At 40.3% G+C, this 115343-nt stretch carries 119 protein-coding genes and 1 tRNA gene (2 of these 120 cut by a window edge); 75 read left to right on the top strand and 45 right to left on the bottom strand.

Annotated elements, in window-relative coordinates:
* From MUCPA_RS02915 to MUCPA_RS02890, 6 genes are all read right to left on the bottom strand, one after another.
* A protein-coding gene (locus MUCPA_RS02915; RefSeq protein WP_008504338.1) for a TraG family conjugative transposon ATPase crosses the window boundary here: on the bottom strand, positions 1-869 show its beginning. The gene continues 1651 nt to the left of window position 1, outside the view; only the first 869 of its 2520 coding nucleotides appear in the window; it begins with the start codon at positions 867-869; its stop codon lies off the left edge, out of view.
* Between the two features lie 2 nt (positions 870-871).
* Entirely contained in the window at positions 872-1186 is a 315-nt protein-coding gene (locus MUCPA_RS02910) for a DUF4133 domain-containing protein (protein WP_008504337.1), read from the bottom strand.
* 11 nt (positions 1187-1197) lie between these two features.
* Positions 1198-1536 carry a DUF4134 domain-containing protein gene (locus MUCPA_RS02905; protein WP_008504336.1) on the bottom strand — a complete coding sequence of 113 codons (339 nt, stop codon included), beginning with the start codon at positions 1534-1536 and terminating at the stop codon, positions 1198-1200.
* A 31-nt stretch (positions 1537-1567) separates the two neighbouring features.
* The gene (locus MUCPA_RS02900; protein WP_008504335.1) at positions 1568-2104 is read right to left on the bottom strand and encodes a hypothetical protein; all 537 of its coding nucleotides are present in this window, start codon (positions 2102-2104) and stop codon (positions 1568-1570) included.
* Between the two features lie 144 nt (positions 2105-2248).
* Positions 2249-3118, bottom strand: coding sequence for an RteC domain-containing protein (locus tag MUCPA_RS02895; RefSeq protein WP_008504334.1), 870 nt, complete (start codon positions 3116-3118; stop codon positions 2249-2251).
* Positions 3115-4386: an aminotransferase class I/II-fold pyridoxal phosphate-dependent enzyme gene (locus tag MUCPA_RS02890; protein WP_008504333.1), complete on the bottom strand. Its 1272-nt coding sequence runs from the start codon at positions 4384-4386 to the stop codon at positions 3115-3117. The genes MUCPA_RS02895 and MUCPA_RS02890 overlap by 4 nt, the downstream gene beginning before the upstream one ends.
* A gap of 216 nt (positions 4387-4602) precedes the next feature.
* On the opposite strand from MUCPA_RS02890, the gene MUCPA_RS02885 reads away from it, so the two are divergent.
* From MUCPA_RS02885 to MUCPA_RS02875, 3 genes are all read left to right on the top strand, one after another.
* Positions 4603-5175 (top strand): Crp/Fnr family transcriptional regulator, encoded by a 573-nt coding sequence (locus tag MUCPA_RS02885; protein ID WP_008504332.1) that lies wholly within the window; start codon positions 4603-4605, stop codon positions 5173-5175.
* Positions 5176-5299: 124 nt separating this feature from the next.
* Positions 5300-5731, top strand: coding sequence for a MauE/DoxX family redox-associated membrane protein (locus tag MUCPA_RS02880; RefSeq protein WP_008504331.1), 432 nt, complete (start codon positions 5300-5302; stop codon positions 5729-5731).
* A gap of 112 nt (positions 5732-5843) precedes the next feature.
* Entirely contained in the window at positions 5844-6167 is a 324-nt protein-coding gene (locus tag MUCPA_RS02875; RefSeq protein WP_008504330.1) for a hypothetical protein, read from the top strand.
* 60 nt (positions 6168-6227) lie between these two features.
* Here MUCPA_RS02875 and MUCPA_RS02870 read toward each other — a convergent pair whose 3' ends face one another.
* From MUCPA_RS02870 to MUCPA_RS02855, 4 genes are all read right to left on the bottom strand, one after another.
* Entirely contained in the window at positions 6228-7607 is a 1380-nt protein-coding gene (locus MUCPA_RS02870) for a RagB/SusD family nutrient uptake outer membrane protein (protein WP_008504329.1), read from the bottom strand.
* A 17-nt stretch (positions 7608-7624) separates the two neighbouring features.
* Entirely contained in the window at positions 7625-10819 is a 3195-nt protein-coding gene (locus MUCPA_RS02865; protein ID WP_008504328.1) for a SusC/RagA family TonB-linked outer membrane protein, read from the bottom strand.
* A gap of 32 nt (positions 10820-10851) precedes the next feature.
* Complete coding sequence (locus MUCPA_RS02860) at positions 10852-11409, bottom strand: TlpA family protein disulfide reductase (RefSeq protein WP_008504327.1); 558 nt, start codon at positions 11407-11409, stop codon at positions 10852-10854.
* 145 nt (positions 11410-11554) lie between these two features.
* Positions 11555-11830, bottom strand: a complete 276-nt coding sequence (locus MUCPA_RS02855; protein WP_040625671.1) for a hypothetical protein — start codon at positions 11828-11830, stop codon at positions 11555-11557.
* Between the two features lie 306 nt (positions 11831-12136).
* Between MUCPA_RS02855 and MUCPA_RS36810 the strand changes: the two genes are divergently transcribed.
* Positions 12137-12355, top strand: a complete 219-nt coding sequence (locus MUCPA_RS36810; protein ID WP_008504325.1) for a helix-turn-helix domain-containing protein — start codon at positions 12137-12139, stop codon at positions 12353-12355.
* A gap of 78 nt (positions 12356-12433) precedes the next feature.
* On the opposite strand, the gene MUCPA_RS02850 is transcribed toward MUCPA_RS36810, so the two are convergent.
* The 6 genes from MUCPA_RS02850 to MUCPA_RS02825 all read right to left on the bottom strand — a co-directional run bounded on the left by MUCPA_RS02850 (position 12434) and on the right by MUCPA_RS02825 (position 17514).
* Positions 12434-13051 carry a TetR/AcrR family transcriptional regulator gene (locus tag MUCPA_RS02850; RefSeq protein ID WP_008504324.1) on the bottom strand — a complete coding sequence of 206 codons (618 nt, stop codon included), beginning with the start codon at positions 13049-13051 and terminating at the stop codon, positions 12434-12436.
* 57 nt (positions 13052-13108) lie between these two features.
* Positions 13109-15043 carry a conjugal transfer protein MobC gene (gene mobC / locus MUCPA_RS02845; RefSeq protein ID WP_008504323.1) on the bottom strand — a complete coding sequence of 645 codons (1935 nt, stop codon included), beginning with the start codon at positions 15041-15043 and terminating at the stop codon, positions 13109-13111.
* Between the two features lie 10 nt (positions 15044-15053).
* The gene (locus MUCPA_RS02840) at positions 15054-16316 is read right to left on the bottom strand and encodes a relaxase/mobilization nuclease domain-containing protein (RefSeq protein ID WP_008504322.1); all 1263 of its coding nucleotides are present in this window, start codon (positions 16314-16316) and stop codon (positions 15054-15056) included.
* A complete protein-coding gene (locus tag MUCPA_RS02835; RefSeq protein WP_063747531.1) occupies positions 16280-16696 on the bottom strand; it encodes a plasmid mobilization protein in 417 nt (138 codons plus the stop codon). The genes MUCPA_RS02840 and MUCPA_RS02835 overlap by 37 nt, the downstream gene beginning before the upstream one ends.
* 171 nt (positions 16697-16867) lie before the next feature.
* Positions 16868-17188: a hypothetical protein gene (locus MUCPA_RS35610; protein WP_008504319.1), complete on the bottom strand. Its 321-nt coding sequence runs from the start codon at positions 17186-17188 to the stop codon at positions 16868-16870.
* Positions 17185-17514 (bottom strand): helix-turn-helix domain-containing protein, encoded by a 330-nt coding sequence (locus MUCPA_RS02825; RefSeq protein WP_008504317.1) that lies wholly within the window; start codon positions 17512-17514, stop codon positions 17185-17187. The genes MUCPA_RS35610 and MUCPA_RS02825 overlap by 4 nt, the downstream gene beginning before the upstream one ends.
* A gap of 440 nt (positions 17515-17954) precedes the next feature.
* On the opposite strand from MUCPA_RS02825, the gene hsdR reads away from it, so the two are divergent.
* The 8 genes from hsdR (at position 17955) to MUCPA_RS02790 (ending at position 30562) form a co-directional block, all read left to right on the top strand.
* On the top strand, positions 17955-21200 hold the full coding sequence (gene hsdR / locus MUCPA_RS02820; protein ID WP_008504314.1) for a type I restriction-modification system endonuclease: 3246 nt from the start codon (positions 17955-17957) through the stop codon (positions 21198-21200).
* A 2-nt stretch (positions 21201-21202) separates the two neighbouring features.
* Positions 21203-22090, top strand: coding sequence for a type I restriction-modification system subunit M (locus tag MUCPA_RS39160; protein WP_217220388.1), 888 nt, complete (start codon positions 21203-21205; stop codon positions 22088-22090).
* Positions 22056-22667 carry an HsdM family class I SAM-dependent methyltransferase gene (locus tag MUCPA_RS39155; RefSeq protein ID WP_217220528.1) on the top strand — a complete coding sequence of 204 codons (612 nt, stop codon included), beginning with the start codon at positions 22056-22058 and terminating at the stop codon, positions 22665-22667. Before MUCPA_RS39160 ends, MUCPA_RS39155 begins: the two co-directional genes overlap by 35 nt.
* The gene (locus tag MUCPA_RS35605) at positions 22660-24300 is read left to right on the top strand and encodes a restriction endonuclease subunit S (protein ID WP_008504310.1); all 1641 of its coding nucleotides are present in this window, start codon (positions 22660-22662) and stop codon (positions 24298-24300) included. Before MUCPA_RS39155 ends, MUCPA_RS35605 begins: the two co-directional genes overlap by 8 nt.
* On the top strand, positions 24275-25846 hold the full coding sequence (locus MUCPA_RS02805; RefSeq protein WP_008504308.1) for a restriction system-associated AAA family ATPase: 1572 nt from the start codon (positions 24275-24277) through the stop codon (positions 25844-25846). The genes MUCPA_RS35605 and MUCPA_RS02805 overlap by 26 nt, the downstream gene beginning before the upstream one ends.
* A 70-nt stretch (positions 25847-25916) precedes the next feature.
* Entirely contained in the window at positions 25917-26870 is a 954-nt protein-coding gene (locus MUCPA_RS02800) for a hypothetical protein (RefSeq protein ID WP_157543797.1), read from the top strand.
* A 34-nt stretch (positions 26871-26904) separates the two neighbouring features.
* Positions 26905-29232: an McrB family protein gene (locus MUCPA_RS02795; RefSeq protein ID WP_008504305.1), complete on the top strand. Its 2328-nt coding sequence runs from the start codon at positions 26905-26907 to the stop codon at positions 29230-29232.
* Positions 29225-30562: an McrC family protein gene (locus MUCPA_RS02790; RefSeq protein WP_008504302.1), complete on the top strand. Its 1338-nt coding sequence runs from the start codon at positions 29225-29227 to the stop codon at positions 30560-30562. The genes MUCPA_RS02795 and MUCPA_RS02790 overlap by 8 nt, the downstream gene beginning before the upstream one ends.
* 200 nt (positions 30563-30762) lie before the next feature.
* Here MUCPA_RS02790 and MUCPA_RS02785 read toward each other — a convergent pair whose 3' ends face one another.
* Both MUCPA_RS02785 and MUCPA_RS02780 read right to left on the bottom strand, forming a co-directional pair.
* A complete protein-coding gene (locus MUCPA_RS02785; protein WP_008504301.1) occupies positions 30763-31995 on the bottom strand; it encodes a site-specific integrase in 1233 nt (410 codons plus the stop codon).
* A 293-nt stretch (positions 31996-32288) separates the two neighbouring features.
* Positions 32289-32362, bottom strand: a tRNA-Ile gene (locus MUCPA_RS02780).
* 264 nt (positions 32363-32626) lie between these two features.
* Between MUCPA_RS02780 and MUCPA_RS37420 the strand changes: the two genes are divergently transcribed.
* From MUCPA_RS37420 to MUCPA_RS02760, 4 genes are all read left to right on the top strand, one after another.
* Positions 32627-33625, top strand: a complete 999-nt coding sequence (locus MUCPA_RS37420; protein ID WP_008504300.1) for a fatty acid desaturase — start codon at positions 32627-32629, stop codon at positions 33623-33625.
* 36 nt (positions 33626-33661) lie between these two features.
* Positions 33662-34291, top strand: a complete 630-nt coding sequence (locus tag MUCPA_RS37415) for an HAD family hydrolase (protein WP_008504299.1) — start codon at positions 33662-33664, stop codon at positions 34289-34291.
* Between the two features lie 43 nt (positions 34292-34334).
* On the top strand, positions 34335-35228 hold the full coding sequence (locus MUCPA_RS02765) for a LysR substrate-binding domain-containing protein (protein WP_233276833.1): 894 nt from the start codon (positions 34335-34337) through the stop codon (positions 35226-35228).
* A gap of 81 nt (positions 35229-35309) precedes the next feature.
* Complete coding sequence (locus tag MUCPA_RS02760; protein WP_008504297.1) at positions 35310-36287, top strand: YeiH family protein; 978 nt, start codon at positions 35310-35312, stop codon at positions 36285-36287.
* Here MUCPA_RS02760 and MUCPA_RS02755 read toward each other — a convergent pair.
* Positions 36284-37174, bottom strand: coding sequence for a glycosyltransferase family 8 protein (locus MUCPA_RS02755; RefSeq protein ID WP_008504296.1), 891 nt, complete (start codon positions 37172-37174; stop codon positions 36284-36286). The two genes, MUCPA_RS02760 and MUCPA_RS02755, sit on opposite strands and share 4 nt — an antisense overlap.
* Positions 37175-37457: 283 nt before the next feature.
* Between MUCPA_RS02755 and MUCPA_RS02750 the strand changes: the two genes are divergently transcribed.
* Together MUCPA_RS02750 and MUCPA_RS02745 are read left to right on the top strand one after the other, a co-directional pair.
* The gene (locus MUCPA_RS02750) at positions 37458-38051 is read left to right on the top strand and encodes a Crp/Fnr family transcriptional regulator (RefSeq protein ID WP_008504295.1); all 594 of its coding nucleotides are present in this window, start codon (positions 37458-37460) and stop codon (positions 38049-38051) included.
* Positions 38052-38112: 61 nt separating this feature from the next.
* Complete coding sequence (locus MUCPA_RS02745) at positions 38113-39084, top strand: quinone oxidoreductase family protein (protein WP_008504294.1); 972 nt, start codon at positions 38113-38115, stop codon at positions 39082-39084.
* A gap of 28 nt (positions 39085-39112) precedes the next feature.
* Here the strand turns inward: MUCPA_RS02745 and prmC are convergent, their stop codons facing one another.
* Positions 39113-39970: a peptide chain release factor N(5)-glutamine methyltransferase gene (prmC, locus tag MUCPA_RS02740; protein ID WP_040625669.1), complete on the bottom strand. Its 858-nt coding sequence runs from the start codon at positions 39968-39970 to the stop codon at positions 39113-39115.
* Positions 39971-40005: 35 nt separating this feature from the next.
* Here prmC and ribD point away from each other — a divergent pair, with 35 nt between their 5' ends.
* The 6 genes from ribD to bioB all read left to right on the top strand — a co-directional run bounded on the left by ribD (position 40006) and on the right by bioB (position 44833).
* Positions 40006-41058, top strand: a complete 1053-nt coding sequence (ribD, locus tag MUCPA_RS02735; protein WP_040625668.1) for a bifunctional diaminohydroxyphosphoribosylaminopyrimidine deaminase/5-amino-6-(5-phosphoribosylamino)uracil reductase RibD — start codon at positions 40006-40008, stop codon at positions 41056-41058.
* Positions 41048-41662: an IMPACT family protein gene (locus MUCPA_RS02730; protein WP_008504291.1), complete on the top strand. Its 615-nt coding sequence runs from the start codon at positions 41048-41050 to the stop codon at positions 41660-41662. Before ribD ends, MUCPA_RS02730 begins: the two co-directional genes overlap by 11 nt.
* A gap of 95 nt (positions 41663-41757) precedes the next feature.
* Positions 41758-43107: a magnesium transporter gene (gene mgtE, locus MUCPA_RS02725; RefSeq protein WP_008504290.1), complete on the top strand. Its 1350-nt coding sequence runs from the start codon at positions 41758-41760 to the stop codon at positions 43105-43107.
* A gap of 63 nt (positions 43108-43170) precedes the next feature.
* On the top strand, positions 43171-43395 hold the full coding sequence (locus MUCPA_RS02720; protein WP_008504289.1) for a hypothetical protein: 225 nt from the start codon (positions 43171-43173) through the stop codon (positions 43393-43395).
* Positions 43386-43790, top strand: coding sequence for a type II toxin-antitoxin system VapC family toxin (locus tag MUCPA_RS02715; protein ID WP_008504288.1), 405 nt, complete (start codon positions 43386-43388; stop codon positions 43788-43790). Before MUCPA_RS02720 ends, MUCPA_RS02715 begins: the two co-directional genes overlap by 10 nt.
* A gap of 44 nt (positions 43791-43834) precedes the next feature.
* On the top strand, positions 43835-44833 hold the full coding sequence (gene bioB, locus MUCPA_RS02710; RefSeq protein ID WP_008504287.1) for a biotin synthase BioB: 999 nt from the start codon (positions 43835-43837) through the stop codon (positions 44831-44833).
* Between the two features lie 470 nt (positions 44834-45303).
* Here the strand turns inward: bioB and MUCPA_RS02705 are convergent, their stop codons facing one another.
* On the bottom strand, positions 45304-46299 hold the full coding sequence (locus MUCPA_RS02705) for an ion channel (RefSeq protein ID WP_008504286.1): 996 nt from the start codon (positions 46297-46299) through the stop codon (positions 45304-45306).
* A 212-nt stretch (positions 46300-46511) separates the two neighbouring features.
* Between MUCPA_RS02705 and trpD the strand changes: the two genes are divergently transcribed.
* From trpD to trpA, 4 genes are all read left to right on the top strand, one after another.
* Positions 46512-47501 (top strand): anthranilate phosphoribosyltransferase, encoded by a 990-nt coding sequence (gene trpD, locus MUCPA_RS02700; RefSeq protein WP_008504285.1) that lies wholly within the window; start codon positions 46512-46514, stop codon positions 47499-47501.
* Positions 47502-47505: 4 nt separating this feature from the next.
* Positions 47506-48132: a phosphoribosylanthranilate isomerase gene (locus tag MUCPA_RS02695; protein WP_008504284.1), complete on the top strand. Its 627-nt coding sequence runs from the start codon at positions 47506-47508 to the stop codon at positions 48130-48132.
* Positions 48129-49313 (top strand): tryptophan synthase subunit beta, encoded by a 1185-nt coding sequence (gene trpB, locus MUCPA_RS02690; RefSeq protein WP_008504283.1) that lies wholly within the window; start codon positions 48129-48131, stop codon positions 49311-49313. Before MUCPA_RS02695 ends, trpB begins: the two co-directional genes overlap by 4 nt.
* Before the next feature lie 890 nt (positions 49314-50203).
* A complete protein-coding gene (gene trpA / locus MUCPA_RS02685) occupies positions 50204-50977 on the top strand; it encodes a tryptophan synthase subunit alpha (RefSeq protein WP_008504282.1) in 774 nt (257 codons plus the stop codon).
* Positions 50978-51038: 61 nt separating this feature from the next.
* Here trpA and MUCPA_RS02680 read toward each other — a convergent pair whose 3' ends face one another.
* Both MUCPA_RS02680 and ctlX read right to left on the bottom strand, forming a co-directional pair.
* Positions 51039-52433, bottom strand: a complete 1395-nt coding sequence (locus MUCPA_RS02680) for an arginine decarboxylase (RefSeq protein ID WP_008504280.1) — start codon at positions 52431-52433, stop codon at positions 51039-51041.
* A gap of 134 nt (positions 52434-52567) precedes the next feature.
* Positions 52568-53491, bottom strand: coding sequence for a citrulline utilization hydrolase CtlX (gene ctlX, locus MUCPA_RS02675; protein WP_008504278.1), 924 nt, complete (start codon positions 53489-53491; stop codon positions 52568-52570).
* A gap of 242 nt (positions 53492-53733) precedes the next feature.
* Between ctlX and MUCPA_RS02670 the strand changes: the two genes are divergently transcribed.
* The 3 genes from MUCPA_RS02670 (at position 53734) to MUCPA_RS02660 (ending at position 58800) form a co-directional block, all read left to right on the top strand.
* Positions 53734-55035 (top strand): DEAD/DEAH box helicase, encoded by a 1302-nt coding sequence (locus MUCPA_RS02670; protein ID WP_008504277.1) that lies wholly within the window; start codon positions 53734-53736, stop codon positions 55033-55035.
* A 185-nt stretch (positions 55036-55220) separates the two neighbouring features.
* Positions 55221-55403: a hypothetical protein gene (locus MUCPA_RS02665; RefSeq protein ID WP_008504275.1), complete on the top strand. Its 183-nt coding sequence runs from the start codon at positions 55221-55223 to the stop codon at positions 55401-55403.
* A 559-nt stretch (positions 55404-55962) separates the two neighbouring features.
* Positions 55963-58800, top strand: a complete 2838-nt coding sequence (locus MUCPA_RS02660) for a family 78 glycoside hydrolase catalytic domain (RefSeq protein WP_050982010.1) — start codon at positions 55963-55965, stop codon at positions 58798-58800.
* A 231-nt stretch (positions 58801-59031) separates the two neighbouring features.
* Here the strand turns inward: MUCPA_RS02660 and MUCPA_RS02655 are convergent, their stop codons facing one another.
* Positions 59032-60105 carry an aminotransferase class V-fold PLP-dependent enzyme gene (locus MUCPA_RS02655; protein WP_008504273.1) on the bottom strand — a complete coding sequence of 358 codons (1074 nt, stop codon included), beginning with the start codon at positions 60103-60105 and terminating at the stop codon, positions 59032-59034.
* Between the two features lie 166 nt (positions 60106-60271).
* Complete coding sequence (gene bla, locus MUCPA_RS02650) at positions 60272-61138, bottom strand: subclass B3 metallo-beta-lactamase (RefSeq protein ID WP_008504272.1); 867 nt, start codon at positions 61136-61138, stop codon at positions 60272-60274.
* Positions 61139-61368: 230 nt separating this feature from the next.
* On the opposite strand from bla, the gene MUCPA_RS02645 reads away from it, so the two are divergent.
* Positions 61369-61893, top strand: a complete 525-nt coding sequence (locus MUCPA_RS02645; protein WP_008504270.1) for a hypothetical protein — start codon at positions 61369-61371, stop codon at positions 61891-61893.
* Positions 61894-62110: 217 nt separating this feature from the next.
* Here the strand turns inward: MUCPA_RS02645 and MUCPA_RS02640 are convergent, their stop codons facing one another.
* From MUCPA_RS02640 to MUCPA_RS02625, 4 genes are all read right to left on the bottom strand, one after another.
* The gene (locus MUCPA_RS02640; RefSeq protein WP_008504269.1) at positions 62111-62599 is read right to left on the bottom strand and encodes a LytR/AlgR family response regulator transcription factor; all 489 of its coding nucleotides are present in this window, start codon (positions 62597-62599) and stop codon (positions 62111-62113) included.
* Positions 62550-62837 carry a helix-turn-helix domain-containing protein gene (locus MUCPA_RS02635; RefSeq protein WP_008504268.1) on the bottom strand — a complete coding sequence of 96 codons (288 nt, stop codon included), beginning with the start codon at positions 62835-62837 and terminating at the stop codon, positions 62550-62552. Before MUCPA_RS02635 ends, MUCPA_RS02640 begins: the two co-directional genes overlap by 50 nt.
* Entirely contained in the window at positions 62827-63114 is a 288-nt protein-coding gene (locus MUCPA_RS02630) for a helix-turn-helix transcriptional regulator (protein ID WP_008504267.1), read from the bottom strand. Before MUCPA_RS02630 ends, MUCPA_RS02635 begins: the two co-directional genes overlap by 11 nt.
* Positions 63115-63277: 163 nt before the next feature.
* Entirely contained in the window at positions 63278-64039 is a 762-nt protein-coding gene (locus tag MUCPA_RS02625) for a hypothetical protein (RefSeq protein WP_008504266.1), read from the bottom strand.
* Between the two features lie 149 nt (positions 64040-64188).
* Here MUCPA_RS02625 and MUCPA_RS02620 point away from each other — a divergent pair, with 149 nt between their 5' ends.
* Complete coding sequence (locus tag MUCPA_RS02620; protein WP_008504264.1) at positions 64189-65565, top strand: TlpA family protein disulfide reductase; 1377 nt, start codon at positions 64189-64191, stop codon at positions 65563-65565.
* A 43-nt stretch (positions 65566-65608) separates the two neighbouring features.
* Here the strand turns inward: MUCPA_RS02620 and MUCPA_RS02615 are convergent, their stop codons facing one another.
* The 3 genes from MUCPA_RS02615 to MUCPA_RS02605 form a co-directional block, all read right to left on the bottom strand.
* Positions 65609-65911, bottom strand: a complete 303-nt coding sequence (locus tag MUCPA_RS02615) for a helix-turn-helix domain-containing protein (protein WP_008504263.1) — start codon at positions 65909-65911, stop codon at positions 65609-65611.
* On the bottom strand, positions 65895-66245 hold the full coding sequence (locus tag MUCPA_RS02610) for a type II toxin-antitoxin system RelE/ParE family toxin (protein WP_008504261.1): 351 nt from the start codon (positions 66243-66245) through the stop codon (positions 65895-65897). Before MUCPA_RS02610 ends, MUCPA_RS02615 begins: the two co-directional genes overlap by 17 nt.
* 71 nt (positions 66246-66316) lie before the next feature.
* Entirely contained in the window at positions 66317-67546 is a 1230-nt protein-coding gene (locus MUCPA_RS02605) for a site-specific integrase (RefSeq protein ID WP_008504258.1), read from the bottom strand.
* A 759-nt stretch (positions 67547-68305) separates the two neighbouring features.
* Here MUCPA_RS02605 and MUCPA_RS02595 point away from each other — a divergent pair.
* Positions 68306-68575, top strand: coding sequence for a hypothetical protein (locus MUCPA_RS02595; RefSeq protein WP_008504254.1), 270 nt, complete (start codon positions 68306-68308; stop codon positions 68573-68575).
* Between the two features lie 21 nt (positions 68576-68596).
* Here MUCPA_RS02595 and MUCPA_RS02590 read toward each other — a convergent pair whose 3' ends face one another.
* Together MUCPA_RS02590 and MUCPA_RS02585 are read right to left on the bottom strand one after the other, a co-directional pair.
* Positions 68597-69226 carry a TetR/AcrR family transcriptional regulator gene (locus MUCPA_RS02590; RefSeq protein ID WP_008504253.1) on the bottom strand — a complete coding sequence of 210 codons (630 nt, stop codon included), beginning with the start codon at positions 69224-69226 and terminating at the stop codon, positions 68597-68599.
* A gap of 105 nt (positions 69227-69331) precedes the next feature.
* Positions 69332-70285 (bottom strand): aminotransferase class I/II-fold pyridoxal phosphate-dependent enzyme, encoded by a 954-nt coding sequence (locus tag MUCPA_RS02585; protein ID WP_262493014.1) that lies wholly within the window; start codon positions 70283-70285, stop codon positions 69332-69334.
* 92 nt (positions 70286-70377) lie between these two features.
* Here MUCPA_RS02585 and MUCPA_RS02580 point away from each other — a divergent pair, with 92 nt between their 5' ends.
* A complete protein-coding gene (locus MUCPA_RS02580) occupies positions 70378-71616 on the top strand; it encodes an IS4 family transposase (protein ID WP_008503844.1) in 1239 nt (412 codons plus the stop codon).
* A gap of 179 nt (positions 71617-71795) precedes the next feature.
* Here the strand turns inward: MUCPA_RS02580 and MUCPA_RS02575 are convergent, their stop codons facing one another.
* Positions 71796-72149 carry a hypothetical protein gene (locus MUCPA_RS02575; protein ID WP_040625663.1) on the bottom strand — a complete coding sequence of 118 codons (354 nt, stop codon included), beginning with the start codon at positions 72147-72149 and terminating at the stop codon, positions 71796-71798.
* A 359-nt stretch (positions 72150-72508) separates the two neighbouring features.
* Here MUCPA_RS02575 and MUCPA_RS38105 point away from each other — a divergent pair, with 359 nt between their 5' ends.
* The 12 genes from MUCPA_RS38105 to MUCPA_RS02520 all read left to right on the top strand — a co-directional run bounded on the left by MUCPA_RS38105 (position 72509) and on the right by MUCPA_RS02520 (position 85842).
* Positions 72509-72673, top strand: a complete 165-nt coding sequence (locus MUCPA_RS38105) for a hypothetical protein (RefSeq protein ID WP_169316149.1) — start codon at positions 72509-72511, stop codon at positions 72671-72673.
* Between the two features lie 91 nt (positions 72674-72764).
* Positions 72765-73868, top strand: coding sequence for a glycosyltransferase family 2 protein (locus MUCPA_RS02570; RefSeq protein WP_040625661.1), 1104 nt, complete (start codon positions 72765-72767; stop codon positions 73866-73868).
* Between the two features lie 9 nt (positions 73869-73877).
* The gene (locus MUCPA_RS02565; RefSeq protein ID WP_008504251.1) at positions 73878-74753 is read left to right on the top strand and encodes a hypothetical protein; all 876 of its coding nucleotides are present in this window, start codon (positions 73878-73880) and stop codon (positions 74751-74753) included.
* 42 nt (positions 74754-74795) lie between these two features.
* Positions 74796-77009, top strand: a complete 2214-nt coding sequence (locus MUCPA_RS02560) for a peptidase domain-containing ABC transporter (protein WP_008504250.1) — start codon at positions 74796-74798, stop codon at positions 77007-77009.
* Complete coding sequence (locus MUCPA_RS02555) at positions 76990-77961, top strand: HlyD family efflux transporter periplasmic adaptor subunit (RefSeq protein ID WP_008504249.1); 972 nt, start codon at positions 76990-76992, stop codon at positions 77959-77961. The genes MUCPA_RS02560 and MUCPA_RS02555 overlap by 20 nt, the downstream gene beginning before the upstream one ends.
* Before the next feature lie 24 nt (positions 77962-77985).
* Positions 77986-80415, top strand: coding sequence for an outer membrane beta-barrel protein (locus MUCPA_RS02550; RefSeq protein WP_008504248.1), 2430 nt, complete (start codon positions 77986-77988; stop codon positions 80413-80415).
* 25 nt (positions 80416-80440) lie between these two features.
* Complete coding sequence (locus MUCPA_RS35600) at positions 80441-81319, top strand: glycosyl transferase family 14 (protein ID WP_008504247.1); 879 nt, start codon at positions 80441-80443, stop codon at positions 81317-81319.
* 55 nt (positions 81320-81374) lie between these two features.
* On the top strand, positions 81375-82370 hold the full coding sequence (gene gwsG / locus MUCPA_RS35595) for a grasp-with-spasm system ATP-grasp peptide maturase (protein ID WP_008504246.1): 996 nt from the start codon (positions 81375-81377) through the stop codon (positions 82368-82370).
* An 8-nt stretch (positions 82371-82378) separates the two neighbouring features.
* Positions 82379-82579 (top strand): hypothetical protein, encoded by a 201-nt coding sequence (locus tag MUCPA_RS02535; protein WP_008504245.1) that lies wholly within the window; start codon positions 82379-82381, stop codon positions 82577-82579.
* Positions 82576-83568, top strand: a complete 993-nt coding sequence (gwsS, locus tag MUCPA_RS02530) for a grasp-with-spasm system SPASM domain peptide maturase (protein ID WP_008504244.1) — start codon at positions 82576-82578, stop codon at positions 83566-83568. The genes MUCPA_RS02535 and gwsS overlap by 4 nt, the downstream gene beginning before the upstream one ends.
* Positions 83569-83580: 12 nt before the next feature.
* Positions 83581-84264, top strand: a complete 684-nt coding sequence (locus MUCPA_RS35590; protein ID WP_008504243.1) for a glycosyltransferase family 32 protein — start codon at positions 83581-83583, stop codon at positions 84262-84264.
* A 45-nt stretch (positions 84265-84309) separates the two neighbouring features.
* Complete coding sequence (locus MUCPA_RS02520) at positions 84310-85842, top strand: thioredoxin domain-containing protein (protein WP_169316148.1); 1533 nt, start codon at positions 84310-84312, stop codon at positions 85840-85842.
* Here MUCPA_RS02520 and MUCPA_RS02515 read toward each other — a convergent pair.
* The 3 genes from MUCPA_RS02515 to MUCPA_RS02505 all read right to left on the bottom strand — a co-directional run bounded on the left by MUCPA_RS02515 (position 85839) and on the right by MUCPA_RS02505 (position 87938).
* On the bottom strand, positions 85839-86627 hold the full coding sequence (locus tag MUCPA_RS02515) for a hypothetical protein (protein WP_008504241.1): 789 nt from the start codon (positions 86625-86627) through the stop codon (positions 85839-85841). The two genes, MUCPA_RS02520 and MUCPA_RS02515, sit on opposite strands and share 4 nt — an antisense overlap.
* Positions 86624-87460, bottom strand: coding sequence for a hypothetical protein (locus MUCPA_RS02510; RefSeq protein WP_008504240.1), 837 nt, complete (start codon positions 87458-87460; stop codon positions 86624-86626). The genes MUCPA_RS02515 and MUCPA_RS02510 overlap by 4 nt, the downstream gene beginning before the upstream one ends.
* 241 nt (positions 87461-87701) lie before the next feature.
* Positions 87702-87938, bottom strand: coding sequence for a hypothetical protein (locus tag MUCPA_RS02505; protein ID WP_008504239.1), 237 nt, complete (start codon positions 87936-87938; stop codon positions 87702-87704).
* A 359-nt stretch (positions 87939-88297) separates the two neighbouring features.
* On the opposite strand from MUCPA_RS02505, the gene MUCPA_RS02500 reads away from it, so the two are divergent.
* Positions 88298-88987, top strand: a complete 690-nt coding sequence (locus tag MUCPA_RS02500) for a class I SAM-dependent methyltransferase (RefSeq protein WP_008504238.1) — start codon at positions 88298-88300, stop codon at positions 88985-88987.
* Between the two features lie 298 nt (positions 88988-89285).
* On the opposite strand, the gene MUCPA_RS02495 is transcribed toward MUCPA_RS02500, so the two are convergent.
* Entirely contained in the window at positions 89286-89705 is a 420-nt protein-coding gene (locus MUCPA_RS02495) for a helix-turn-helix transcriptional regulator (protein ID WP_157543795.1), read from the bottom strand.
* 145 nt (positions 89706-89850) lie between these two features.
* On the opposite strand from MUCPA_RS02495, the gene MUCPA_RS02490 reads away from it, so the two are divergent.
* The 5 genes from MUCPA_RS02490 (at position 89851) to mobC (MUCPA_RS02470) (ending at position 94305) form a co-directional block, all read left to right on the top strand.
* Entirely contained in the window at positions 89851-90123 is a 273-nt protein-coding gene (locus MUCPA_RS02490) for a helix-turn-helix domain-containing protein (RefSeq protein WP_008504237.1), read from the top strand.
* A complete protein-coding gene (locus tag MUCPA_RS35585; RefSeq protein ID WP_008504236.1) occupies positions 90120-90476 on the top strand; it encodes a hypothetical protein in 357 nt (118 codons plus the stop codon). The genes MUCPA_RS02490 and MUCPA_RS35585 overlap by 4 nt, the downstream gene beginning before the upstream one ends.
* Before the next feature lie 215 nt (positions 90477-90691).
* Positions 90692-91228, top strand: coding sequence for a BfmA/BtgA family mobilization protein (locus MUCPA_RS35580; RefSeq protein ID WP_008504235.1), 537 nt, complete (start codon positions 90692-90694; stop codon positions 91226-91228).
* Positions 91229-91231: 3 nt separating this feature from the next.
* Entirely contained in the window at positions 91232-92140 is a 909-nt protein-coding gene (locus MUCPA_RS02475) for a DUF5712 family protein (RefSeq protein ID WP_008504233.1), read from the top strand.
* Positions 92141-92169: 29 nt separating this feature from the next.
* The gene (gene mobC / locus MUCPA_RS02470; RefSeq protein ID WP_008504231.1) at positions 92170-94305 is read left to right on the top strand and encodes a conjugal transfer protein MobC; all 2136 of its coding nucleotides are present in this window, start codon (positions 92170-92172) and stop codon (positions 94303-94305) included.
* 7 nt (positions 94306-94312) lie between these two features.
* Here mobC (MUCPA_RS02470) and MUCPA_RS02465 read toward each other — a convergent pair whose 3' ends face one another.
* Genes MUCPA_RS02465 through MUCPA_RS02455 form a run of 3 tightly spaced genes read right to left on the bottom strand, consistent with a single transcriptional unit; the run spans position 94313 to position 96265 of the window.
* Positions 94313-94567 carry a hypothetical protein gene (locus tag MUCPA_RS02465; protein ID WP_008504229.1) on the bottom strand — a complete coding sequence of 85 codons (255 nt, stop codon included), beginning with the start codon at positions 94565-94567 and terminating at the stop codon, positions 94313-94315.
* Positions 94564-95823 carry a Y-family DNA polymerase gene (locus MUCPA_RS02460; protein ID WP_008504228.1) on the bottom strand — a complete coding sequence of 420 codons (1260 nt, stop codon included), beginning with the start codon at positions 95821-95823 and terminating at the stop codon, positions 94564-94566. Before MUCPA_RS02460 ends, MUCPA_RS02465 begins: the two co-directional genes overlap by 4 nt.
* Entirely contained in the window at positions 95807-96265 is a 459-nt protein-coding gene (locus tag MUCPA_RS02455) for a LexA family protein (protein ID WP_008504227.1), read from the bottom strand. Before MUCPA_RS02455 ends, MUCPA_RS02460 begins: the two co-directional genes overlap by 17 nt.
* 438 nt (positions 96266-96703) lie before the next feature.
* Between MUCPA_RS02455 and MUCPA_RS02450 the strand changes: the two genes are divergently transcribed.
* From MUCPA_RS02450 to MUCPA_RS02370, 17 genes are all read left to right on the top strand, one after another.
* Positions 96704-97270, top strand: coding sequence for a GNAT family N-acetyltransferase (locus MUCPA_RS02450; protein WP_008504226.1), 567 nt, complete (start codon positions 96704-96706; stop codon positions 97268-97270).
* A 342-nt stretch (positions 97271-97612) separates the two neighbouring features.
* A complete protein-coding gene (locus MUCPA_RS02445; RefSeq protein ID WP_233276831.1) occupies positions 97613-98278 on the top strand; it encodes a helix-turn-helix domain-containing protein in 666 nt (221 codons plus the stop codon).
* A gap of 198 nt (positions 98279-98476) precedes the next feature.
* Positions 98477-99337, top strand: a complete 861-nt coding sequence (locus tag MUCPA_RS02440) for an RteC domain-containing protein (RefSeq protein ID WP_008504224.1) — start codon at positions 98477-98479, stop codon at positions 99335-99337.
* 170 nt (positions 99338-99507) lie between these two features.
* Positions 99508-100110 carry a hypothetical protein gene (locus MUCPA_RS02435; protein ID WP_008504223.1) on the top strand — a complete coding sequence of 201 codons (603 nt, stop codon included), beginning with the start codon at positions 99508-99510 and terminating at the stop codon, positions 100108-100110.
* A gap of 58 nt (positions 100111-100168) precedes the next feature.
* Positions 100169-100501 carry a DUF4134 domain-containing protein gene (locus MUCPA_RS02430; protein ID WP_008504222.1) on the top strand — a complete coding sequence of 111 codons (333 nt, stop codon included), beginning with the start codon at positions 100169-100171 and terminating at the stop codon, positions 100499-100501.
* An 11-nt stretch (positions 100502-100512) separates the two neighbouring features.
* Positions 100513-100827, top strand: coding sequence for a DUF4133 domain-containing protein (locus MUCPA_RS02425; RefSeq protein WP_008504221.1), 315 nt, complete (start codon positions 100513-100515; stop codon positions 100825-100827).
* A 4-nt stretch (positions 100828-100831) separates the two neighbouring features.
* The gene (locus MUCPA_RS02420) at positions 100832-103294 is read left to right on the top strand and encodes a TraG family conjugative transposon ATPase (RefSeq protein ID WP_008504220.1); all 2463 of its coding nucleotides are present in this window, start codon (positions 100832-100834) and stop codon (positions 103292-103294) included.
* A 2-nt stretch (positions 103295-103296) separates the two neighbouring features.
* Positions 103297-103674 carry a hypothetical protein gene (locus MUCPA_RS02415; protein WP_157543794.1) on the top strand — a complete coding sequence of 126 codons (378 nt, stop codon included), beginning with the start codon at positions 103297-103299 and terminating at the stop codon, positions 103672-103674.
* Between the two features lie 112 nt (positions 103675-103786).
* Positions 103787-104467 (top strand): hypothetical protein, encoded by a 681-nt coding sequence (locus tag MUCPA_RS02410; protein WP_040626984.1) that lies wholly within the window; start codon positions 103787-103789, stop codon positions 104465-104467.
* On the top strand, positions 104454-105095 hold the full coding sequence (locus MUCPA_RS02405; protein WP_008504217.1) for a hypothetical protein: 642 nt from the start codon (positions 104454-104456) through the stop codon (positions 105093-105095). Before MUCPA_RS02410 ends, MUCPA_RS02405 begins: the two co-directional genes overlap by 14 nt.
* A complete protein-coding gene (locus MUCPA_RS02400) occupies positions 105082-105756 on the top strand; it encodes a hypothetical protein (RefSeq protein ID WP_008504215.1) in 675 nt (224 codons plus the stop codon). Before MUCPA_RS02405 ends, MUCPA_RS02400 begins: the two co-directional genes overlap by 14 nt.
* On the top strand, positions 105753-106931 hold the full coding sequence (gene traJ / locus MUCPA_RS02395; RefSeq protein ID WP_008504213.1) for a conjugative transposon protein TraJ: 1179 nt from the start codon (positions 105753-105755) through the stop codon (positions 106929-106931). The genes MUCPA_RS02400 and traJ overlap by 4 nt, the downstream gene beginning before the upstream one ends.
* 53 nt (positions 106932-106984) lie before the next feature.
* On the top strand, positions 106985-107608 hold the full coding sequence (traK, locus tag MUCPA_RS02390; RefSeq protein ID WP_008504212.1) for a conjugative transposon protein TraK: 624 nt from the start codon (positions 106985-106987) through the stop codon (positions 107606-107608).
* Complete coding sequence (locus tag MUCPA_RS02385) at positions 107605-107829, top strand: hypothetical protein (RefSeq protein ID WP_008504211.1); 225 nt, start codon at positions 107605-107607, stop codon at positions 107827-107829. Before traK ends, MUCPA_RS02385 begins: the two co-directional genes overlap by 4 nt.
* A gap of 7 nt (positions 107830-107836) precedes the next feature.
* A complete protein-coding gene (gene traM, locus MUCPA_RS02380) occupies positions 107837-108910 on the top strand; it encodes a conjugative transposon protein TraM (protein WP_008504210.1) in 1074 nt (357 codons plus the stop codon).
* Positions 108911-108950: 40 nt separating this feature from the next.
* Positions 108951-110213 (top strand): hypothetical protein, encoded by a 1263-nt coding sequence (locus MUCPA_RS35575; RefSeq protein WP_157543793.1) that lies wholly within the window; start codon positions 108951-108953, stop codon positions 110211-110213.
* Positions 110214-110272: 59 nt separating this feature from the next.
* On the top strand, positions 110273-110446 hold the full coding sequence (locus MUCPA_RS02370) for a hypothetical protein (RefSeq protein ID WP_008504208.1): 174 nt from the start codon (positions 110273-110275) through the stop codon (positions 110444-110446).
* Positions 110447-110514: 68 nt separating this feature from the next.
* Here the strand turns inward: MUCPA_RS02370 and MUCPA_RS02365 are convergent, their stop codons facing one another.
* From MUCPA_RS02365 to MUCPA_RS02355, 3 genes are all read right to left on the bottom strand, one after another.
* A complete protein-coding gene (locus tag MUCPA_RS02365) occupies positions 110515-111240 on the bottom strand; it encodes a hypothetical protein (protein ID WP_008504207.1) in 726 nt (241 codons plus the stop codon).
* Between the two features lie 43 nt (positions 111241-111283).
* On the bottom strand, positions 111284-111634 hold the full coding sequence (locus MUCPA_RS02360; RefSeq protein WP_008504206.1) for a hypothetical protein: 351 nt from the start codon (positions 111632-111634) through the stop codon (positions 111284-111286).
* A 237-nt stretch (positions 111635-111871) separates the two neighbouring features.
* Positions 111872-112624 (bottom strand): hypothetical protein, encoded by a 753-nt coding sequence (locus tag MUCPA_RS02355; protein ID WP_008504205.1) that lies wholly within the window; start codon positions 112622-112624, stop codon positions 111872-111874.
* Positions 112625-113219: 595 nt separating this feature from the next.
* On the opposite strand from MUCPA_RS02355, the gene MUCPA_RS02345 reads away from it, so the two are divergent.
* The 5 genes in view from MUCPA_RS02345 to MUCPA_RS02330 are tightly spaced (at most 26 nt apart) and all read left to right on the top strand, a layout consistent with a single transcriptional unit that may run on beyond the window.
* Entirely contained in the window at positions 113220-113810 is a 591-nt protein-coding gene (locus tag MUCPA_RS02345; RefSeq protein WP_008504204.1) for a hypothetical protein, read from the top strand.
* Between the two features lie 6 nt (positions 113811-113816).
* A complete protein-coding gene (locus tag MUCPA_RS02340; protein ID WP_008504203.1) occupies positions 113817-114017 on the top strand; it encodes a hypothetical protein in 201 nt (66 codons plus the stop codon).
* A 5-nt stretch (positions 114018-114022) separates the two neighbouring features.
* Complete coding sequence (locus tag MUCPA_RS38100; protein WP_008504202.1) at positions 114023-114193, top strand: hypothetical protein; 171 nt, start codon at positions 114023-114025, stop codon at positions 114191-114193.
* Complete coding sequence (locus MUCPA_RS02335; RefSeq protein WP_008504201.1) at positions 114190-114969, top strand: DUF3560 domain-containing protein; 780 nt, start codon at positions 114190-114192, stop codon at positions 114967-114969. The genes MUCPA_RS38100 and MUCPA_RS02335 overlap by 4 nt, the downstream gene beginning before the upstream one ends.
* A 26-nt stretch (positions 114970-114995) precedes the next feature.
* Positions 114996-115343, top strand: the start of a protein-coding gene (locus MUCPA_RS02330) for a DUF932 domain-containing protein (RefSeq protein WP_008504200.1). 546 nt of this gene lie beyond the right edge of the window; the window shows 348 of its 894 coding nt (coding positions 1-348); it begins with the start codon at positions 114996-114998; its stop codon lies off the right edge, out of view.

Genomic DNA, 115343 nt, shown 5'->3' with positions numbered 1-115343 from the left:
AATTTTTTCGCCTCCAACTTCTTAATGGTTTGCTGGCTGTCCCCGATAAAAATATATTGGTTATACAAATGGTTACATTTCAGCAAAGTGCCTATCGGTGTGGCGAAGCCGGTACTGAATTTCGTTTTATCGGTACTGTACTTGTCGTAAGTGATCCGTGGACCGCAAAGTGCCGGAAGGTCTTCCACATCACTAAGTGTATAAAGCTGGCAATGACTGTCGCCAATTCTGATCTCGTCCTCAATGTGAATATCTTTCAAAACGGTGGCCTCGTCTTTATTCAAAAGGAAACAATATTGTTCCAAAATGCCGGGATTTTGAAGGGTGCCTGTCAGTTCATCGTCGGTCAGCCTTTTTAAGGAAATCAATCCGCTGTCCTCCAATACCCGAACAAACTGGCCTGCGCTATCCAAAAAATCACGGAATAATTCATCGCAGGTAGTTTGCACAGGTACAATGCGTTTACGCATCAATACGCTGGTCGCGCTGGAATACTGCTTGAATTTATCCGGCTTCTTGGTTAAATAAATATGGCAGTGATGATGCAGGTAAGCCCGTTCGTGAAAGTAACGTTCGCTGGAATGTGACAGGAACGTTTTAACGTTCGCACCGCTATTCTTAGCGAATACCGCTTCGTATTGTTCATTCATAAACCAATCCTGTTTATGAAATACGCTATTTTTAGGCAGTAGCTTTATCGCTTTGATCAATACCTCGTGAAATGCCAGGTACTCATCGTTGGACAAAGTAAATATTTCAGGCAGGCTCACTTTGAACCCAATGGTCAGGTCACCCTGTACGGAGATCATGGTTTGATGCTCTACCTTATAGACAGGAAATACCTGTTCTGCTTTGCGATGTGTGGCCATGTCTATTTTTTTAGTTTGAGAAAAACGTTTCGGGTGGTAAATTTTAAATGGCTCGGCAGGTAGCGTTTAGCTGCTTTTTTCATCAGGCCATGTTCGCCGTATTTATGGCTCAGCTTAAAAACCTGGTAAAACAGTGCGCTTCCTAAACCTGCAATGATCATGATGCAGTAATGCACAGGTACGCCAAGCAAATAAATTATGGCGAAGCCTATTAATAAGATCACAAGCCCGCCTGCCAGGTAACCGATGTACTGAGCCTTTAAACCTTTAAACTCAATTGGCTTATTAATGCCTTTATTAATTTGATACAGTGCCATAACCGTCAGTTTTAAACGCCGAAGAATGATTTTAAAACAGTGGCGACCACTACGAGGAAAATACAGCTGCCAAACCAACTGGAAGCCACTTTACCTGTATCATGTTCACCATCATTCCATTTCTTAAATACCTTGATCGCGCCGACCAATCCGACTATCGCTCCAATGGCATACATTAAGCTGGTTCCGGTAGAAAAATAACTTTTAACCTGGGTAGTGGCCGCGTTAATTCCTGAATTACCGTCCTGCGCGTATAGTGATAGGCTGATTAAAATCAGGCTGATGGTACCCAGTACGTGCCTGATGAAACTTACCGCACTCACACGGCTCTTGAATTTTTGAATTTTCATGATGATTAATTTAAGTGTGAAAAAAATAGGGTCAAGCCCAGGTTCCTTGCAGGTCTGCTAAGGATAATGGGAACATTAATTTTTCGTTGGAGATTTTGACGATCCTGATTAAAACCGACTGCAAATCAATATCCTCCTTAAATCTTTGGTAAGAATCGATCAAGATCCGGAGCAGGTTAATAAATTCTGGCTTATTGTCAATTTCCCGGAAAGCTGCGATGAGATTGCCGGCTTCCGCTTCCAGTTCCTCAGCCGGAGAAAGCACCAATTCAAAACCTGAATCCGGGGTTTCTTCGGTTAATGCAATCTGCTCTGATTCGTCTGGTGATAATTCAGCGCAATACAACTCTTCGGAGTTTGAAACCGAAACGCCGTTCTCCAGTTTTGCTGCGCCCATTACTTCAGCCGGGACTGACTGTGCCGCAGCAAATACACCTGTCTTCTGTTTACGGTTAAACAGGCCGGAGATTTCTTGCTGGTAATACCGGAGTATGACATATCCGTAATAAGCTACGGTAAGGATGATGACGGCTGCCAGATAGTGCTGCCAGGAGATTGAAGACAACATAATGCTTTAGTTTAAAAACCGACGCCCCATGCGGCGATTACAAAAGCAAAGGTTGGGATAGCTTAAAAAAATAATTCACACCTCGCACATGAGGTAGGTGTTTTTTTTATAATTAAAAATCGCAATTAACTTAAAATCAACAGTTTAATTACTGAAGTCTATTCGCTGCTGCCATCCGTCCATTTCAAATTTTTCATCGATCCGCTTCAGTAGTGCTATTTTAAGTTTATCCAGAAACGACGTTCGTTCCTTTTTTCGCCGTGTGATATCCGTATATTTATGATAATAAGAGCCGAGATCAACCTGAAAAACGGTTTGAAAAAAACTCACCACCATTTTGATCTCTGAATTGCCATTGTTAAACACGCCCAATGCGACGAGCGCATAGATCAGTTCTACCAGATCAGTTTTATTAAAAGTCCAGGTCAGTGGCAGATCCATTTTGTTTTCAACAGGAAGCTCATCGCGATTGAGGATTTTCTGTAATTCCAGGTTGAGGTAATCCTGATATTTCTCATTGGCCATAATTTTCGACAGCTTATAATCATGGCTGGTTGAATACAAATCGTCCTCTTCAAAATCTTCCAGTTCAACATACACATCAAAACCGCCACGCGTAAAATAGAACTGATCCATCTGGGTGGAAGCAGAGCGGTAGTACTGATAAAAAGCATGGTTGTGGTCAAAAAAACGTTTCAGGTCTGTCAGTTCGTAATTGATATATTCTTTCAGGATCTCATCACCGCCTAATGGTTTTTGCATGATGAAGTTATAGACATTGATGAAGTAAATGTATTTACTGTAAAACATCGGTTTGATCTCTTTAAAAAAACTCACCTCTTCCTCGACCGTTTCAAAAGCATAGGTGGAGATATAATTTTTGAGTTTGGCCATTGCTTTTTTACAGATCTTAATGGATTCTTTGAGCTTCTCCGTCTGAACGCCGGTATTGAGGGAAACTTCGTTCAGCTGATTTTCCATGGCGGCATAAAATCTTTCTGCGAATGTGTTCATAATGGAGAGGGGGTTCTATTGGTGAGGTTGAGCGTGCGGTCGATATCTTCAAACGCCTGGAGTACCTTGTCCAAGTGCTCTTTGGTATGCGTTGCCATGACATTCATCCGTATCCGGGCATTCTTTTTTGAAACCGCAGGATACATAATCGGGTTGGTGTAAATCCCGGCTTTTAACAACAGACGGCCCGCTTCCAGTGTTTTTGGTATGTCGCCGATCTTCACCGGGATAACTGCCGAAGCTGTCGTTCCTACGTCAAATCCGAGGCTGACCAGCCCATTTTTCAGGTAATTGATGTTTTCCCAAAGTTTAGTCCGCCATTCCGGTTCTTCATCAATCAGTTCGATAGCCCTGATGATCCCCATAATAGCAGGAGTTGCGGTTGTAGAAAACAAATGCTGCCTGGACTGGAACTTGAGGTAATTGATCAGTTCAGTACCTGCGATGACGTAACCGCCAATATTGCCCAATGCCTTACTAAAGGTACCGGTGATGATATCCACCTCTTCAAAAGCATCATGCATTTCGACGACACCACGGCCCGTATCGCCAACCACGCCAATACCATGCGCGTCATCCACAACGAGGTAAGCCCCGTAACGGTGTGTTAGTTCTGCAATTTTATCCAGCGGTGCCAAATCTCCGTCCTGACTGTAAACCCCATCAATCACAACCATTTTTGTACAGTATTGGTGTTCTGCATTTTTCAGCACCAGTTCCAGCATTTCCAGGTTATTATGGAGGAAAGTTTTCACATTGGTATTTAATACACCTTCGTAAACGCTGGCATGAACAGCCATATCCAGGATAGCCAGGTCTTCTTTATGCAATAAGCATTGGAGGGTTGCGCTGTTCGCGGTATAGCCGGTAGTATATAAAATGGCATCCTTTCGCTTATAAAATGCAGCGATCCTTTTTTCCAGTTGCCGGTGATAAACAAAATGGCCCCCGATGGCAGGAGAAGCACCCGATCCTGTGCCAAATAGTTCAATGCCTTTGATAACGGCAGCCTTGATTTCCGGGTGCTGGCTAAATCCAAGGTAATCATTGGAAACCAAACAGACCGACCAGGTTGGGGAAGTATCGCCGGGCAGCATTAAATTCATCTCTGGCCCTACGGGTGTGAGCGACTCTATCCGGTAGTTCAGGTGTCCGTTTTCTTTCAAAAAATTCAGGTAGGCGTTAAACTCGGCAGCGGTGGCATAGATGTCCTGTCCGGCGATGTTTTCAAAATCCTTAAAGCTTGCTTTGGTAAAATCTATTTTCATAAGAAGTAAATGTTAATTAAGTGGAAAATAAGTATCCGAATTTGAGGTATCGGTTACATGGTGAGATTTTTTAATGTTATTTTAACATTAAATGAACATTCGGCCCTGATGTAACCACTTGCCGGGAATCTGGCGGTTAATTTTGGAAAAAGTGGCTTCTTTAACTGAGCGTATCGGAGCTGAGAACCCTGAAATCAATCACATCATATCACACGTATGTCCGTTGCACCATTACTTCACTACTTATCTGAATTGCATGATCTGTCCGGGCCCTTTACAGCAGAATTATCGATCTCCTTACATACCGAGCGTTACAAGGCGCATCAGATCATCGTTGGCGAAGGTCAGATTGAAAACCGGCTTTGGTTTATGAGCAGCGGGTTTGCGCGGTGTTATTTTCTCAATGAAGATGGAAGCGAGCAAACGATCAGGTTCTGGCTACCCGGTGATTTTATCTTTTCCTACCAGGGTTACTGGAAAACTCCGTCTGACGTTTACATAGAAATACTTGATTCCTCCGAACTGTTATCCCTTACCTATAAAAAGCTGGATGTGCTGTTAAAGGATTTCCCGGAGACGAAAGTATTTACACGGGCCATTATCTTAAAGCAATGGCGGAAGGATTTCCGGCGCACGACCCTCAATGCCCTGCACTCTGAGGAACGCTATCGCTTATTGAGAAAAGAAAGTCCGCTGGTATTTAAACATGCCCCTTTAAGAATGATCGCCTCCTACCTGGAAATGAGCAGGGAAAGCCTGAGCCGTCTGATCTCCAAAGAAGGCAATTAGCGGTTTATCATACTTTTTTGTGATCAAAAAACAATAAGTGGTGACTTTTAGGGCATCAACCCGTGATGGATGAGCTTGGCCTGAAAAGCAGGCGGATCTAATTTTGTTTAACGATCCCTTGCTTATGAAAACATCTGTCTTACTTGATGCCCTTATTTTCCTGCTCATGCTGCTCTTCGCTTATACCGCATTGAGCAAACTGATGGATTTCGCGGAGTTCAAAGGACAAATGTTCCGGCAACAGTTGCCGTCATGGGCAGCTGCGATACTCATCTATACTTTACCAGGCATCGAATTGCTAACGGTTGGCTTATTGTATCAGCCATTGTACCGCAGAGCGGGATTGATGCTTTCCGCTATACTGATGACGGGTTTTACCGTCTACATCGGATTAGCCCTGGCGGGTGCCTTCCCGGAGAAGCCCTGTTCATGCGGCGGGGTATTCAGGCACATGGGATGGAAAACCCACTTTATATTCAACATTTTCTTTTTGCTGTTAACGTTTACCGGACTATATATCACGCGCAGGGAAAGGAGGTTACAACAAAACAGCTAAGCCGTTATTGCTGATCCTAATGGCCGGATGTCGTTGATCATGCACAGGAAAAGCCGAAAACCTGGCACAGAGTAGGTCTTATTTATCCAATATCGATTTAAAGTTTACAACCATGAAAAAACAATTTTTAGGCCTGGCGGCCATCGTTATCGCTGTAAGTGCGAGTGCATTTACCACTTCCCACAAATACAGCACTTATTTTTACCGTTATACATCCAGTTCCCATGCACAGACTGATATTCAGAATATCAGCAATTATGTGCGCCAGGACTTAACCTGCGGGGATGGAGCCAATGTTTGCGGGGTTTACCTCGCTACTGACAAACCAACCGGACAACAACCGGTGACCAGTGAATTCAATTCAGAACAATCCGCGTTATGGGTTTCACAGCAAAATGGAAGCCCGAGCGATGCCAATATTGACATGAAAGAATAATTCCTTCGCTCAATGTATGAAAAGCAGCGGGTTCAGCCTATTGAACCCGCTGTTTTATTTTCAGGGGTTTTGTATGACTCCGCTGATATTAACCGCGTTCCTGTCCAGCTGAAAGGTATAGCGTAAACCGCCCGGTTGCAGTGTATACCTCGTCCCACCGATATTGCGGTAAAGGGTTTGCGCGGTGCCTGCTTCCTTATTCAACCGCCGCAGGTCCGTCCAGCGCAGCGTCCGGTACAACAATTCCTTTCGCCTTTCCTGCAAGATCAAAGTCAGCAGTTGTCCGGGATCGCTCGTCGTGACCGGCACGTAGGTTCCCGTTTTATAGCGGGTGGTTAAGAGCGCATTCAGATCATTCAGGGCAGACTGGGTATTGCCGTTCCTCGCAGCCGCTTCTGCCCGGATCAGCAGAACTTCGTCTGTAGCGCAGCCGGTAAAAAGTGAAGCATTGCTCAGGCCGGTATAATTTCCTTTAAAAGCTTTACTGCCATTGGTATTGGACTTAAAAAAGACCGTCTTTCGCAGGTCATTGGTCGCATAGGACCCGAATAGCGTCGTATCAATGCGGGCCCTGGCAGAGGACAAGGCCGCGGGCGGCGATGTCCGCGCATCATAGATCACCTCATCATTAAACTGTTTGAAAGGTATCGTGGAACTGGCACTGACCGTATTGTAATTGATCAGCGTATGATACAGCTGCAAGCAGGAATCCGCGTAAAGCCCGGCCTGCTCATATTTGCGCATGGACAGGTAAACACGGGCCAGCACCGCGTAAGCCGCGGGTTTGGAAGGCCGGTATTTTAGCAAGGGTGTGGCGGGTAACAAGGGAACGGCAGCTTTAAGGTCGGTAATGACCGAGGCATAGGTAGCGGCAACAGTGGAGCGAACCGGCAGGTCCGCGATATCGGATTTTAAGCGCAAGGGTATGCCCAGGTCGGTATTGGCTGTCTGATCATCATAAGGCACTGCGAATAACTGCGCCAGCGCGTAATGATAAGCGCCTCTTAAGAACAGGGCGCTTCCCCTTATTTCGTTCACTTTTGCCGGATCACTGCCCGGCAGGCTGTTCAGGGTTTCCAGCATGATGTTCGCATAGAAAATGCTGTTGTATGGTGCCGTATAGTCCCCGCCGATGTCGTCGAATTTTTGCCACAGGTAAAAGTTTCGCTGCCGCTCGACCAGGCTGGTATAATCCGCATCGGTCAGGTAAAAATTATCGGCACTCGTCTCCGAAGCCGAGGGATAATGTGTGTTGAGGGCTGAATAATTATCGAGCATCCCTTCCAGATCGGCTATGGTGGATGGTGTCGATATCTTTTGATCGGGTTTGGCCTCCAGGTATTTTTTACAGGCCGTGGTACCCATCACCATCAAAAGCAGTACCGGGATTAAGCGGTAATTCGTTTTCGTAGTTTTATATAGCAGCATTAAGATTTTCATATCAAGTCATTTAGCGTTTAAAGATTAACTTTGAGGCCGGCGGAAAAAGTGACCGGCGGTTTAACCCCATACAGAATATCCGGGTCAATGCCTGATTTATTGGCTTTCCAGATCAGCAGGTTCAACTGACTGGCGTACAGATAAAATTGAACTGACTTCAAGCCCAACATGGGATGTTGCGGCACCCAGTCATATCCCAGGTAAATATCATTCAGCTTGACATTATCCGCCCGTTCAACATTGATATCCGCATAGTGATAAAAATTATCCCGCAGGGCGTTAGCCGGATAGACCAGCGACGGAACGTTGGTTGATTTCTCATCGCCAGGTTTCATCCAGCGCTGATCGTATTCCGAGTATCCGGTACCATAGGTAAACAAGGTGGTATAATTGAGCGATGGCCGCCGGAAGTAGTAATCCAACTTATAAGTGATATTGACCGCCAATGAAAAATGATGCCAGTCCACGGTATTCCTGAATGTTCCGAACAAGGGTGGCAGAGCCGAACCGCTTACGACCTGTTGCTGTACCGGATTTTTGGCGATGGCCTGGTAGTCCTTACTTACCTGACCATTCACATAACCCATCGGATCACCGGTTTGGGGATCAAGTCCCGCCCATTGGTAGCTTACGATTTCGTATGGATTATAACCAACCACGGGAAAGATATAATTACCGTCACTGACTAAACCATCCGCAGAGGGCGGATTGAGATTTTTTGAAACTTTATACGATACATAGTTTAACAAAAGCGTAGACCTCCATTTAATTTCCCGGTTGACATTCAGGGTGTTCAGCACCACATCAAAGCCTTTTGAATCAATGGCTGCCGAGTTTTGCAAAGCGCCGGTCATACCGACGGTAGGGTCAAGTATCACATTGTTGATCAGATCAGTGGCATTCTTTTTATAAAGATCAACCGAACCCGTTAACCGGCTGTTGGCCGAACCGAAGTCAAACCCTGCATTCAAGGTCTTGACCTGTTCCCAGCGCAGGTATGGATTGGGCGGTGACAGGATATCCACTGATGGCAGATTGATGGGTGAACGTGAAGGATCGTTGTATTGGATCTTGGTGAGTGCCGAAGCTGTCAGGGAAAGATTGCCGCTAACGCCGTAGGTTAAACGCATACTCAGCTGCGGTAACCAGCCTGCCTTATAGAATTGCTCCTGGTCGATCCGCCAGAGCAAACCGGCAGACCAGAGCGGCACCCATTTCTGATTGGTATTAACACCGAAGATATTCGAGGCATCCCGCCTGGCACTTCCTGACAGGGTATATTTCCGGTTGTAAGTATAAGCTGCATTGGTATACACGGAAACAAACCTGTTTGTTAAATTATCAATACTGCTGCCATCGGGAATATAACTGTTCCCGTAAATGCCGTCAAATGTGGGATAAGGATTGCTGTAATCCACACCAACCGTTGTCGCCGTATTGGCATCGTAGCCATATAGGGTGCTTGTGCTGATATGGCTCCGGGTTTCCCTGATTTCGGCACCTGCGATGGCAGACAGTTCATGTTTGTCTCCCCAGTTATTATTTACATTGAGCTGCCCGCGTAAAGACTGCGCCCTGTTCAGCACATCCCGCGTTTTCAGAATCCCGTTTTTAGGCACGATATAATCTACACCTGTAGCGGTGAACTGGCTGAACCTGTTGATCAGATCACGGGTGGAAAAAAGGGCGAGGCTATTGTTGTTGGTCGTATTGTTCCAGGACTGCTGATATTGGTATTTGAGGTCTGCACTTAGCCAGGGCAGCACTTTGTACGATGTACCGGCATTCAATAATATATCATTCGCCGTGGTGGTATTGTCATTATTGGCTAACTCCTGCAAGGGCCGGTATTTCCAGTCCAGTAGCTTGCCATGGCCTGCCGTATCCGTGTACTGTCCCCGGTAAAATATATCCACAGCAGCCGGGGTGCCATCGGAATTGACCAGCCTGGCATAAGGTGAAATGTTACCCGTAAAGCTATAATTGCCATAACCTCCGGGGCTGTTGGTAGTGGCATCGGTATGCGTAAAAATAACATCCGTTTGCAGTTGCCATCTTTTTGTCAGGTCAATAACATTGTTGGAACGCACGGTAATCCGCTGGTTGCCGTTACCTTTCAGGTTACTCAGGTTTTTATCATAACCTGCCGATAAGAGATACCTGATATTATTACCCGAGCCCGTCAGGTTCAGGGCATATTGCTGAACAGTTGCCGGGCGGTATAAGTACCTGGTCATATCATTCCGCACATCCTGTCCTGCAAGCTGATTGATCCGGGCATCTGCCTGGGCCTGTGAAAGCGGGCCCTGTTTTTGTTGTTGCAGAATTTCGACGACCTGCGATATTGGCGGGTGGGTAGGGTCATTAAATAAGTTATCGTAGTTACCCTGCGAGAAAAGGTATTTTTCCAACCCATTAAAACTGCCTACTGATAACTGGTTCGCAGAAAACAGGTTTGGTTTGGCAGATAAGGTCATATTCGAGTTGATAGTGACTTTTAAGGGCTGGTTCAGCTTCGCTTTTTTGGTGTTGATGACGATTACCCCATTACCGGCCCGTGCTCCCCATATTGACGAAGCAGCGGCATCTTTCAGCACGGTTACACTTTCTATATCGTTGGGATTGATGTTGTTGATATCACCGGCATAAGGGAAATTATCCAGTACGATAAGCGGTGAAGCCGCGTCGTAATTCAATGTACTGAGCCCGCGGATCTGTATGGTACTTTGATTAGGATCACGTTTATCAATCAGCAGGCCGCTGGTCAATCCATCCAGACGGCTGACAATATCGCTGCCGACCCGCTGATTTAATAATTGATTATCCAGTTTGTAAAATGAGCCGGTCGCTCTTTCTTTGGGAATATCCTGGTAACCTGTACTGACCACCACTTCGTTCAATTCGCTCACCATCGGTTCCATTTGGATACGTAGCGGTAAAATGGTGGCGGAGCTAACGGGTAAGCGTAAAGTTTTATAACCAATATAGGTGATCCGCAGGGTATCAGGCGAAGTTCGGATCGCGATGCTGAAATGGCCGCTGGTATCCGATGCCGACGAAGTACGGCTGATGGAAAAAGTGAGGGTTACACCGGCAAGGGGCTGTCCTGTGGCAGAGCTGACCTGGCCTCGGATCATTTTTACCTGAGAGAAAGCGCTCGTTGTAAAAATGAGCAGGAAAAGCCATAAGAATGGGTAATATTTTAATTTCATGTATCAATCATCATAGTGTGAAAAATATAGTGTTAGCGTACCCTGTCAATTTTAACAGGGAGATCAATCCGCCCGTAGGTGATCAGGCGAGACACGTTAGCATCCGTGACCTCCTTTTTTCCTGTAATCGCGACTATTAGACCTTGCTGGTTAATCCAGACATAATGCGGCAGCGCGGTAAACCGGAAATAATTACTGCATGTGGTATCCTGAACTGCCACCGGCAGATGTGGCGTATATGCAATCCTTTTGAACAGGGTATTGATCTTGTCCAGATCATCACCTGTCTTTTTACAATTGATCAAAAAGACCTGTAATTTGCCGTTGAATTGTTTTTGCAGGGAATCCATGTGCGGCAGGCCGTTAATACAGTTACTACACCAGGTCGCCCAGAAATCCAGCAGGATGACCTTGCCTTTAAAATCAGCTAATTTGGCGGTGGTAGATTTGTAATGTATCAGGTTATTGAGCATGATGTCCGGCAAAGTATCCCCGATGGTAAGCGGTTTAACTGATTGGAGATGCTGCGCATTGACCCGAAAATTCAGGCATAGCAAAGCCAGTACGATGTAAATCGTTATTTTTTTCATGAGCGTTTAGTTAGTGGATGAAATGAGAAGAGCGGGAAAAATACATAATGACAACCCGGTCAATTTTTAACTATTAACCGAAACCGGGTTACCATTACCCATTGATCATTCGGGCGGACAAATGACCAGTAGCCAGATACTTGATTTACTTGTCTTCATGATCTCCTTTAATTTGATTTTCAGACATGATTTGCAGTACCTCAGCACGGTGATAGATCTCACTGATTAAGTTGGGAAGGCCGATGATGCCATCTTCTTGAAGCGTATTTAAGTCAATTCCTTGTTCCCGCAGGTTACCAGTAAACCAATCGTTTAACTCCTTTTGAAACTGTTCATAGGGTACACGATGAAACCGTTCCATTATCCCGGTTAGGGTACTGAAATCGGGAGATTCTGGGTTTGATTTTTCTGCTTCTTCCATAATATGAGCCTGAATAAACATCTCATACAGCTATATTTTCAGAAACAGGAAGGGACTATAAATGGACATCTGAATAAATATATACTGATTATCCCAATACTTTAAATCCCAATATGCATTGGCGAGCGATTAGTTACTCGCAATATCTCAATAAGATATTTGCATGTATTTTTCTTACTAAAACTGTATTTTGTTTTTAATTTCTAAACAAGTATATAGAAATTCTATCTAAATTCATAAAATTTATTTCATTTATTTAAACAAGCGTACATTAATTCTAAATAAGTGTAAAGTATTTAGAAACTAATGACAGACTTAGGGTTATTTTTATCAAAACGTTCTGTTAATAAAGCGGAGATTTCAAGAAAGACTGGAATTAGTAAATCTCGGATAACTCAGTTATCGAATAATTCGACAACCAAACTTACTGTGGAGGAACTTTACAAAATTGCCCTGTCAATAAATATCAATCCATGTGATTTATTGCAGGATATTTGTAAAGACATAACTCTTCCCATCCAATAAATTGAAAGAGTTTGACTGGTTTTTAAATTACTGATTTTTTGGATTGTTAGTCTATAAACTGTTCGCCGATAGTTTCAGTTACTTCGTTTTTGATTTCTCAAAAGCCCAGCCCACAATCTGTTCAATCGATTTTAGTATCTCGTTTTGCCCATTGGCAGACATAAGATCAATGTCACAAAACATACCGCCATTAAATCGGGTGTGCAGAATCGTATAATAAATACCGCCGACCAATAAAGCTGCTATAGCACGAAAGTTGACTTTTGTATTTTCAAAGTCTTTGTCCGTCATCTCCAGTAGTTTTTGACCATTACTTTCCCTTGCATTATGAATGCTTGTCATTAAACGGCAGTCCCCTGAAAGTTCCCAATGGATCAAACGTTGCATTTCCGGTTCGGAAAGAAAAAATTTATACTGGTTTTGGAGTATTTGCGTCACCAAATGTTGCGAACTCAGCGATTTGTTATTACTGATAAATTCATTTAGCTTATTAGAAAACGTCATCCAGTAGTCGTTCTCAACAACATAGGCTTCAATTAAATATTCTAATTTACCAAAATAGCGGTAAAGCAAACCCTTATTTACTCCCGCTTTTCTTGCTATATTGTTTACACCAAGGGCACTATAGCCCTCATTCTTCAATATTTCACCAACGGCATTGATAAAACGCCTTTTCGTTTCCTCTTTATTTTTCATAGCGTTATTACATAAAATAAGAAAAAAGATACATTACCAAAATTTGTACCAATATTCCTATAAGGAGTGTTCAACGGCATTTAAAATGTGTTTTATGTCCTTTTTTATCTGGTTATAATTGATCAATATATCCTCGTATTCAACCTTTCTAATATCCGGGATAGCTTTATAGTTAGCCTCCTCTTGTTTTATAGCCTCATGATCGTTTTGAATCATATTATGAAAGGTTTTAAGTTCAATCCTGTTATCGGGATCGTCGGCTATCATACCAACAAACTCACCCGAGGATAGCCCGGCAATCTTTGAAGCTGGCACCGCATAGTCCAACTGTACTGACTTACTGATAGATGTATCTGAACTATTTATGGAAACACTTTCCTTCTCCTGGTTGATCTTTCCAAACCGTTCCGACAATTGCTTTGCAGTATCGCCGGTTACCTGGCCGAAAACCACATTGCCGACAATGTTTAAAATAACTTCGGCCTGTTCCCGGCCATAGTCCTTTTTTAACTGGCTGTAATCTTGTACGGCTAACGTAACCGCTACCTTATTAGATCGCGCCGTAGCGATGAGGTTATCTATACCGTTAAAATAAATGGTAGGGAACTCATCAAATATCATACTGCACTTTTGTTGATTCTTGCGGTTGACCAATTTATTAATGCGGTTAATGTATAGTGACAGCACGGCACCATACACTTGTGATTTTTGCGGGTTATTGGCTAAACAAACAATCTTCGGTTCATCAGGATTATTGATGTCGAGTGAAAAATCGTTACCGCTCAATACGTAATACAACTGTGGGGATGAAATACGGGCCAAGCTGATCTTAGCACTGGCGACCTGTCCTTCCAATTGTTCATAAGCTTCATTCTTCCAGGCAGATACAAAGGGATTAATTAGCACCTCTATCTCCGGTTCCTGTAACAATACTTCAAATAGTTCCTTGTAATCAACTTGCGCCAGTTCAATAACATGCGGTAGGGTACAATAGCGCCCGTTTTCATACTTCTTTAAGAACCACATAATAGCTGTTACAAAGTTTATAGGCGATTCAACAAAAAAGTCGCCCTGTTTTTTTATCCATTCGCGGTTTAAACCGAGCATGATTGTGCGGCTGGAATCTATGGCATCGGTTATGTCAATCATCGTATGTGGTTCCAACGGATTAGCCCGGTGCATGATCTGTTCCAGATTGATGACATATTGTACCGGCTTCACTGGATATAAATGACTGTGTTTCAGTAATGCGTTATAAACAATTTTGGTGAGGTCATCGTATTTAAAATCATAAACCAACATGGTAAACCCCTTTTGGATATGCTGCTGTATGATATGCCGGATCACAAAATAAGATTTCCCGGAACCGGGGCTTCCGCCAATCAATGTACCCCGAAAAGGATTGATGATATTGATCCAGCTTTTACGGGGTTTACCCTTTAGGTTATAAATAGCCGGAAGATTGATAGAATATTCATTTTCGAGCAAGCGCTCTTCCTGCGGGAACGATTCATTGTCTTTGTTAAATATGTCTTTGCCCAGGTTTAATTTAATCATCCTGAATAACAGGCTTCCTCCGGACATTATTAAAAAGTATCCTAAAGAGGTTAAACTGATATACAGAATTGCTACCGTATTGAAGGGATAATGTAAACCTAATACCAGGTCGCTGATAAAGTAAATCACAACACCTGCCAAACAATAGGTGATGATTGTTCTAATCCTGATCGTTTCGTCCTTTTTACCTTTGCTACCTATCAAAGAAGCCAGCAACAATAGCAGCGCAGATGCCTTAGCATATAACACCGTTTTAAAAATTACCATCCTGGATAGCGGTAATACCACATGATTCACCAAAGGCTTGGTTAAACCCCATGCCTGAAAAGCGGGATAGCATGACAAATAAAAATGCACGATCAGAAGCGTTAAACTCAATAACCTTGTAAAGTCAATGATCTTTCTAAGAGCTTGTTCATTTTCTCCGGTTTGCATAATTTATAAATTAAAGTGAATGACCTTTTCGTTTCTTTTTCTTGCGTTTATTTTGTTGTAGTTTGCCGATAGCGGCCATATCCTGTTGTTCCTCTTTAAACAATACATTAAGTAAGGAATCGCCGCTATTTCCCCTGGCGTCGTTTCCTGAAAAAATTTCAGTGTTTTTGATATTGCTATTTGGGGAATTAGTTGCCATTTCGATGATTGGCTTGTCTTTAACCCCAGTAATTTTGAACCTTTCGGCAAGCATACCGGCACTATACTGTTTACCTAAATCACTTCCGTTGAATACTGATTTAGATTGGTGATCCACAAACGTTACCCCATATAGCCGCCCATCATCGTTTTGCCGGAACACTACTTGTATTCCTTTTTCATGCAGTGCTTTTTGAAATTGAGCCTTTGATAGTGGCCTGATCAATACTCCCTCAATGGCATTTTTCAACTGATCTTTCAGGGGTTTACGCAATACCTCATTTAGCCTGAAACGATCTTCCAAAATTTTTAAAGTTGGTTTTCCGTAAATGCTGCTTGCCTTGATAGGCACCCCAAGTTTGTTGCCTTTTTCATCCAATACCCAATAAACCAATCCGTTTTTTTCGTACATCCGGGAATCTTTTGAGCCCCGGTCGGCGGTAACATTAAATTGATTGAGTACTGCATTCATCTCCGGGATGCTGGTAAATTTGTAGCTTTTCATCACCTCGCTCACCACGTTGGTGATCGCTCGTTTGGTTTCAGTTTTGCCATATTCTACCTGCTTTAAATTGATGCGTTCCGGCATTTTTTGACCATCCGGTTTGTTGCCGGCCTGTTGCAAACCGTACTTTATTTCGATGGCTTTTCTGGCAGCTTCTGACTTGGTCTTCCCCAATAGATGCAGGCTGATCCTTTCACCTGATTTTTGAATATTTGTGGTTACAATATGAACATGTGGATGACCCGCATCTGAATGTTTATAGGCCAGGTAAGGTTGATTACCGAAGCCGATCTGCTCCATGTAATCCCCGATAATTTGCTGAAGTCTGGGCGTTTCCAATTCCTCGCCATTTGCAAAATTCAAAGAGATGTGTACAGCATTGGTTTTGGTTCGTTCATTACCCGATGCCAAATCTGTTAACCTAAATAGCTTGTCATTGAAATTCAGATCGTGCAAATCCTTGAAATAACCAGCTGCCTCAATAAGTTCTGCCTTGCTATTTCGCACCTTAATTTCATTGTAATTCAAGGCACCTATGATACTTTTTCCGCTCTTAATTTTTGCGACCATAAATCTGCATAGTTATTCATCCGGTCTTTGATCTGAATGATAGATGGCTCTAGTTTGCTGTTAATCACGCCAAGCAAATTGACCCATAGCCGGGTGTCTGCATGGCCGTGTGCGCTATTGATATTCCGTACCGCCTGGTTCAAATTATTGCCTATTGCATTCAATTCTTTTCGCAGTAAAATCAGTTCTTCCAATGCCTCGTCCATCGACTTATCCCGATAGGTTACAGTTATCGGCTTGTCGAGTAAAACGCTCCTGATGTATTCACTCAGTTTGCGGAACCTGGTCTTTTTGAACCGGTTATCAATCAGCGTGAACTCAGCTGGCTTTAACCTCGTTAGCAGTATTTTCGACCTGTTTTCTTCTTCATTTTCCATCATCTAAAATCTTTAAAAATGCGACTTCGGAGTATTTTTCAATGTCCCGGACTGACTTCGGAAGGGAGGGCAAGATTTCGTTTGTATTACAAACGTACATCTTGCTGATTGCTGTAAAGAGGCAATCTCGTCCCTTTTCAAGGTCCTCCATTCGGATTTGTTAAACATCAATAGTTAATAAGACTGGCTGCTAAATGGCGACAATCGAAATTTCCGTTTCATTTCCTGCCGGTAATTAAAAATCCATTCTGCGGCACATACCTTCCAGTTACGAATTGGCGCGCCCCTGATCGTTTTCCATTGCAATAATTCCTGCTCTGCTAAGAAGGCATCGGCACAGTCCGGCAAATCCTTTTGGTCAAAATAGATGGCAACAACCATTCTATCGGGCGGAACATTTCCACCAAAACCATCATGGTTATCAGCAAGAACTTTGGGCTTGTCATGGCGCGGTTCGCGTTGATTTTGAATGACCCTTTTTGCCTTCCGCTTCATGCCATTTTCATTTGGTCGTTCAACTTGCCGGAATGCATCAGGCTTTCGATTTCTTCAAGATTGTAATAGGTAACCCCTCCTAATTTTTTAAATGGAATCACCCCCTTGTCCCGCAGGTATTGCAGCTTGCTTTCGGAGAGCCGGAGCATCTTTTTGATCTCAAAGGCTTTCAGCCATTGATGGCCTGGATGACCAGTCTGCTCTTTGAGCAGCTTCTTAATGTCAACAATAAGCTGTTGTTTAAAATCAATCAAGTCCTTCACCGTGATCAATTGATCACGGTGAACTTTAGGAAAGTCATTTTGGTGTTCATTGTTATTTGCCATAGCTTAAAATTTAGCATAGCAAATGTGAGAAAGGGTGAAATAATTTTATCACACCTTATGTACGAGGTAGGTGTTTTTGTTAAATAGATTAGAGATTAATTTACTTATGGAACTTGAATGTAACCTTGATTGATCTATTAAATAGCTGAAAAATAAAAGTGAAATTCATTAGGAACTAAGGTGTTATGTGCAATTTTAACAGGCGAGATCGTGGTTGTTTCCATTTCGACAGCAACCTCGCTATTGCGTAAGGATGAACGAGATAAACTATTGCTAACAATATGCTTGCTTTGGACATTAATTAATTTCGCTTACTTGACGATTTTCGAAATGTTAAGATTGAATAATACGTCTATTTAGATATTGCTCTTAGAATTTTAAGCGGTAAAATTAATAATTGAATACTTTATTATAAATTCACCGATAAAAACAAACCTTAAATGCAAGAGTCCAATTTCCAGTTTCTCGAGAAGGAATTCCCTATCCTCTTCAATATTGGTAATTCGGCTGAACTAAACTTAAACGCAGATCCCGTTGTAAGCTTATTTAAGTTAAGACAATTTGGCGAACGAATTACAGAAATCGTCTTCGAGGAGCATTCACTAGACTTTCCTTTTGATAACACCTTTCACAATAGAATCAAAGTTCTTTGGTTTGAGAAAATATTACCATCAACGATAAACGATATCTTATTTACTATAAAGGATAAGGGCAATGTTGCCGTTCACCAAAGTAAAGGAACATTTGAGGATGCAAAATATAACCTCTTTTCGTCTTTTAAGTTGGCTAAATGGTTCTACTCTACTTATTCTAAAGAGAATGCTGATGTAAACAATTTGAAATTTCACGTTCCTGAAAATTTAGACGCTAGACACGCTTTACATCTACTGGAAACTGATTACAGCGAATTAGAGGCAAAGTTTAATGCGGTACTATCGGAAAGAGAAATAAAAGGTATTTCAGAAGAAAAACTTCAAATCATTCAGCAGCGTTCGGAAATAGCTGTTAAGAAAATTGAAATGTCCGAAGCTGAAACCAGAGAAATAATTGATGTTCAATTAAGGTTGGCGGGTTGGGAAACAGATTCAATCGCATTTAACTACAAATCGAAAAAAACAATTCCTCAACGTGGGAAAAACATGGCTATTGCAGAATGGCCTGTCGGAACCTTATGGGCTGACTATGCATTATTTATTGGTACAGAGTTATATGGCATTGCAGAGGCCAAAAAATACGCAAATGATATTTCGACTGATCTTCGCCAATCAAAAATATATTCGGGGCTTGCAAGTAATAATTTCGGAGGAAAGCTGATTGGAGAATGGAGAGAGTATAAAGTTCCTTTCCTATTCTCAACCAACGGAAGAGCGTATCTTGAACAAATCAAAACAAAAAGCGGAATATGGTTTCTTGACGTTAGATATAAAAATAATACAGCTAGACCACTTCAAGGATGGCCATCGCCTGACGGGTTAATTAAGCTAATTGAGCAGGATATAAATGATGCTAATGATAAGCTTCTAAACAACCCTTTAGATTTTCTGATGAGTAAAAATGGCTTAGGCCTACGTCAATATCAAATAAATGCGATTAAGGCTGTAGAGGAAAGCATTATAAATCTCCCTGAAAATCGCCGGGCATTAATTGCAATGGCAACAGGTACGGGTAAAACACGCACAATAATAGGTCTATGTTATCATTTAATCCAGGCTAATCGTTTTAATCGAATCTTATTTTTAGTTGATCGTACACTATTAGGAATTCAAGCTATCAATGCTTTTAAAGACAATAAAGTTTCTGGACTAAACACTTTTGCGGAGGTATATAATCTTAAAGGCCTAAAAGATGCTATACCAGATATAGATACGAGATTGCATTTTGCGACAGTGCAAGGAATGGTAAAACGTCTTTTCTATAATGATTCATCTGCCGATGTTCCGGCGGTGGATGCTTATGATTGTATCATTATCGATGAGGCCCATAGAGGGTATTTGCTGGATCGCGAGTTAGATGAACAGGATTTAGAATTTAAAGATCAATTAGACTATGTGAGTAAGTACCGAATGGTTTTAGACTATTTTGATGCCTACGCTATCGGTCTAACAGCCACTCCCGCATTGCACACTAAGGAGATTTTTGGAGCACCTGTTTATACATATTCTTACCGAGAAGCGGTAATTGATGGATTTCTAATAGACCATGAACCACCTTTTATAATTAAGACGAAATTAAATGAGGATGGTATAAAATGGGAAAAAGGTCAAAAACCTAAAGCCTTTGATAAAGAATCGAATTCTATAGTCGAATTAGGTGAATTACAAGACGAGTTAAACATTGATGTGTCTGGTTTTAATAAACTTGTTATTACGCCAAGTTTTAATCGCACCGTTGTAAAGGAATTGGTAAAAGAATTAGATCCTGATGGAGAAGAGAAAACTTTAATATTTGCTGCTACTGATGAGCACGCGGATAATATTGTTAATTATTTAAAGGAAGAATTTCAGGAAATAGGTATAGAAATTTCTGATGAAGCGATCCAAAAAATTACGGGTAAATCTTATAATCCAGAAGAATTGGTGAAGCGCTTTAAGAATGAAAAGTTTCCAGTAATTGCAGTTACAGTCGATTTGCTTACAACAGGGATAGACGTACCAGCAATTTGTAATATTGTATTCTTACGAAGGGTAAAATCCAGAATTTTATACGAGCAAATGTTAGGTAGGGCGACGCGCCTATGTGACGAAATTGGAAAAGAGGCCTTTAAAATTTATGATGCTGTGGGCATATACGACGCGTTAGAAGATTACACTCAAATGCAACCAGTTGTTATTAACCCGAAAGCTACTTTTCAACAACTAGCAAACGAAGTTAACGTAATCGCCAATCCAGATAGGGCTCGTAAACAGATCGAGCAAATTATTGCTAAAATCCAACGCAAGAAACGTCTTATTGACGAGGACGATCAAGATAGATTTGTTTACAGTGCGGGAGGAAGCACCCCAGACCAAATTATTGATTTTTTCAAATCTAATTCTACACCAGATGGAATTAACAAGATAAATGAGTTAAAAAAATTATGGAGATTCTTAGACGAGTACAAGCCATCACCTAAACAAATGTTTTTGGCGGAACATCAAGATGAATACAGACGGATGGAGCGAGGATATGGGGATAGTGTGAAACCGGAAGATTATTTGGAAAGTTTTTCAAAATTCATCTCGGAGAATCAAAATAAAATTGATGCTCTGAATATTATATGCACCAGACCTAAGGAATTGGATAGGAAGTCATTAAGGGATTTGATGATAGCACTTGACCAACAAGGGTATAATACTCATGCATTAAAAGCGGCTTGGAAAGCCACAAAAAACGAAGATATAGCCGCTGATATTATTTCATTTATCCGTACCCTTGCCGTTGGAAATGCCTTAGTTAGTCATGAACAAAGGATTAAAAATGCTATTAATAAAGTCAGATCTATACAGAATTGGAATAAAACTCAGGTGAAATGGATAGATCGCTTTGAATTGCAATTATTAAAAGAAACAGTGTTGCAACCAAAAGACCTTAATGAATCTCCATTTGATGATGCTGGCGGATTTGAAAAACTTAACAAGATATTTGAAAACAAGCTTAATGATGTGATGAACATCATTAACGACAATTTATACAATCAAACAGCATAAGAATGAGTGCAGATGAAATAGCTAACAAACTTTGGAATTTATGTAATGTATTACGGGACGATGGTGTAACATATCACCAGTATCTTAATGAATTAACTTACATACTCTTTTTAAGATTATCAGAAATAAAAAAATTTGAAAATGAACTTCCGGAAGGATATCGTTGGTCATCTTTAAAAGCAATCAAAGACAATAAGGAGTTATTTGATACCTATCGCGAACTTTTAGCAACAATAAGTACTAAGTCTGAGAACCCTACAATTAAAGAAATCTACACCAACGCTTCCACTACTTTGAGAAAGCCTGTAAATCTAAGAACTCTAATTACGAGTATAGACTTGATTGATTGGTTTGATGAACAAGAACAAGATAAGATAGCTACTATATATGAGGAGCTATTGGAAAAAAATGCAAGTGAAAAGAAAAGTGGTGCAGGCCAATATTTTACTCCCCGGCCTCTAATTAATGTAATGGTTGATCTGCTTGTTCCAAAACTTGGGGAACGATGGAACGATCCAGCAGCTGGAACATTTGGATTTATGATAGCCGCGGACTATTATTTAAAAGAGAAACATCATCATTATTTTGAATTAGGAAGCAAAGAGCGTAAATTTCAAGTTGACGAAGCTTTTAGCGGTTGTGAACTAGTACAGGATGCACATCGATTAGCATTGATGAATGCAAAATTGCATGGTCTGGAGAGCCGTATCGAAATGGGCGATACCTTATCAGAATTAGGAAAATCATTTAAAAATTTTGATGGTGTCTTAGCAAATCCCCCTTTTGGAACTAAGCAAGGTGGGGAGCGACCGACCCGCGACGATTTCACTTATCCCACAAGTAATAAACAATTGAATTTTTTACAGCACATTTACCCGGTCGCTTCATAAAAGAGGCGGCGCAAGAGCAGCTGTAGTACTGCCTGACAACGTTTTATTCGATGATGGAGACGGAAAAAAAATCAGGAGGGACTTAATGGACAAATGTAACCTTCACACGATACTGCGTTTACCAACAGGTATTTTCTACGCCGCAGGTGTAAAAACAAACGTTCTTTTTTTTGAAAGAGGAACTTCCGAAACAGGAAACACAAAGAAGGTTTGGTTTTACGACATGCGCAGTAATACTCATAGTTTTGGTAAACGAACACCGTTTACCCGTGTGGCATTCGACGGCTTTGTTCATGCTTATACGGGAGGTATTCATATTGATGACGTATTCAACACCTACGATGGTAACGTAAATAATGAACAACGCGCGATCATTCAGGATTCGCGCTGGTCTTGTTTTACTCGAAAAGAAATAGAAAATAAAAATGATATTTTAGACCTCGGATTAATTCAAGAGAAAGATTATTCGATTGAAAATCAAGATAACAATCCAATAGAATTAGCGAAGTCTGCTCTAAAAGAAATAGAGGAAATTCAAACTGAATTGTTAGAATTAATTGCTTTATTAGATGGCTAGTAGAGGAGATATTAAAAGCGATCACGTTCAGCCTGCGTTGTTCAGTGGCTGGCTAACCATTCCCTTTGGGGAATCAATAGAAAAAACAGGAACTTTTACAAAGCTAACTTCAAAACAGTACAATGCCACCGGCAACTATCCAGTAGTAGATCAGGGCGAAACTTTCATTTCAGGTTATATTGATGATGTTAATTTAATATATAAAGGAGATCTGCCAGTTATTATATTCGGTGATCACACCAGGTTTGTAAAGTATATAAATTTCAAATTTGCAGTTGGTGCTGATGGCACAAAGATACTCAAGCCTATTAATGCTTTAAATGAAAAGTTTTTTTATTACTATATAAAATCACTCAATATACCGTCTTTAGGATATAGTCGCCATTTTTCTATTTTAAAAACTGTAAAAATCCCTGTTCCTTCTATATCTGAGCAGCACCGTATCGTCGCTAAATTGGATAAGGCTTTTGATAACATTGATACTCTTAAAGGAAAAATAGAGCGAATCCCCGAACTAATTAAACAATTTCGTTTACAGCTTCTTGACTATGCGATCTCAGGAAAACTAACTGCTGATTGGCGTAAAAACAATATACAAGATGCAAATGACATCGTAAAAAATCTTAAACAAAGGACAAATGATTCTAAAAGGCTAGATTTTTTTGAGGATATAGAAGTTACATTATTTGATATACCAAAGCAATGGACTTTCGCTTATTTGGGAGCTTTATCTGAAAAAATTACGTATGGAACTTCAGTTAAATCAGAAAATGAAGGAGATATTCCGGTTCTTAGAATGGGTAATTTGCAAAATGGCCAAATCGACTGGTCAGATTTAAAATATACATCTGACCCAGAAGAACTTAAAAAGTATAGCTTAAATAGAGGCGATGTTTTATTCAACAGAACTAATAGTCCTGAGCTTGTGGGAAAGACGTCGATCTATGAAAGTGATAATCAAGCTATTTATGCAGGGTATTTAATGAAAATCTGGAATAAGCCAGAATTAAACTCATACTACTTAAATTATCTATTGAACTCCGCTTATGCTAGAAACTGGTGTTGGCAGGTAAAAACGGACGGTGTAAGCCAATCAAATATTAATGCTCAGAAACTATCGAAATTTGTCGTCCCATTGCCGCCCCCTGATGAACAAACAATCATTGTAGTAAAATTGAATAAACTATTCGAAAGTGCTGAAATTTTAGTAAATCAATTTGAGTCTTTAAGACTAAAAATCAATGCGCTGCCACAAGTACTTCTACAAAAAGCTTTTAGAGGGGAGCTAGCTTCACACGATGAAAATGATGAACCTGTTGCAGAATTGTTAAAGAAAATAGATATCGACACAAATACACCAGCCCCTGAGTCTCCCCCAAAAATTAACGCAAGCAAATCGATGAAGCCTAAAAAAGAAACACAGTTGCTTATAGAAACGCTTATGTCCGTTTCGGAGAAAAATGAATTTACTTTTGACGACATTAGGAAATTATCAAGTGCAAATTATAGTGAAATAAAAGAAGAGCTTTATAACTTGCTTGATATTAAGGTTTTGGAAATGGCTTTTGATGAAGAAAATGAATTGATGATTTATAAATTGGCGACTAATGAAACTTCACAGGATAAAACTTAACGCAATCGAACACCGTCCGTTGTTAAAAGGGTTGGATTTAAGTTTTACGGATGATAATGATTTGTCAAATGTAGATCCTAACTGTTTTATAGGTATTAACGGTTCTGGTAAATCACAATTACTAGAAACCATAGCCGACATATTTTTTTATTTAGACCGAATATTTAGAAAAATAAATCGGGTAATTGAACCCAATGCTCCATGTTTATTTGAACTTGAATATTCAATTACCAAGTCAAACCAAAATTACATTGTTAAGGTCATCCAGGAAAAGTCTCGAGGAACAGCGCCCGATGTTTTACTTTTTGATTATAATTACAATGAACTAGAGCTGTTTTTGGATGATATTGAAAGTTACCTACCGCAAAAAATTATCGGGTATACTTCTGGTGAAAACGAAACCTTAAGTATACCTTTTTTAGATTATTATGATGAATATGCTGATCATACCGCGTCAAGAGCATTGCCAGAAATAAACAGCTCGAAAAAAGGAGCCGCAAAAGACTACGATCCAAGATTTTATTTGATGGATTACAGTACTAATAAAGGTGTTGTGATTGCCAATTTGATGTCGGGTAATAGCAGGAAAGTTAAGTTGCTGCTTGATTCAATTTCAATAACTGGAATTAGGAATTTTCAGCTCAAAATACAAACAAAACATAAAGCTGCAAAGGGAAAAGACGGCATTAAATTAACTCCTGAACTCGAAGCCACTGTAAAAAATTTAAAAATAGCGGCCGCGGCTTATGAATATGATGCTTCAATAAACGCCTATACTTTCGACTTTTACAATAATGATGTAACACGAAAAGTAATAAACAAATATTTCGGCTCATCAATCGAGTTCTATACAGCGCTTTATAAGCTTGAGTTACTTAATAACTTAATCATTGATAAGAAATATCGCAATGAAATAAAAAAAACTCGCCGACAGAAAAGTCTCGTTATTAAGCCCCCAACCGTCTCTGAAATGGACAAAGTTTTTAGCTATTCTGAGATCAAATTGTTTTTGAATAACAAATCGCTTATTGACTATATCAATCTGAGCGATGGGGAGCACCAATTTCTGAACATATTTGGAACCATCCTAATGCAGGATACTCCAAACTCCATTTTTTTACTCGACGAACCAGAAACACATTTTAATCCCAAATGGAGAAGAGAGTTTGTTAAATTATGGAACGCACTTGCGGCAGGCAGAACACAGGATAACTTTATCACGACTCATTCTCCTTTCCTTGTTTCTGATTGCAAAAGAGAGAAAGTATTCATTTTCAAAAAAGAAAATGGTACACTTCAGATATCATTGCCTACAAAAGAGACCTTCGGAGCTTCGTTTGATTATATATTAATGAGTGCTTTCGGTTTAGAATATACTACGTCAGAAAAATCGTTAAAAGATTTGAAAGATTTAATAAAGTCAGATGATATTGAGTTGATTGAAAAAGGCTTATCAAATTTCGGTGAATCACCTGAAAAGTTTTACTTATATAAACGTATAGAAGAATTAAGAGAGAATACCAAAGACGATGCTCCAAACCTTTAACCTAACTCCTACACATTCAACGTTTCTATTAAATCGGCAGATTTATTATTTCTTGCTAAAAATTAGAAACGTGCCCGCTGGAACTTCTTTCAATCCTTATCAGCAATATTTTAGCCCTGCTTTTGCCAGCAAGGTGGATATTTCATCGGCGCTACGACCCAAACTGGAAAGCTTTTTTAACGCGTTTATTGGTTTAAGCCAGCCTGATAGAAATCTTTTTATTAACAAATTTAAACTATCTCAGGATATTGAGGCTATTGTAGAAGATATTAGTTTCGATGGAGATCAACTTAAACTAAGTGCGCTACCTCAGTCGATCAGGTCTGCCACAGATATATTATTTATGTATCTGTATTCTAGTGTCCTACCTTCCTACGGCAAGAAAGAACACTATGAAATTTTATACAACCAAACATTAGGCAGTATTTGTCCATTTTGCGGTATAGAGACGATAGGCAATCCTGATTATCGGTGTCAAGATTACGACCATATCTTATATAAAGATGTTTACCCACTAGCAGCGGTAAACATGCGGAATTTGATTCCTATGGGAATAGAGTGTAATCGGAATCATAAAAAAACCAAAGATGTTTTATATGGCGGCTTGCATAGAAGAAAATTCATATATTCTTATTTGCATTTTCAGGAAATCCGAATTTCATTAACTGGAAGCTTGCTGCCATATGCTGGACGAAAAGGAAAGTGGCGTATAAATCTGCTTCCAAATAACGGCTTTACTAGAACCTGGAATAAAGTCTTCGATATAAAGGATAGGTATCGTAAAGATGAATTAGAACAATATTTCGACATCTGGGTGAAGTGGTTTAAAGATTATCTTAAAAGCGATCGTGGTGTGGTGTGGAATGAAAACTTAACACGCAATGAATTTGCACGAATGGGAGAAGCTTACATCAGAAACCCCAAAGATGTTTCGAATATAGTAAAGGGTGCCCTTTTTTTGTTTATATCCACTACCACCGATCAAGCATTTATACAAGCAACAGTTAACGAGTTAAATAGTTAACGCAAATACCTCAATATTACCTAAACAATACACTATGAGTTTTATTTACACCTGGGTTTCAGCTTATCAACAGATCGCTTCGAGATTTTCTGCTTATCAAGCGAATCATATCGGCTTAATCGAAGTACTCGAAGCTATAGGAGTTGAGGGCTTCGATGATAGAGGCAATGACAATATTGTAATAAAATTAGACGACATTGATCCTTTTACTTTTATTTCGTACCTGAATAAATATGGTGATGATAAAAGAATTAAAATCTTAAACAATCTTTGTCAGCTCTGGAATATCAATGTTAAAGTCTACGACGTATGTGGCATTCCCTCCTCTAATGCACAAAAGGTCTGGCTATTTCCTTATAAGTTTGAAAGAACAAATAATGAAATAGAACGATTGTGGGGATTATATAACTCGGTGTTGAACGATACCGTTACCAATGAACAACTTATTGATGTACAAACTATCAGAAGTGTTGGTTGGACAAAAATTACCGAGGGCTTATTCGTTTTAAAGCCAGAGAAGTACCTGCCGCTGAATAGCGTTGTAAATCCTTATTTAACTTCTCTAGGAATACACGTGAACAATCAAAGTTACGATGGTATTGTACAAACTTGTGATTTTGTAAAGAAATTTACTGAGAAGCCATTTTATCAAATATCATACGAGGGTTGGTTACATGGCGAGGAACTAAAACGCCAGCCTAAATATTGGCGTTTGGGAACCAAGGCTGGCGATGATGGTGGTTATGTGCTCCCTGAAATGTTGGAAAATAATGTGGCATCCATCGGGTGGGATAATTTGGGGGATCTTAAAAAAATCACTCCACTAAATAAAACAGAGGTTCAAAAAAAGCTTGCCACAGAAAACTATAACGGAAATAATAATACGGCCTCTCGTAAAGCCGGAGAGATTATGAACTTCCTAAACTCAGTATGGCTGAACGATTACATTATTGCAATGGATGGTGCACAAGTTAAAGCCATCGGAAAGGTTTTACACAATCAATATATTCACTTATCTGATTTGGATTTTCCTAACTGTAGAGTTGTAGATTGGTTGAAAAGAGATATAACCGGAATAGCATTCGAAGAGGGTCTGCGAACTACGCTTACCGAAATAACCAACAAAGAAAATATAAATAAATTAAAAAACTATATGAATTCTGAAGGTGCGCCGCTTTTGATTGATTTGAATAATCCTCAACCTTTAAATCAAATTTTATATGGTCCTCCTGGTACCGGTAAAACGTACAACAGCATAGACATAGCTGTAAAAATAATTACTGGCACTTCCAGTACTCATAAAATAAATAAACCCGTATTCGATAAATTAAAACAAGATGGCCAAATAGAGTTTGTTACTTTTCATCAAAACTATAGTTATGAGGACTTTATGGTTGGTTTAAGGCCAGATCCTGAAGATGCTATTTTGAGATTTAAACCTCATAAAGGCATTTTCTATAAAATCGCTCAAAGAGCAAAGGAAAACTATTATGCATCTAAGGAAGAGAGAAGTTTAGTAAAGGATTTCGAAACTATTTTGACAGAACTCTTCGAGCCCCTTGAATCGGGTGGCGAAGTTGAGGTAAAAATGGCTTCTGGCATATCTTATTTAATAACTGATATTACTAGTAGCACAATTAGATTCAGAAAGTCGAATAATAGTACTAATCACACCTTAAGTATTGACACTTTAAAAGAAATAGTTCAAGGCACGAGGACATTGAATTCTGGGTTAGTAGTATACTACAATCCATTGGTTAAACTAATCAAAGAAAAACAACAAGGTGGCGACAGTACGCCTAAGGAGGCTTTGAAAAGATATGTATTAATAATTGATGAAATTAACCGAGCTAATATTTCAAGGGTCTTCGGAGAGCTAATAACACTATTAGAAGATGACAAACGTCTTGGTGGGGATAATGAATTAACAATTACGTTACCTAATGATGAGAAAAATTTTGGAGTACCTCCTAATTTATTTGTTGTAGGCACAATGAACACCGCTGATAAATCTATTGCTCTGCTAGACATAGCGTTAAGAAGAAGGTTTGAATTTATCGGCAAATATCCCGATTACAATCTTTTATTCCCCGATAGGGCGGAATTGCTTAAAAAAATTAACGAGGCTATCTATCGTAAAAAAAACACTGCTGATTATCTTATCGGTCACGCATATTTTTTAAGTGAAGATGCAATTGAAAATATCTTGTTAAAGAAAGTGATACCTTTATTAAACGAGTATTTTGGCAATAGAATTTCCGAGGTGGAAAATATTTTTAGTACATCTAATTGGATTGCAAAGTACAATGAAAATAATTATTGTTGGGAGGTAAGCAAGAAAAACGATATAATAGATGTTTAAAACGTTTGAGTTTGGCGATTGGTTTCCGATTAGCAATAGGAAGACTCTTCAACCCTATTTGGAAGAGGTATGGACGCAAAGCAAGCCGCTTGACGACGAGCTTCAACCTATCACCGAAGATGTATCAACTTTAAAATCTTATCAGGGCTTCTTAACCTTTGATGGTACCAGTGGAAGAGCCAGGAATTATATAGGATTTATACAATCAGACGATTTTCATCTGGAAGTTTATCCCAAAGTGTTTAAAAGGCAATCCATAGATGAGGATAGCATTAAACTATTCTTAAAGCATATTTTTTATTGGTTCGATTACTGCCGACGTTGGAAATTTCCTTTCACAAATGTGAATTTAGATTCACATGACTGTGAAAATTTTCCGGAATTGATGATTAATCTAATGGCAGATCAAATTATTTCAGTAATAACAAATTCTCCCTTAATGCTTTATGAAGAGATTGAGGAGTCTTTAAGTATCCCACGTGGCAGGATTAATTTTACTAGGTATTTGAACAGTGGTTTAAGTAATGGGAATCAGCATATTTTAGAATGCGACCATGAACCTCTAATGTTTGATAATCAACTAAATCGAATTATCAAACATGTCACACGCCAGTTGAAGCAGAGAGCGAAATTCCCGGAAACGCTTCATAAACTGAACGAAATTCTGTTTATTTTGGATGAGGTAACTGATGAATCTTGCAACAGTTCAAGTTTGAGCAGGGTTAAACTAAATCCTTTTTTTGATGACTATAATGATATTGTTTCTATATGCCGGTTAGTACTCAATCAGGAAATATATAGTAATAACCATTATGAGCAATCACATTGGTGTCTGCTATTTCCGATGGAGTATATATTTGAGGATTTTGTTGCTGGATTTATTGAAAAAGAGCTTTCAGCGGAATGGATAATAGAATTTCAAAAACAGGATCTTTATTTGACTGATAAACCATCCGAGGCATTTAAAATGAAGCACGATATATTATTGACGTCCAAATTCGATGCCACGATTAAAATAATTGTTGATACTAAATATAAAATTCGGTCGAAAGAAGATCAAAGGAATTCTAAAAAGGGCATCGCTCAAAGTGACATGTATCAAATGACTGCTTATGCGTTAAGGCGAGCATGTACCCACGTATTATTGCTATATCCTAATGAAATCGAAGTGCTTAAAAATAAATCTGAATTCATAATTACTTCCGGATTTGAAAAAAGTCACGCTGTAAAAATCATAGCAGGAGAAATTCCCTTTTGGTCAATGGATAACTTTGGTCAATTAAGTGTAGAGTTAAAAAGATGTTTATCTGGACTTTTGACAATCAATTAATATGGACTCTTAAATTACATTAAGAAGAATAATACAGAGGTTTGCAGAACAAGGTGGAAAAAAAATAATCTGCTATCCAATATTGTTGCTAAAAATGGCTTTACAATACCTGATAAATAAATTAAAAGATTCACATTTTACGAGGTATCAAAATTTGGATGCCTCGTAGAATGTGAATTTGGATTATATAACTCAACTATTTACAAAGTAGAACTGCCAATACGGAGTTTTAAAGCGTTCATATCTTCTTTCAATTTCCTTTCCACCACTTTAGCATAAATCTGTGTTGTAGTAATCTTTGTGTGCCCCAGAATTTTACTAACCGTTTCAATAGGTACTCCATTAGATAGCGTTACTGTCGTGGCAAAAGTATGCCTGGCTATATGAAAGGTTACATTTTTAGTAATACCACATAAATCGGCAATTTCCTTTAAATAGCTGTTTACCTTTTGATTGGACACAGTTGGAAAAACCCGACCATTGGATAATGATCTTATGTTGTCTTTGTATTTATCCAAAATTGTTAGGGCTTGCGGAAGCAGTGGCACATTTACAGGTATCAAAGTTTTTTCCCGGCAAGTTCTGATCCAACGCTCTCCATCACTTCCTGCAATGATGTGCCCAGGTGTTAAATTAATCATATCAACATAAGATAATCCGGTATAGCAGCAGAAAACAAACATATCCCTAACCATATCCAGGCGTTCGATAGAAAGTTTCTTTTTCTCCATATCGGCCAGTTCCTTTTCGGATAGCTGTTCGCGATTAACTTTAAGAATTTTTAATTTGTAGGTAGCAAACGGATCATTGGTAATCCATTGCAGGTTCAAGGCGAGATTGACCATTTTTTTAAGCCTGATAATATGCTTCATCACACCGTTGTTATTTAAAGGCTTTTGATGGTCCTTCGGTTTATGATTTCGCAGGTAAACTTCAAAGTCTTTTACAAATTTAAAATCAAGCTGGTGAAGGTAAATGTCAGAGGCATGATGTTGGTCCTCTAAAAACTTCACCAAATACCGCTGGGTGACATAATAATGTCTCAGGGTACTCCACTTCAAATCCGTAGTAGAAGTTTCATTGTGGTACGTTATAAGGCGGCTCAAGGAATAAACTTCTGCTTCTTCGCCGAGGTAAAGATCTTTGATAGCTTTGGCAGATAACATCTTCCTTTTTAATTGAAGTTCCTTATAACAGTTGCCAATAGCGAGCCGTACTTCTTCCAAATAGTTATTAATGGATTTTACCTCATCCTTGTTGCCTTTGGCCGCACCCTTGCCGCCATCCCAATTTTTAGGATCGACGTTTTGTTTTAAAGCGATGTAAGCGCGTTGCTTGTTAACGGTTACGCAGGCGTAAATGGGTTCTTTTCCGTCTTTGGCTTTGTCCGGACGGGTGGTAAAATGGATACCGAAGCTCTGTGATGTTTGCATAATATTAATTTTTAAGTTCTAAATGCTTGATAAACACCCTGTTTTCAGGTAACGAAAAGGTAACAGGAAATGTGCTTAAAAAGGCCATTTTTTACAAACTTTTATCGCTGTAATTAACTGTATGTCAATTCATTGAATGCGTTTGTGTTACCTAAGTTAAAAACTAAAAACAGGTAGTCGGATAGGTAACGAGAACTTTGGCTTTCTTTGGGGTTGTTGAGGGGGTAATTAATGAAAAAACCCTCTAAATCAACGATTTAGAGGGTTTTCGGGGGTGGGGAATTTCCACTTTGTGCGCCCACCTGGGCTCGAACCAGGGACCAAAAGATTATGAGTCTTCTACTCTAACCAACTGAGCTATAGGCGCTGAAATATCGTTTTTATTTCGGCTGCAATTTTACGTAAAATACTGTCGATTTGCAAAACTGATTTTATTTTTTGGCGATAATTATGCAACCTGCTCGCAAATACACTGCAAATCAGCTTGCTAATTTTACATTTTCATAATATTTCGCTTGTTTTGGGGTTCATAATTTAGTATTTGTCAATTAATTTTTAATCTACTTAAAATTAGTTATGATAAATTATTAATTTAAACGTCGTATTTTAGGCGATATATTTTATAACAGAGATGGCGAAAAGAACAGATTTTAACTGGTCGGACGAGAGCGAACCCCACAAAAAGAGAACTAAAAAAATCATTACAGAACATCCGGAAATCAGGCAACTCATAGGCAGAAATCCATATACCATGTTGGTTATCTTGCTATGTGTCGGTATACAAATTGGCCTGGCTATATGGTTAAAAGATGCATCGTGGTGGCTGGTTTTGCTGGTTTCGTACGCGGTTGGTGCTTTTGCCAGTCACACCTTATTTATCTGCATACATGAGTGTGCGCATAACCTGGTATTTAAAAACCGTACGCTTAATACGCTGGCTGGCATATTTGCTAATTTGCCGCAGGGCTTTGCAAGTTCGGTATCGTTCCAAAAATATCATTTAAAGCATCATTCTTTCCAGGGCGTGGCCGAGTTGGATGCCGATATGCCCTTTGGCTGGGAGGCCCGCTTAATTAACAACAGGTGGTTTGGTAAATCCATGTGGTTGTTATTTTTTCCGGTGTTCCAGTTACTGCGCCCTTTCCGTTTAAAGGAGATTAATTTGTTGGACGCCTGGACCGTGGTTAACTGGCTGGCCGAAATAGTGTTTATGGGGGGCGTTATTTATTTTTTTGGCGCTAAGGCTGTTATGTATATGATATTTAGTTTCTTTTTTTCGGTAGGCCTTCATCCGCTTGGTGCACGGTGGGTACAAGAGCATTACCTCACTCATGGCGATCATCAGGAAACTAAAAGTTATTATGGCGTATTAAATGTGGTTAATTTAAATGTAGGGTACCATAACGAGCACCACGATTTTCCGTCGGTGCCATGGAATAAGCTACCGCAGATAAAAAAAGTAGCTGGTGAGCATTATGAAACTTTGGGTTACCATACATCTTATACAGTTTTACTTTTTCAATTTTTATTTAACAGAGACCTTTCACTTTTCTCGCGCACTAAACGCTCAAATCGGGGTGGTAAATTAAAGGCTTCGCCGGTAACAGCAACCGAAGAGGTGGTACTTTAAGTAACCTGATTTGTTTTTATTGCAGACTAAAACCTTATGACTCATATTAAGAATATCATTTTCGATTACGGGAACGTTATATTCACCATCGATTTTGCAATTGCCCAAAAGGCCTGGGCTGATTTAGGGGTTGCCAACGTAGAGCAATTTTTTGGACATCGCGAACAGGATGAAGTTTTCAACGCTTTTGATAAGGGCGAAATTAGTGCCGATGAGTTTAGAAAACAGATCCGCATCAAGGCCGGCAACGCTAATCTAACCGACGAGCAGATTAACCATGCCTGGAACTCCATGTTGTTGGGGATCCCCGAAGGCAACCACGAACTTCTGCTTAAACTGAAGGATAAATACCGCACATTTTTGTTGAGTAACATCAATGCCATCCATTATGATTATATTATGGATTATCTGAAGCGCGAATTTGGTTTTGATGGGAACGACCATTTATTCGAGAAGGTGTATTACTCGCATTTAATGGGTAAGCGCAAGCCCAACGCTGATATTTTTGAACAGATATTGCAGGAGAATAACCTGAAGCCCGAAGAAACACTTTTTATAGACGATAGCCCTCAACACCTGGCCACTGCCGAAAAATTAGGTATGCAGGTTTTTTTAATGAAGGCTCCGGATACTATACAGGCTTTTATTGCGCGCGAAAATCTTTAATGATGCATGGTCAATTGACTTGGCGGTTATTTAAGCACTGGCAATGATGTTTGATTTTAGACTGAAAGTGTTTTATACCGTAGCCAAAAGGTTGAATTTTACCAGGGCCGCTGCCGAACTATTCATCACCCAGCCCGCTGTAACCAAACATATTCGCGAGTTGGAGGCTCACTTTAAATGTTCGCTGTTTGAGCGAAGCGGCAATAAAAAAATTACGCTGACAGCTGCCGGGGAAACTTTGTTAGTGCATGCTGAACAACTGTTTGGCGTGTATCGCGAGATGGAATATGATATGAATCTGCTAACGCAGAGCCACGGAGGACAGTTGCGCATAGGGGCAAGCACTACCGTTGCACAATATGTAATTCCGCCGGTGCTGGCTAAGTTTCATCAAAAGTTTAAAAATGTACAGGTTAATTTAATTAGCGGCAATACCGAGGATATTGAGCAGGCACTGCTTCGTAAAGAAATTGAACTGGGGATAGTAGAGGGAATGTCTCATCACCCGCAAATTAAATACGAGGAATTTTTAGAAGACGAGATCGTACTGATCAGCAATAGTCAAAATAAAGCTATCCAAAAACAAACCATAAAACCGGAAGAGTTAAAAAATTATGCTTTACTGCTGCGCGAACCGGGTTCGGGTACATTGGAAGTGATCTTACATGCTTTAAAACCCCACGGCGTTAAATTAGCCGACCTGCAAATTGAAATGCAGCTGGGGAGTACCGAAAGTATTAAATCTTATTTAATCAATAGTAATTGCCTGGCTCTGATATCTATACACGCCATTATCCCCGAGCTAAAAAATAACCAGTTCAAAGTAATTGATATCAAAGGGCTTACCATCAGCCGCTCATTCAGTTTTATACAAACGCATGGCCATCCCGGGGCGTTAGCCGAATTGTTTATACGTTTTGCTAAATCCATAACTTAAAGTTATTGAAGATTGTTTTTTGTAATGAAAATAATGCTGTTTATTGATTGATCTTTGAGTGTCAATAAACAGAAGGCCATCATGAATACCATCAGCAACGCCAATACAGCCAATCGCCAGCTTTTTCTAAACCGCAGCATCACCACCCGTCAGCTTATTTTTATCATAGCGGTTGTACTTTGTTTAACGCCTTATATTTCCCCTCCGGTTGGCTTATTAATGGGGTTGGTTATTGCCCAATTTGTGGGGCATCCATGGTTGCACGTCAACCATAAAGCCACCCATATTTTACTGCAGGCATCGGTTATCGGTTTAGGCTTCGGCATGAATGTAAATACAGCGCTGCAGGCGGGCAGGCAAGGCCTTTTGTTTACCATAGTATCTATCGCAATTACCTTGTTACTGGGTTATATCATGGGTAAATGGCTCAAAAATGATGTTAAAACCTCCTACCTGATAGCCACAGGTACCGCAATATGTGGGGGCAGCGCCATTGCGGCTATAGCGCCGGTTATTAAAGCCGAAGAAAAACAAATTTCGGTAGCTTTAGGCACCGTATTTATCCTTAATTCTGTCGCCTTGTTTGCGTTTCCGTTGATAGGGCACTATTTGCACTTATCGCAAACCCAGTTTGGTTTGTGGTGCGCCATAGCCATTCACGATACCAGCTCGGTTGTTGGCGCAGCCGGTAAATATGGTGCCCACGCGCTCGAAGTGGCTACTACAGTTAAACTCGCAAGGGCATTATGGATTATCCCGGTGGCATTGGTTTCTACGCTTATCTTTAAAAATCAATCCCGGGCTATCCGCATCCCTTATTTTATTTTAGTGTTTGTTATCGCCATGGTTTTGAATACCTACCTGGCGCCTGTTAAAATCATCAGCCCTTACCTGGTGGCTATGGCTAAGGCAGGTTTAACCTTAACGCTTTTTTTAATTGGTGCAGGCTTATCCCGTAATGTATTAATGGCCGTTGGCTTAAAGCCTTTTTTACAAGGCGTAGTATTATGGGTAGCCATTTCGGCCACGGCTTTGTGGGCGGTTATTAATTTAGCTTAAAACTTCTTTTTAATTTTTGCCCAAATGTTGTGGAGCTTTTTAAAATAGCGGTTTAACTCGCCAATGGGTTTAGCGTTTCGCCACTCGGTTTGCTTAACGTATTGGTAAAAACGGTTTTTATAGTTTTGATTGTATTCGTACGAAGTATAGAACGGCTTACGGGAGATAAAGTGAACCAGGTAGGGGTGATCCAGATCGCCGGAGGCAAAATAGTTCCATCGCGGATCGAGTTCCAACCATTGGTTGGCTAATACTACGTTAAAGCCGTATTGATCTGGGTAGTTTGCAAACTTAATGTTGTCATTAATACAATCAATCACTTTTACGGCCAGGTTTTTCTCGGCCCATTTTTGGGTGTTGATGAGTAGCAGTCCGGTGTTAAAATATTTGGTATCGGGCGCAAATCCCAGCTCTTTATAATTCATAATACCACCCCACGAGTTGTCAAAAGTAAGTAAACGCGGATCCTGAACGGCTCCAATTATTTTGTCGCCTAAATCCTGGTCGTATAATTTGCTTACATCCTCCAGTACAATCATATCAACATCCAAAAACAAGGCCTTGGTAGTTTCTTTCGGAACGATGTATTGTATAAACAACCGCAGGTAAATGGTAACCGGGTAGGAGGTACGGTCAAGCGGGAGCTTAACACCTGCCGGAATGGTATCTTCCATCCTGATCCAGGTGATACTGAACATGGCAGGATCAACAGAAGTCTGTATTTTTTTCTGGCTGCTTTTTTTAACGCCGTCCGCAATTACGTATACTGCTATCTTTTCGCCGCTTTTATGGTTGCACTCGATAGATTTTAATAAGGCGGCAAGCATAATAACATAATGCTCGTCGGTAACAACAACTATCGGGATTACGTTTGATGATGATTTCATTGTATAAGTTTAATTTGCGGCGAAACAGCGTTTAAGTGCCCCGTACGGAGAGCTAAAATGCAAATTAAAATTAAAAAATCAGAGCCAAATCATCATAAGGTTTAACATACTGCTTAACTTAGGTTTCAATATGCTGTAGCTACGGTACATGATGGGCGTTGTGTTTAACTATATCTAAACACAGGTATGGCTAACCAGGCATTTAATTAATTTTGATAAGCTTTTTTTATTGGGCTTCGGTTCAATACTAAGCACTTTTACTTATAATTGTTAATATTGTTCAATGCTTTTTCACTTTAAAGATAAGTTTCCGCAGTTAAACCCGTACTGGGATAAATACCTGGAGTTTCAAAAGAAAGTTGAGGTACCCGCCAAAACGGTTTTACTGGAGGAGGGGAAAACAGCTGCGCATTACATATTTATAGAAAAGGGCTGCATCCGTTTGGCATTTAACAATAATGGCAACGATAAAACGGTGCAGTTTTTTTTTGAAAAGGAAGGCCTTACCTCGTTCGAAAGCTTTTTGAAAAATACCCCCAGCTTGTTTACCATCGAAACTATTGAACCATCGGTGCTTTACCTGCTGCCTAAAATATACGTTAAGCAGCTGATGGATGAATTAAGCCGCGAACCTGAATTTTTAAATATCATTTTAGAGGTTTCCGCCGAAAGGCAACTGCACTACATGCACGAATTTGTTTCCTTTATCAGGGATACGCCGGAGCAGCGCTATCAAAATTTATTAAAGGATAGGCCACACATCGTAAAGCGCGTGCCGCAGCATTACATTGCCTCGTACCTGGGCATAACCCGGGTTCACTTAAGCCGCATCAAAAGCGCCCTTGCCCGTAAATCTTCCCCAAAAAACATTCGGTAACATTTGTTATCGCTGGCCCTTGCCATCTCATCTAAATTTGTATCAACAAAAGCAGAAAAAGATGAAAGCAGCAGTAATGTATCAAAAAGGTGAGCTCCCTCAATATGTAGATTTTGCCGAACCGGCACCTCAAAACGACGACGAGATTTTGGTAACCATAAAAGCCGTTGCCATGAAGCATTTTGATAGGGGCAGGGCCACGGGTAAACATTATTCCATCGATGCGCCAAAACAAAACGGGCGGGTAATAGGAGGGGATGCCGTTTGTACGCTTAATGATGGTACAAGGGTATATGCCATAGGCGCCAGTGGTACCATGGCGCAAAAAGCCACCATTGAAAAAGACAGGATGGTGAAATTGCCCGAAGGGATAAGCGATGCCACGGCTGCCGCTTTAGCAAACGCCGTAATAGGTGCGGCAATGGCATTGAAATTTAAGGCAGATATCCAACCTGGCGATGTGGTATTAATTAACGGGGCAACGGGCTTTACCGGCAGGGTAGCCGTACAAATAGCTAAACATTACGGGGCCAGCAAGGTAATAGCAACCGGCAGAAATGAGCAATCGCTTCAAGACTTGTTGAGCTTAGGCGCTGATGAGGTGATTTCGGTTAAACAAGCCGACGATCAATTTATAGCACAAGTAAAGGCAGCGCACCAAAACAGTCCGGTTGATGTGATTATAGATTACCTGTGGGGCCACACTGCCGAGATGCTCTTGGCCAGTTTAATGGGCAAAGGCTCGTTCACCCACAAAACACGATTTGTTTCGGTAGGGAGCATGACGGGTGATTTGATCCAGCTTTCTGCCGCTAACCTGCGCAGTGTTGATCTGCAATTAACCGGATCGGGCTTAGGGTGCTGGTCGAAAGCGCAGGTGCGCCAGCTTTTTGCTGAGATATTGCCGGAGATGTTTCAACTGGCCGCCGATGGCAAGCTCAAGGTAGAAACAATTGAAGTGAAGTTAGAAGATATAGCCCAGCTTTGGGATCTGCAAGTGCCGGACGGGCAACGTTTAGTTGTAACCATTTGATGCGAAGCATTGTTGCCCTGCCAATAAGCTAAGCCTTTTGCGCTTTAATCATGCGGTCTTTACCTCGCATATCCTGTCTTAATTCTATGTTTTTCAGGTTTTTATCCTGTAATAGATCAATCATTTGTTGGCCCAGGTTTTCGTTAATCTCAAAAAACAAAAGGCCGTTGCTTGTAAGGTGCTGCAGGGCAAAATCGGCAATGGCCCTGTAAAATACCAGCGGATCGTGATCGCTAACAAATAAAGCCAGGTGTGGCTCATTGTTTAAAACGTTAACGTGCATGTGGGCTTTTTCGCGCTCGGTAACGTAGGGCGGGTTGCTCACCAGGATGGAGTATTGCGGAAAAGATATTTCGACCGGATTTAAAATATCGGCTTCTATGAAAGCCACATCAACCCCATTTAAGGTGGCATTTTGCTTGGCTGTTTGCAAGGCCGCAGGCGATATATCAATGGCCGATACTTCAGCATCCGGAAGGTGTTTCTTTAGCTTTACCGGTATACAACCACTCCCGGTGCCAATATCTAAGATAGCCTCCTGCTGATGCCGTTCTTGCGCCGCCTGGATGATCCACTCTACCAGTTCTTCCGTTTCGGGGCGGGGAATGAGTACTGAAGGATTGACCTGGAAATTTAAACCATAAAATTCGGTATGGCCTAAAATGTATTGAAGCGGGATACCTGTTTGTAATTGATTGGCTATATCCGTTAATTTTTCTGCTTGCGGCGTGGTGATTTCGTTACCGGTAAAAGCCCTCAGCTGCGCTTTTGATAAGCCGGTTACATCGCTCACAGCAAGGTATTTAATCGAATCTATCTCGGGTTTATCATATAGCAAATGGAGTTTTTCGTCAAAGCTCATCAACACATCAAGGATAGTTTTCATTCTGCAAAGAAACATAAAAGCATACCTTTGCAAAAATGGTTCATCATAATAAATACATGCTGCGTTGCCTGGAGTTGGCTAAGCTGGGCTTGGGTTCTGTTAGTCCGAACCCCATGGTAGGTGCCGTGATTGTTCATCAGGGCCGTATTATCGGCGAGGGTTATCATCAGCGCTATGGCGAGGCTCATGCCGAAGTAAATGCTGTAAACAATGTAATTAATCGGTTTGATGATGCGGCTCAACTGCTTTCGGAATCAGTTATTTATGTATCCCTGGAGCCCTGCGCGCATTATGGAAAAACACCGCCCTGTGCCGATTTAATTATTAAGCACCAGATACCCGAAGTGGTGGTGGGCTGCCGCGATCCGTTTGACCAGGTGAATGGAAAAGGAATTGAAAAGCTACAGGCAGCGGGCGTTAAGGTTACGGTAGGTGTTTTGGAAAAGGAATGCCTGGATCTCAATAAGCGCTTTTTTACACGGATACTAAAGCACCGCCCGTATATTATTTTGAAGTGGGCACAAACCGAAGATTGTTTTTTCGCTCCTGCGGATCAGAGCCAGCTATGGATTACCGGCGAGGAATCGCGTAAGCTGGTACACCAATGGCGGGGCGAGGAGGATGCCATTTTAGTAGGGAAGAACACCGCCGCGATAGATAACCCGCAATTGAATGTGCGCTACGGGCCGGGTAAATCGCCTAAACGGATCGTGATCGACAGACGGCTTGAGTTATCCAAAGAGCTTTATCTGTTTGATCAGACTGTGGAGACCTTTGTTTTTAACGAAGTTAAAACGGAATTTGATGGCAAGGTAAAGTATATATCGCTCGAAGACTTTAACTATTATGTGCCTCAATATATTCTCTACCAATTGTATCTGCAGGATATTCAATCGGTTATTATAGAGGGAGGGGCTACAACGCTGGCACATTTTATAAAAGATGGCTTATGGGACGAAGCCCGGATATTTACCGGCGCCATAACTTTAAAAAAAGGCATACAAGCACCTCAAATTAAGGGCGATGTGGTATCAGAGGATAGGGTAGGCAACGATGTTTTAAAAATAATAAGGCCCTATGTTGTTTGAAGATACCTACCTCACCATCACCGAAGTGGGCGAAGGCGTTTTTCGTGATCGCGGTAGTAAGTTTATGGCCTTTGCTTATCCCATCCGGTCGGAGCAGGATCTTAAACCTATCGTGGCGCGTTTAAAAAGCGAACACCCTAAAGCCAACCATCACTGCTGGGCGTTCAGGCTGAGCCCAGACCGCTCGGTGTTCAGGATCAATGATGACGGAGAGCCTTCGGGCACCGCCGGAAGGCCTATTTTAAATACTTTATTATCGCATAACCTCACCAATATAGCCATTGTAGTAGTTAGGTATTTTGGCGGCACCTTGTTGGGTGTTCCGGGTTTAATTAACGCCTATAAAGCCGCTGCCGAAGAAGCGTTGAAGGCGGTAAAGGTGACAGAAAAAACTGTAAATGATATTTATACCATCTCATTTAACTATCTGCAAATGAATGATGTAATGCGATTGATTAAAAATGAAAATTTAACTATTTCGCATCAGCAATTTGATACCGATTGCCAAATGCAGCTCGAGGTACGGAAGAGCCAGGTAGAGCGGGTAATGGGCCAGCTTAATCACATTACCGGTGTTAAGGCGAAGTGGTTGTCAACTATATAGCTTAACTCGTTAATTCAAAGGGTGTTTCGGTACGGGGTGGCTTATTCACCTTTTATTCCTCATTTTGGGCTTATTTTCCGTATTTTTAGAGCGGTATGCAATCCTTTGAAATTAATAAAGAAGACCTGCTGCGCATTACAACCGCGCTTGATGGAACTGATGAAGAGCTGAAAACGGTTCTGGAGGATTATCATGCCTCGGAAATTGCCATTATTTTTGAAAAATTAGACCAGGAGGCGCGCGAACGCATTATCAATGTTTTGCCGGTTGATATCGCTTCCGAGGTAATTTCAGAAATGGATGAGGAGCATCATCCGGAGGATATCCTTTTTAACCTCGCGCCCGAAAAACGATCTGAGATTGTAGAAGAATTAGATTATGACGATGCTACCGACTTAATATCGCAGTTAGAAGAGCATGAGCAGCATGAGATATTAAAAGATATTGATCATGAGGATGCCAACGAGATCAGAAGTTTATTAAGCTACGAGGAAGATACTGCCGGGGGCTTGATGAATACCGACGTGATTCAGGTTAACCTGAACATGGATAAAAAGGACGCCCTGGAAGAGATTATCCGCCAATCCGAAGAGATGGAGGATTTTTACACCATTTATGTGGTTGACGACCGGGAGATTTTAAAGGGTATTATATCCGTTAAAGACTTGATTAAGGCTAAGGCCGATGCCACCGTGGCAGACCTGGTAAAAACGGATTATGTGTACGTAAAAGCCGACCTTGACCAGGAAGACGTAGCCAAATTGATCTCGCAATACAACTTAGCCAGTATCCCGGTAGTGGATGATAATATGCGGCTTTTGGGCCGGATTACCGTTGATGATATCATCGACGTAATGGAGGAAGAGAATACCGAAGATATTTTAAAAATATCCGGCGTATCCGAAGATGAGGAATTGAGCGGTAACTGGCAGGATGCCGTAAAAAGCCGTTTGCCCTGGTTGATCATCAATTTAGGCACTGCATTTTTAGCTGCCTCCATCATCCGTGGCTTTGATTCAACCGTAGCCAAATTATCCATCATATCAGCCTACATGACTATCATAGCCGGTATGGGCGGTAACGCTGCTACCCAAGCTTTGGCGGTAACTGTAAGACGTATCTCGCTGAATGACCTGAACGATAAGCAGGCTTATGATACCGTTTTAAAAGAGTTTTTAGTTGGTTTGATCAACGGTGCCTCCAACGGGATTATCGTGTTTTGCGTGGCCTTATTTTACGATGCTAACCCTATGCTGGGCTTGGTTTTATTTTTAGCCATGACCGGCAACTTAATTATAGCAGGTTTAACAGGTGCATCTATCCCTTTGTTATTGAAAAGGGTAGGGATTGATCCCGCAGTCGCCTCATCCATTATTATCACCACTTTTACAGATTGCTTTGGCTTTTTATTGCCGCTTTGGCTGGCTACGAAGTTGTTGTTGTAGTGATAGCTTGCCATACCAAAATTTAAATGATTTTATTTAAATTTGAGTATCAAAAACGTAAGCATGTCTTTACAATATATATCAGATAACGAAGGTAATCATACCGCAGTGCTTATTCCCATTGATGAGTGGGAGTTGCTTACCAGTAAATACCGCGATTTAAAATTGATGGAGAAGCCTAAAGTGGTTAATCACAGTAAGCTATCTGATTTTGCCGGTACATTGCCTAAGGATGTTGCAGAGCAAATGCAGGAGTATATCAAGCAATCAAGGGACGAATGGAGGTAGATCAATTAAAAGTGGTCTATCTGTTCGATTCAAATGCCGTTATTGATTATTTATCTTTGGCGATGCCACCAACTGCCATAGCAAAATTGAGAAACATTGTTGATGATGGCGTATTCATATCTGTTATTACGAAAATTGAGGTACTTGGCTTTGATTCTAAAAATATACAGCTGGATGCCAATAACGAAATGTTTATCAACAGGACCACTGTTTTTGAATTGTCTCCTGATATTGTGCGTAAAACCATCGACATCCGTAAAGCAACTAAGGTGAAATTACCGGATGCTATTATCGCTGCGACAGCTTTAGTACACGACCTTACTTTGCTTACACACAATGTTGGAGACTTTAATAAAATACCAGGCCTGAATGTTTTAGATTCACATTCCTTATGAGGAAATATATTTTTGCGTAGTTTTGGAGCTTTAATTTGATATACATGACCGAAGTTAGACACAACTGGACAACAGAAGAAATTTCTGAAATATACCATTCCCCTTTACTCGACCTGATTTACCGCTCAGCAACTATCCATCGTGAAAACAAGGATTACTCTGAAGTGCAGATCAGCTCACTAATCTCTATCAAAACAGGCGGATGCCCTGAAGATTGCGCCTATTGCCCGCAGGCAGCCCGTTATAATACCGGTGTAGATGTACAGGCTTTAATGCCTAAAGACCAGGTTTTAGCCGCTGCTCAAAAGGCTAAAGCGGGTGGAGCATCACGCCTGTGTATGGGTGCCGCCTGGCGCGAAGTACGCGACAACCGCGATTTTGACAAGGTAATTGAAATGGTAAAGGAGGTTAACGCCATGGATATGGAGGTTTGCTGCACCTTAGGTATGCTTACCGAGAGCCAGGCGCAACGTTTAGCCGATGCCGGCCTGTACGCTTACAACCATAACCTGGATACATCCGAAGATGATTATAAACGGATTATCACCACCCGTACCTACGACGAGCGTTTACAAACACTGGAGCACGTGCGCAAAGCTAAAATTACTGTTTGCAGCGGTGGTATTATCGGCTTAGGCGAAACTACTGAAGACAGGATCTCGATGCTCAAAACACTGTCGAACTTGCCTAAACATCCGGAGTCGGTGCCGATTAATGCCCTGGTGCCTATCAAAGGAACACCGCTGGCAGAGCAACCACGCGTATCCGTATGGGATATGGTGAGGATGATTGCTACGGCCAAAATTGTAATGCCGCAATCAGTGATCCGTTTATCAGCCGGAAGAACAGAGATGAGCACTATTGAACAGGCTTTCTGCTTTATGGCCGGGGCCAACTCGATATTTGCAGGCGAGAAATTATTAACTACACCAAATCCGAGCTTTAACGATGATATGGCTATGCTTGAGTTGCTGGGTTTAAAACCACGCGAAGCCTTTAAAAATGGCAGGCCGAATCAAAAAGTTGAAGAGGTGGTAGCGTAATTGCCGCTTTATTGTTCCGGCGATTGCACGGGGGGATTTTTTTTGCGCGTCTGCTGGTCGTTGATCCATAAAAACCATGTTATCCCGACCGGAGGGAGGGACCTTTTGCGTGCGATAGGAATATAGCATACCAGTCGCATGCAGAAGATTCCTCTTCGTACCTCATCGGAATGACATTTTTTTTACGAGGTCGATCCTCTTTAACTGTATCATCCCGACCGTAGGGAATTACCTTTTACGAGCGATAAGAATAGCATACCAGTCGCATGCAGAAGATTCCTCTTCGTACCTCATCGGAATGACAATTTTTATTGATCCATAAACCCCGTTGTCATCCCGGCGAAGGAGGGATCCTTTACGAGCGATAAGAATATAGCATGCCAGTCGCACGCAAAAGATTTCTCCTCCTACTTCGGCGGAATGACATTTTTTTGAGAATACTATCAACTAAACATCCGCTCTTTATAAGATTAAACCACTTTATTAGCAATTCCCTTATCTAAAGCCTCACCCTGCATCACACCATCTAACAAGTGATGATCGCTTATCTTACCCAAATCCAGCAACATGTGCCCTTCATTATCCCTTGCAAACATGGGGGTGAATTTGGCGTTCCAAACCACTTCCTCGTATTGGTAGGAAGTTCTGGAATGCACTGTTTGCGAAAAGGTATCGTCAAAAGCCTTCAATAATACCGCTATGTTGGCTTCTGTTTTAATCAGGTCATCACTGGTAATATCTTTAAGCGGACTATCATCATTCAGAGGGTGAACAACTGTCCAGCTAAGGGTAAGCAAACTAACCCGTTTTCGTTCCAGTTCGAGCGGTATAAATTTCCGTACGGTTTTGCCGTTTACTTCTTCGTTGTACGAAAAATTGACTTCAATCTCCAGGTCGATCAGTGTGCTACGGCGTTGGTTGGCCAGCCTGAACATGAGTGCCTTTCCGTTTTCAAGATAAGGCGCTACCAACAAATGTTTACTATAAGCTATTTTAGCCGATGGCCTCGAAAAACGCCCGTATAACAAACCTGTAGCTAAGGCAAAGGCCAGTAAACCTATCATTGATTCGATGGCAGAAACGCTGCTCATTGGGATACCAAGAGGGTAGATGTGACCATAACCAACGGTAGATACCGTTTGTGCAGAGAAGAAAAAGGCATCGAAAAAATGTTCCATTGGGGTATGGCCCTGGGCACCAGCCAGGTTTTCAATACCCAGGCTAAGGTATATCGAAGCAAACAGCAGGTTAATCAGCAAATAACCGCTCAAAATTAATGCCCAGAATTTTCCCCAGCCCATGGTAATTAAGCGGTGGTAATTATTGGCGGTGTTAAAAAAAGATAAGCCTTTACGTTTCACGTTGATCGAACCGTCCTGGTTAAACATCCGTTGGTTTTTAACCACCGCCTGCGTACCAAAGCCCAAATCGTTTTCAGGGTTAACTTTTACCTTCCTAATGCCCATGTTTTAAATATAGATAAAATGTACCTGTAAATTTAAACTTCTGCTTGCTTTTAGAAAAAACAATTTCCATATTTGTTGCCAAATGATACAAACCGGATTAAATAACAATTGGTGGTGGCTTAACGAGTAATCGTAAGGCTATCCCTGTGTTTAACCGTAAATATATGTAAAGGGGTGCCAAATGGCAGCCCTTTTTTATTTTATAAGCTATAATGAAATCTATATTAAATCATCTTTTCGAATACAAAACCTTTAGCAAAGAGGAGTCGAAAGTAATTTTAACCAATATTGCCCAGGGTAAATACAATAACTCGCAAATGGCAGCCTTCATGACGGCCTATTGCATGCGTAACATTACGGTAGACGAATTGGAAGGTTTTCGTGATGCCATGCTGGAGTTATGCCTGCCGGTTGAACTGGAGGCGAATCAACTGATTGACCTTTGTGGCACCGGTGGCGATGGTAAGGATACTTTTAATATCTCAACACTGGCGTCGTTTGTAGTGGCAGGAGCAGGGTATAAAGTGGCCAAGCACGGTAATTATGGGGTTTCGTCGGGCTGCGGATCGTCCAATGTAATGGAATACCTGGGCTATAAATTCACCAACGATATCAGTACCATCAAAAAAAACATAGACGAAGCCGGAATATGTTTTTTACATGCCCCCCTATTTCATCCCGCCATGAAAACCGTGGCGCCCATCCGCAAAGAGTTAGGCGTGAAAACGTTTTTTAACATGCTTGGGCCCCTGGTTAACCCCGCAAGGCCACAAAACCAGATTGTAGGGGTATTTAGCCTGGAGCTGGCGCGGTTATACGCTTATCTGTATCAAAAGTCGGCTAAAAATTATACCATTCTGCATGCTTTGGAGGGGTACGATGAGGTGTCGCTCACTTGCGATTTTAAAACTTTCAGTAAATCAGGAGAGAAGATCAATACCCTTACCGAACTCGGTTTCGATCGCTTAAACCCCAGTGAAATTGCGGGGGGTAATACCGTTCCCGAATCGGCAGACATTTTTATCAGCGTGCTGGTAGGCGAGGCTACAGTAGCTCAAAATAACGTGGTATTGTGTAACGCGGCCCTGGCTATACAAACGCTGCAGCCACAAAAAAGCTTTGCCGATTGTTTTTACGAAGCCGAAGAATCGCTGTTAAGCAAAAAAGCGCTGATCAGTTTTAAAAAAATAAATAATAATTAAGCCGGTGAAGATCAAAGTTTGCGGTTTGAAAGACCCTGAAAATATCAAAGCGATATCAGCATTATCTCCCGATTATATGGGCTTTATATGCTATGGCCTATCGCCCAGATTTATTGCGGAGCTGGAGCCCGAGGTATTGGAGGCCTTGCCCGATACGGTTTACAAAACCGCAGTGTTTGTAAACGAGAGCAAAGCAACTATTGATAATTTAATAAACCAGTTTGATTTTAATGCTATACAGTTGCATGGAGATGAAAGTCCTGAATTTAGCCAGTCGTTTAAACCTAAAGTGAAAGTTTTTAAAGCCTTTGGCGTGGACGATGATTTCGACTTTAACCAGCTGGGTGTGTATGCAGACAGTGTTGATTATTTTATGTTTGATACCAAAACAGAAGGATACGGCGGTTCGGGCAGGGCTTTTAACTGGAATATCCTGGAGAATTACACTTTAGATAAACCCTTTTTTATTTGTGGAGGCATCAGCCTGGATAATCTGGAAAGGATAGCCGAAATTAAACATCCCCGCTTTTACGGTGTTGATCTGAATAGCCGTTTTGAAACCGAGCCAGGAAAAAAAGATGTACAGAAATTAACCAAAGCGTTTGAAATACTAAGACAATCAATTACATGATGAATTACGGAGTTAACGATTTAGGGTATTACGGAGATTTTGGCGGAGCTTACATTCCGGAAATGCTCTATCCAAATATTGAGGAACTGCGCCAGCAATATCTCGATATTACATCCGATGAAGCTTTTGTAGCCGAGTTTAATCAGCTGATGAAAGATTATGTGGGCCGTCCGTCGCCATTATATCGTGCAAAGCGGTTTTCGGAGAAGTATGGCGCTAACATATTTTTTAAACGCGAGGATCTGAATCATACCGGTTCGCACAAAATAAACAATGCCATCGGGCAGATCCTGTTGGCTATCAAACTCGGCAAAAAACGCATCATTGCCGAAACCGGCGCCGGGCAGCATGGCGTGGCCACCGCTACGGTATGTGCTTTAAAGGGTATAGAATGCGTGGTTTACATGGGCGAGATTGATATGGAGCGCCAGGCCCCTAACGTGGCCCGCATGAAAATGCTGGGAGCGACCGTGATACCGGCAACATCGGGCAGTAAAACCTTAAAGGACGCTACCAACGAGGCCATGCGCGATTGGATTAACAACCCTGTTGATACGCATTACATTATCGGATCGGTAGTGGGGCCTTATCCTTATCCTGATATGGTAGCACGTTTTCAATCTATCATATCCGAAGAAACCAAAAAACAATTATTGGAGCAAACCGGCAAAGAGCTTCCCGATTATGCGATGGCTTGCGTTGGAGGCGGCAGTAACGCGATGGGCATGTTCTATCATTTTTTGGATGATGAAAGCGTAAAGCTTATTGCTGTAGAAGCCGCCGGCAAAGGCGTAGATACAGGGCACTCAGCCGCTACAACCATGCTTGGCCGTGAAGGTATTTTGCATGGCAGCCGTACCATTTTAATGCAGACCGATGACGGCCAGGTTGTGGAACCTTATTCCATTTCCGCCGGGTTGGATTATCCAGGTATAGGCCCGCAACATGCGCATTTATACAAAATTAACCGCGCCCAATATGTAAGCATTACTGATGATGAAGCCTTGCAGGCAGGGTTATTATGTTGCCAGCTGGAAGGCATTATCCCGGCTATTGAAACGGCGCACGCCCTGGCTTATTTAGATAAAATGAAGTTTAATACTGACGATAATGTGGTGATCTGCTTATCTGGTCGCGGCGACAAGGATTTAACAACATACATTAACCACTTCGGATTTTGATTTTAAGCGGGCAATTATAAGACTGGACCCGGCCAACTGGAAAAAAATAGGGATGACGTTTGAACCTTATAGATTACCAAGCGCAGAAAGAAAGGGCGCAAAAGCCAGACTGCACGCCGGGCCAGGAGCTGGCCTGTGGGTGGAAGGATCGGGCAGTCTTGACGTTATTCACCTGTTGTTTGTTTTTTTTAAGGTGTTCATGAGCTCCCTACGGTCGGTATTGGTTACTTTTGTGTCAAGACAAAAGTAACAGCCCTTCACGCGGCGATTGAGCGTGCCGATGTAGTAAATTAAGGATACTGTACATTAGAGCAATAATATACATATTGACAATCAAAAACTTAGGCAAGCGAAATGATAAGCCGCTTCAAAAAGCACCTCGTACTGGGCCATGCCGCACGTCCTTCGACAGGCTCAGGATGACAGCTTTCGCGCACAAAAAAAGAACGTCATTATAAGTAGCGAACCCGGCCAACCGGAAAAAAAGTAGCGATGACGTTTGAAACCTGTAGGCTATTTTGAGCAGAAAGAAAAGTGCGCAAAAGCCAGACTGCACGCCGGGCCGGGAGCTGGCCTCGCGGGTGGAAGGATCGTGCAGTCTTGACTTTTTGGTTACTTTTGTGTCAAGACAAAAGTAACAGCCCTTCACGCGGCGATTGAGCGTGCCGATGGAGTAAATTAAGGATACTGTACATTAGAGCAATAATATACATATTGACAATCAAGAACTTAGGCAAGCGAAATGATAAGCCGCTTCAAAAAGCACCTCGTACTGGGCCATGCCGCACGTCCTTCGACAGGCTCAGGATGACAGCTTTCGCGCACAAAAAAAGAACGTTATTATAAGTATGCAAATGGCGACCATAACCAATGAAAGAATAAATTATACTATGAACAGACTGAACAAGCTTTTTGCCGAAAAACAAACAAACCTGTTATCCATATACTTTACCGCCGGACATCCCGCCTTAAATACCACCGTTGATATTGCCGAAGCGCTGGAAAGGGCAGGGGCCGACTTCCTGGAAATCGGCTTCCCTTATTCTGATCCGCTGGCAGATGGGCCTACGATACAGGATAGCTCGTTAACGGCACTAAACAACGGCATGAACCTTAATGTGCTTTTTGAGGAACTGGCCGAATTGCGAAGCAGGGTAAATATACCCGTGTTGCTCATGGGCTATGCTAACCCGATGGTTCAGTACGGTGTGGAGCGTTTCTGTAAAAAGGCGGCCGAAGTAGGAGTAGATGGCGTTATTGTTCCGGATTTGCCGATGTATGAGTATGAAAAATTATATAGCCAGTATTTTACGGATAACGGCTTAACCAATATATTTTTGGTAACGCCGCAAACAGCTGAAGACCGCATCCGCAAAATTGACGAGTTAAGCAACTGCTTTATCTACCTGTTATCGTCCTCATCCATCACCGGCAAAAGTTTGGAGCTGAACGATATGGTAGATACCTATTTTAAACGCATTGAAGATTTAAAATTGAACAACCCAACGGTAGTGGGCTTTGGTATAGCCGGTAAAGCAGCATTTGATAAGGCTTGCCAGTACAACAGCGGGGCCATTGTGGGCAGCGCCTTTGTAAAGTATTTAAACAGTACCGAAGATTACCTTGCTGGGATTCCCCAATTTATAAAGCAATTTAAGGGATAAAAGAAAAGGCGTTTTTGAATTTACCAAAAACGCCTTTTTAATTTGCTGTTATCTAAATTGGTCAGGTTGTATAGCCTAATATTTTTAATACCTGTTTACTGTTCTGTTCCTCGCCAAAAACCTCAAAGTTAAAGGTTTCGTCGCGGTTGCGGCGGATGATGACATGTTTTGGCGATGGCAGCAAGCAATGGTGTATACCACCGTATCCGCTTAAAACTTCCTGGTAAGCACCGGTATGGAAAAAGCCTACATATTGCACTTTTCGGGTTTTAGGCATAAACACACTGTTCATGTGGGCCTCTTGGTTGTAGTAATCCTGGCCGTCGCAAGTGATGCCGCCTAAGTTGACACGCTCGTATTCAGAGTCCCAATTGTTGATGGGCAGCAGCACATATTTTTGGTTAAGCGCCCAAACATCCGGCAGGTTAGTGATGAAGGAACCATCCAGCATTAGCCAGCGCTCGCGGTCGTTTTGTTGCTTGCGGCCTAAAACCTTGTATAAAATGCCCGATGCTTCGGCTACCGTGTATTTGCCAAATTCGGTAATAATATCCGGTTCCATTACATCGTGCTCGGCACAAATCTCTTTAATACGGCTCACAATCTCGTTCACCATGTATTCGTAATCAAAATCAAATACCAACGAATCCTTGAAAGGCATGCCGCCGCCAATATCCAGGGTATCCAGATCGGGGTTGATCTTTTTGAATTTGCAATACAGGGTTACATATTTCTCTAATTCGTTCCAGTAATAAGGTGTATCCGAGATGCCCGAATTGATAAAGAAGTGCAATAACTTAACCCTGAAGTTAGGGTTCTTCTCAATTTTATTATAATAAAAATCGATCACATCTTCAATGCGTACACCCAGGCGCGAAGTATAAAACTGCGAATCAGGCTGTTCTTCCGCTGCAATCCTGATACCCAGGTTACAAGGCGTGCTCATTTCAACCTCATCATCATAAATGTTAAATTCCTCTTTGTTATCTAACACCGGGATAATATTGCTGAAACCATCGTGCAGCATATCAATAATATACTGTTTGTACTGGAAAGTTTTAAAGCCGTTGCAAATAACGGTCATCTCCTTATTCAAAAGGCCTTTCTTTTCCAGTGCGTCAATCATCGGCATATCAAAAGCCGAGGATGTTTCCAGGTGGATCTCGTTTTTGAGGGCCTCTTCAACAATATGCTTAAAATGCGAACTTTTAGTGCAATAGCAGTATTTATAAGTTCCGCGATAATTGTTTTTGATGATGGCCTGCTGAAACAACAGTTTGGCTTGCTGTATTTTTTTTGATATGATAGGCAGATAAGTAAACCGCAAGGGAGTACCATACGTTTCTATCATCTCCATTAAATTGAGATCATGAAAATAAAGTTCATCATCATAAACCTCAAAACCCTCTTGCGGGAAACCCACGCTCAGGTCAATAAATTCCTCGTAACTCTGCATTTATTGAATAAATATTAATTGCGGCAAAAATGTAATTTTTAAATGGAAATAAACCAAATTTTTTGAGGGATTTTAATCTCTTAATTGTAAATTAATTTAGCGGTTTTAATTTAAGGGGAAATATATTATACAAATTACGATACGCGAAGTGGTAAATGTACTTCTGCCAGCATGCAACGGGCACTTCCGCCGCCAATACTTTCAATCATATCCAAATCCGCACTAACAATTTTACAATGTTTTTCAAGTATTTTAATTTGTTCGGCGGTGAGCGATGCATGCGCCCTTGCCGACATAACCAACAAGCGCTGGCCCGCTTTGTTTTGTAACTCAAGCATATTGCCGGCAAACTCGTTGAGTTGTTGCTGTGAGATAACCAATATCTCTTTATGGGTGTTGGCAAATAAGGAGATTAAGTTATCCCTTTGTACCACATCCGGAATAGCTTCAAGGCATATCACCACAAATTGATCGCCTATGCACATCAGTACATTGGTATGGTAAATAGCTTTACCATGCTCATCAACAGCGTTAAATAATACAGCTTGATAGCCGCTCTTACGGCAAAACCCAGTGATAACCTGCTCATCGGTACGTGGGGATAAACAGGCATAGGCCACTTTGTTTACACGGTCAAGTACCATGCTACCCGTGCCCTCCAGAAATTGGTTTTGGTTTTCAAAATAACTGAGGTCGTCAACCTTGCTGACCGTGAATTTTTTTTTTAGGTTTTCAATCACATCTGCCCTGCGCTCCAAACGGCGGTTTTTGGCCTGCATAGGATATAAGTAAACGGAGCCGTCGCTATGGAATGACACCCAGTTGTTGGGGAAAATAGAATCGGGCGTATGCGGCTCAACGGTATCGTCAACAACAATCACGTCCAAGCCATTGTCCCGCAGCTTATCCGCGAAAGCGTCAAATTCGGCCAGGGCTTTGGCTTGAATATTTTGCTCGTCGGCACTTCTGTTCTGAAATGCATTGCTTTCGGCCGTTTGTTCGTTAAAGCCGAAGCTTACCGGGCGGATCATCAATAGATGTGATGTTAGTTGACTCATTTTTTTAGTTCATAGTTGCTGGTGCGTAGCCTATTGTTCAGGCAATGTACCAGCCTGGTTAACGCTGACCTATTAAAGAAGGATACAAACTTATCATTATTGTTGTAAGATTTTGTTGGCTGTCCTTTTTTCTTTTTTAAGGAGTGGCGATCTTGCTGATATCCCAATCAACACCATCTTCCGAACGATGGTCATCAACTACACTGCCACCATCCAACTACAAACACTACCTTTGCAGCATCATGATCAAAAAAGCTCTCGAAAATCTGAATATTGCTGCGCTGAATGAAATGCAGCACGCTGCCCTGAATGTGCCTCAACATGCCGATATGGTTTTGTTATCGCCCACAGGCTCGGGCAAAACATTGGGCTTTTTACTGCCCGTGTTAAGTTTGCTGGATAGCGGGAAGGCGGGAGTACAGGTTTTGGTTTTGGTACCCTCGCGCGAGTTGGCCTTGCAGATTGAAAAGGTTTTTAAAGCGATGGGCACCGGTTTTAAAGTAAACTGCTGTTATGGCGGACATGCTACACGGATTGAAAAAAATAGTTTATCGCAGCCTCCTGCCGTTTTAATAGGCACACCCGGGCGACTGGCTTATCATATCCGCAACGAAAGTTTTGATGCATCAACGGTACATACCTTAATTTTAGATGAGTTTGATAAGGCCCTGGAATTTGGTTTTCAGGAAGATATGGCTTACATCATCCGCGGATTAACAGGCGTTAAAAAACGAATACTGACATCGGCCACCAAAATGGACGAGATTCCTGCCTTTACTGCCGTTAAACATGCTGTTGAGTTGAACTACCTGAAGGACTTAGTAACTAAGCCCGACCTGAAAATTAAAGCCGTAATTGCCGATGCTGAAGATAAGTTAAGCGCACTGTTTGCATTGATTTGCAAGATAGGGGATAAGGCCACGCTGGTTTTTTGTAACCACCGTGAAGCTGTTGACCGTATTAGCGAGTTGCTGAGTTATATGGGGCTGAGCCACGGCGTTTTTCATGGTGGTATGGAGCAGGAAGACAGGGAACATGCTTTACTGAAATTTAGAAATGGGAGTAACCGTTTGCTGATCACGACCGACCTTGCTTCGCGCGGATTGGATATTCCGGAGATTGAATGCGTGATACATTATCAGCTGCCGCATAACGAAGAAGCTTTTACACACCGTAACGGACGCACTGCACGCATGCACGCCAAGGGCACAGCTTACCTGCTTTTAACCGAAGAAGAAAATTTACCCTACCTGCAACAAAAACCCGAAGTTGAAACGCTGCCCGAAAAAAATATCATCCCTAAACCAACCCCATGGGCTACCTTATATATTGCCGCCGGTAAAAAAGATAAAGTGAATAAAGTGGATATTGTTGGCTTGTTGCTGCAAAAAGGCGGCTTGCAAAAAGATGAACTGGGTTTGATAGAAGTACGCGATCATGAGTCGTACGCGGCGGTTAAGCGTAACCGAATAGAACAAGCGGTAGCATTGATCAGGAATGAGAAGATCAAAAATAAAAAGGTTAAAATTGAGGTTTCAAAGTAGCCGTTGTGCATTTTTATGTGCGTGTTGACAGTGTTGTGACTATATAATTGTACAGTCATCCTTTCATTACATCATTATGGCGATGCAAAAACATTTAATTATTGCTTATTTACAGCTTTTGATAAAATGTAAAGCCTATTGGCATTATATTGGTAATATGGCTAACATAATTAATCAACTTAGCCATGGAAAACATAGACAAAATACTCGAAAAATTAATGCTTAACCGTACCAGACTAATGCTTAACCGTTTTGACGAGCAGTTAAAAGAGATTATAGAGAGCGATTTACAAGCTTTCAAGTCGACAGGAAAACAACAATTAGGTAACAGGCAAAAACCGGGAAACGGTAAAATGATGGTTGCTTAATCTACATACACTATCTATCCTATAAAAACAAGAAGGAGTTTCGTTAAGAGGCTCTTTTTTTTTGCTCTGATGTTTTGATTAGAGCGAAACGCGGGCTTCCCAGCCTGTGGCAAATCATCAGCTACTTCTGCACAAGTTTGCGCTATCCCCGTCAGTATTGATACTATTTGTTTGTATTGGTCATCTATACAACAAGAGATTGATGTATAGTTCTGGCAACATCGGGTCACACTTTCGCTATAGCCGCTTAATCCGGGTTATTGCAGCAACCCTTTACTTAACTATGGTTTTGATTATCAATAATAATTGGTAAAACTAAACCTGTTAATTATTATTGCATTTGATTTAAACAATTATGAACAAGCCCATCATCCAAACAGGATAACAACAGGGATTTTGTTTTGAGCTGACGATGGTAAAATGGGGAAGGCTATTGCTTTTTTGGGCTGGCAGTAACATAACTGCAAAAGTTTTTTTTGAAAAAGAGTCGCCTACACTGCATTACGTAAGGGCACATTTAATTTAATATTTTAAGTACCATCCACTTGCAACTCAAATCATGAAGTTAAAAGCTATACTACTTATGCCATTGGTTTTAATGGCAATGGCGACACTTGCGCAAGGCCGGTTGGTGCCTGTTAATTTAAAATGCGAGTTATTGGTAAACCCTTGCGGCATTGATGTTACTAAGCCCAACCTAAGCTATAATTTAATTAGCACAAATGATGCAGATAAAAATCTGCACCAAACAGCTTACCAGGTATGGGTGTCTGCCGATGCCGATTTCAAAGAAGGTGGCGACCTATGGGATTCAAAAAAAGTGGCTACTGCGAGGATGGCCTTCATCGCCTATGGGGGGAAACAGTTAAAGTCAGCAAAGAAATACTGGTGGAAAGTGCGCGTTTGGGATGGCAAAGGTGAAGTTTCCGGGTGGAGCAAACCAGGCATGTGGATAATGGGCTTATTAAATCCGGCAGATTGGGATGCCAAATGGATATCGGCAAAAGGCGCGGAAAAATATGCGCATAAATATAAATCTGCCCGGAATGATTTTAATTTAGGACAAGATTTTGCTGAGTTTCGTGCGAATAAACCAGCAATTACCGACCCGAATTTTTCGTCGATGATGGTGCGCAAAACATTTCAGGTTAAGTCGGCATTACGCCATGCTACAATTTATATCAGTGGCTTAGGGCAATATCAACTTACGGTAAATGGCAAAAAAGTGGGTGATCAAATACTGTCATCTGGATTAACTGATTATCATAAAACCATTTTATATGATACTTACGACATCACAAAACAGCTTCAAACGGGGTCAAATGCAGTAGGCGTCATGCTTGGCAACGGCATTTATAACATCATGCCCGATTCGGTTAGGTACGTTAAATTCCTCAGTTCATTTGGCCCACTGAAAATGATTGCCACGCTTAAACTTGAGTATACAGATGGCTCAACCCAAACCATCGGCAGCAACCAATCATGGCAAGTTTCTCCGGGGCCTGTAACCTACTCCAATTTTTACGGTGGCGAAGACTATGATGCGCGTTTGGAACCGCAAGACTGGAATACGGCGACGTTTAAAAAAAGTGCCGGTTGGGCTGATGCCATTGCGTGTCCTTCTCCGGGCGGAGCAGTAAAAGGACTATCCTGCGCGGCGCCCCCTATTAAGGCTATTGAAAATTTAACACCAGTAAAAGTAGTGAAGCTTAAACCCGACCTTTTGGTGTATGATTTGGGGCAGAATGCGTCTATCATGCCCGAAATTTCGGTAAAGGGTACAAGGGGGGCTTTTATCAGGATTATACCATCCGAACTTTTAAAGCCCGATGGAACGGTTGACCGGAGTTCGGTATGCCAGGGTGAGGTGATGCCGGCCTGGTGGCAATACACTTTAAAGTCGGAGCTTAGCGAGAACTGGTTTCCGAAGTTCTTTTACCAGGGCGGGCGTTACCTGCAAGTAGAACTGCATCCCGCGCCCGGCGAAACCAAATTGCCTGTTATAGAAATGTTAAAAGGCGTTGTTGTGCATTCTTCATCAACACCCGTTGGCGATTTTTCTTGCTCTAACCAACTATTTAACCGTATTTATACTTTGGTAAGGTGGGCGCAACGCAGCAATATGATGAGCATCATGACGGATTGCCCGGCCCGCGAAAAACAGGGCTGGCTGGAAGAATTGCACTTAAATGGCCCAGCCCTCAGGTACAATTTCGATATGGCATCGTTGATAAGGAAAGCGATGAGTGATATGGCTGACGCTCAGTTGGATAACGGCCTGGTGCCCAATATAGCCCCGGAGTTTTTTCACGCCGGTGCAGATATCAATAATGGTTTCCGTAATTCGCCGGAGTGGGGGAGTTCGTTCATCATCGTACCCTGGCAGCAATATCTTTACTCGGGCGATCTGTCTTTAATGAGGGATTATTTTCCTCAAATGAAACGGTATGTAGCCTTTCTGGAAGCCACATCAAAAAATAACATTGTATACACCGGTCTTGGAGATTGGTACGATATAGGGCCTAAACCGGCATGGGGCTCCCAGCTAACGCCGGTAAGTTTTACCGCTACGGCAATTTATTTTTATGATAACCAGATTATGGCAAAAATGGCTGCTCTTTTGGGGTTAAAAGCAGATGCCGAAATGTACATGCAGAAAGCGGAAAACATCAGGCAGGCCTTCAATAAAGAATTTTATAAACAGGCGTCCAATAGCTATGCAACGGGTTCTAACACAACTTATGCCATGCCTCTGTACCTTAATATTGCCGATCCCGGCAACCGTGATGCCCTGGTGAAAAACCTGGTTGCTGATATTCATCAACAGGGTAATTCATTTAATTCGGGCGAGATTGGGTACCGGTATCTTTTGGGGGCATTAGCGGAAGCCGGAAGTTCTGATGTGATCTATGATATGAACAATCAGTCCGACAGGCCGGGTTATGGTTACCAGTTAAAAATGGGAGCTACTGCATTAACCGAAAAATGGGATGCGGGGGCGGGCAGTTCAGGCTCGCAAAATCATTTCATGTCCGGCGAGATCAACGAATGGTTTTACAATGACCTGCTTGGGATCAGCCCGGACGAAACAGGTGCGGGCTTCACCAAATTTAATATCAAGCCTGCTTTTCTGAAAACGTTGAACTGGGTAAAAGGCTCCTATAAATCAATTAGCGGTGATATTAAATGCGAGTGGAAGCGTGAAAACGGCCAACTGAGCGTTAGCGTTACTGTTCCTGTAAATACAACGGCTACACTGTTTTTGCCATCAGATGCATCTCGAAAAATAAATATTGGGAACGAGAACAAGGGCGTTAAAGTGATTGAACAAGGAGCAACAGTTTTAAAATTATTGCTTGGTTCTGGAAATTATCATTTTACAGTTGCTGAAAAATAATGATAATTGATATTGAAAAACAGGTTTGTAAAGAATTCCCTTCGATCCTGTAGATCGAAGGGGCCAGCCTAAATAAAGCCGGGGGCATGATAAACCGGGTATTGAGCTTTGGCTACAATGTGCACCTGATTAATAAACATTTGCTTATCATTTTTCAATCAATACGAAGCTGCTTACCCAAGAAGAAAATCGACCCGATTTCTGAAACAACTTTTCGGATTGTGGGTCTCCTTAACCGTCAATTACCTTTAGCAGTTTGTCAAGGTCCTGTTCCGAATTGTAAAAATGAAAGGAAATCCTTACACCGCCCCCTCTGGAAGTAAAAATGATTCCGTTATCTTGTAGCTTTGTTATGACGTGGGGTGGCAGCATTAGGTTAAATATAGACGAATGGCGGTTGCGGCTTTTAACTGCCACCGACAATAAATCACGATCAGTAAATGCCTGCCGGGCTTTCAGGCTAAGCTGGCTGATTTTGTATTCAACGTTTTCCATTCCCTGCTTCTGCAAATAGCTTACTGCATTAAATAGCGTACCGAAATTTAAAGTGTCGAGGTGGCCGGGCTCAAAATATAACGATAATGTATTTCTATCCTTCAAAAAACCTTCGGCAGGCAGGGTAGCTCTTTTCTCGGTTTTATAAAGCTTGTCGGCCGCTTTTGCCGTTAGCAGTACAAAACCGTTACCATATCCGCCTAACAACCATTTGTAGCCGCTGGCTATCAGCACATCAATGCCCGATTGCTCAAAATCAAATAAAGCAGTTCCGCAAAACTGCGTTCCGTCGGCAACAATGAGCAGCTCAGGATAACTAACTTTTAACTGCTTTAAAAAATCGAGGTCAATTTTTATTCCATTGGAATATTGCACAAGGCTTAAAGCAAATACTTCAGGCTTAAATCGCTCAATAGTTTCTACTATATGTTGTTCCAGTTGTTCATCAATCTGAACATAGGCACAGGGATGCCCCCTGCTCTCCACCGGGTAATTAATAGATGGATAATCTTCTTTTAATAACAGAAAACGTTTCGGTCCGCCAAGCCCTTCCAGTAATACATTGAATCCATGTGAAAAATTTGGAACAAGGTACGTAAGGTCGGCATGCGAATTGAAAAAACCGGCAATTGCATTCCGTCCGTTATCGATGAATTCATCTTTGTTTAACCTGAATTGACTTCCCATTAACAGGAACCTCTGATCATGAGCATGCCTCCAAGCGGTTATTTCGCGGGAAAGGATACCAGAACCAGCAGTATTTAGGTAGGTATAGTTATCGAGTACAGGAAACTGGTTTGAAAAATCCATTCGCAAAAATATAAATTGGATAGGAAGAAACCCTAAAAAAAACTATTAGAAATGTAGAAAAGCAGTATCCCGGCAGACATACGTAAAAGGGTGGTAGTGTTGTAACAGCATTAGAAAAAAAGCGTTGACGCGGTTACTATGCACCGATATTCACTTATTCCTTAACTTATTTACTATTCACTTTGCTATCGTATTCCTTTCGCAAATCGTCAATTTTATCGTAATAGTATTTTTTATCCATAAAAGCCCCGGGGTTATAAGCAGTGCCTGGCTGATGTTTATCGGTGAGATTGAACTGGGAAGCATGTGATGCCAGCCAGATATCAAACGTAATATGCTTCATGGCATTCAGCGTGTACGCATAGTCATTAGCGATGTTAGGATAAGCAAGTACATCCGCAAATTTTTTATCCGTTACAATGGTTGGCATATTGGCTATCAGCACACTGTATTTACGGTCATTATCTTGCACATCAAACAGGTAGCTACAAGATCCTTTGGTATGGCCGGGATGATGAAGCGTGGTCAACTTCATACCACCCAACATAATGCTATCGCCATTATGTAATATACGATCCACCTTTACAGGTTTAAAAACACATACTTTTCCTTGAAGATCATAATCAGACAGACCTCCATCAGCCACTACCGCCGCATCACCTTCGTCCACCATCATTTTAGCACCTGTTAACCTCTTTAGTTCCGCCATAGCGCCCATATGATCAAAGTGGGCCTGCGTTGTTAGCAATATCCTGGTATCGGTAAGCTTAAAGCCTAAGCTTTCAATACTTGTTTTAATCAACTGACCGGATGAAGCCAGCCCGGTATTAATCAATATGTTGCCTTTGGGTGTTACGATAAGATAACAAGCCAGGTCATAAGTGCCCACATAATAAAGGTTTCCTGCAATTTGGAACGGCGGGTAGGGCTTAGACCATTCAGGGTGCATTTTTGAAGAAGGTTCGGATACGTTTTGCGCCAGGGTACAGCAATTAACGCATAAAAAAATTAAAAGTGTCAGAATCCTTTTCATCAAGATAGCTTATGTAAAGCAAATTAAAAGATATAACTGATTTTTACCAAGCTTTCCGGATGTTTTAAAATTCTGGAATGCATGCTATTTGAGATTATAAATTATTGGGAACCCAAATTATCGATCTGATCTACCAACGCAATCAATCCTGAATATTACGCTAATACTCTAAGATGATATCTATTAGCTATTTTTGTTGCATCGAAGTTTGAAACCTTATCAATTCCATCATGCATAAAATAGCAGCTTATAAATTTTTACTTTTCATCTTCATTATCAGCCCAATAAGGGCATGGTCGCAAAAAACACCACCTGCTGATACACTACTTGACCGCCTAACTGGAGAGTGGCTGCTTAAAGGTGTGATCGCCGGTAAGCAGGTGGAACATCATATTGTTGCCGAATGGGTTTTAGGCCATCAGTATCTTCAGCTTAAAGAAACATCGCGTGAAAAACAAGCAAACGGATATCCGGTTTATGATGCTATTGTTTATATTACTTTTGATGCGTTACACAACCAATATGATTGCCTATGGCTGGACAATACAAGTAACGTGGGGCTTTCTAACGGAATTATAGCACACGCTAAAAGAGAAGCTAATCAATTGGCATTATTATTTAAATTTAACGATCATAGCTATTTTCATACAACGTTATCCTACAATGTTGCTAATTCATCCTGGCATTGGCTGATGACCAGCGAGGATAATGATAAAGTGGAAAGCTTTGCTGATGCAGCAATGGTCAAAATTTAATCTTGTAGGGGGTAAGGGAGTAGTTGTCCCTTGCGGAGTTTACTTTTGGTAACGAGATAATATTGAATTTGAGATAGCTCTTTGCTTTAGTAAGGTTTGTGGATTTTGATTAAAACGCTCGTGCGATTTAAAATATTTATCGGGCATCGGCTATTATTAATCTTCATATTAAAAAATTGTTACTCTTCAATCTTTTCGGCTCGAAACATTGTAGGGTTTAACGCTTTAACAAGCGCTTTTCGATAAGCGACATAATATTGTTCCGGTAATTACGACTAATGGGTATAGTTTTCTTTCCAACAAAAATTTGATTTTCCTCAATAGCCGTTATCCAAAGAAAGCTAACTATGAATGACTGATGTATCTTGACGAATTCGTTTGGAGATAACTGGCTCTCTATGCCTTTTAACGTCAGATAAGCGATAAGTGTTCTGTTTTCAAGATAAATATGGACGTAATTACCTATGCTTTCAATGTATAGGATTTCGCTTAATTCCAATTTCTCAATACGTTTTTCACAACGCACAAACAGGTAAGATGCTAAGGTATTGGGCAAAAGCGTATCCCTCAGGTCTTGATATTCTTTCGCTTTTTGTACCGCCTTCACAAAACGGTTGTAAGCAATCGGCTTCAACAGATAATCAATAATATCCAGTTCATAGCCCTCCAGCGCATATCCGGGAAAAGCAGTTGTTAAAATCACCATCGGCTTGGCCGTCTAACTTGTAGTAAAGCAGGCCGCCGATCTTGGTATAACGAAGCGTTCCGTTGACCCTTAAATTCTGTAAGGTGCCGGGCGAAATATTTAATAGCTTCCTGACCTCATAGCTTTTCAGCCATTGTTTACTTTGCCCCTGGCCGGGTTTTAGGAGGTGCTTCATCTCGGTGAGCATCTCGTTTTTAAATTGCTTTAAGTCTTCCTTGGTGATTAATTCAACGTTCATCTTTTCCTCCTTGCTCTTTAGTTTTTTGTTGCATGATTGCGAGTACCTCGCTCTTTTTAAAATACACCCGTTTGTGCAGGCGCAAAAAGGGTAGCCCCTTTTTCATCCAGTCCGTAAGCGTTACTAACGACACACCTAATTCTTCGGACAGTTCTTGTTTAGATAATAGCCGTTCATCCTGTGGCGGCCATCCACCCGTTTTAAAATGTTCCTGTAATTCTGCCCTGACTGCATCCCTGATACACCGACTTAGGGCTTCGTGGTTGATTAAATCCATGCCGCAAATGAAAATAAAAAAGTAACGCAGGCATGACCACGCAGATTTGCGTGGTTAAATTGAAGGTGTTTATAGCAAGCTAAGACAAGCTTGTATATTGTTGTAATCTAAGCTGTTATAGCTTATAGGTGGGAGAGATTACTAAGGTTAAACCGTGCAAGTTTTAACTCCGCTTCTTGGCGGGTGTGAGTTTAAATAACTTTAATTCCGGCGGAACTTTGGCGTATTTGATGCCCGGGTCTTTCTTGTTTCCCGGAAAATAGCGGCGAACCGTTTCCGAACTTATCTCATTATTTCCCTCCTTGAAATACTTCGCAATCATTTTACTCCATACGATCTGCGTTTGCGAGAAAACGAGTTCTTTGCCAGTGTCCGGTAACAGGGCTTCCTGTGCTTGCAGGCATATATCTACAAAACTTAACAAGTAACCATCCGCTATATTGATAAACTCTTGTGTTTCCAGTTTCCTTGCCGCCTTTAAATCGTCTTTTAGCGCCGCAATTTCTATTTGTTGTTTCCTGATTTCTTCCTGTTGGTCTGCAATGATTTCAGGCAAAGTTTTTTGGGTATTCCACTGGTCAATAGATCGGAGATACTTTTGAAAGTGTAACAGCTTTTCAAGTAATTCCATATCAAGCGCATGGCTTGAATTGAACGGGTCTTTAATTTCAAGGTATCTAATACGTCTGATAACGATCTGCCAAACAAAAGAAAAAAACTCCGATTCACCTTGCGGCTCCTTTCCTAAGAAATAAACTAAGTGATATTGGTAATAATCGGCGTATTCCTGTTCACGTAGGGTAAATAGTTTTTTTATGAAAAGGTTATCTTCATACCCTTTCTTTAATCCCACAAAAATGCCAATATCATATTTATGTGGGTTACGATCAAATCGTTCGTGTGGTTTGAAATATTTATTGGGCATAGCTTGTTAAGGTCTATTAAATCTTAACGAAAATGCGCTGTTTTAGTTTTAATTGAGATTGAAGAATGCTTAACCAACGTAAGTTTTTGTCCCTGTAGATAAATTAGTATTATATTTACCAACATAATTATAGACTTATAAAATCCTAAATGACTAAAAAGATCATTTTATTAGTATATCTGCTTTGTTTTATCTCTTTTGAAAGCTACTCTCAGACCGTCAGAAGTCGAAGTTTAGTCCAACAATATTTTATCAGCGATGCTTATATAAGCCCTCAATTGAAACAAACTCCTTTAAAGATAAAGAGAACATCTCAGATAGATAGTCTTTTTAAAGCTATACAAACTGGATGGGAAAAAGTATCTAATGACTCACTTAAAAAATATAGTAAAAAATTAATTATTGGCGAATTTAATAATATTGATGCCTATTGTTATTTCTGGACATTGGCAAGTATAACTCAAAATCTAGATATCGGATCGATTTATGGCGATTATCTGGTGGCAAATTACATGGCTCCTGCTATGGAACGTGATTATGCTATGCTTCGCCGTTTGCCAGATCAGGATATTATTAGCACGATCCATAGTGGAAACCTCGGGAATACATTAACCATTGGCTCTGGAAAAAAAATCAGCAGGGAAACATTTTTTAAAACTTTCAATGTTTATAAAGATTTTAGCGTTTTATTTGACTCCCTTGCCAAAAGTCCTGACACTGCGATATCTCACGCTGCAACAAAACAATTGCAAGACCTTGATAAATATTATTATCCCTTAAACGCCCGTAATAGCTTTTATAAAGGAGAATTTGACAAGGCTTTTACTTTCTTAGTTACTGGATTAAACGTGGACAAATATTCAAGGTCAAGAGCTGTTGATCTTGCAAGGGAATTAATTACTAAATTCAACAGTGAAGGAGCTAGAGATAAATCTTTTGCTTTACTTAACACCTTGGCTATCAATACAACTCCTGATAACCTTGATCGGGAAACGTTAAAAGTTATGTATTTAAAAGTTGATGCCATTAAGGGTAAAGAGATGTATGCAAATTTACAACAAAAGCTTTCAACATCGTCATTTAAGTATGCCGAAAAGCATATTGATTTGCCTAAGACATGGAATTTTGCCATTAACGAGGTACCAATAGATAAAATTAAGAAAGCAAAATACATAGTTGTCGATTTTTGGTATACAGGTTGTGGACCTTGTTTAGCGGAAATACCGGAGCTAAATTCTTTTAATGAAATGCTAAAATTACGTGACGATGTAATCTTTATTGCTGTGAATACTGATTATTCTAATGGGAAACTCGATCAAGACTATGTCGTTAAACGAAGCAAGGAACTGGGCATAAAATATCCAGTAATTTATGACAGCAAAAGTATCCAGTTAAATAAACAACTCTCTATATCTGGATATCCGGCGAAATTCATTTTAACTACATCAGGAGATGTGATCTCTAAAACCGATCAATCAGAAATGTCGTTAAAAAGTTTTGAAACATTCTTAAAAGAGCATCAGTAATAATAAAACAAGATTCGTTGAGATTGACTTATTCGAATTTAAGTTACAATTTAATAGAAAGTTCAAGATGTCCACCTAATCCTACTTCAATGATCTTTCTTAAAGTAGCTACCCGTACATCCTGTACATCATTTTCTACTTTGGATATATAAGCTTTAGTTGTCCCGCATTTATCAGCCAGTTCGGTTTGTGTCAACCCTTTGGCCTTGCGGGCTTCGTGAATTAACACACCTAATTTAAACTCTTCAAAACCTTGTTCAAATTTTTCCCTCTTAGGTGTTCCTTCACTGCCGTACTCTTTATCTATAAAGTCATCCAGCGTAATCAGATTATCGTTTTTCTTCATGGTATAACTCTTTTATTTTTAATGCCTTTTCGATCTCCTGTTTGGGTGTCTTTTGTGTCTTTTTTTGAAACCCATTAGCCAGTACAATTAATTTCCCCTCGTCAAAAAAGCAAAATATCCTAAAAATATCGTTGCCAGATTGCACCCTTATTTCAAACAATCCTGCTGTACCCTCCAAATGTTTTAAATAGGTTTCAGGCACATGCTGTACTTCTTCGATCAATTTAAATGTCCAGATGATCTTATCTTTAACTTTCTGCCGTTGTTTAGCTAAGAACTCCGGGAAATATTGCTTATAGATCGTTATGGTTCTAAATTTAATGCTTGCGCTCATAACTTATACAAATATAAATAAAGTTGCCATTTCAGGCAACTTTTGATTAATAATTTACTTCATCTGCTTAATTACTGGTTAGCCATTCGCTTTTTCAGGTTCTGCATATCCTCGCTCAATTTCTGTTCTACCACCTTAGCATATACTTGTGTAGAGCGTATTGTAGTATGCCCAAGCATCTTACTTACCGATTCAATCGGCACACCATTGCTTAAAGTTATCGTAGTAGCAAACGTATGACGGGCGATATGAAATGTAATCGCTTTATTAATATTACATAGGTCGGCTATCTCTTTGAGATAAGCATTTGTTTTTTGATTTGAGATTACCGGGAACAAAGTTCCATGATTTACAGCTTTGGGGTGGTCTTGATATTTTTTTATCAATTCTTCAGCTTGCGGCAATAACGGTATACGCACATCTGTATCTGTTTTCTGCCTGCTGGTGATTAGCCAATCGTTGCCATCTATTCCTTTAACAATGTTTCCGGCGGTCAGGTTCATGGTATCTATGTAAGCTAAGCCAGTGTAGCAACTGAAAAGAAAAAGGTCTTTAACCACCTGTAAACGTTCTATAGTAAATTTTTTCTTTTCAATGGTGGATAGTTCTTCTTTGGTCAAATAAAAACGCTCCACCTTATCAAAGTGCTGTTTGTATTTGGCAAAAGGGTCTTTTGCAAGCCAGTCCATTGTAACCGCCATATTAACCATTTTACATAATCGTTCAATATGCTTCATGATACCATTGTTATGCAATGGTTTTTGGTGGTCTTTAGGTTGATGCTTGCTTAGGTACGTTTCAAAGTCCAGGATAAATTTGTAGTTCAGTTCTGCAAGACTAATATCGCTTCTATGATATTTTTCCTTTAAAAACTTAGCGATATATTTTTGGGTGGTATAATAGTTTTTCATTGTACCATCAGCCAGCTTATCTTTCATTTCGGTGTTATGGTATTCGCCAAGCTTAATTAAGGTTATTTCATTTTCGTCTGCACCGAGGAACAATGACTTAACGGCATCTACAGTAATAACTTTTTTCTGCTGAACTAACTCGTGATAACCATCGGCAATTAAGGTACGCACCCGCTCTATATGCTCATTGAGTTTACGGGGTTCATCTTTTGTTCCCCGTGCCTTTCCTTTCGCCTCGTCCCAATTTTGCGGGTTGACTTTCTTTTTCAAAGAGATTTCACACCGCCTGCCGTTAACGGAAATACGGGCGAATACTGTGGCCTGATCGTTTTTTTGTTGTTTGGGTAGCCTGATTACAAACTGAATACCAAATGTGTTGCTGCTTCTCATATCAATCTATTTTATGTTAACTTGATAATCTTTGATGCAGATGATGAATTTCGCTCACATAAACAGAGGTTAAAACGCACCAAAAAACATCAAAATAAACGATATAAATATTTGACAATCAATTACTTATATCGAATTGTGTGAGCGAATTTAAATAACTAAAATCACTCACGCAATTGCTCACATCTTCTTTGATATTGATTGGGGTTTCTTGGTATGAAATAAAACAAAAAACCCGCAAATCAGTGTGATTTGCGGGTTTTTAAACCATTTTGACTGGCTATCAGTCGGGATGGCAGGATGCATCCTGAATTCTCTATATTGTTGTTAATCTGGAGCTTACAAACTTTTAAATTTAACAGGGTGCAGATTAGGGCATTTTTCAACTCATAACAAAATGAACTATTTCACGTGGTTTGACTATTTTTTACCGTCTATATCCAATGATATTACAAATATAGTAAGTTCAATAAAAAACCAAAATCCAATGTTAAATTATTGTCTTTTTTCCTTTTTAGGCAAATCTTTTCCCTTGGCTAATAGCCCAATAAGTAATTTATTTGCAATTCACAACAAAACGGGAGGCTGCACCATGAATAACAACGATTATTTAAAAAATCACCCTGTCTACAATAACCTGCCTATCAATTTATAGTTAAATGCATACACTTCAAATAGATGACGAATACCTTAGTCGGGAGGAACGAAAGGGTATTATATAAATTTCATCTTTGACTTTTGATAGGAGAGCGTCATATCATGATGCAGCAAGCTAAAGAATTAAGGCAGCGATTGAATAAGATCGGCGCGACTGCATGCTGCGGCAGTAAAGTACGGATAAGAACCGAAATTAACAGGATCGGCCCGAGCCTATACGAGTATGGCCGGGCAGTGGCTTTTACTGACTCGTTGACCGATGAGCAAAGGACAATCATTCTTGCCGCCAACCTGTACGCCAGGATCATATATGATCGCATGGGTTGCCTCTTAAATTCTGATGCCATAGCTATGGCATCGGCTGTCTATTGATTGGTTAAATCGATCTATTCGTTATTGGTAGGTATTCGCCAGTATTAAACTGATCGCTTTTTTTATCCTTGCTAGTCCTTCCGTTGTATTCAGGTCGATTTCACAAAAAGTAGTATCGGTTGATTTGGTGTGCAGCACCAAGTAGTAAATGCCTGCTACCAATAAAGCTGAGACAGCCCGCAGATCAATGTCTTTGCCTTGCAGCTCTTGATCCGACAAGGCAAAAAAGTGCTTACTGAGCAATTCCCTTTCCTCGCAAATCTCCTTCATGATCCTGGTACTTTGGCTTATTTGCCATAAAATGATCTTTTGCATTTCTTCTTCGGTAGAAAAATAATCAAGCTGGTTGATCAGCATGGCTTCCAGAATATCTTTAGTACCTGATTGTTTTTTTTCTTCCATCAAATCCACTGCATTACCGGGGGCTGCAACCCAATAATCCTTGCTGCGGACGTAAGTCTCGATCAAACTGTCTACCGTGCCGAAATAAATGGTGATCAGCCGCCTGCTAAGGCCTGCCTCTTTGGCGATATTGGTGGCGCTGAGGCCGGTATAGCCTTTGGTTTTGATCACTGTCCCAACAGCTTCGATCAGCTTTTGGGTAGAACGCTCCCTGTCATTAGATGGCCCCTGGTATCTTTTTTTTGTCATTATGTTTTTTTCGTGCCGACTAATTTATGCATTTTTAATAACAGGGGCCACCGGTATCAGCCTGCCGGGGAAGGGAATGTGCTTTGTCGCAGTGATATTACATTACTAACTATCGGTCTTGGCAATCCTTACCTTTTGATTAACATATTCAAATGCATTTAAAACGATGTCCAGGTGTTCACGGGTATGGGTTGCCATCAGGCTTGTCCTGATCCGCGCATCCTTGCGGGATACGCCGGGATAAACGATAGCATTGGTATATACCCCGGCCTGCAACAGCAATCGTGCCACATCGCCCGTTTTATGTGCATCCCCGACCTTTATAGGTATGATAGGGGAGGCTGTGTTGCCAATGTCCAGTTTCATATCCAATAACCCCTTTTTATAATAAGCGACATTGTCGGCAAGTTTAGCGCGCCATTCCGGTTCTTCATCGATTAAATCGATAGCCACCAGTAAGCCTGCGGCTGCAGGAGTGGAGGTTGAAGAAAATACCTGCTGCCGGGATTGAAATTTAAGGTAATTGGCGACTTCCGGCTTGGCAATGACAAAACCGCCGATATGCCCGAACGCCTTGCTTAAAGTGCCCGATATGAGGTCTACTTTATCCAGCAAATTAAACAGCTCGATAGCTCCCCGTCCGGTTTCACCGAGAACCCCGATCCCGTGGGCATCGTCTACCATTAAAAAGGCCCCATATTTTTTTGTAAGGTCGTAAATTTCATTCATCCGGGCCAGATCTCCGTCCTGCGAATAGACCCCATCGATCACCACCAAGCGGGTAAGGAATTTCGATTGCGCATCGATCAGGGCTCTTTCCAGGTGAATGAGGCTGTTATGAGGGAATTTTTTGATGTTCGTTTCATACAAGCCCTCATAGACGCTGGCGTGAACGGCCATATCTACAATGGCGCAATCTTCAGCTTTCAGCATGGCCAGCAAAGTCGAACTGTTTGCCGTATACCCGGTGGTGTAAATGATAGATGAATCCTTCGGGCGATGAAAGAATGCGGAAAGCTTATCCTCCAATGCTACGTGGTATTCGTGATGCCCCCCGATCAGGGCATAGCCGTCAACTTTAGAAAAAAAAGGGATAAAATTTTTTTAGAGCAAGAATCGGAACTGCAAAATTGCAGTCATTATTCGAGCGAATGAGTTCGGAACTATTTGAACCAACGGTGTTAGATGGCCTGGCCCGTAAAACAGAGGCTATACAACGCAAACGAAAAGTGGGAGGCAAGGAACTATTGGATATGGCGTTATTTGATGGAGATCAATCGTTTAACGGCATGAGTATGCAGTTAATGCGGAGGGATGGGCTTGATATTTCGAAGCAGGCATTGCATCAAAGACATCACAGCAATATGACAAAGTTTGTACAAGCCGTTTTTGAGCAATTAATAGCAGTTGAGTTACCGCAAGAGCAAACACAGGGCTTGGAGATCCGTATCAAAGATTCTACCCGTTTCGCGTTGCCGGAAGTTATTGCAGAGACATTCCCCGGAACAAAAGGAAGTGGGATGAAAGCGGGAGCATCTGTACAATTTGAATTTGAAATCAAAAGTGGTAAAAGCGATATCAAAGTAACTCCGGCCAACGCAAATGACCAGGGTGAGAGTCATCTGGACAAGGCATCAATTCAGCCGGGGGTATTATATATGAGAGATCTGGGTTACACTCACTTGAGTTATATGAACAATATTAACAAAGTCAAAGCTTTCTTTATTAATAAATTATGTCCGAAAACAACGATTTATCTATTAAAGGACGACCAATACCAAAAGTTAGAGTTGTCGAAACTACAAGGCATAACCGGCGTATTTGATCAACAGGTATATATCGGAGCTGATAAGATGCCGGTAAGGATAATAATAGAACCGGTAAGTGAAGAGCTCAAGGCAAGGCGGATAGCCAATACTGAAAAGTACAATAAAAAGAAAGGCAGTACCACCAGTAAGGGATTCAAAGAGCGGGCAGGGTTTAACTTTATTGTTACCAACCTGGTGAGCGAAAAATATAGCGCTGAATTGATCCAAAAGTTATATCACCTGCGATGGCAGATAGAATTGGTTTTTAAAGCATGGAAGTCGTTTTTAAAGATACACACGTTCCCCAAAGGAAGTTCGGATCGTATAACCAGTATATTATACAGTAAGTTGATCTGGGCAGTTTTGAGTTGGAAAATATGCATGGCTATCGGTAAGATAGGTCAAATTAGTGTTTTAAAGGTGCATCGACTAATCGCTTCTACGAAAGAAGAATTGCGAGCGCAGCTTTTAGGGATATGCTCAAAGTGGTTAGCTCTGTTGGAGAAATTAAACTTAAAGCACCTTTCAAAAGAGCACAGAAAACATAGGTTAAAAATAGAAGAAATTGTAATAAGTATTTGATTATTAGATATTTAAATACTATATTTAGATAGTTAAACAAAAATAAGAAAGGCGGGGCCATCTAAACCTCCCCGCCTTAAAAAACGAAAAATATGAGAGTAAAAATACATAGGTTTGCCCATGCGGGCAAACCGCGCCTAAAAATTAAATAACTGAAAATCAACAATATATGAGTACAGCTACTTAAATTGACGGCTATGCCCGATCAGGGGAGAAGCCCCGGCCCCGGTCCCATATTTTTCTATTCCTGCAATGGCCGCCGCCTTTACTTTGGGATGCTGGGTGAAATTTAAATAATCATTGGAAACCAGGCTGACACATTTTTTAGGCTCTATCTGGAATGGTGAACTTACCCACATTTCTGGGCCGCAACCGTTACTCGTTACAAAACGGTAGTTCATGTGTCCCTGTACTTCCATGTAATCCGTAAAATCCTTAAAAATTTCGGCTCGCTGAAAAGCGTTCAAATCCGGTATTCGTTCAAAATCTTTAAAAGATGCTTTCTGAAAATCGATGTTGTGTTTTATTGTCATAAGGTGGAGCTATATATCCCTATAAAAGTATAAAAATTCCCCTTATCGGGATAATTAACCAACACACCCCTTATGTTTACTTCAAAAAAAAATTAAAAATACAAGATTAAAATACCCTTGTGTGGGAAAATTGGTTGATTTTTCTTGTTATTAGCATGTCTTGTCAAGCAGAAAATAGAGCAATTAATTGACATTTAATTAATTATATACAAGTAAGATTGCTATTTCTTTACTAATACAATTAGAATAGTAGCAACTTATTAAAAATATTAGTCTTGTTGTCTTTTATTAGAAACAGTAATAACTTAGTTATTGCCAATGCAAATTTATGGTGAATTTGCGGGTTGCAATTAATACTTATGAAGCTCAAGTTAACAAATTTGGTAAAACAAGATGAGTCAACACAACCGAAGACTCTAAGAAGAGAAGAAATGGTTAAACTTACTGGCGGTTATACTTATTTGTATACCGGCTGTACAAACACTGGCGATCATGGTGATTGCACAGATGGGAAATTTGATTAATTCCTGACTGTAAAAAAAGGTTGCCAATTGTAGCAACCTTTTTTTTAATTAATAAATCTTAAGAACCTTCCCGAACCACAAAAATTTATAAATGAAGATTTCATTCTGCATCATAGCTATGAATCGCCTAAACCATTTGATGCAAACCTTGGAAGATAATCTTAAAGAATGCTGCCGTGATGACGATGTCGAGATTGTATTGCTGGATTACAATTCTAAAGACAATATGGAGTCGTGGGTTAAAAACGCGTTTGAAACAATGATAGCGAATGGTAAACTTATTTATTTTAAAACCTTCGATCCGGTTTCTTTTAATCACAGCCACTCCAAAAATTTAGCCTTTAAATTGAGTAATGGTGATATCGTTTGTAATATTAATGCTGATCACTATTTGGGAAATGGATTTGTGGACTATATAAGAAAACAGTTTAATAATAATAGCAATATAGTACTAACTCCTTTGAATATTTATGATGATAACAATGATTTCCTCATCCCTGGCGATACAGGTGGAAAGGTTTGTGTCAGAAAAGAAAACTTTATTCAAATTAAGGGATTCGATGAAAAAATGAATATTTACGGTTTTGAGGATGTGGATTTTATTAATCGCCTTACATTCGTTGGCGTTAATCCATTTCGTATTACAGAGCCCCAATTCCTTAGTTTTATTCATCACTCAGATGTAGATAGACACTCATCTAATACGATTTTAGCTCAAATTGAAAATATTTTTATCCATTATATTACCCCTTTTGTTTCTAGAATACTTATCATTTATAAAAATGGAACTTTTGAAATGGGCGATATAATAGATAATATAGTTAAAGCATCATTTAATTATAAATCTGCCTATTCTTCAAAGAAAACATTCCTATTTGCGAAAAAAAGCAAATCTTGGAGGAAAGGGTCTTGGAGCTTTGAAGAAGAAGAGTTAAAGTTGACTTTCCTTAGGTCTAACCAGACACTACAACTAATTTCAAAGAATGATTTTTTAGTAAGCCGAGTAGACCAAGAGCATTACTACAGGGCAAACCCCACATTAATGGCAGAAATTGCGGCCTTCAACTATGTTCATTTCAATAGAACTCTATTCTTGAAGAACAAACGTAATAAATTGGGAATTGTAAACCATAAATCCTTCGGAAGCGGCCTGGTTTATAAAAATTTTGATTACAGCACACCGATAAAAATATAGACTTGTAGAATGAAACTCGAAAAACTAACTCATTTATCAACGTCCATTTTTTGTAAAGATCGATATTGGAATTCATTGATAAATGATGCAATAAAGCCTTTTATTTATGAAATGCAATGTTTAGAAATTGTGAAATCATATTCAATTGCTTTCAGCTATAGTCGAGGAGATAATCTTAGACTAACACTGTATACGCAACATAATAAAAAGGATATATTGGCACGCAAAGCCGGAAAGTTTTTTTCGGAATATTTCGTAAAAAGCCAATTTGATAGCAATCGATTAAATTATCGCCATGAAAGTGCGTTTTTATCACTTGAAAGTAACGCCATTTATTTTGGATTATACAGGCAAGATTTTTACTATGAATACGGTAAATATAAATTATTAGATAGCTACATTGATTTTAATGTCCTGTTTACGCAGTTATTGATAGAAGAGATCGTTGATTATGAAATTACTAACGAAGTCGTTTTAACATTTGCACTCTATTTACACGTAGCTTTAATCCATTTTTTATGGTCGATGGATATTGAATCAGTTTTACCGATCTACTGCAAAGAAATATCTAATGAGATAAATGAAAATAATCCCATGTTTAGTATAGAGGCTTTGACCGAAATTAAAGATATATATTATTCCTCCGACCCTGATGGATGGAAAAAAAAATGGGAAACAATATGCCAAAACCAAATTGAAAAAGCAATTAGCTTAAATAGCTTCACTCCAAATAAAATTGATATTGGTGAGAAAAGGTATCTTCATTCTTTAATAATAGAACTGATGCATGCTCAACTCGCAATCTCAGATGAACAAAGAAAAGTAATCGATTACTCCATCATAAATTTATTAAAAAATAATCCCAGTCCTTTACTACAGAATTAGTAAATGGGATTAAATATTTATTAATCTTATAAATCCTGGTAAATGGCTTTTGTGTTTTATCGACAACTTAATTCAATGGATTGCGGGCCGGTATGCTTAAAAATGATAACCCATTACCACGGAAAGCATTTTAATACCGATACTCTTAGGCGACTCTCTGGCTTCAATAAAGAGGGCACCTCTGTTCTTGGATTAAGTGAAGCCGCTGAAAAAATCGGCTTCAGAACGCGAGGGGTAATGTTGAACCTTCGTCAATTAACTGAAGTATCAACTCCATGCATACTGCATTGGAATCAAAACCACTTTGTTGTATTAATATCAATTGCATACAGAAGAAGGGATTGGAAGATCAAAATTGCTGATCCGGGCAAAGGCATTATTCATCTTAGTAAAAAAGAATTTCTTGATCAATGGGCTTTCTCTGACGACGCGGAAGATGAGAAGAAAACCGGGGTGGCCTTGTTAATGACACCGACTCCTGCGCTTTACCAAGAACCGGATGATAAAGAAAACAATCTTAATTGGAAGATTATATTACAATATCTAACTGATAGTAAATGGCCAATAGCCCAGGTATTCATTTCTTTAATAGCCACATCCGCATTACAGCTCGTTGTTCCATTTTTGACCAAGGCTATAATTGATGTCGGAATAAATGCAAATAATCTGAATCTAATTGTAGTTATATTAATTGCTCAACTATCGTTGATGTTCGGTCGAACAGCGATAGAATTTATTAGAAGTAGAATACTTTTGAGGATTTCTAATATTATAAACATATCAATCCTGTCAGATTTTTGGGTGAAATTAACACGGCTTCCGGTCTCATATTTCGATTTACATCATACAGGGGATACACTGCAGAGAATAAACGATCATAAGAAAATTCAAGATTATTTAACGGGATCCTCACTATCTACTCTTTTTTCCATTGTTAATTTGACTGCCCTGTCCTTTGTTCTCTTGTCCTTTAATAGTTTGTTATACTTGATATTTATTTGTGGTAGTATATTGTATGTTTTTTGGATAACCATATTCTTAAAAATCAGACGTAAACTGAATTATAAATCCTTTCATATATATTCAAAAGAGAATAATGCCACTTTGGAATTTGTTCAGGGGATGCAAGAAATAAGATTAAATAACGCGGAACAGTTAAAGCGTTGGGATTGGGAGAATATACAGACTAACATTTTTAAGTTAAGTTCTAAGTCATTAAGTTATAGCCAAATTCAGGAAACCGGGTCGCTTTTTATCAATCAAGGAAAGGATTTCTTAATAACTTTCTTGACAGCAAAACTTGTTATTGATGGGCATTTCACACTCGGTTCAATGGTTGCGATTCAATATATTATTGGTCAATTAAGTAACCCGGTAGAACAGATTGTTAAGTTTATTCAAGCAACACAAGATGCTAGAATTAGCTTAGAAAGAATTAATGAAGTACATCAATTACCTGAAGAGGAAAGCCCGGAAATAGTTTATGTCGATCATTTACCCGAGAATAAATCCATCTATTTGGAAAAGCTGAGTTTCAAATATCCTGGTTCAGGACTAAGGTTTGCATTAGACGATATAAATATAGAAATAGAGACCGGCAAAGTTACAGCTATAGTAGGTATGAGCGGAAGTGGAAAAACGACGCTACTTAAATTATTGATGAAGTTTTATGATTACTACGAAGGTGATATTAGAGTAGGTAATAGTAATTTGAGAAATATTAATCCTTCTTTTTGGAGGCGACAATGCGGGGCAGTTCTACAAGATGGCTACATATTTAACGAATCGATAGCAAGAAATATCGCAATCGGTTCAGAAATCATTGATTATGAAAAACTCCTTTATTGTGCTAAAATAGCCAACATTTATCCTTTTATTGATACTCTACCGAATGGATTCTATACTTTATTGGGAGTAGATGGGGTTGGTATAAGTCAAGGCCAGCGACAGCGTTTACTTATTGCAAGGGCGATATATAAAGATCCGGAATATCTTTTTTTTGATGAAGCGACAAATGCTTTAGACGCAAACAATGAAAGGACAATAACAGAAAATTTAAAAGCAGTATTTTCAAAAAGAACTGTTGTTATTGTTGCCCATCGCCTTAGTACTGTAAAGAATGCCGATAAGATCATTGTGATGAATGAGGGTAAGATCGCTGAACAAGGAAACCATGCGGACTTAACTAAACTCAAAGGGTTGTATTATGAACTTGTGAAAAATCAACTAGAATTAGATGGACAAACGGGATCATAATACTTCGTCTACGGACGTAATTGAAATAATTAATAATGCTAAAGCAAGCAAGTATCGCCGCTCGGCCCTGGCCCAGGAGATTCTATCTGAAAAAAAGAATTTTGGCAACACATGGGCATTGGTAACCATTGTAGCTTTTTTTGTACTGATGTTCATAGGTGCAACTTTCTTTCGCTACCCAAATTACATAATAAAAAGTTCCAAATTAATCGCGACGAATCTGCCAGTACCTATTGAAACAAATAGCAGTAATTATTTTAGCCTATTGGCAAAAAACAATGACATTGTAAGAAAGGATGAAATTATCGCTATAGTTCAAGGTAAGAACGAATTTGCAGAAATATTAAAATTAAAAAAAGTTTTAGAAGATACACGTTCCTTAAATAAATCTATCAACAACAATTTTAATAAATTAGGTGGTATTCAGGGGCTTTTCGACAGCATATTTAAAGAATCTCCACGAATAACTCCCTTAAAGACTAAACAATTACTAATTGGAATAAACAGCTGGCTCAAAAATTACACGTTGCAATCGCCTACCGATGGAAAACTAACTTGGAATCTCGCTACAGTAAGTCCTTATGTTAACCTTGCACCTAAAAAAATCATTGGCTATGTAGTGCCTAAAACAGATTTTTATCTCGAAGTGCCTCTTAATGAAGACGACCTGGGCAAAGTTCATGTTGGTCAGTCAGTACAATTAAGAACGGATGCATTTTTTTATCAAAAGTATGGAGTAATCAATGGAAGAATTAGCAATGTTTCTGACATAATTACTAACGGGCACTTTACTGTTTTTGTTAGTTTACCTCAAGTTATTAATACGCCGATAACCGGAGACAGGCCAATATTGAAGAACGGGCTGAATTGTCGTGTGTATATTGTCATACGGGACCAAAGTCTATTTACAGCATTATTTAATTCAATATTCAGTAATTATAACCGACCCTAGCCAACATTACATAATAATTCACCAATGAAAAAACTAATACTATTTTCCTTACTTGCCTTACACTCATTGGCATTTGCACAGAATAAAAAAGCAAATGGGAGTATAGAAGGTGTCGTTCTGGATTCATTAAAAAAAACGTATTGTGGACAAGGGATCATTTCTGTTTATCAGGAGAATAATGTCAAGGTAAAATCTGTTACCCCCATTGATACCAATGGCCATTTTGTAATTGATGACCTCTTATATAAAACATACCGACTTGTATTTACATATAGCGGATATGAGGAAAAACAATTGAATATTACTATTAATCAAAACTTGGCACTCAGAAAAAATGTTGGGGAAATACTTTTATCTCCGAAACTGCATCAACTTGCCGAAGTCATAGTTACAAGTAGGAAGCAAATAATTAAGCAGGAGGTAGACAGAATATCATACAATGTGCAAGCCGACCCTGAAAGTAAAACAAAATCTCTATTAGAAATATTACATAAAGTCCCATTAATCACCGTAGATGCAACCGGAACTATTAAGCTCAAAGCCAGTGGTAATTACAAAATATTAATTGATGGTCGCTCGTCATCCTTAGTGGCGAAAAACCCTTCTGATGTTTTTAGAGCCATGCCTGCGAGTAACATTGAAAAAATTGAAGTTATCACGATACCACCAGCTAAATATGACAGTGAAGGTCTGGCCGGTATACTGAATATTATAACCAAAAAGAAACTTGTACAAGGTTACAACGGCAGTATTAATTCAAGTTATAATACTGTATATGGTACAAGTTCTTCAATTCTAATGAATCTTAAAAAGAATAAACTGGGGGTAATCTTTTATGCTGGTTTGGGGTGGCAAAATACCAGGGAACTAGGCTATGAAAGCGCCCAAACTCAAACGAGCCCTACCTATAGTGTTCTTAATCAAAACGGGCAAACCACTAACTCCAACAATTATCGCTTAGGAAATCTTGAAATCAGCTATCAACCAGATACATTAAATTTAATAACAGGATCTGGTGGCTATAATCGCTACTATTCGACGCAAGGTATTGAACTGACTAATGTACTCTTCAACGCTAACAATGAGCTGACTCAAAGTTTTGATATAAATAGTACAGGAAATAGTTTGTTTAATACCGCTGATGTTTCGTTTAATTATCAAAAAGGTTTTAAACGAAATAAAAAGCAGTATCTGACCTTTTCTTATCAATACTCATTCATTTCCAACAAACAGGAAAATGGGGTAGCAACGTCGAAACAATTCAACTATAATAATAATGATTATAACCAGAAAAACGATGCTGAGTCAAATGAGCATACACTTCAAGTAGATTATATTCAGCCTAAAAAAACAATCACTATTGAAGCTGGAGGAAAAATGATTCTAAGAAGTAATACCAGTAATTTCCTAACTAGTATTGTGACAAATGATGATGGCAATGATGGCGGTAATAATTTTTTTAAATTTGATCAAAATGTTTATAGCTTATATAATTCCTATCAATTAAAATTTTCAAAAGTAGCAGTAAAATTCGGCGCGCGATTAGAGCATACAACGTTAAACGCTGACTTTGTGTCCACAAATACCACTTATGATAGGAATTATCTTAATATTATACCCTCTGTCTCTAGTCAAATTTCACTTGGTCAAACGGCCAGTATTAATTTTGGATATGGAGAAAGAATCCAAAGGCCTAGTATATGGCAGGTTAATCCTTTTGTAAATAAAATCAATCCTAAGTTTGTAACTGTAGGTAATCCCGATCTTGTCCCTACTTTAAATCATAACATTGAAGTTACATTTAGCAAATTCTCTTCGGGCTATTTAAGCTTGGGATTAAACTACGAATTTGCGGGAAATACAATAGAGCATCTGACAACGTATAATCCTCAAGATTCTATAACAACTTTATCTTATCAGAATTTAGGAAAAAGCAGGAAGATCGGGTTTAATCTTAGCTTAAATTACCCTTTATCTAAATCAATAAATTTAAGCATTAATTCATCATTATATTATAGGATGTTAAGTGCCCAAACTGACAGTATAAGATATTCAAATAAGGGCTTCCAGGGTAATTTTGTAGCCTCAGCAGATTATCAATTGAAGAATGGGATAAGCGTTGGTTTCAGTGCTGGTTACAACAGTAGAACAATTAGCCTTCAAGGACACGATAATGGTTATTTTTATAACTCAACAAGCATTTCTAAGGACTTTTTTAAAAAGAAATTAACAATTGGCGGCTATATCTCAAATCCTCAAAATAAATTTTTCACCACAAAATCAACAACAACCGCGAATAATTTTACTCAGTTAATTCATCAAAATAGTTTCTATCGTAGTGCCGCTATCCAGCTAAGCTATCGTTTCGGTAAGCTAAACAGCAATGTTGTAAAGAATAAAAGGGGTATAAAAAATGACGATATAAAAAACGAGGTTCCCAATAAAAACAACTGAAATTATACAAGAAAAGATTTTTACTATGAAAGTTGCTTATCTAATAATTGCTCATAAAAATTTCGAACATATAATTGACATTGTAACCAGCCTTAATGACCCCAAAGTTAGTTTTCTTATACATTTTGATGAAAAGGTCAAAGTAGATATTAATGAAATCAACAGGAAGTTACCGCAAGGCGCTGATGTGTATTTTCTAGATGCACGTGAAAACGTTAATTGGGGTGGCTTCAGTGTGTTAATGGCAGTTTTAAATCTTATACAGGGAGCTTTACATTTAAATTGCTTTGATTACATCTATCTAATCAGCGGTCAGGACTTCCCTTTGAAAACATCCGACGAAATGATCGATTTTTTGGAGCAAAATGCAGGTAAAGAGTTTATTGAATATCATACCATTCCTCATTCAGGTTGGGGAGGTGGACAAGATCGTTACGAGCACTTCTGGATGATTGATACACTGGGAATGCAGGCAAGCCGAAATTTTATCGAAGATCAGCGCAAACAGAACTTTACAAGAAAATTTCCTAATAATTTACAACCTTTTGGTGGTTCTATGTGGTTTACAATAACTGCCGCCTGCGCTGAATATATCATAGATCATTTTATGCAATACCCCGACGAATTAATGTTTTTCAAGTACACGTTAATACCAGATGAACTTGCAATAGTGACGGTTATAATGAATTCTATCTTTAAAAATCAAGTAGTAAATAATAATTTAAGACACATTGACTGGTCTGAAAACCGGGGAAGGCCCAAGATAATGACAGTGTCTGATCTGGTTGTCTTAATTAAAAGTGAATCCCATTTCGCACGTAAATTTGACCCATCGGTTGATGTAGAAGTGATAAATGCGCTTAAAGCTAAATTAAATCAGGGTAACGAGATGAGGAAGAGGTAATATATTCATTTAATAAAAGGTTTTCCCCAATACGTATTATAACAATCCAAGGAAAATGATACTAATAATTAGCCATCACAATAGTGAATTTACAACAGAATTAATAATGGATTGGATCCATTATTATGGTCATGAATGTAAACGGGTTAACGGTTTGGATATCTTAGATAAATTAACTTTTAATTTAAAGTTGACCAATGGTGATGGCGTTAAGGTAGAAACCAATTCAGGCATTGAAGCGGCTGATATTATATGGTTTAGGCGCTGGATGGTTTTACGAAGTTTAGAAGATCACATGCCGGTTAATAGTAATTTTTTTCTTAAAGATATAGCTCCTCTTATCAAATCTGAATTTGACGGAGTTACCCGAGCTTTTTTTTTCGCACTGAAAGGTAAAAATTGGGATGATAAACCAGAATTTCTTCGAGAATATCCAATAAAGATTAAGCAGTTAGAAATTGCTCAATCAGTAGGATTAAAAATACCAAATACAATTATCACTAACAATAAAAAGGATTTACAAGTTTTTGTAAAAACGAACAATATTGAAGAAATTATCATAAAGCCCGTTAAGGATGGAACACTTATCGGCTCAACCGAAGGCTGCTACGTTATTTATACAGCAAAAGTCACAAAAGAGTTATCAGAAATTCCAGAATTATTTTTTCCATCGTTATTTCAAGAGGCGATATCAAAAATAATAGAGATTCGTGTTTTTTTTCATAAAGACATATGTTACTCGATGGCAATTTTTTCAAGTTATGATGAAAAAACCAGTGTTGATTTCAGGAATTACAATTTTGCAAAGCCTAATAGGTATGTTCCCTACAAATTGCCGGACACTGTAGAGAGCAAAATTCGTGACTTTATGGAAATATTGAATTTGAAGAGTGGCTCACTAGATATCTTATTGAACACAAAAAATGAATACGTGTTTTTAGAAGTAAATCCCGTAGGCCAGTTCTCTATGGTATCTTTTCCTTGTAATTACTATTTGGAAAGAGTTGTGGCGAATAGTTTAATTTCAGAACAAATAACACCAGGTAATTGAATATTGATATGGAAGACAATATTAAGATAAAGGAACCATTGTTGCTTAAGTTTTTAACACCTGTTCCAGATGTAACCAAAATTACAGAGCCAGTTAGAGGGAATACATATTATAACGCAGGTGCATTTGATGTAATCCCCTTTTATAAAGCGATCAGTTTACTAGTGACCCATGAAAGCAATCTTTCAATAAATAATATAGAGGTATGAGCAAAATGACATTATATGCAAGCTGCATCCCTGTAAAGGGAGCTGTAAGAAGTACGATATGCGATTTGCAAAGAACCACATATGAAATAATTCCTAATTCCATGTATGATTTCTTGGTTTACTATAATGGCAAAAGTATAAATGAAATAAAGAATGACTTTTCAATTGAAGATCAGGTTATTGTTGATGAGTACATCGATTTTTTATTAAAAAAAGAGTATATATTTTTTTCTGATTTTCCCAATAATTTCCCACCGATTAGTTTAGACTGGGATTCCCCATGTTTAATTACTAATGCAATAGTAGATTTTGATGCGGCTTCAAATCACAATTTCAAAAAAATAGTTGATCAACTTTCTTTTTTACGTTGTCAGGCGCTGGAGCTGAGATTTTTTGATGTTGTCAATTTGAATTTTATCAAGGGACTCATATTACAGACAAAGAATTCTTCATTAAGATATATAAACCTGGTTATAAAATATGATTCTTTAATATTAGAGGAGGATATAAAAGATTTACTTGCACAAAATACGGTTTTAACCCATGTACTATTTCACAGTTGCCCTAAACCTGTTTTTACAGAATTGGCTACAACAGTTTTTTCTATTGATACAATAATATCGGATGAGACCCATTGCGGGGTAATAAGCGAGTATAATTTTTCTGTCAATATAACCTCATTTACTGAATCCGTAAATTTTAATAGTTGTTTAAATAGAAAAATCTCGATTGATAAAAGAGGAGAAATAAAAAATTGCCCATCATTGCCAAATTCGTTTGGCAATATTAACGACATATCTCTTAATGAAATAGTTAATCAGTCTAATTTTACAAGGGTTTGGCAAATAAAGAAGGATTCGATAAATGTCTGTAAAGATTGTGAGTTTAGATATATATGCACTGATTGCAGGGCCTATGTATCTGACTTATATGCCAAACCGATAAAGTGCCATTATGATCCGTATAATCCCTCCGGAGTAATTAACTAAAGCAAATGTCCTATGATAAATAAAATCATACATCAGATTTGGATTTCTGAAGATAATCAGCCGCTCCCTAGGTATTGTGAAGAGTTGAGCCGTACATGGCGGGAAAATCATCCTGATTATAAGTATATTTTATGGGATAAGGAATCGACTCAGCATCTCATAGAAAAAAAATATCCTAATATGGCGGAATTGATTTCAAGATATCGTTATAGCATCCAAAAGGTGGATGTATTAAAGTATTTGATCCTTCATGAAATTGGGGGAGTGTATGTTGATATGGATTATGAATGTATCAAATCAATTTCTGATCTCTTTAGCAACCACGATTGTTATTTATCGGAAGAATCTTCGGAATACAAAGTTATTGGCAACGCGTTAATTGCCTCGGTGGAAAAGAGTAGCTTTCTGAGTTTCGTTATTAGTTCATTAAAAAAGCATTTAGACGGCCCGAATATCGATGTACACGACAAATTAAATTATGTTCTCAGTACCACTGGACCAGGGATGTTAGGTATCGCTTATCAGAACTATGAAAAGAAGAATGATATTTGTGTTATACCAAGTAAATTTTTATCACCTATAACTGCTTTGGAAAGTCGAGAGATTTTCAAATTAGGCATGGTTCCCACTTTTATTGAAGAGAAGCTATCGGAGTCCTACGCAGTTCATTATTTCTTTTCAATGTGGATAAATTAAACCCTGCATAAAGCGATGCAATTTTGGAAGACAGTATATCTTTTCATGAAAAGCAATGATTTTAACCTACCCTTGAGGATAGTGAAAGGTCACATGTTGTCACACCCTGAATATCCAAATGCATCGAGTATGATGGATTTATTCTCCCTATTTAATGTTAAATATACCTTTTTAAAAATTGACAAGAATTCGCTGCATAATATTAAATATCCTTTTTTAGGACATACGATAAGAAAAAATGTGTCTGATTTTGAAATTGTTAAAACTAAAATTCAGTTAATCAATAACTTAAATGAATTTTATGAAAGTTGGGATGGCATTATGATAACAATCGAAAAACAGGATCATGCCTTATCCACCCAGCTGAAAATATTTGAGCAGGAAGAAAATACAATTAAACTCAGAAATAAGTTTTTTACCGGCGGGATGGTTGTGATGGTTTTGTATATACTATCCTTACATTTCAATTTTTATTCGACTACTTTTTTTTTACTTAATGTTATTGGCCTTGTATTATGTATTATGTTGTTACTCTCCGAATTCGACGTTGATTCGCTAGCCTTGGAGAAGTTTTGCAATTCAAAAGTCGGTCAAAGCTGCCTTAAATTTAATAACGACTACTCTCCGAAATTATTAATGGATCTAGGATTGGCCGATTTTGGACTAGTATATTTCGCTTGTCTTTGCTTATGGGCATTAATTTTAATGTCAGTAGGCATGACTTCGCCAATCTTAACTTCAATTCTACCTTTTTGCGGCATTTCAATTCCTGTTGTATTGTACTCTATTATTGCGCAAAAATTTAAAATAAAAATGTGGTGCCGGATATGCCTTTGCATAGACGCAATATTACTATTAAATACTTTTATAGGATTGATCACTTTTGATGTTAAAGCAATAGAAAATGGTCTCGTAGTTTCAATGCCAGTACTTCTACTCAGCTTGCTTATTTCTAGTTCATGGATTTACATAAAAAAGATATTATTAAATGGAATAATCGAACAAAATAAATCAATTGAATTGCTTAAAAGGCAATATAATCCTCGCTACTTTTTTAACTATTTATCTTGTCAAAAGTTTGTTGATACTGCTCCTGTTAAGGGCGACTTGTTGGTGGGAAGCCCTCTCGCAAAAACAAAAATACTAATTGTAACTAATCCGCATTGCCAATATTGCAGTGAATTACATGAGGCGATTGAGGGAGTGTTAGAGAATTATCCAGATGATATTTTTTTAACGATAAGATTTTCTGTGGAGAATGATGAAAGTAGTTTAAACTACCGAGCTACTCAGCAAATATTGCAAGCATATATTTTAAGGCCCTCCCAGTTAAAAATCATATTGTCTACTTGGTTTAAATTGATGAATACTGACAAATTCAAAAAATATTTTCAATTAACAGATGAACTTCAAGATTACACTATAATAAAAAGCCACTCTGAATGGTGTAATATAAATCGAATTAATCGCACTCCTTCTTTAATAATTAATGGGTACCTAATTCCAAAAGAATATGATTTAAAGCAACTTTGTTTTTTTATGCCAATCTTAATCAGAAATCAAAGTAATGCTGATTAAATTTGTTTTATCGGATGATATAACTTGCTTGGCAACGCCATCTCTGAAGGATGTATTGTGGGACGAAATCTAATCGTTCCATCCCGCATAATACCTGACAAATCGGGCGAGCTATCAATATAAAATCTGTTTTTAAATTCATCCTTTACAAATGTGCCCAATCCGCCAAAGTCTTCAATATTAAAACTTTCGAGGTAAAGCAAAGTAGGTATAAGAACCTCATGATGCCCCTGCCATTTTTCAGTTAGCAGCTGGCTGAGCGCAAATAATGCTTCGTTTGAAATGCGATATATAGGATTAAATGATCTTAAACGCAAATCAAAAGGGATAAAGTGATTAGGATGCGATAATGTATTCCACCAATACCATAAAGGTTCCTCCTGATATGAGCGAATATGACAGGTTATAAAATCAGAGTGAGTTTTTGTTTTTAATAAACTACCCCAATTACAAGTAAACCGGACATCATCTTCGATAAGCCAATAATAATCAAAAAAGGGATTTTCTAGATAAAATTTAAGTAACGGAAAATGATTACTTCCAGGTAGTAAACTATCTTGAATTGGTTTGAAATTTAACTCATAAAGAATTTCGTTAGTGAAACTAAAGCTGTTATATTCCGATAGATCGTCTGGTATTTCATTGGTAGAACCAGCATGAAACATTATATGAACAAGTCCTGATTCTTTCATAGCACAATTAAGTTGATTGTAGGTATCTAGTAGGGACTGCGAAATATTTTTTGTTAGCAAAAGGACAACTTGGCTACAGTTTTTAGCTATCATTTTGTAGTTTGGTTAGCAAATGTATTTTCAATAAAGACACCCAAAACTGCTGAATCATCAGCGGATAGACCTAAGTGTTTAAAAATCAAATAAACAACTCTTCTGTAAAATCCATAAAAGTCAACAGGGTAGCTATGCTTTTGAAAGGACTCCCAATAATTACAACACATTTTTATCCATTTGTGTTGCCATTCACAGGGCACGATATCGTTAATTATTGAATTAAATAGGCTTTTTATTGAACCCTCATTTTCACTAAAAAGTTCATTTAACCTTTCATTTGATAAATTAGAAGATGGCGAGTGAAAACTATAAATTAATATATCTTTATTGCCCAAGCCATTATTTGAAAAAAAAAGAATTAATGAAGTAGATAATAAGAAAGCAAATGTTATAATGCTTTCATCGTCAATAATATCAATACTTAAATGATCAATTATTAGCTCTGAAAGTTTATTTTCAAAATGGTAGGCACCTAAATCTTCTTTGCAGACGAAGAAACGCTCTCTGTTTAAAGAAAACCCGGTAGAAAATCCTTTTGTCAAATATTCTCCAAGTTCATTCTGAATAAGAATCTCGGATAAATAATCATCGTAATAACTTTTTAAATTAGGACTTACACTTTTTTCTACAAATAACGATAATATAATTTCTTCCGCAGTATTGCTTAATATTAACTTCCAATAAATAGGCTTAGCACCAGCTGGGATGTGGTTTAAATATGGAATGATAAGATTCTTTAAAACATCATTCCATTTAATCTGATCACAAAATAGTGATACCGTTAAATTTGCGTATACTTTTTCATGCACTTTATTTGAAAAATCATTCATAAAAAAAATGAAAAAGTTAATATTTGCTAAGAGATTTACATAATAAATGTAAGGTCTAAAGATTCATTAGAAATACTTAAAAAGCATTATTAATAACAAATATTTATCTCGTTTTTATTGTTATTGATGTTTTTAAAATGTTGATAATGTTTTTTTAAGAAGCATGGTTTAAATCATACTTAATTACACTATCAGCGATAAAGCTTATTTGGACTTTATCGCTGAAATAGTCGTTTATTCATTATTGTTTTGCTGGCGGTGGCGGTGGGACAGCCCTTTTTTCTTTTTGCTTGGCAGGTGGGGGGGGAGGAACTGTTCGTTTCGCCTTTTTGTGCTTTGCTGGCGGTGGCGGCGGAACCGCCTCTTTTTCTTGTTTTTTCGCTACATCTTGAGAAATAACAATTGCATTGAGGTTTTTAGCATCGGCAAAAACTTCTGTGACAATAAATAAGCCGAGAACTAGCAATAACTTTTTCATAATAATGCTCTTTTAAGGTGAATAATTAGTTATATAAAGTTAACCTGTATTTTAACAACTAGCAAAAATTTAGAATGTTTTTATTGCGAAATTTTTCTTTTCCTATCACGTTTTTACTTACTGTAACAAAACAAAGCCAATAAGGTGGAGCTATAAATCACTATAAAAGTATAAAAATTCCCCTTATTGGGATAATTCTCCCACGCACTCTCTTTCTTACTACAGCAGAAATTTGAAATACTTTGCGTAGGGTCGGTAAACTCTATAAATTATGGATAATGTTGCCCGGTAAGAAATTTTGGTTTAACTTGGTAGTACCGAATCTCAATAGTATTTGTAGAAACATCTAATGCCGGAATATGCTTGAAAAATTGATTTTAGATGAATACCTGAATGTTTGTGATCCGGCTTTCTCAGGCCTGTTAAGTAACTTTTCATTGGTACCTTACGGCCTTATTTTTCTCAGAAATGAGCTTGTGTTAAACAAGAGAAAAAACATCCTTGAATTTGGATCAGGGCTTTCAACTTTGTTTATGGGGCAGCTAATCAAAAAACATGGTCTTAAAGCCTGCATCTGTACCATTGAAAGCGGTGAAGAATGGATTTCTCTTTTGAAAGAAAAAGTGGATCAGTTAAAATTAGCCGAATACATCAAAATTATTTACGCTCCTTTAGTGGAAGACAGTAATTATGGAAAATGGTATGACATGGATATCTTGAATCGCGAATTGAATCAGGAGCAACTGTTCGATATGATAGTTATAGATGGACCTCCTGCTTTCAATCCCCAAATTGCAAAATCAAGGTATAGGGCAATTCCTTATATCTTCAATTCCCTTTCCGATAACTGTTTTATTTTTTTAGACGATGCGAACAGAATGGGTGAACAGGAAATTATCCAGTTATGGAATAGCCAATTTAATTTTGATTTTAAAATATATAATAAACGTTTTGCAGTTTATTGGAAAGGAAAATATAGGGATAGTAATCCAAGCATAATGAATTCTTTATTAATTAGATACGACCATCTAAAAACGGCACATGGATAACACACCACTACCAACCTTCATGACCCTGATGCATCGTTACATCATCCATTCGCTTTGCGAGAACAGCGGTGGGGTATTCCGGAATTGAGGAATCAGAAATTGAACGGCTTATTAAGGAAATTGGGAACGTAGGAGCATAATACAAGGATTATTAGACTCCGGTAGAAATATTTTGGCTATATAACTAATGCAAACTTTGTAGCTTGCAAAGTCCTGCTTCTTAATAAGTGAATTGTGATATCCCTTTAGCCACTATCAGGAACATACGGAAAAAGAAGCTGGCTAACTGAAAGCTTTTTTATGTATAGTTAAAAACCTCCCTGCCGAGCAGTTTATCCATGAATATCCTGATGGCAGCTTTTTGGTAGTACAGATAACCGGGGTTACGACTACCCCCGAAGAAAGGGGGAATCACATTAAAGTCACTAATCCGGCTTATGGAGAATAAGAAGCCCACTTTGTTTGTCGTTGCTAGTTCGAATGGCGCAGGGACATCCACACACTTACACAATCTTTTACCGTAGGATATGGCGGGTACTACAGAATTGGCTATTTCAGCTACAATGTGAAAATTTTCGCTTTCAATAGCTTCTTTAGCCATTTGTAATCTAATGATAAGGATGTATTTATTGGGAGTTACTCCCATAATGGATTTTATACGTCCGAATAGTTTTCTTTCACTTACGGCCATTTCGTAACTTAATAAATGGACAGTCATCTAGATGTTTCCGGCAGATGATCTTATTACTTCTTCTAAAATTAATTTAGGGATATCCCTGAATGCCTCAATTTAAAATTTGCATCCTTTCTTCATTTGCATTCACAAAGGCAATAAAGTTGCCAGAAATGTAAAGAGAAAAGTTATGACAACATTAGATTTAATTACCAAAGACGATCTGGAGCAATTCAAAACTGAACTGTTCGCAGAACTAAAAAAGCTTGGCATCGGACGCGCTAATCAGTCGGCGTCAAGAGAATGGCTGAAAAGTGCTGAGGTACGCAAGCTATTGAACATATCCCCAGGTACATTACAAACCCTACGTAGTGCAGGCATTATAACCTACACCAAAGTTGGCAGTCTGCTTTACTACAAGCATGAGGATATTATTAAAATGCTGGAGGGGCATAAATCATGAATGAAAAAAACGTGCTTGGTTTTAAGCCAGCTTTGGAAGCCGGTTTTGAACCCCGTAATTATTCATGGTCGCCGGAGGTAGTTCCAGTTGGCGAATATACGACCACCCTTGATTTTATGATCTGGTCGAAAAAGCATGTCGCGGCCGATTGTTACCTGACCACTGGCGACGGCACCCAAATCCGGCTGACAGCCTACCGGAACAAAGCGGAAGATTACATGGCGGGTGATACCGCCGTTCCCTACCTGTCCTTCGGAACACGGCTGAAAATAACGGTCGCGCTGAACGGTGCCGGGAATCCAAAATGGATAAATGCGGTGGTCATTCCCGGTGGCGAACCGGCTGCCGGATGAAGTCACCGGCCCGCAGGTCGGGCCATTTTTAGGCTGGAAAACAGCGGCCAATTTTTGAAAAAAAATTGGAGCAAGCGGGAATTGGGCAGTGGCCCAATTCGCTTGCCGTTTGCGCTGCAAACGGGGTTTAACTTATGCCCCAGGCATAAGTAGCGGCCTCTATCATATCATAAACGCAGAAAATACCATAAGTCAACTTATAAGTATACCGTAAAATGCCAACAAAAGACAACTATAATAAAACGCTTCGCTTCTCAGCGGAAACCGATGAAAAGTTGGGTAAGGTTGCCAATAGTTTCGGCCTAAGTAAGTTCCAATTTTTCAATCAGATGGTCGAATATTTCTACCGCACAAAAAAAGATCCTACCGATATAAACGATGAAGTCTTAAAGAAAACGCTGGCCAAAAATCACGATACCTATATCCGTTTTATCAGGGCACAGGAAGAAAAGATTTTAATCCCCGTCAAGGTTGAGTTAGATCGGATGGTTGCTTCGCAGATCAAGATCATAGACAGCTTTAACAGCCAGGTATTAAAAGCGAACCGCGAAATCCTGTCAGGCCAGCAAGTGCAGGCCCAACAGGGCGAAAAGCTGATGCAAATACTCAAAGAAGTAACCGACACAAAGGAGAGCCTGAAACAAAAGTTCATTTACATTCTGAATTTTTATTACAAGGCGACTTTGAACGTATCAACAAGGGAAAAAGAGACGCTTCTGCAGGAAGCGATCGGTCACATTACAAAGCTTTAATTTATGTTTATCAATATCACCGCCAGCGATACCGCCGACAATAAAGGCAGCAGCAGCGACTTAGTTCATTATCTTGATAAGGAAAACCGGATGGACAGGGATAAGGAGCCGGAATTATGGTTTAATCAGGACCGCCGGGCTATTCCTTCATACGAGCCGGTGCAGGCCATAGATAACAATATCGCCAAGCTTAGTAAAACAGACGCAAAATTCTTTCTCGTTAATATCAGTCCAAGCCAGAAAGAGATCGCCTGGTTAAAGGAGCAATTTGGTGATGATGGCGCAAAGGAGCAGCTTAAAGCCTACGCAGTCAAAATCATGGACGAGTATGCACGAAACTTTAAGCGCCCCGGTATTGACAGCAACAAGGACTTGCTTTGGTTCGGAAAGCTGGAAAATCATCGCTATTACAGCCATAAGGATAAAGAAGTACAACAGGGATTACGCAAGCGCGGTGAACGAAAACCGGGCGAACAGATGCACATACAGGTGATTGTCAGCCGCAAGGATATGACCAATAAGGTCAAGCTTAGCCCGATGAATAACTCCAAAGGCAGGAATGCCGAACACGCTCGTCGCATGGGCCAGTTTGACCGTTCGGCATTCAAACAGTCAGGTGAGCGGCTCTTTGACGAACAATTCAAATTCGACCGTGGCTTGAGTGAAAGCTACGCCTATGCGAATGCCAAAAAGAAGGGCGGCTTAGAAGAGCGCGTGGCCATGCGATCAGAACGGCGGAACCGGATACCGCTCACCCATAGGCCACAGCAGGAACCGCTACAAGGACGTCCTTTAGCCCCGGCCATCCTGCAAACGTTGACCAAGCCCACACAGAAAGCGGCACCACATATCCCTATCAAAAAGAAAAAGAAACGTAATGGCCCCGAGCAGGATCAGGGCTTATCATTTTAACAACCAGTAAATATTTAAAAGACAAGATCATGCAGACCGGAGAAGATACCCAGGGATTAAGAAAGATCGTCGATTTTACCCGTTTGATCAGCATTTTTATTTTAGCTATCCATTTTTATATCACTTGCTACCATGCCTTTGAAGCGTGGCACTGGACGGCAGGCATCACGGACAGGATCATAAGCAACATCGCTAAAACAGGCTTATTTAATGGAATCATCAAACCGAAACTGGCCGTATTGCTTTGCCTGGCTATTTCTTTGGTGGGCATCAAAGGCCGGAAAGATGAAAAGATCGGCTATAAAAGCATTATTGCTTATCTATTTAGCGGCTTGCTTCTATATTGGCTAAGTGTATTATTTTTTTATATGCCTGCCAGTATCACTATTATAGCCGCTTGCTACATCATATTAACAGGTATCGGCTTTTTACTAATGCTAACTGGCGGTGCCTGGTTATCGCGCTTGCTCAAAGACAAGTTGAGCAAGGATGTTTTCAACACAGATAATGAAACTTTCCCCCAAGAGGAAAGACTGCTTGAAAATGAGTACTCCATTAACCTGCCCGCGAAGTATAATTTGAAAGGTAAGGTCAGGGATAGTTGGATAAACGTTATTAACCCGATGCGCGGCCTGTTGGTGTCAGGTTCGCCGGGAGCGGGTAAATCATACTTTGTTATTCGGCATGTGATAGACCAGCACCTGAAAAAAGGGTTTTCCATGCTGATTTATGACTTTAAATTTGATGACCTTTCCAAGATCGCTTACAATAAACTGATGATGTACAAGGGAAACTACGAGGTAAAGCCTGCCTTTTACGTTATCAATTTTGACGATCTCAACCGATCCCACCGCTGTAACCCGCTTGAACCTGATGGTATGCTTGATATAACCGACGCGGCAGAGGCCAGCCGCACGATCATGATGGGTCTAAACCGCGAATGGATACGTAAACAAGGTGATTTTTTTGTAGAAAGCCCCATCAATTTTTTGACGGCGTTAATATGGTATCTGCGTAAATATGAGAACGGCAAATTTTGTACGCTCCCTCATGTAATTGAATTAATGCAGACTGATTACGAACAGCTATTTGCCATCTTACAGCGGGAAGAAGAAGTGCAGGCCCTGATCAATCCTTTTATTCTGGCCTTTAATAATAACGCCAAAGCACAACTGGAGGGTCAAATTGCCAGTGCGAAGATCGGCCTGTCCCGCCTATCTTCGCCAACACTATATTATGTTTTGTCCGGCAACGATTTTACGCTTGACCTTAACAACCCTAAAGCGCCTAAGATCATCTGCCTTGGTAATAATCCTCAAAAGCTGCAAACCTATGGGGCAGTCCTATCGCTTTATATTTCGCGATTGATCAAACAGGTCAATCAGAAAGGGAAATTGAAAAGCAGCTTGATATTCGACGAGTTTCCAACTATATTTTTTAATAACATGGACAGCCTGATCGCAACGGCCCGAAGCAATAAAGTAGCGACGACACTTGCCGTTCAGGACTTTAGCCAGCTTAAAAAGGATTATGGCGCTGAACAGGCGGACGTGATAACCGGGATAGTCGGCAACATTATCAGTGGGCAGGTAACAGGCGATACCGCTAAAAAGCTGGCAGAGAATTTCGGTAAAATCGTTCAGGATAAAAACAGCCTGACCATCAATAGCAGCGATACTTCATTCTCAAAAGCTACTCAACTTGATTATGCTATACCGGCATCAAAGATCGCTTCGCTGTCATCAGGGGAATTTGTAGGCATAGTTGCCGACAATCCCGAAGAACGCATCAACCTGAAATTATTTCATAGCGAAATCCAGAACGATCATGACACAATTGCCAAAGAGGAAGCCGCTTACAAAGCTATTCCCCTGATCGGTTACGTTTCCCCTGAAGATGTGGAAGAAAATTATAAACAGATCAAAGCTGATATTGCATTGCTTATTAAAACCGAGATGGAAAAGGTTGAGGAAAGCAAACCGAAAGATGTAGACAAGCAAACAGAGGGCACCAATCAAAAAAAAGAAAAAACCGCCGATAGTAAGCAAAGTCCAGATAGAGCGCAGATCGCGCCCGGTATAGAACAAAAAGAGCAGGACGCTACCACTCAAAAAGTCGAGCAACAAAATCTTGAACAGGCAGATGAACAGGGAATTAGTTACTAATTCCCTGTTATTTTAATATTTTAAAATCCCTTTCTTGGTTTTTTGAGCGTATCGTAAACTCTAAATCCATATCACGGTTTCTAACCCTGTTAATACAGCTTACAATGGTTGGGTGCAACAATTCATAAACAGATTGAAAGTTTGATGTGTCAGGAACAGTTACAATAAATTTTTCATCAGTTAATCTGATCTGCTCCCGATATTGTTGCGGTAGCTCCTGATGTAAATAGATCAGCACTCTATTAAGGTAAGCTGTATTCATTTGATTTCAATTATATCACTTAAACGAGTCGTGAAAAAACCGCTTAAACTTTCCTGTTTCATGCGCCAGTCGGCAACAAAACCCTGTTGTGCGGAACGCACCGTATCACGGCCAAGTAAACGATTGATGCGGTCAACCTGCTGAATTACGGTTATCTCCTTTTGCCGGGTATATGGACAAAACAAATTTAGCGTGCCGTCGCTGGCATCCCTTATATCGGTCAGCATCACGCCGACACGTTTATAAAGAAACTCATTCCGGTAAATTTTTTTTAATCCGGTTATCGCCCGTTTAATCAAATAAGGCGTATAATCTGTTGGCACATCGCAAACGGTATGAATGGACGGAAAATATTGTTTATCCGTTTTTGAAAAATTATTAGTCCCCAACCAAACTTCTATCCCACCCGCAACGCACTTTTGTCGCCGCAGTTTTTCAGACACACGTGCTGTATAGTTGGCCAGGGCCTCAGCTATCGGCTCCAATTCTGTTTGATAAACCCCAAAGCTTTTTTGTGAAGCAATATTCTGCTTCCCCGGCGGTATGAGTTCTAAGGGGATGCAGGGGATGCCTTTTAATTCATAAACCGTGCGCTGTAAGACAACACTGAAATTAGCTTTTGCCCAATCAGTATCAATTAAAGATAAATCATAAGCCGTATGAATCCCCTTAGCATTTAGTCGCTTGGTTATCCTGCCGCCAATCCCCCAAACATTATTTATATCGGTCGCCTTTAAAGCCGCTAAACGCTTTTCCTCGTTATCAATGATATAAACCCCGATCTTTCTGAACTGCTTCTTTGCTATACGGTTAGCGAGTTTAGCAAGTGTTTTGGTTTCTGCCACCCCAATAGAAACAGGCACACCAGACCAATTAGTAATTTTATCCCTTGCAGTTTTTATATACTCGAAGTAGTCACGATATTCCAATCCGTTGCAATCCACGAAAGACTCATCAATACTATAATCTTCAACATCTTTAAACAACGTGCGGATAATAGCTTTTATTCTCCTGGACATATCACCATAAAGCGTATAATTACTGCTAAAGCCTTTTATATCATGAAGCTTCATTAGTCGCTTTATTTCAAACATCGGAACAGCCATGCCGATGCCTAATGCTTTGGCTTCCTCACTACGGGCAATGACCGCGCCATCATTGTTACTATAAATTATAACTGGCACATCTTTAAGTGCCGGGTTAAATACCCGTTCGCAACTGGCATAAAAATTATTGCAATCAATAATTCCAATCATGGGAACGATTTTTAATATTTTGAATGATATAGGTAACTACCCCCCAAACCCTAAAATCGGTTAGGTCATGGATAACAATGGGTTGAAAACCGGGGTTAGCGGATAATAACCGTATACCCTGCAAGGCATCCAAGTGCAAGATCTTCGCATTAAACTCTCCATCAATCGCACACACCACCAAATCACGATGTTCGGGTTCAAGTGATTTATCAATCACTACGATATCACCCTCGTAAATGCAAATGTCTCTAAGGGATTGGCCCTTAACCCGTCCCAGGAAAGTGCTTGCCGGATTGGAAACGCAAATGTCATCGAGGCTTATCGCATCCTCTAAATAATCATCGGCAGGCGATGGAAAACCAGCTTGTATCGTTGACAGGAATAGCGGTAATTCCGTTACAGACTTTAAAACTTTGAAGATTTGAATAGTGGCCGATTTCATTAACGACAAAAGTGCTAATATTTTTAGCAATTAAAAATATGAATGAAATTTTTATTTAATAGAACGGCTCGACGACAAGCTGCATTAGGGAGTATTTAACGAAAAGAAACACGAATATTTTAATTGAAGTCAGAAGTGGCTCGTTAAACTGTAGTTTCAAGTTGGCTTTGATGTTATAACGTGGCTAATTGATCACTTATCTTCCTATTCAAACACCAAAATGAAAACTCACTTCGTTTTAATTTTCAGTCGCGTTTTGCTTATAAGGTAATATACGTGTCAAAATTATGTGTTCAAACAACATTTAGGAATATTAATTCGTAAAAGTTAAAGATATTGAAGTGAATATTAAGGTCTCTGTTTAATATTATTTTTAAATATGGGTGCCTTTGGTTTGCTAACCTCAACCATCTGGTACATTTACCTATCGCAAAAAATATGATTAAAGCTCAAATTACCGACAAAGATGCAGTTGTTCGATTATTGACCCAGGCGTTTGAAGATAACCAAAGCGTAAACTACATCGTCCGCAATGGTGCCCGGCGAACGGAGCGCATCATGGCCTTAATGGATTATTCGTTTGAAATGTGTTCTCTATTCGGAGAAGTATGGCTTTCCGACGACCGGAAAGCTTGCGCATTGCTACTTTACCCGCAAAATAAAAAGACCACTTTGTCAGCTATCCTGTTGGATGTCAAATTGATTTTCAACGCTATCGGGATAGGCGGGATAAAAAAAGCGATGGAAAGGGAAAAAAAAATAAAAGCCAAACAGCCCAAAGGGTCAAAGATGTATTTATGGTTCATAGGAGTTGACCCAGCCGAGCAGCATAAAGGCATCGGCGAAAAGCTTTTAAAGGAAGTGATCGCCAGCGCCGGAGAAAAACATTTGCCCCTTTACCTGGAAACCTCGACTGTAAGCAATTTACCCTGGTATGAACGCTATGGCTTTCAGATATATGATCAGCTTGAACTTAATTATACCCTCTATTTTTTAAAAAGATAGCGCATATATATACACGACAACCGACATCTAATACATCCACCTATAACCTTTACCTATATGCTTGTCTTCGGAACTCAAATTCACATCGTAACTTTTATATTTATTGTATTGGAAACGATCATGTTCGCTATCCAATTTTTTTACTACCTGTCTCGCCCCGAAGATCAAAACCGGCTCTGGTATCTTATCCTGTTGATCTTATTGCTATTTTACAATATCACAGGAGGACTTTTTCCCGACCCTAAGATCAGGCTGTCCATTCAGTTGCAAGAAATGATCGCCTACGGCAGCGGATTTTTAATGGCCTCCTATTTTCCTTTTTACTTTTATAAGGCATTTGATTTGAAATTATTACGCTGGCACGTCTATTACGGCGTCCCTTTGTTTTTAATGCTTCCTTATTTGATCTTTTTTGTCATTGATTATGCCATTCACGGAAACCTTGAAACCGATTTGAAATATGGTATGATCGCTCCCTTTATTTATGCATTGGTCTTACTATGGGCGATTTTCAGGGCGATACACATCAAAAATAAAACGCACCGAAATCAACACCAGTATCTTGAAGAAATCGCCATGTATTGTGCCGTTAGCCCTTGGGCAACCTTAGCATTTTTTGGCTTTACAGAAACCAGCCAGCTTGTAGAAGTGCTCTGCACCAATACGGGGATCATCGCGATCAGCTTTTTATTTATAGTAAAATCCATCAAAAAGGCAAGAAGCGAGTACCGCCGCATGTTACAACTCCATATGGATAACGTCAACCCGGCAATTATCCAGGAGAATTTTATCCGCTACGGCCTCACTAAAATGGAAATAGAAATCGCACAGCTAATTCTGAAAGGGATGGGCAATAAAGACATTGCTGAAGCACTGCATATTTCCGAAGAAACGGTAAAAAAACATATTTATAACACCTTCAAAAAAGTAAAGGTCAAGAACCGTTCCGGGCTGATTTTTAAACTGCAAAATGTCCATTTCTCCCTGTTTGGGGCTCTTTTTCTATAAAATTACCACTTTTTGAGTATCCAAAACCCACTTTTTTGGTATTTTTTGTATTGTTCTGCGCAGATAATTTTGGCTTCTCCTTTTTTTCAAACCGAAATTAAATTGCACGTATGGATATATTTTACGCATTTCCTGCCTAAGTGAAAAGTTGTTGCCAGTAAACAGGCAAGGCAGGTCTTACTTAAATAAATTTCTACCATGTTACAGGAACAAAATTCCCGGCTGCTAAGACAGTTAGAACAGGATTTGGAGCAAGTTTATTGCCAATCCAATGAACCGTTACAAAGATTGACCAGCGCATTAAAACTGATCAGGCAGGCGCTCAATAAATTAAAAGAGGACGTTAATGTCCATCCGTTTAAGGATAAACAAGACCAGGTTAACTTCTTTAAGTATACCAAACCATCCTTTTATCAATGGCAGATCTATTACACCGAACTGTATACGATTGAAACCGGTTTTCCTTTTGGTAATGCCGACAAACAACTTGACTATTTAGCGCAGGAACTGCATTATATTGAACGCTTTTTTCAGCAGTACGCATTTTTGTATCAGTATTATAAACTTGATGCCGATGAACTGGATAATTTATACTTTATACGCGGTGAAGAAATTCAAAGCGTATTATTGCCCGCAGTACCTGAAGTTAACCCAGGCTTTGCCACCAGTGGGGATTACCTGTTCTCCAAGTTCATGGCCTTTGATAAACTCAAAGATTGGGTCATCGAAAAAATGCTTTATCTGAAACAAAATCCTGCTAATCCCTTACAACTGAACAACGAGCCGGACGATATGAAATGGACAGGCGACACCATTAATCTCGCCGAGATCGGCATCGGTATCTACCACACCAAACAGTTGAATAACGGCACGGCAAGCCTGTCAGATATTTTCCGCTGGCTGGAAGAGAAATTCCGTGTTAAAATTGGCGTTCCATCCAAGCGCCTTTCCGAATTACGCCGGAGAAAAAGATTAAGCAGGACGAGATACCTCGATGAAATGAAAGAAAACGTAATCCTGAAATTGGATAAGGATGACGAATTTGAATCGATCAGGTAAAAACACAACCAATCTACCTGAAAAATCCCTTATGTAATCAATTGTATTTCAGTGTACTATTGTTTATTTAAGGGATATCCCTCAATGGTTCAAACCAAATTTTGCAGTCTTTGAAAATTTGCTTTTGAAAATCCCGGCATAATGGTGTGCCGGGATAAAAGCAAATTATTATGGTATTACAACATTTCACATGGCAGCAATTCTTGGTCGCTGCTACCATCCTGACAGCCATCTGGTACGCGGTCATTATCCTGATCTTTTACCGGCACAGGATACAGGATTTGCTGCATGGTAAGCAAAGAGACAACGAACCGCCGGAACCATTGGGCCACGCTTGGGACGAGGATTTTGAGGAAGAACCCGAAGAAAGCGAAGCAGACGACCTGATCGGCAAATCAGCATTGCCGGAAGGAATGAGTAAAGTTAGCATGAGCATGTTCGGCTTTGCGCCGGACGTTGAAGAAACAGCCGTTGCAACAGAAACATTCATTGAACGGGAAAAGGAGGAAGATTTTAAAAGTGACGTTACCGACGAGGAAAGGGAAAGGCAGCAAAGCAACGTTCCCGATGTGTTGGAAGAACTGAAAAACATTTACCATATCCTGGAAACAGAGCAGGGAACAAAAGCCGATTTTATATCTCTTTTTTCGTTGGTCAGTTCCAAATACCGGGGCATCCGTGGTACAGCCAGTCAGCGGGCCATTAATGACCACATCCGCGAAAACCTGCCATTTGACATTACAGAAGAAGAGCTTGACGGTCTTTGGCCCTGAATGTCATCCCCCTCAAATTGAGTAATTCATTTAAAAAAATCATTTCATTAAAAAGATCATGAAAAATCACATCCCATATACCCCGAAACAACAGGCGCTTTTAAAAACGTTAATGTTTGCCTTTGCACTGCTAACGATCAACTATTGTTTCGCCCAGGACGGAAATTCCGGTATTAATTCAGCGACGACACAGGTTAAAAGCTATTTTGAGAGCGGCTGCAACCTGATGTATGCAATCGGTGCCGTAGTCGGCATCATCGGCGCCATCAAGGTCTTTAACAAATGGAATGCAGGTGAACCGGACACCAACAAGGTTGCCGCCGCCTGGTTCGGTTCATGTGTTTTCTTAGTTGTGGTCGCTACCGTGCTTAAATCATTTTTCGGTCTTTAAAATTCAAAGCTATGTCACTCTACCAGATCAATAAAGGCGTATCAAAGCCCATCGTATTCAAGGGCTTGAAAGCGCAGTACATCGCCTATTTGGCAATAGGGCTGGTCGCTTTGCTGATCGGCTTCGCTATCCTGTATATATGCGGATTAAGCCTTTGGGTCATCCTGCCTTTGATCGTTGGGTTAGGCACGGCTTTGTTCTTTACCGTTTTTCGTTTAAGCCATAAATACGGCGAGCATGGCCTTTCCAAGCATTTCGCCAAAAAGCAACTACCGAAATATCTCAGGTTCAGGTCGAGGCAGCTATTTGTAAATCTAAAAAAATAACATCATGGGAATAGACATAGAAAAAATTCTGCCCTTAATCAAAGTCGAAAACGGTGCGATACTTTCTGCACAGGGCGATATTACCATCGGGTTTAAAGTCATATTGCCGGAAATTTTTACGCTTTCCGACCGCGATTACGAAGCCTATCATCAAACGTGGATTAAGGCCATTCGATTATTACTACAAGGTTGTATCTTCCATAAACAGGATTGGTTTGTCGAAAGTAACTTTAAGGCTGATTTTGAAAAGGCGGGCAAAAGTTTCCTTTCACGGTCAAGCGAACGCTTTTTTAATGAGCGTGAATGCCTGGAACACCATTGTTATATCTACCTGACCCAAAAACCAAAGGACAGAAAATTGGGCTCATCCGTATACAGCAACTTGTTACGTAAGAGCATTGTGCCGCAGCAAACGATCAACCCCGTTCTTTTTAAGGACTTCCTGGACAGTGCGGGTCAGTTCGAGCGCATTTTAAAGGACAGTGGATTTGTTACCCTCGCACGGATGAATAATGATGAATTGGCCGGAACAATAGAAAAGGCCGGGGCCATAGAGCGTTATTGTTTTCTTTCCACTCCCGGCAAACGACCGGTATTACAGGATATTCATATTAAGGACGAGATCAGGGTTGGGAATAATCATTGTGAACTTTATACTTTGGCTGATGTGGAAGACTTGCCTGCACTTTGCGGCAGCCGTATCAATTATGACAAATACAGCACCGACCGTACGAAATTCAGTATCGGCTTCGCATCCCCATTGGGCCAGCTACTCAACTGTAACCATATTCTCAATCAATACGTGTTCATTGAGGACAGTCAAAAAACGATCAAACGTCTGGAAGCAAAGAAACTACGCCTGCAATCTTTGTCCGGTTATTCCCGTGAGAATGCGATCAGCCGCGACGCGGTTAACGATTTTCTGAATGAGGCCATCGGTCAGCAGCGTTTGCCTGTCAAAGCGCACTTCAATGTTTTAGCCTGGTCTGATGACGAAGCCAAAGTAAAAGACCTGAAAAATCTGGTATCGTCCGCTATGGCCCAAATGGATGCCACCGCCAAACAGGAAACCGACGGCGCGCCGCAAATCTGGTTCGCCGGGATGCCGGGGAACCAGGCAGATTTTCCGATGAACGAGACGTTTGATACGTTCGTGGAACAGGCCACCTGCTTTTTTAACCTCGAAACCAATTACCGCGACAGCGTCAGCCCGTTTGGCATCCGCTTAGGTGACCGCCTTACCGGCAAGCCTGTTCATGTGGATATTTCAGATGAACCGATGCGGTTAGGCTGGACGACCAACAGGTCGAAGTTTACAATCGGCCCGTCAGGTTCCGGTAAAAGCTTTTGGACAAACCACCTGTTACGTTCCTATTATGAGCAAGGTGCCCACATCGTGGTCATGGACATAGGCCACAGCTACCGCGGCTTATGTGAACTGGCCGGAGGTTATTACTTTACCTATTCGGAAACCGACCCGATCAAATTCAACCCTTTTCATTTAGCTGATGGCGATGTACTGGATACCGAAAAAAAAGAAAGTATCAAAACCTTGCTTTTGGCCCTTTGGAAAAAGGACGACGAGCCTTACCGCAGGTCGGAATATGTAGCCATTTCCAACGCGCTCACCGGCTATTACAAGCACCTGGATACTTTTCCTGATATTTTCCCCTGCTTCAATACTTTCTATGAATACCTGATGGAGCATTATCTGCAAGTACTGGAAGACGGCAAGGTTAAAGAGAAAGATTTTGATGTGGCCAATTTCCTCTATGTCCTGAACCCTTACTATCGGGGCGGTGAATTTGACTACCTGCTTAATGCGACCGAGAACCTCGACTTATTGCACGAGCGGTTCATTGTATTCGAGATCGATGCCTGTAAAGACCATCCGATTTTGTTCCCGGTAGTTACCCTGATCATCATGGAAATGATCATTTCCAAAATGAGAAAACTTCCCGGCATTCGGAAAGTTGTACTCATTGAGGAGTGTTGGAAAGCAATCGCCAAAGAGGGGATGGCCGAATATATCAGGTATTTGTACAAAACCATGCGTAAGTTTTATGGGGAACCTATCGTTGTAACTCAGGAGGTTGAGGATATTATCAGCAGTCCCGTTGTCAAACAGGCGATCATCAATAACAGTGATTGCAAGATCTTGCTTGATCAAAGCAAATATCAGAACAAGTTTGATGCGATACAGGAACTGTTGGGCCTGACGGACAAGGAAAAGGCGATGATACTTTCGATGAATAAGTCCAACGACCCCAAAAGAAAATACAAAGAGGTTTTTATCTCGTTGGGCCAGTTCTCCAAAGTGTACCGTACAGAGGTAAGTCTGGAAGAATACCTGGCCTATACAACGGAAGAAAGCGAAAAGGTCAAAGTACACCAATACGCCGCTAAATACGGCAGTATACAAAAAGGCATTGCCATGCTGGCAATGGAAATGAGAACCAAAAACTGAAGATGATGAAAGCAACATTTAAGATCATGGCAACTTGTCTATTATTTGCGACCGCTTGCCAAAACGAAAGCAAAAACAAACAGGACTTCATCCCCGGCACTTACGTCCACAGTTCCAAAGGCGAATACGGCGTTGCCGATGATACGCTTATCATTCAACACGCCGGTGGCACCAGCTATCAGATCAAGCAAAGAACTACCTACCAGGCCATCAGGGACGGCAAGTTGCTTCCTAAAAAGCACAAAGTTCAAAATTATGATGCAGCTTGGGACGAAACTAAGCAGGAATTGGATGAAGCGATAACTGGCAGGATCTATCACGTTGATCTTAAAAATAACGCCCTCATCATTAAGCAATCGTCTTACCGAAAGATCAGGTAAGGTCAATTAACCCGATTTATTAACCATTAAATAACGCCCCTTTTTAGGGGCGTAAGGGAGGCTTATGAATATTCCCAAAGGGATTTTACATGCCGTAAAAAAACTGAAAATCATGAAAAAGTACATGGTCATACTACCCTTATCGGCCGTAACCGTCTTTGTATCCCTGCCGAAAGGTGCCGATGCTCAGATCGTGATCGGCCAGGTACTTGGAGAAACCGTGGGCCGGGTTATACGGGCCATCGATTTACAGGTACAGCGGATGCAAAATCAAACCATCTGGTTACAAAACGCACAAAAGGCGCTTGAAAATCAATTATCCAAATTAAAGCTAACGGAGATATCCGACTGGTCGCAAAAGCAAAAAGACTTATACAACGGCTATTATAATGAGCTTTGGCAGGTCAAATCCGTGATCGCTTATTACGAGCGTATCAAGGATATTACCCAAAAGCAGGCAGCCCTGGTCAGTCAGTACAACCACGCCTGGAACCTGCTCAAACAGGATAAGCATTTCAACGCCGAAGAACTTACCTATATGCAATCCGTTTATTCCGGCATCTTACAGGAAAGCGTGAAGAACCTCGATGAGATTTTAGTCGTCATCAATTCGTTTAAAACGCAGATGAGCGATGCGAAACGGCTTGAACTGATCGACAAAGCCGCCGACCGTGTAGATACCAATTGCAGCGATCTTAAAGAATTTAACAATCAGAATTACGTCTTGAGCATTCAGCGGGCCAAAGACGAAAATGAAGTAACCACCTTAAAACGGTATTATGGAATCGATTAAGTTAAAAGCCATGCTGGTTTGCCTGCTTTGCACGGTCGTCGTTTCTGTTAAGGCGCAGACATTCGCAGAATGGTTTTCACAAAAGAAAACCCAAATCAAATACCTGACGCAGCAGATCGCGGCACTGGAGCAATACGGCGCATACATTAAGCAGGGGTACGCGATCTCGCAGAATGGTTTAGGTAGTATCGGCGGCTATATCAAAGGTGAATACGGCTTGCACAATGATTACTACACCTCGCTTAAAACGGTAAATCCCGCTGTTAAGGGCAGTTCCAAAGCGGATAGCATCATGTCATACGCGGCACAAATTCCGGTTCGGTTCGATCACCTGAAGAATTTAACAGGATTGGATCAGGACAACCGTAAATATATCGCCAGTGTAAAGGCAAAGGTGCTGGATGAATGTAATAAAGATCTTTCCGAACTGCAATTGATCATGACTAACGGCGATGCGCAAATGACCGATGATGAACGCATTAAACGGCTGAATGACATTGATGAAAGGATGAAAGACAAATATGCGTTTACACTTTCCTTTTGCAGCCAGGTCAGGACGCTTTTACTGCAAAGGCAGCAGGAACTCAATGATGTGAACACTTTAAAACAACAGTATGGAATCAATTAAAAAATTTGTCAGTTCCGGCTTGTTGAAGAAAGCCCGGTTGGGATTGATCACCTGTGTGATCTGTACATTGAGCTTCCGGCAGGCCAGCGCGCAAATCTCTACCGGCCAGGATATGCAGCAGCTACTGCTCGACATCGAAAAGCTCACGCAGTTCAAGGCCATTCTGTCAGATATGCAGCAGGGCTATTCCATTTTGACGCAAGGTTACGGACAAGTAAAAGACCTGTCACAAGGCAACTTCAACCTGCATTCGGTCTTTTTGAACGCTTTATTGCAGGTCAATCCGCAAGTAGCCAAATATGCGCGGGTAGCTGATATCATTGCCGACGAAGCGAGTATTCTTACCGAATACAAAAAAGCCTACAAGCAGTTTCAGAGCGGCGGCCACTTCAACGCCGATGAACTTGACTATCTGGCTAAAGTGTACGCGCAATTAACAAGCGCGGCCTTGAATGACGTCAACGATCTGGCGAATATTATTACCGCCTCTAAAATGCGTATGAGCGACGACGAAAGGCTATCAGCGATTGACCGCATTTACTCTTCAAGCAGTGATAAGCTATCCTTTCTAAGAGATTTTAACCGCCGTGTAAGCGTCATGGCCCTACAGCGCCAGCAGGAACAGAACGAAGTCAATAACTTAAAATCACTGTACCCATGAAAAGGAAAATAGTATTTACAGGCGCGGCACTACTCTTTTTGAGTAGTGCCGCCACAACCGCCAGTGCGCAGGATATTGCCGGCAGCCTCAAAGGGATGCAGCCGGTATTGGATAACGTGTATAACCAAATGATACCCTTATGTAGCAACCTGATCGACGCAGCGCGGGGAATTGCGGGCTTTGCTGCCTTGTGGTATATCGCTTCGAGGGTATGGCGGCAGATCGCTCACGCGGAGCCGCTGGACTTTTACCCGCTTTTGCGGCCATTCGCGTTGGGTATGGCGATCATGATGTTCCCGCTCGTAATTTCTATCATGAATGGGATTATGCAGCCTATCGTTTCAGCCACGGGTGCAATGGTCAAAAATTCGGACAGCAGCATTGCCTTACTGCTTAAACAAAAACAGGATGCCATAAAAAACAGCAGTGCTTACCAGATGTATATAGGCGACAATGGCGAGGGTGACAGGCAAAAATGGTATAAATACACGCATCCCGATGATCAGGATCAAAATGAGGGCACTTTTGAATCCATCGGTAATGACGTCAAATTCTGGATGGATAAGCAAGCCTACAATTTCAAGAACAGCATCAAACAATGGATGTCCGAGATTTTACAGGTCTTATATGCCGCGGCAATACTCTGTATCAACACGATACGCACGTTCTACCTGATCGTATTGGCCATATTGGGGCCATTGGTATTTGGGTTTGCAGTCTTTGACGGTTTACAGCATAGCCTACAGCAATGGATAGCGCGTTATATCAATATTTTTCTTTGGCTGCCTATCGCTAATATCTTCGGTGCCATCATCGGGCAGGTACAACAGCAAATGATCAAGCTGGATATTTCGCAGATACAAAGCGCCGGGGACACCTTCTTTTCGTCCACAGACACAGCATACCTGATCTTTCTCTGTATCGGCATCGTCGGCTATTTTTCCGTGCCGAGCGTAGCTAATTATGTGATACACGCGCATGGGGGCAACGGTTTACTAACTAAAGTAACCAGTGTCGCTGCAACGACCGTCAGTATGACACCGGGTGTAGTTGGTGCCATCGGCGACCGGGCCGAACAGGGCCGCAACAATATCCTGAACATGCCAAATGACTTTATGGAAGGTTACCGGGGCGGCGGCAGCCAGCATCAAAAAGATAAGCTGGCCGGGAACTAACATTTAACAGAATTATTCACCATTTAATTCCCCTTTTAGGGGTTGGGGGGCTTATGTTTCAGCAATTTAAAAATATCGACACCGCTTTCAAGCACATCAGGCTTTTTAGCTTCCTGCTCATCTTTGCCTGCATCGCAATCAGTTGCTTTGCAGTTTATAAAAGCTATCAAAGTTCGGACAACTTCAAAAACCACATTTATGTGCTGGCCAACGGCAAAGCGCTGGAAGCGGTTGCTTCCGACCGGAAAGATAACGTACCTGTGGAATGCCGCGATCATATCAAAACCTTTCATGAAGATTTTTTTAGCCTTGACCCTGATGACAAGCAGATACAAGCCACGATCACCAAAGCTTTGTATTTAGCGGACGGGAGCGCAAAGACAGCTTACGATAATTTAAAAGAGGCCGGTTATTACAATAACCTGATCTCCGGTAATATCAGCCAGCAAATCGCCGTGGACAGCATCAAACTGGATATTAATCAATATCCCTACGCTTTCACCTGCTTTGCTACTGAAAAGCTGATCAGAAGCACATCGGTAACCGCCCGTAGCCTGATCACACGCGGGTATTTGCGCAATGTCAGCCGCAGTGACAATAACCCGCATGGTTTTTTGATCGAGCGTTGGGAAACGGTGGAAAACAAGGACGAACAGGTTAAAAGCACACAGCCATGAGATTATTCACGAAAAGAAAAACAGGTAGCAACATCGCTAACCATCCATCCCTTAAAGTAGGTCTGCTTATCGCAGAAAAACAACGCAAGGCAGCCGATTACCTTAGCCGGAAAACGCAATACTGGAACCGTAATTCTAAGATCGTTGCCTTAGTCATATTCTGCCTGCTATTCGGTGGGGCATGCCTGCTACTACTCATTAAAGCTATTATTCACTTTTAGAAAAAATATGATGACAACACAAGAAGAAAGAAAACGGAAATTGTTATTGTTCCTGCCACTTTTGTTATTACCGTTCTTAGCATTGGGGTTCTATGCATTAGGCGGCGGCAGGAATGACAACTCGTTACAGGCGGCAACCGCCAGCAAGGGTATCAATACGGATCTTCCCGGCGCGAACTTAAAAAATGACAAATCGCAGGACAAGCTAAGCCTGATGGATAAAGCGCAGCGGGACAGTGCTTCCGCACGTTCTAAAACAGCCGCAGGCGCTTTTGCCGCATTGGGTTGGGACACGGCGCGGTTTAGCCAAAAGCGTAACCCGGCCAAAACAGCGGAAGATAACGAGGTTCAGATCAAAGATCGTCTGGCTCAAATCAACAAACAGATTAATCAGCCAATACCTATTACTAAGGCCCCCGTTAATGATTATACGGCATCCTCAAAGTCGGCTGATCTGGAAAGACTGGAAAAATTGCTCAAACAAAAACAGCAAAGCAGTGAACCAGACCCGCAGATGCAGCAGTTGAATACCATGCTCGATAAGATCATGCAAATTCAAAACCCAACTTTGGCTAAGGACAAACCCAAATCAGATCAGGCCAGCGTACCAGACAGTGCCTTTAGAGCGATCCCCGCAGTCATCGACGGCAATCAAAAAGTACCGCCGGGCGGTATGGTCAGGCTCCGCCTGAAAGATACGATCACCATCGGCGGTATTACTTTTCCCAAAGGCCAATCCTTGTCTGGCTTATGCGCCATCACTAACCAGCGCCTCTTACTGGATATTAAAAATATCCGTTTAGGCACGACGATCATCCCGGTTAATCTCACCGTGTTTTCGCTCGACGGCTTGGTGGGCATCAATGCGCCCGAAGCAGAATTAGCGGGCGCAGCGGGGGAGGGCGCAAACGGCGCACTGGAGAATATGCAGTTCCTGTCTATGGATCAGTCGCTTTCGACACAGGCGGCTACGGCGGGCATTTCGGCAGCCAAAGGGCTATTGAGCAAAAAGGTTAAAAAGATCAGGGTGAGGCTGAAAGATCAGGAAACAGTCCTGCTCCGGAATAATCAACAAAAATAACAGGGTTAAGCATTGATTGATCACCAAAATTAGCGTGGATATGAATTTGGAAACGCGATATGCAGGGGCAATAATTCGGATGCTGGAAGATGCACAGGATATAGGGCTTCCCTATGTCGTATTTGAAATGCACCCAACCGACATGCAATTACAGCCTCACCAGTTTCAATTTTTCGACACGCTTGGAGAAGCGCTGGATGAATGGAAAGCCAAAGCAGGGCTGAATTACCTGTCGGCATGGGAAGGGTATCCTGTTTACTACCGGCATGTTGACCAATTATTAGATGAATTAAAACAAGTTAATAAACTTTCAAAAGAAGAAATTATGAATTACAACAATCTGGAAACGCTGAAAGGAGAATTAACAAAGCTTCGCTTCAGCGACAAAACCATTGCGGCCATGCAGCAGCAAATGGAAAAGGGAGTGCCTGAATTTTACCTAAATGACAAAATTAAGGGCACCAGGGGGCAGGTCGATTTAACGCTGCATTTCAAGCAGTCCGGCCAGTCCGAGAACTATTACTTCAACAAGTTTGAAGCCACGCTGAACACGGCGAAACCGTTGGAAGAAGGTCAAAAATATATGGTCATATCGCCCAACCCCAATGCCGCAGGCAAAAATCTGGTTAAACCCTTTGAACACATGCACGAGGCCATCAGTTTCTTTAAGGAACAAAAAGGCGATAGTGTATTGGCCGCTGGAAAGGATGCCGCGCATAAAACAGAATTGGCCAAAATGGAAAAAGGGAAGATCAACTACGTAGCCAAAGAATTTCAGGTGCCATTCCGCAGCCCGGCCAGAACGCAAACTTTTTATATAGATCGCGGTAAGGGCTTCACCGCCGAGCAGGGTGCCAACCTGATGCAGGGACGCGCGGTTTACCGTGATGATCTCGTCAATGCTGCGGGGGAATATAAAGCCTGGATAAAATTAGACATGGACAGTCCTAAAGACCGTTATCAGAACTATACTGCCAATCAATACCATGTACCATCCTACGGTTTTGACCTGGAAAAAGTGCTGGACAAGTTCCAGATCAAGGAACTGAACGACCCGGCAAAAAAGGCGGCTTTGGTCGAATCCCTGCAAAACGGTAACCGTCCTGCAATTACTACGGTGAAAGACGGCCAGGAAATCAAATTGAATATTGAGGCAGTGCCGCGTTATGGCCAGATCAACATGTTCCAGGATAATGGAAAACCTGAAAAAAGGGAACAGTTCCTGAAAGAACCGTCGCTGAATACAAACCTCAACGTAGGTAAGGCGAAGGAAAAAGAGCAGGAACAGGGCTTAAGCGTTTAATCGCCATTGTTTCAAATGATTAACAATTAACAAAATTATTTATATTAAAATTTTTCATTATGAGTACTATCGCAAAATTGAAAGAGTTGGTTGCTTCGGCAGAAGTTGATGCCGCAAAGTTTTATGAAAAAGGGAACAGCGCAGCCGGCACCAGGCTCCGCAAGGCTTTACAGGAAATCAAGGTTACAGCACAGGAAATCCGTCAGGATGTTAGTTCAAAAAAGAGAGCCTGATCTTTAATTTAAGAAAGGCCCGGTCGTTTGACCGGGCCTTTTATGCTTTATGAGAATAAATAATAATCTCAGGGCTGATTTATTACACTGGCGGCTTTCAAGATCATTCGGAAATGGTCATCCTCAATATCCAACCCTAACCGCGTCAACAGGTAATCACATTGCATATTTACAATATTTTCATCTAACTGACTGTCCGAATTGATCGTGATAGTAGTTTCGGCTATAGCCGTTTCTAAAACGACCTCGTTGGTAAAATTGTAATAAACAACTTCCAAATCTTGCTCAGTATTAACTTCAGGGGTACACAAACGAAGCTCCCTAAACGAGTGATAAGGAGAAAGGTCGATCACTATTTCCTTTACTAATTTTTCTCCAAGTTCATCCAGGCGCTCACCCTCAAAAAGATCTTCGTTACCCATCAGGCCATTCAGACAAACAACAAAACTGATAAATTTTTCTTTAGGCGCGACCCATACAGTCTTCCAATAGTCGGGTACGAAAAAATCCTTTAACTCTTTAACGGAATCTTTTGAAACGCGTTTTTTGATGGCTTTGATCGCCTTATTTGCTGCCACCGCTTTCGGGCCTGTCTCAATGGCAAACGCCATTAAGGTAGGCACCCCGAACAAACTGCCACCGTTTCCCAATGCAGTGCAGATCGTTCTGAAAAGAAAAATACTTTCCGTTTTACGCAATGCTTTATGTAACTCCAATTCATCCGCTTCATTTTCTTCATTATAGCCCTCATTCAGCAGCCTTTCTAAGATTAGGTATGTTTTAGGGTCTTCCATAAGCGGTATGGTATCACTATATCAAAACTAAGGATTTTATCCTTTATCGCAGATCATAATACATGTTGTCGTTAATGTCATCGGCTGGATTGCGTTTAACAAGAACGATTGCCTGGTCTTCCTCTAATCGCCAATCCTGGCCGTCACGAATATAACGCTCTGTGTAAGACTCTCCATTTTCATCATCCATTAACACGATCATCAGTCTGTATTCACCAATAGCCCAATTTCCCCGCATTTCCTTTGCAACAATATCGTTGCCATCTGTTGCTAAAATTGACCATTCGACTAATAAGTCCGGACGTAATATAAAATATTCAACATGAGAACTATCGCCAGGCAGGTGTTTCAGATATACACCCGCATTTGGTAGAATATGGGGATTGGGATACATAGTGTCAATAATTGAAAAGGTGACGCCTGAAGCCCAATTCCTGAAACAAGGTTAACATAACAATCAATATGATAATAATGATAAATTCTCTTTTCCTCATTGAGATAAATCCAAAAAGTGATTAATAATTTGTCAGTTCAGACATATTCATAATTCATTTTTTAATAATTAAAACTATTGCCAGGGCCTTTTTGATTACTTATAATTAGACAGTGTGCCCAAATTGTTTTAGCACACCTAAAAATTCTTACCAAAAGCTTTGACCACCTGAATATTTAAAAACTCAGTCATTAATTCCGTATAAAACTCCTTCAGTTCACTTTCCTGACTTTCCTCAATCTCAGTACCTGTTAAAATATCGCGTACCTCTCTTTCAGATCTTAATAATTTATCATACCGGATCATTTCATTAAAATAAGCATCAGTTTCCATGTGGCAAATCCTAAAGTCCCTGATCGAATGGAAGCCATCCATATTTACACCTAATTCACCGATCAAAAAATCGCCCAGCGCCTCTGTTTCTTGATCTTCTATATCCACCCCCAATGACATCGTTATCACATTGAATATACAAAAGAAAGTCAGGGCGCTTTTGTTCCACCTGATCTGGCTAAATCCTGTGCTGTTAATCACACTGATTTGTTCCGCTGTTATTTCGGTTCGTGTCTGAATAGCGTCGATAGTCGTACGGATTTCAGCTTGTATATGGGGAGCCGCCGCTTTCTCTTTCCAAAGCAAAGCAGGCAGCGCGTATGCCGTACCAACGGCCATTAAAGTGATACATGAGCTATAAATCAGAATCGGATTATCTGTTTCGACCAATACGTCGATAATAAAATCTTCATCTATATCGATGACATTATCATCAACCTCTTCCGCCCATGTGTTTGTATCTTCAAAGTCGTCTTCAGCTTTAAAAATGTCAAAGGCAGGATTATACTCAATATTATCCTCAAGTAAGAAATACAAATGTTCTTTTAGTTCCGACATATCTAAGAGGTTAGGTATACGACATTTAGCTATCTAACAAATTTACACCACAAAAATATTTAAAAGCGGGACATCCTAATTTATTTTTAACATCAGCAGCATCAGCCGCTTCATTTCGTACCTGCATTCAGCCGCTTCACTGCAACAGAAATACGGGTTGCTGTTCGCACCCATATTTTATTTTCCCGCCCTTTTATAAGTCATCTGTAACTCCTTATATGCTTATTCATTTTACTCCACTGGCTTTTTACAAAGCAAATTTCTGAACGGCAGATCTGAATGTCAAGACCAGGGCCCTACGGGTTTGCTGAAAAAAAATCTCCACCCTCGCTGCGCTCAGGTCGTATTTTTTTTCGCAAAGTCTTGCCCTTCAGACTGCCGTATTCAGGTGAGTTGCTCAATAAAAAGCCACCGGAGGCGCATGCCGATGGTGACTTACTAAGAGCAAAAACCATGAACGCAGCAAAAAGAAGAAAAAGCAGAAGCCCCCCGCACAACCCACAGCGTGGCGACAGGTCGCCACGGCTGACACCCGGCACACGCCCTACGGGGCAATTAATCCATTCAGTTAAAAACAATTTAAAAATTAGAAATCATGAAAACTACAGTAATAGGAAGCGCAAAAGCTAAAAACAACAGCGAAGTGAAAAACAATATCCGTCCAAGCGTAACAGGAAAGGAGGCAAAAAACAATGAAGCTGATAAAGATAAAGCACCTGCCCAAACTCCGCAGGTTGAGGAAAACCAAGCACCCGAAACTAAGGCCGGTAACGGCGTTACAATGGATAACCAACCCGCAGACACTATTGCCACCCCAAAAGGGGGCGAAGTGAAACAGGCAGAGCCAACAAAAAAGGAGATTAAGGAGCAGATAATCGCAAGACCTGTTTTTAACCTTGATACCACCGTTAAGTTGATCGGCGACCTAAGCAAAAAAATCACACAGCGCGACAAGCTAAGGGCCACAATCGATAATCTCGACACTTTTACTATCGCATCCAACGAGGACGGGGACGTAACAGACAGCAATAAATTTTACCGTTGCGAACTGGTTTTACACGATGATGACGGCAACGAATTTGTAACCAAAAATGCCTACATCATCGAGCATGTAGCGCAGTATGTCAACAGCCTTTGCGTTGAAAAATTGGCCGAAATCGAGGCCGAAATAGTTATTCCTGTTTAATTAATAATGAAAACGCCCTGTGTATCAAACGATATACAGGGCGAATTTCACAAGGTTGAACCTTTAAAAATTGTAAACATGTTGGAGTTATTTATTGAATTGACCAACCAAATTTTTTGGGATGGTTACGCGGAAAACTTAGCCCATGAAAATCCGGCAGCGTTCCAGTTGGAATATACCGAGTTTTTAAACGGCTTCAATTATTGATTGCCATGAAAGACACAGTTTATTTATTGATCAAAGTGGTAATTAATACTAACCACAGGAACATACAGGATGCTATAAGCGATGTACAGCGAAATACAATTTTCACCATCATGAATAGCAAGAATGTAAAGGTAATTGACAGTAAGATCATGGATTTAAGAACCAAAAGAAAATGAAACACGATTTTGAAGAACGCAGGGAAAGGCGTATTAATAACGCGAAGAACCGAGCAATAAAAAATGAGAATGAAGCCAACCGACTTTTTAAAAAGTCCGATGAAATGGCCAGTATTATCCCCCCCGGCCAGCCCATTTTAATTGGCCACCATTCAGAAAAACGCGACCGTAATTATAGGGAAAAAATGAGGGGTACTTTTCGCAAGGGTATAGAATGCACCGACAAAGCAGCATACTATACCGACAAAGCCGAAAGCATAGCAAGTAACAACGCGATTTTTTCAGACGACCCCGAAGCCGTAGAAAAACTGACAGAAAAATTAAACAACCTCAAAACGGCACAGGAGTTTATGAAAGCTGCCAATAAGTGTATTAAAAAACAGGACAAAGCCGCTTTTTTAAAACTGACGTTGGGTACAGAACAGCTATGGGAGGAAATAAACCGGAGCGGTCGGGTATTTGGCAAGGGCTACCCACACTATGAACTGACCAATAACAGCGCCAATATACGCCGGATAGAACAGCGTATCAATCAATTGAAAACGCAGGCCACCAAAGCCGCAACCGATAAGACTATTAACGGCGTACGCATTTTTGAGAATACCGAAGCCAACCGTTTGCAAATCATTTTTGGCGGTAAGCCGAGCGCGGAAGTGAGACAGCTTTTAAAGGCGCACGGTTTCAGGTGGGCACCCACAGAGGGCGCATGGCAGCGACATATCAGCAGGCAAGCCTTGTATTCGGCTGAAAGCATAGCCGAAAGATTAAGCAACTGATTATTTCACTTTTAAGATTTAATAACATGACAACTATAAATAACAGCCTGGTTAAGCCCAAAGTGTGGAATGTGATAGGCACAACAATTTCAAACAACGCAACGAGCGCAGAAGCTATACAGGAAGCAGGTTTAGATTTTGAAGTCGTAAAACATCCCAATACTCATTCGTTGCCGAGTGGCATAAATGTCATATCTGATAACAGCTATTTTACCTATCGTACCGATACCGAGGCGATTTTAGGGGATAAAATTGGCAGTGATTATGCCGTAATTCAGAATACAAAGGCGTTTGATATTTTCGATGGTATCGCAGGGGGTAAAAATCTGATAAAATATGAGACTGCCGGGGCATTGGGCTATGGGGAAACCATA

Source organism: Mucilaginibacter paludis DSM 18603 (assembly GCF_000166195.2).
Lineage (GTDB): Bacteria > Bacteroidota > Bacteroidia > Sphingobacteriales > Sphingobacteriaceae > Mucilaginibacter > Mucilaginibacter paludis.
This window is presented reverse-complemented; position numbering and strand designations above follow the sequence as displayed.

Excerpts from the sequence above, each read along its gene's own strand:
- MUCPA_RS02910 (WP_008504337.1), bottom strand. The coding sequence starts at position 1,186 with ATGGCACTGTATCAAATTAATAAAGGCATTAATAAGCCAATTGAGTTT.
- MUCPA_RS02905 (WP_008504336.1), bottom strand. The coding sequence starts at position 1,536 with ATGAAAATTCAAAAATTCAAGAGCCGTGTGAGTGCGGTAAGTTTCATC.
- MUCPA_RS02900 (WP_008504335.1), bottom strand. The coding sequence starts at position 2,104 with ATGTTGTCTTCAATCTCCTGGCAGCACTATCTGGCAGCCGTCATCATC.
- MUCPA_RS02895 (WP_008504334.1), bottom strand. The coding sequence starts at position 3,118 with ATGAACACATTCGCAGAAAGATTTTATGCCGCCATGGAAAATCAGCTG.
- MUCPA_RS02890 (WP_008504333.1), bottom strand. The coding sequence starts at position 4,386 with ATGAAAATAGATTTTACCAAAGCAAGCTTTAAGGATTTTGAAAACATC.
- MUCPA_RS02885 (WP_008504332.1), top strand. The coding sequence starts at position 4,603 with ATGTCCGTTGCACCATTACTTCACTACTTATCTGAATTGCATGATCTG.
- MUCPA_RS02880 (WP_008504331.1), top strand. The coding sequence starts at position 5,300 with ATGAAAACATCTGTCTTACTTGATGCCCTTATTTTCCTGCTCATGCTG.
- MUCPA_RS02875 (WP_008504330.1), top strand. The coding sequence starts at position 5,844 with ATGAAAAAACAATTTTTAGGCCTGGCGGCCATCGTTATCGCTGTAAGT.
- MUCPA_RS02870 (WP_008504329.1), bottom strand. The coding sequence starts at position 7,607 with ATGAAAATCTTAATGCTGCTATATAAAACTACGAAAACGAATTACCGC.
- MUCPA_RS02865 (WP_008504328.1), bottom strand. The coding sequence starts at position 10,819 with ATGAAATTAAAATATTACCCATTCTTATGGCTTTTCCTGCTCATTTTT.
- MUCPA_RS02860 (WP_008504327.1), bottom strand. The coding sequence starts at position 11,409 with ATGAAAAAAATAACGATTTACATCGTACTGGCTTTGCTATGCCTGAAT.
- MUCPA_RS02855 (WP_040625671.1), bottom strand. The coding sequence starts at position 11,830 with ATGGAAGAAGCAGAAAAATCAAACCCAGAATCTCCCGATTTCAGTACC.
- MUCPA_RS36810 (WP_008504325.1), top strand. The coding sequence starts at position 12,137 with ATGACAGACTTAGGGTTATTTTTATCAAAACGTTCTGTTAATAAAGCG.
- MUCPA_RS02850 (WP_008504324.1), bottom strand. The coding sequence starts at position 13,051 with ATGAAAAATAAAGAGGAAACGAAAAGGCGTTTTATCAATGCCGTTGGT.
- mobC (WP_008504323.1), bottom strand. The coding sequence starts at position 15,043 with ATGCAAACCGGAGAAAATGAACAAGCTCTTAGAAAGATCATTGACTTT.
- MUCPA_RS02840 (WP_008504322.1), bottom strand. The coding sequence starts at position 16,316 with ATGGTCGCAAAAATTAAGAGCGGAAAAAGTATCATAGGTGCCTTGAAT.
- MUCPA_RS02835 (WP_063747531.1), bottom strand. The coding sequence starts at position 16,696 with ATGATGGAAAATGAAGAAGAAAACAGGTCGAAAATACTGCTAACGAGG.
- MUCPA_RS35610 (WP_008504319.1), bottom strand. The coding sequence starts at position 17,188 with ATGAAGCGGAAGGCAAAAAGGGTCATTCAAAATCAACGCGAACCGCGC.
- MUCPA_RS02825 (WP_008504317.1), bottom strand. The coding sequence starts at position 17,514 with ATGGCAAATAACAATGAACACCAAAATGACTTTCCTAAAGTTCACCGT.
- hsdR (WP_008504314.1), top strand. The coding sequence starts at position 17,955 with ATGCAAGAGTCCAATTTCCAGTTTCTCGAGAAGGAATTCCCTATCCTC.
- MUCPA_RS39160 (WP_217220388.1), top strand. The coding sequence starts at position 21,203 with ATGAGTGCAGATGAAATAGCTAACAAACTTTGGAATTTATGTAATGTA.
- MUCPA_RS35605 (WP_008504310.1), top strand. The coding sequence starts at position 22,660 with ATGGCTAGTAGAGGAGATATTAAAAGCGATCACGTTCAGCCTGCGTTG.
- MUCPA_RS02805 (WP_008504308.1), top strand. The coding sequence starts at position 24,275 with ATGAAACTTCACAGGATAAAACTTAACGCAATCGAACACCGTCCGTTG.
- MUCPA_RS02795 (WP_008504305.1), top strand. The coding sequence starts at position 26,905 with ATGAGTTTTATTTACACCTGGGTTTCAGCTTATCAACAGATCGCTTCG.
- MUCPA_RS02790 (WP_008504302.1), top strand. The coding sequence starts at position 29,225 with ATGTTTAAAACGTTTGAGTTTGGCGATTGGTTTCCGATTAGCAATAGG.
- MUCPA_RS02785 (WP_008504301.1), bottom strand. The coding sequence starts at position 31,995 with ATGCAAACATCACAGAGCTTCGGTATCCATTTTACCACCCGTCCGGAC.
- MUCPA_RS37420 (WP_008504300.1), top strand. The coding sequence starts at position 32,627 with ATGGCGAAAAGAACAGATTTTAACTGGTCGGACGAGAGCGAACCCCAC.
- MUCPA_RS37415 (WP_008504299.1), top strand. The coding sequence starts at position 33,662 with ATGACTCATATTAAGAATATCATTTTCGATTACGGGAACGTTATATTC.
- MUCPA_RS02765 (WP_233276833.1), top strand. The coding sequence starts at position 34,335 with ATGATGTTTGATTTTAGACTGAAAGTGTTTTATACCGTAGCCAAAAGG.
- MUCPA_RS02760 (WP_008504297.1), top strand. The coding sequence starts at position 35,310 with ATGAATACCATCAGCAACGCCAATACAGCCAATCGCCAGCTTTTTCTA.
- MUCPA_RS02755 (WP_008504296.1), bottom strand. The coding sequence starts at position 37,174 with ATGAAATCATCATCAAACGTAATCCCGATAGTTGTTGTTACCGACGAG.
- MUCPA_RS02750 (WP_008504295.1), top strand. The coding sequence starts at position 37,458 with ATGCTTTTTCACTTTAAAGATAAGTTTCCGCAGTTAAACCCGTACTGG.
- MUCPA_RS02745 (WP_008504294.1), top strand. The coding sequence starts at position 38,113 with ATGAAAGCAGCAGTAATGTATCAAAAAGGTGAGCTCCCTCAATATGTA.
- prmC (WP_040625669.1), bottom strand. The coding sequence starts at position 39,970 with ATGAAAACTATCCTTGATGTGTTGATGAGCTTTGACGAAAAACTCCAT.
- ribD (WP_040625668.1), top strand. The coding sequence starts at position 40,006 with ATGGTTCATCATAATAAATACATGCTGCGTTGCCTGGAGTTGGCTAAG.
- MUCPA_RS02730 (WP_008504291.1), top strand. The coding sequence starts at position 41,048 with ATGTTGTTTGAAGATACCTACCTCACCATCACCGAAGTGGGCGAAGGC.
- mgtE (WP_008504290.1), top strand. The coding sequence starts at position 41,758 with ATGCAATCCTTTGAAATTAATAAAGAAGACCTGCTGCGCATTACAACC.
- MUCPA_RS02720 (WP_008504289.1), top strand. The coding sequence starts at position 43,171 with ATGTCTTTACAATATATATCAGATAACGAAGGTAATCATACCGCAGTG.
- MUCPA_RS02715 (WP_008504288.1), top strand. The coding sequence starts at position 43,386 with ATGGAGGTAGATCAATTAAAAGTGGTCTATCTGTTCGATTCAAATGCC.
- bioB (WP_008504287.1), top strand. The coding sequence starts at position 43,835 with ATGACCGAAGTTAGACACAACTGGACAACAGAAGAAATTTCTGAAATA.
- MUCPA_RS02705 (WP_008504286.1), bottom strand. The coding sequence starts at position 46,299 with ATGGGCATTAGGAAGGTAAAAGTTAACCCTGAAAACGATTTGGGCTTT.
- trpD (WP_008504285.1), top strand. The coding sequence starts at position 46,512 with ATGAAATCTATATTAAATCATCTTTTCGAATACAAAACCTTTAGCAAA.
- trpB (WP_008504283.1), top strand. The coding sequence starts at position 48,129 with ATGATGAATTACGGAGTTAACGATTTAGGGTATTACGGAGATTTTGGC.
- trpA (WP_008504282.1), top strand. The coding sequence starts at position 50,204 with ATGAACAGACTGAACAAGCTTTTTGCCGAAAAACAAACAAACCTGTTA.
- MUCPA_RS02680 (WP_008504280.1), bottom strand. The coding sequence starts at position 52,433 with ATGCAGAGTTACGAGGAATTTATTGACCTGAGCGTGGGTTTCCCGCAA.
- ctlX (WP_008504278.1), bottom strand. The coding sequence starts at position 53,491 with ATGAGTCAACTAACATCACATCTATTGATGATCCGCCCGGTAAGCTTC.
- MUCPA_RS02670 (WP_008504277.1), top strand. The coding sequence starts at position 53,734 with ATGATCAAAAAAGCTCTCGAAAATCTGAATATTGCTGCGCTGAATGAA.
- MUCPA_RS02665 (WP_008504275.1), top strand. The coding sequence starts at position 55,221 with ATGGAAAACATAGACAAAATACTCGAAAAATTAATGCTTAACCGTACC.
- MUCPA_RS02660 (WP_050982010.1), top strand. The coding sequence starts at position 55,963 with ATGAAGTTAAAAGCTATACTACTTATGCCATTGGTTTTAATGGCAATG.
- MUCPA_RS02655 (WP_008504273.1), bottom strand. The coding sequence starts at position 60,105 with ATGGATTTTTCAAACCAGTTTCCTGTACTCGATAACTATACCTACCTA.
- bla (WP_008504272.1), bottom strand. The coding sequence starts at position 61,138 with ATGAAAAGGATTCTGACACTTTTAATTTTTTTATGCGTTAATTGCTGT.
- MUCPA_RS02645 (WP_008504270.1), top strand. The coding sequence starts at position 61,369 with ATGCATAAAATAGCAGCTTATAAATTTTTACTTTTCATCTTCATTATC.
- MUCPA_RS02640 (WP_008504269.1), bottom strand. The coding sequence starts at position 62,599 with ATGGTGATTTTAACAACTGCTTTTCCCGGATATGCGCTGGAGGGCTAT.
- MUCPA_RS02635 (WP_008504268.1), bottom strand. The coding sequence starts at position 62,837 with ATGAACGTTGAATTAATCACCAAGGAAGACTTAAAGCAATTTAAAAAC.
- MUCPA_RS02630 (WP_008504267.1), bottom strand. The coding sequence starts at position 63,114 with ATGGATTTAATCAACCACGAAGCCCTAAGTCGGTGTATCAGGGATGCA.
- MUCPA_RS02625 (WP_008504266.1), bottom strand. The coding sequence starts at position 64,039 with ATGCCCAATAAATATTTCAAACCACACGAACGATTTGATCGTAACCCA.
- MUCPA_RS02620 (WP_008504264.1), top strand. The coding sequence starts at position 64,189 with ATGACTAAAAAGATCATTTTATTAGTATATCTGCTTTGTTTTATCTCT.
- MUCPA_RS02615 (WP_008504263.1), bottom strand. The coding sequence starts at position 65,911 with ATGAAGAAAAACGATAATCTGATTACGCTGGATGACTTTATAGATAAA.
- MUCPA_RS02610 (WP_008504261.1), bottom strand. The coding sequence starts at position 66,245 with ATGAGCGCAAGCATTAAATTTAGAACCATAACGATCTATAAGCAATAT.
- MUCPA_RS02605 (WP_008504258.1), bottom strand. The coding sequence starts at position 67,546 with ATGAGAAGCAGCAACACATTTGGTATTCAGTTTGTAATCAGGCTACCC.
- MUCPA_RS02595 (WP_008504254.1), top strand. The coding sequence starts at position 68,306 with ATGATGCAGCAAGCTAAAGAATTAAGGCAGCGATTGAATAAGATCGGC.
- MUCPA_RS02590 (WP_008504253.1), bottom strand. The coding sequence starts at position 69,226 with ATGACAAAAAAAAGATACCAGGGGCCATCTAATGACAGGGAGCGTTCT.
- MUCPA_RS02580 (WP_008503844.1), top strand. The coding sequence starts at position 70,378 with ATGAGTTCGGAACTATTTGAACCAACGGTGTTAGATGGCCTGGCCCGT.
- MUCPA_RS02575 (WP_040625663.1), bottom strand. The coding sequence starts at position 72,149 with ATGACAATAAAACACAACATCGATTTTCAGAAAGCATCTTTTAAAGAT.
- MUCPA_RS38105 (WP_169316149.1), top strand. The coding sequence starts at position 72,509 with ATGAAGCTCAAGTTAACAAATTTGGTAAAACAAGATGAGTCAACACAA.
- MUCPA_RS02570 (WP_040625661.1), top strand. The coding sequence starts at position 72,765 with ATGAAGATTTCATTCTGCATCATAGCTATGAATCGCCTAAACCATTTG.
- MUCPA_RS02565 (WP_008504251.1), top strand. The coding sequence starts at position 73,878 with ATGAAACTCGAAAAACTAACTCATTTATCAACGTCCATTTTTTGTAAA.
- MUCPA_RS02560 (WP_008504250.1), top strand. The coding sequence starts at position 74,796 with ATGGCTTTTGTGTTTTATCGACAACTTAATTCAATGGATTGCGGGCCG.
- MUCPA_RS02555 (WP_008504249.1), top strand. The coding sequence starts at position 76,990 with ATGGACAAACGGGATCATAATACTTCGTCTACGGACGTAATTGAAATA.
- MUCPA_RS02550 (WP_008504248.1), top strand. The coding sequence starts at position 77,986 with ATGAAAAAACTAATACTATTTTCCTTACTTGCCTTACACTCATTGGCA.
- MUCPA_RS35600 (WP_008504247.1), top strand. The coding sequence starts at position 80,441 with ATGAAAGTTGCTTATCTAATAATTGCTCATAAAAATTTCGAACATATA.
- gwsG (WP_008504246.1), top strand. The coding sequence starts at position 81,375 with ATGATACTAATAATTAGCCATCACAATAGTGAATTTACAACAGAATTA.
- MUCPA_RS02535 (WP_008504245.1), top strand. The coding sequence starts at position 82,379 with ATGGAAGACAATATTAAGATAAAGGAACCATTGTTGCTTAAGTTTTTA.
- gwsS (WP_008504244.1), top strand. The coding sequence starts at position 82,576 with ATGAGCAAAATGACATTATATGCAAGCTGCATCCCTGTAAAGGGAGCT.
- MUCPA_RS35590 (WP_008504243.1), top strand. The coding sequence starts at position 83,581 with ATGATAAATAAAATCATACATCAGATTTGGATTTCTGAAGATAATCAG.
- MUCPA_RS02520 (WP_169316148.1), top strand. The coding sequence starts at position 84,310 with ATGAAAAGCAATGATTTTAACCTACCCTTGAGGATAGTGAAAGGTCAC.
- MUCPA_RS02515 (WP_008504241.1), bottom strand. The coding sequence starts at position 86,627 with ATGATAGCTAAAAACTGTAGCCAAGTTGTCCTTTTGCTAACAAAAAAT.
- MUCPA_RS02510 (WP_008504240.1), bottom strand. The coding sequence starts at position 87,460 with ATGAATGATTTTTCAAATAAAGTGCATGAAAAAGTATACGCAAATTTA.
- MUCPA_RS02505 (WP_008504239.1), bottom strand. The coding sequence starts at position 87,938 with ATGAAAAAGTTATTGCTAGTTCTCGGCTTATTTATTGTCACAGAAGTT.
- MUCPA_RS02500 (WP_008504238.1), top strand. The coding sequence starts at position 88,298 with ATGCTTGAAAAATTGATTTTAGATGAATACCTGAATGTTTGTGATCCG.
- MUCPA_RS02495 (WP_157543795.1), bottom strand. The coding sequence starts at position 89,705 with ATGACTGTCCATTTATTAAGTTACGAAATGGCCGTAAGTGAAAGAAAA.
- MUCPA_RS02490 (WP_008504237.1), top strand. The coding sequence starts at position 89,851 with ATGACAACATTAGATTTAATTACCAAAGACGATCTGGAGCAATTCAAA.
- MUCPA_RS35585 (WP_008504236.1), top strand. The coding sequence starts at position 90,120 with ATGAATGAAAAAAACGTGCTTGGTTTTAAGCCAGCTTTGGAAGCCGGT.
- MUCPA_RS35580 (WP_008504235.1), top strand. The coding sequence starts at position 90,692 with ATGCCAACAAAAGACAACTATAATAAAACGCTTCGCTTCTCAGCGGAA.
- MUCPA_RS02475 (WP_008504233.1), top strand. The coding sequence starts at position 91,232 with ATGTTTATCAATATCACCGCCAGCGATACCGCCGACAATAAAGGCAGC.
- mobC (WP_008504231.1), top strand. The coding sequence starts at position 92,170 with ATGCAGACCGGAGAAGATACCCAGGGATTAAGAAAGATCGTCGATTTT.
- MUCPA_RS02465 (WP_008504229.1), bottom strand. The coding sequence starts at position 94,567 with ATGAATACAGCTTACCTTAATAGAGTGCTGATCTATTTACATCAGGAG.
- MUCPA_RS02460 (WP_008504228.1), bottom strand. The coding sequence starts at position 95,823 with ATGATTGGAATTATTGATTGCAATAATTTTTATGCCAGTTGCGAACGG.
- MUCPA_RS02455 (WP_008504227.1), bottom strand. The coding sequence starts at position 96,265 with ATGAAATCGGCCACTATTCAAATCTTCAAAGTTTTAAAGTCTGTAACG.
- MUCPA_RS02450 (WP_008504226.1), top strand. The coding sequence starts at position 96,704 with ATGATTAAAGCTCAAATTACCGACAAAGATGCAGTTGTTCGATTATTG.
- MUCPA_RS02440 (WP_008504224.1), top strand. The coding sequence starts at position 98,477 with ATGTTACAGGAACAAAATTCCCGGCTGCTAAGACAGTTAGAACAGGAT.
- MUCPA_RS02435 (WP_008504223.1), top strand. The coding sequence starts at position 99,508 with ATGGTATTACAACATTTCACATGGCAGCAATTCTTGGTCGCTGCTACC.
- MUCPA_RS02430 (WP_008504222.1), top strand. The coding sequence starts at position 100,169 with ATGAAAAATCACATCCCATATACCCCGAAACAACAGGCGCTTTTAAAA.
- MUCPA_RS02425 (WP_008504221.1), top strand. The coding sequence starts at position 100,513 with ATGTCACTCTACCAGATCAATAAAGGCGTATCAAAGCCCATCGTATTC.
- MUCPA_RS02420 (WP_008504220.1), top strand. The coding sequence starts at position 100,832 with ATGGGAATAGACATAGAAAAAATTCTGCCCTTAATCAAAGTCGAAAAC.
- MUCPA_RS02415 (WP_157543794.1), top strand. The coding sequence starts at position 103,297 with ATGATGAAAGCAACATTTAAGATCATGGCAACTTGTCTATTATTTGCG.
- MUCPA_RS02410 (WP_040626984.1), top strand. The coding sequence starts at position 103,787 with ATGAAAAAGTACATGGTCATACTACCCTTATCGGCCGTAACCGTCTTT.
- MUCPA_RS02405 (WP_008504217.1), top strand. The coding sequence starts at position 104,454 with ATGGAATCGATTAAGTTAAAAGCCATGCTGGTTTGCCTGCTTTGCACG.
- MUCPA_RS02400 (WP_008504215.1), top strand. The coding sequence starts at position 105,082 with ATGGAATCAATTAAAAAATTTGTCAGTTCCGGCTTGTTGAAGAAAGCC.
- traJ (WP_008504213.1), top strand. The coding sequence starts at position 105,753 with ATGAAAAGGAAAATAGTATTTACAGGCGCGGCACTACTCTTTTTGAGT.
- traK (WP_008504212.1), top strand. The coding sequence starts at position 106,985 with ATGTTTCAGCAATTTAAAAATATCGACACCGCTTTCAAGCACATCAGG.
- MUCPA_RS02385 (WP_008504211.1), top strand. The coding sequence starts at position 107,605 with ATGAGATTATTCACGAAAAGAAAAACAGGTAGCAACATCGCTAACCAT.
- traM (WP_008504210.1), top strand. The coding sequence starts at position 107,837 with ATGATGACAACACAAGAAGAAAGAAAACGGAAATTGTTATTGTTCCTG.
- MUCPA_RS35575 (WP_157543793.1), top strand. The coding sequence starts at position 108,951 with ATGAATTTGGAAACGCGATATGCAGGGGCAATAATTCGGATGCTGGAA.
- MUCPA_RS02370 (WP_008504208.1), top strand. The coding sequence starts at position 110,273 with ATGAGTACTATCGCAAAATTGAAAGAGTTGGTTGCTTCGGCAGAAGTT.
- MUCPA_RS02365 (WP_008504207.1), bottom strand. The coding sequence starts at position 111,240 with ATGGAAGACCCTAAAACATACCTAATCTTAGAAAGGCTGCTGAATGAG.
- MUCPA_RS02360 (WP_008504206.1), bottom strand. The coding sequence starts at position 111,634 with ATGTATCCCAATCCCCATATTCTACCAAATGCGGGTGTATATCTGAAA.
- MUCPA_RS02355 (WP_008504205.1), bottom strand. The coding sequence starts at position 112,624 with ATGTCGGAACTAAAAGAACATTTGTATTTCTTACTTGAGGATAATATT.
- MUCPA_RS02345 (WP_008504204.1), top strand. The coding sequence starts at position 113,220 with ATGAAAACTACAGTAATAGGAAGCGCAAAAGCTAAAAACAACAGCGAA.
- MUCPA_RS02340 (WP_008504203.1), top strand. The coding sequence starts at position 113,817 with ATGAAAACGCCCTGTGTATCAAACGATATACAGGGCGAATTTCACAAG.
- MUCPA_RS38100 (WP_008504202.1), top strand. The coding sequence starts at position 114,023 with ATGAAAGACACAGTTTATTTATTGATCAAAGTGGTAATTAATACTAAC.
- MUCPA_RS02335 (WP_008504201.1), top strand. The coding sequence starts at position 114,190 with ATGAAACACGATTTTGAAGAACGCAGGGAAAGGCGTATTAATAACGCG.